127 protein-coding genes, 4 tRNA genes and 2 pseudogenes (1 of these 133 only partly in view) are annotated in these 109,760 nt (G+C 56.6%); 34 read left to right on the top strand and 99 right to left on the bottom strand.

All coding sequences use genetic code 11. The features are described from left to right. The 12 genes from ACWHYZ_RS16290 to ACWHYZ_RS16345 all read right to left on the bottom strand — a co-directional run. On the bottom strand, positions 1–93 hold the 5' portion of the coding sequence (locus ACWHYZ_RS16290; RefSeq protein ID WP_447983731.1) for an urease accessory protein UreD. Its footprint begins 780 nt before the window's first position; the window shows 93 of its 873 coding nt (coding positions 1–93); its start codon is at positions 91–93; the stop codon falls past the left edge of the window. Continuing rightward, positions 71–769, bottom strand: a complete 699-nt coding sequence (gene ureG, locus ACWHYZ_RS16295; protein ID WP_447983732.1) for an urease accessory protein UreG — start codon at positions 767–769, stop codon at positions 71–73. Before ureG ends, ACWHYZ_RS16290 begins: the two co-directional genes overlap by 23 nt. Before the next feature lie 33 nt (positions 770–802). Then, the gene (locus ACWHYZ_RS16300) at positions 803–1,489 is read right to left on the bottom strand and encodes an urease accessory protein UreF (RefSeq protein ID WP_447983733.1); all 687 of its coding nucleotides are present in this window, start codon (positions 1,487–1,489) and stop codon (positions 803–805) included. Between the two features lie 350 nt (positions 1,490–1,839). Next, positions 1,840–3,567 carry an urease subunit alpha gene (locus tag ACWHYZ_RS16305; RefSeq protein ID WP_447983734.1) on the bottom strand — a complete coding sequence of 576 codons (1,728 nt, stop codon included), beginning with the start codon at positions 3,565–3,567 and terminating at the stop codon, positions 1,840–1,842. Beyond that, positions 3,567–4,061: an urease subunit beta gene (ureB, locus tag ACWHYZ_RS16310; RefSeq protein ID WP_447983735.1), complete on the bottom strand. Its 495-nt coding sequence runs from the start codon at positions 4,059–4,061 to the stop codon at positions 3,567–3,569. Before ureB ends, ACWHYZ_RS16305 begins: the two co-directional genes overlap by 1 nt. A 6-nt stretch (positions 4,062–4,067) precedes the next feature. Then, a complete protein-coding gene (gene ureA, locus ACWHYZ_RS16315; RefSeq protein ID WP_447983736.1) occupies positions 4,068–4,370 on the bottom strand; it encodes an urease subunit gamma in 303 nt (100 codons plus the stop codon). Between the two features lie 585 nt (positions 4,371–4,955). Beyond that, complete coding sequence (gene urtE, locus ACWHYZ_RS16320) at positions 4,956–5,702, bottom strand: urea ABC transporter ATP-binding subunit UrtE (protein WP_447983737.1); 747 nt, start codon at positions 5,700–5,702, stop codon at positions 4,956–4,958. A gap of 204 nt (positions 5,703–5,906) precedes the next feature. Continuing rightward, the gene (urtD, locus tag ACWHYZ_RS16325) at positions 5,907–6,674 is read right to left on the bottom strand and encodes an urea ABC transporter ATP-binding protein UrtD (protein WP_447983738.1); all 768 of its coding nucleotides are present in this window, start codon (positions 6,672–6,674) and stop codon (positions 5,907–5,909) included. Positions 6,675–6,740: 66 nt separating this feature from the next. Then, the gene (gene urtC / locus ACWHYZ_RS16330; RefSeq protein WP_447983739.1) at positions 6,741–7,883 is read right to left on the bottom strand and encodes an urea ABC transporter permease subunit UrtC; all 1,143 of its coding nucleotides are present in this window, start codon (positions 7,881–7,883) and stop codon (positions 6,741–6,743) included. 181 nt (positions 7,884–8,064) lie between these two features. Further along, the gene (urtB, locus tag ACWHYZ_RS16335) at positions 8,065–9,582 is read right to left on the bottom strand and encodes an urea ABC transporter permease subunit UrtB (protein ID WP_447983740.1); all 1,518 of its coding nucleotides are present in this window, start codon (positions 9,580–9,582) and stop codon (positions 8,065–8,067) included. 99 nt (positions 9,583–9,681) lie between these two features. Continuing rightward, positions 9,682–11,037, bottom strand: coding sequence for an urea ABC transporter substrate-binding protein (gene urtA, locus ACWHYZ_RS16340; RefSeq protein WP_447983741.1), 1,356 nt, complete (start codon positions 11,035–11,037; stop codon positions 9,682–9,684). 242 nt (positions 11,038–11,279) lie between these two features. Next, entirely contained in the window at positions 11,280–12,686 is a 1,407-nt protein-coding gene (locus ACWHYZ_RS16345) for a hypothetical protein (RefSeq protein WP_447983742.1), read from the bottom strand. A 323-nt stretch (positions 12,687–13,009) separates the two neighbouring features. Here ACWHYZ_RS16345 and ACWHYZ_RS16350 point away from each other — a divergent pair, with 323 nt between their 5' ends. Beyond that, on the top strand, positions 13,010–13,378 hold the full coding sequence (locus ACWHYZ_RS16350) for a hypothetical protein (RefSeq protein ID WP_447983743.1): 369 nt from the start codon (positions 13,010–13,012) through the stop codon (positions 13,376–13,378). 24 nt (positions 13,379–13,402) lie between these two features. Here the strand turns inward: ACWHYZ_RS16350 and ACWHYZ_RS16355 are convergent, their stop codons facing one another. Then, positions 13,403–13,798 carry a hypothetical protein gene (locus ACWHYZ_RS16355; RefSeq protein WP_447983744.1) on the bottom strand — a complete coding sequence of 132 codons (396 nt, stop codon included), beginning with the start codon at positions 13,796–13,798 and terminating at the stop codon, positions 13,403–13,405. Positions 13,799–14,000: 202 nt separating this feature from the next. On the opposite strand from ACWHYZ_RS16355, the gene ACWHYZ_RS16360 reads away from it, so the two are divergent. After that, positions 14,001–15,020 (top strand): hypothetical protein, encoded by a 1,020-nt coding sequence (locus ACWHYZ_RS16360; protein WP_447983745.1) that lies wholly within the window; start codon positions 14,001–14,003, stop codon positions 15,018–15,020. 182 nt (positions 15,021–15,202) lie between these two features. Here ACWHYZ_RS16360 and ACWHYZ_RS16365 read toward each other — a convergent pair whose 3' ends face one another. The 4 genes from ACWHYZ_RS16365 to ACWHYZ_RS16380 are packed head-to-tail and all read right to left on the bottom strand — an operon-like array spanning position 15,203 to position 17,579. Then, positions 15,203–15,916, bottom strand: a complete 714-nt coding sequence (locus ACWHYZ_RS16365; protein ID WP_447983746.1) for a 3'-5' exonuclease — start codon at positions 15,914–15,916, stop codon at positions 15,203–15,205. Between the two features lie 30 nt (positions 15,917–15,946). Further along, positions 15,947–16,531, bottom strand: coding sequence for an N-acetyltransferase family protein (locus tag ACWHYZ_RS16370; protein WP_447983747.1), 585 nt, complete (start codon positions 16,529–16,531; stop codon positions 15,947–15,949). Positions 16,532–16,537: 6 nt separating this feature from the next. Continuing rightward, positions 16,538–16,945, bottom strand: a complete 408-nt coding sequence (gene mutT, locus ACWHYZ_RS16375; protein ID WP_447983748.1) for an 8-oxo-dGTP diphosphatase MutT — start codon at positions 16,943–16,945, stop codon at positions 16,538–16,540. Positions 16,946–16,955: 10 nt separating this feature from the next. Continuing rightward, positions 16,956–17,579, bottom strand: a complete 624-nt coding sequence (locus ACWHYZ_RS16380) for an A/G-specific adenine glycosylase (protein WP_447983749.1) — start codon at positions 17,577–17,579, stop codon at positions 16,956–16,958. 237 nt (positions 17,580–17,816) lie between these two features. Here ACWHYZ_RS16380 and ligD point away from each other — a divergent pair, with 237 nt between their 5' ends. After that, positions 17,817–18,758, top strand: coding sequence for a non-homologous end-joining DNA ligase (gene ligD / locus ACWHYZ_RS16385; RefSeq protein WP_447983750.1), 942 nt, complete (start codon positions 17,817–17,819; stop codon positions 18,756–18,758). Then, complete coding sequence (locus tag ACWHYZ_RS16390; RefSeq protein ID WP_447983751.1) at positions 18,755–19,918, top strand: ATP-dependent DNA ligase; 1,164 nt, start codon at positions 18,755–18,757, stop codon at positions 19,916–19,918. The genes ligD and ACWHYZ_RS16390 overlap by 4 nt, the downstream gene beginning before the upstream one ends. 10 nt (positions 19,919–19,928) lie before the next feature. Here the strand turns inward: ACWHYZ_RS16390 and ACWHYZ_RS16395 are convergent, their stop codons facing one another. The 6 genes from ACWHYZ_RS16395 to ACWHYZ_RS16420 all read right to left on the bottom strand — a co-directional run bounded on the left by ACWHYZ_RS16395 (position 19,929) and on the right by ACWHYZ_RS16420 (position 26,330). Next, positions 19,929–20,837, bottom strand: coding sequence for a diguanylate cyclase (locus tag ACWHYZ_RS16395; RefSeq protein WP_447983752.1), 909 nt, complete (start codon positions 20,835–20,837; stop codon positions 19,929–19,931). A 613-nt stretch (positions 20,838–21,450) separates the two neighbouring features. Beyond that, a complete protein-coding gene (locus tag ACWHYZ_RS16400) occupies positions 21,451–22,374 on the bottom strand; it encodes a TIR domain-containing protein (RefSeq protein WP_447983753.1) in 924 nt (307 codons plus the stop codon). Between the two features lie 218 nt (positions 22,375–22,592). Continuing rightward, positions 22,593–23,240: an HD domain-containing protein gene (locus ACWHYZ_RS16405; protein WP_447983754.1), complete on the bottom strand. Its 648-nt coding sequence runs from the start codon at positions 23,238–23,240 to the stop codon at positions 22,593–22,595. A 239-nt stretch (positions 23,241–23,479) separates the two neighbouring features. Beyond that, positions 23,480–24,322: an alpha/beta fold hydrolase gene (locus ACWHYZ_RS16410; protein ID WP_447983755.1), complete on the bottom strand. Its 843-nt coding sequence runs from the start codon at positions 24,320–24,322 to the stop codon at positions 23,480–23,482. Positions 24,323–24,463: 141 nt separating this feature from the next. Further along, positions 24,464–24,940: a CBS domain-containing protein gene (locus tag ACWHYZ_RS16415; protein ID WP_447983756.1), complete on the bottom strand. Its 477-nt coding sequence runs from the start codon at positions 24,938–24,940 to the stop codon at positions 24,464–24,466. Between the two features lie 31 nt (positions 24,941–24,971). Then, entirely contained in the window at positions 24,972–26,330 is a 1,359-nt protein-coding gene (locus ACWHYZ_RS16420; protein WP_447983757.1) for an NAD(P)/FAD-dependent oxidoreductase, read from the bottom strand. A gap of 698 nt (positions 26,331–27,028) precedes the next feature. Here ACWHYZ_RS16420 and ACWHYZ_RS16425 point away from each other — a divergent pair. The 3 genes from ACWHYZ_RS16425 to ACWHYZ_RS16435 all read left to right on the top strand — a co-directional run bounded on the left by ACWHYZ_RS16425 (position 27,029) and on the right by ACWHYZ_RS16435 (position 30,112). Further along, positions 27,029–27,313 carry a hypothetical protein gene (locus tag ACWHYZ_RS16425; RefSeq protein ID WP_447983758.1) on the top strand — a complete coding sequence of 95 codons (285 nt, stop codon included), beginning with the start codon at positions 27,029–27,031 and terminating at the stop codon, positions 27,311–27,313. Between the two features lie 602 nt (positions 27,314–27,915). Further along, entirely contained in the window at positions 27,916–28,080 is a 165-nt protein-coding gene (locus tag ACWHYZ_RS16430) for a hypothetical protein (RefSeq protein WP_447983759.1), read from the top strand. A 607-nt stretch (positions 28,081–28,687) separates the two neighbouring features. Then, entirely contained in the window at positions 28,688–30,112 is a 1,425-nt protein-coding gene (locus ACWHYZ_RS16435; protein WP_447983760.1) for an MBL fold metallo-hydrolase, read from the top strand. A 211-nt stretch (positions 30,113–30,323) separates the two neighbouring features. Here the strand turns inward: ACWHYZ_RS16435 and ACWHYZ_RS16440 are convergent, their stop codons facing one another. The 4 genes from ACWHYZ_RS16440 to ACWHYZ_RS16455 form a co-directional block, all read right to left on the bottom strand. Then, positions 30,324–31,178: an arsenite methyltransferase gene (locus tag ACWHYZ_RS16440; RefSeq protein ID WP_447983761.1), complete on the bottom strand. Its 855-nt coding sequence runs from the start codon at positions 31,176–31,178 to the stop codon at positions 30,324–30,326. 50 nt (positions 31,179–31,228) lie between these two features. Continuing rightward, positions 31,229–31,546: an ArsR/SmtB family transcription factor gene (locus ACWHYZ_RS16445; RefSeq protein ID WP_447983762.1), complete on the bottom strand. Its 318-nt coding sequence runs from the start codon at positions 31,544–31,546 to the stop codon at positions 31,229–31,231. Positions 31,547–31,700: 154 nt separating this feature from the next. Beyond that, positions 31,701–31,803, bottom strand: a tRNA-Leu gene (locus tag ACWHYZ_RS16450). A 380-nt stretch (positions 31,804–32,183) separates the two neighbouring features. Next, entirely contained in the window at positions 32,184–33,311 is a 1,128-nt protein-coding gene (locus tag ACWHYZ_RS16455) for a hypothetical protein (RefSeq protein ID WP_447983763.1), read from the bottom strand. A gap of 435 nt (positions 33,312–33,746) precedes the next feature. On the opposite strand from ACWHYZ_RS16455, the gene ACWHYZ_RS16460 reads away from it, so the two are divergent. Both ACWHYZ_RS16460 and ACWHYZ_RS16465 read left to right on the top strand, forming a co-directional pair. Next, complete coding sequence (locus ACWHYZ_RS16460) at positions 33,747–36,881, top strand: N-6 DNA methylase (protein ID WP_447983764.1); 3,135 nt, start codon at positions 33,747–33,749, stop codon at positions 36,879–36,881. A 494-nt stretch (positions 36,882–37,375) separates the two neighbouring features. Beyond that, complete coding sequence (locus ACWHYZ_RS16465; protein WP_447983765.1) at positions 37,376–37,666, top strand: acyl carrier protein; 291 nt, start codon at positions 37,376–37,378, stop codon at positions 37,664–37,666. A gap of 403 nt (positions 37,667–38,069) precedes the next feature. Here ACWHYZ_RS16465 and ACWHYZ_RS16470 read toward each other — a convergent pair whose 3' ends face one another. The 47 genes from ACWHYZ_RS16470 to ACWHYZ_RS16700 all read right to left on the bottom strand — a co-directional run bounded on the left by ACWHYZ_RS16470 (position 38,070) and on the right by ACWHYZ_RS16700 (position 73,036). Continuing rightward, the gene (locus ACWHYZ_RS16470; RefSeq protein ID WP_447983766.1) at positions 38,070–38,495 is read right to left on the bottom strand and encodes a hypothetical protein; all 426 of its coding nucleotides are present in this window, start codon (positions 38,493–38,495) and stop codon (positions 38,070–38,072) included. 93 nt (positions 38,496–38,588) lie between these two features. Continuing rightward, a complete protein-coding gene (locus ACWHYZ_RS16475; RefSeq protein ID WP_447983767.1) occupies positions 38,589–39,248 on the bottom strand; it encodes a YkgJ family cysteine cluster protein in 660 nt (219 codons plus the stop codon). Further along, a complete protein-coding gene (locus ACWHYZ_RS16480) occupies positions 39,232–39,528 on the bottom strand; it encodes a hypothetical protein (protein WP_447983768.1) in 297 nt (98 codons plus the stop codon). The genes ACWHYZ_RS16475 and ACWHYZ_RS16480 overlap by 17 nt, the downstream gene beginning before the upstream one ends. Then, complete coding sequence (locus ACWHYZ_RS16485; RefSeq protein ID WP_447983769.1) at positions 39,486–39,860, bottom strand: hypothetical protein; 375 nt, start codon at positions 39,858–39,860, stop codon at positions 39,486–39,488. The genes ACWHYZ_RS16480 and ACWHYZ_RS16485 overlap by 43 nt, the downstream gene beginning before the upstream one ends. Before the next feature lie 424 nt (positions 39,861–40,284). Beyond that, the gene (locus tag ACWHYZ_RS16490) at positions 40,285–40,638 is read right to left on the bottom strand and encodes a hypothetical protein (RefSeq protein ID WP_447983770.1); all 354 of its coding nucleotides are present in this window, start codon (positions 40,636–40,638) and stop codon (positions 40,285–40,287) included. 14 nt (positions 40,639–40,652) lie between these two features. After that, positions 40,653–42,092 (bottom strand): hypothetical protein, encoded by a 1,440-nt coding sequence (locus ACWHYZ_RS16495; RefSeq protein ID WP_447983771.1) that lies wholly within the window; start codon positions 42,090–42,092, stop codon positions 40,653–40,655. 15 nt (positions 42,093–42,107) lie between these two features. Next, entirely contained in the window at positions 42,108–42,539 is a 432-nt protein-coding gene (locus ACWHYZ_RS16500) for a response regulator (protein WP_447983772.1), read from the bottom strand. 9 nt (positions 42,540–42,548) lie between these two features. After that, entirely contained in the window at positions 42,549–42,920 is a 372-nt protein-coding gene (locus ACWHYZ_RS16505; RefSeq protein ID WP_447983773.1) for a hypothetical protein, read from the bottom strand. A 13-nt stretch (positions 42,921–42,933) separates the two neighbouring features. Continuing rightward, the gene (locus ACWHYZ_RS16510) at positions 42,934–43,437 is read right to left on the bottom strand and encodes a hypothetical protein (protein WP_447983774.1); all 504 of its coding nucleotides are present in this window, start codon (positions 43,435–43,437) and stop codon (positions 42,934–42,936) included. Continuing rightward, positions 43,434–46,697 carry a hypothetical protein gene (locus ACWHYZ_RS16515; RefSeq protein WP_447983775.1) on the bottom strand — a complete coding sequence of 1,088 codons (3,264 nt, stop codon included), beginning with the start codon at positions 46,695–46,697 and terminating at the stop codon, positions 43,434–43,436. The genes ACWHYZ_RS16510 and ACWHYZ_RS16515 overlap by 4 nt, the downstream gene beginning before the upstream one ends. After that, positions 46,694–47,062: a hypothetical protein gene (locus ACWHYZ_RS16520; protein ID WP_447983776.1), complete on the bottom strand. Its 369-nt coding sequence runs from the start codon at positions 47,060–47,062 to the stop codon at positions 46,694–46,696. Before ACWHYZ_RS16520 ends, ACWHYZ_RS16515 begins: the two co-directional genes overlap by 4 nt. Positions 47,063–47,074: 12 nt before the next feature. Beyond that, the gene (locus ACWHYZ_RS16525) at positions 47,075–48,499 is read right to left on the bottom strand and encodes a hypothetical protein (RefSeq protein WP_447983777.1); all 1,425 of its coding nucleotides are present in this window, start codon (positions 48,497–48,499) and stop codon (positions 47,075–47,077) included. Positions 48,500–48,511: 12 nt separating this feature from the next. Then, positions 48,512–48,898, bottom strand: a complete 387-nt coding sequence (locus tag ACWHYZ_RS16530) for a phage tail fiber protein (RefSeq protein WP_447983778.1) — start codon at positions 48,896–48,898, stop codon at positions 48,512–48,514. Between the two features lie 10 nt (positions 48,899–48,908). Next, a complete protein-coding gene (locus ACWHYZ_RS16535) occupies positions 48,909–49,304 on the bottom strand; it encodes a hypothetical protein (RefSeq protein WP_447983779.1) in 396 nt (131 codons plus the stop codon). Beyond that, positions 49,304–51,088 carry a hypothetical protein gene (locus tag ACWHYZ_RS16540; RefSeq protein WP_447983780.1) on the bottom strand — a complete coding sequence of 595 codons (1,785 nt, stop codon included), beginning with the start codon at positions 51,086–51,088 and terminating at the stop codon, positions 49,304–49,306. The genes ACWHYZ_RS16535 and ACWHYZ_RS16540 overlap by 1 nt, the downstream gene beginning before the upstream one ends. Positions 51,089–51,094: 6 nt before the next feature. Beyond that, the gene (locus ACWHYZ_RS16545; protein WP_447983781.1) at positions 51,095–51,313 is read right to left on the bottom strand and encodes a hypothetical protein; all 219 of its coding nucleotides are present in this window, start codon (positions 51,311–51,313) and stop codon (positions 51,095–51,097) included. Between the two features lie 65 nt (positions 51,314–51,378). Then, positions 51,379–51,708 carry a hypothetical protein gene (locus ACWHYZ_RS16550; RefSeq protein WP_447983782.1) on the bottom strand — a complete coding sequence of 110 codons (330 nt, stop codon included), beginning with the start codon at positions 51,706–51,708 and terminating at the stop codon, positions 51,379–51,381. 11 nt (positions 51,709–51,719) lie between these two features. Next, positions 51,720–52,697, bottom strand: a complete 978-nt coding sequence (locus ACWHYZ_RS16555; protein WP_447983783.1) for a phage tail tube protein — start codon at positions 52,695–52,697, stop codon at positions 51,720–51,722. Positions 52,698–52,709: 12 nt separating this feature from the next. Continuing rightward, positions 52,710–53,177 (bottom strand): hypothetical protein, encoded by a 468-nt coding sequence (locus ACWHYZ_RS16560; protein WP_447983784.1) that lies wholly within the window; start codon positions 53,175–53,177, stop codon positions 52,710–52,712. Next, positions 53,177–53,731 (bottom strand): hypothetical protein, encoded by a 555-nt coding sequence (locus tag ACWHYZ_RS16565; protein WP_447983785.1) that lies wholly within the window; start codon positions 53,729–53,731, stop codon positions 53,177–53,179. The genes ACWHYZ_RS16560 and ACWHYZ_RS16565 overlap by 1 nt, the downstream gene beginning before the upstream one ends. Next, on the bottom strand, positions 53,728–53,910 hold the full coding sequence (locus ACWHYZ_RS16570; RefSeq protein WP_447987601.1) for a Thivi_2564 family membrane protein: 183 nt from the start codon (positions 53,908–53,910) through the stop codon (positions 53,728–53,730). Before ACWHYZ_RS16570 ends, ACWHYZ_RS16565 begins: the two co-directional genes overlap by 4 nt. Before the next feature lie 18 nt (positions 53,911–53,928). Then, positions 53,929–54,276, bottom strand: a complete 348-nt coding sequence (locus ACWHYZ_RS16575; RefSeq protein WP_447983786.1) for a hypothetical protein — start codon at positions 54,274–54,276, stop codon at positions 53,929–53,931. Between the two features lie 66 nt (positions 54,277–54,342). Beyond that, entirely contained in the window at positions 54,343–54,672 is a 330-nt protein-coding gene (locus tag ACWHYZ_RS16580; protein WP_447983787.1) for a hypothetical protein, read from the bottom strand. A gap of 32 nt (positions 54,673–54,704) precedes the next feature. After that, positions 54,705–55,673: a Mu-like prophage major head subunit gpT family protein gene (locus ACWHYZ_RS16585; RefSeq protein ID WP_447983788.1), complete on the bottom strand. Its 969-nt coding sequence runs from the start codon at positions 55,671–55,673 to the stop codon at positions 54,705–54,707. 49 nt (positions 55,674–55,722) lie between these two features. Further along, the gene (locus ACWHYZ_RS16590; protein WP_447983789.1) at positions 55,723–56,139 is read right to left on the bottom strand and encodes a cytoplasmic protein; all 417 of its coding nucleotides are present in this window, start codon (positions 56,137–56,139) and stop codon (positions 55,723–55,725) included. 33 nt (positions 56,140–56,172) lie between these two features. Further along, the gene (locus ACWHYZ_RS16595; protein WP_447983790.1) at positions 56,173–57,312 is read right to left on the bottom strand and encodes a hypothetical protein; all 1,140 of its coding nucleotides are present in this window, start codon (positions 57,310–57,312) and stop codon (positions 56,173–56,175) included. Continuing rightward, positions 57,302–58,984, bottom strand: coding sequence for a phage portal protein (locus tag ACWHYZ_RS16600; RefSeq protein WP_447983791.1), 1,683 nt, complete (start codon positions 58,982–58,984; stop codon positions 57,302–57,304). The genes ACWHYZ_RS16595 and ACWHYZ_RS16600 overlap by 11 nt, the downstream gene beginning before the upstream one ends. After that, entirely contained in the window at positions 58,981–59,151 is a 171-nt protein-coding gene (locus ACWHYZ_RS16605; RefSeq protein WP_447983792.1) for a hypothetical protein, read from the bottom strand. Before ACWHYZ_RS16605 ends, ACWHYZ_RS16600 begins: the two co-directional genes overlap by 4 nt. A 174-nt stretch (positions 59,152–59,325) precedes the next feature. Then, entirely contained in the window at positions 59,326–59,589 is a 264-nt protein-coding gene (locus tag ACWHYZ_RS16610; protein ID WP_447983793.1) for a hypothetical protein, read from the bottom strand. Then, positions 59,586–61,460 (bottom strand): phage terminase large subunit family protein, encoded by a 1,875-nt coding sequence (locus ACWHYZ_RS16615; protein ID WP_447983794.1) that lies wholly within the window; start codon positions 61,458–61,460, stop codon positions 59,586–59,588. The genes ACWHYZ_RS16610 and ACWHYZ_RS16615 overlap by 4 nt, the downstream gene beginning before the upstream one ends. Further along, positions 61,438–61,911: a hypothetical protein gene (locus ACWHYZ_RS16620; protein WP_447983795.1), complete on the bottom strand. Its 474-nt coding sequence runs from the start codon at positions 61,909–61,911 to the stop codon at positions 61,438–61,440. The genes ACWHYZ_RS16615 and ACWHYZ_RS16620 overlap by 23 nt, the downstream gene beginning before the upstream one ends. Beyond that, positions 61,911–63,158, bottom strand: a complete 1,248-nt coding sequence (locus ACWHYZ_RS16625) for a site-specific DNA-methyltransferase (RefSeq protein WP_447983796.1) — start codon at positions 63,156–63,158, stop codon at positions 61,911–61,913. Before ACWHYZ_RS16625 ends, ACWHYZ_RS16620 begins: the two co-directional genes overlap by 1 nt. Further along, positions 63,155–63,349, bottom strand: a complete 195-nt coding sequence (locus ACWHYZ_RS16630; protein WP_447983797.1) for a hypothetical protein — start codon at positions 63,347–63,349, stop codon at positions 63,155–63,157. The genes ACWHYZ_RS16625 and ACWHYZ_RS16630 overlap by 4 nt, the downstream gene beginning before the upstream one ends. A 178-nt stretch (positions 63,350–63,527) precedes the next feature. Beyond that, complete coding sequence (locus ACWHYZ_RS16635; RefSeq protein ID WP_447983798.1) at positions 63,528–63,674, bottom strand: hypothetical protein; 147 nt, start codon at positions 63,672–63,674, stop codon at positions 63,528–63,530. Beyond that, positions 63,649–64,011 carry a DUF7768 domain-containing protein gene (locus tag ACWHYZ_RS16640; protein WP_447983799.1) on the bottom strand — a complete coding sequence of 121 codons (363 nt, stop codon included), beginning with the start codon at positions 64,009–64,011 and terminating at the stop codon, positions 63,649–63,651. The genes ACWHYZ_RS16635 and ACWHYZ_RS16640 overlap by 26 nt, the downstream gene beginning before the upstream one ends. 464 nt (positions 64,012–64,475) lie before the next feature. Beyond that, the gene (locus ACWHYZ_RS16645) at positions 64,476–64,739 is read right to left on the bottom strand and encodes a VRR-NUC domain-containing protein (RefSeq protein ID WP_447983800.1); all 264 of its coding nucleotides are present in this window, start codon (positions 64,737–64,739) and stop codon (positions 64,476–64,478) included. After that, positions 64,714–64,884: a hypothetical protein gene (locus ACWHYZ_RS16650; RefSeq protein WP_447983801.1), complete on the bottom strand. Its 171-nt coding sequence runs from the start codon at positions 64,882–64,884 to the stop codon at positions 64,714–64,716. Before ACWHYZ_RS16650 ends, ACWHYZ_RS16645 begins: the two co-directional genes overlap by 26 nt. Before the next feature lie 634 nt (positions 64,885–65,518). After that, the gene (locus ACWHYZ_RS16655; protein ID WP_447983802.1) at positions 65,519–65,779 is read right to left on the bottom strand and encodes a hypothetical protein; all 261 of its coding nucleotides are present in this window, start codon (positions 65,777–65,779) and stop codon (positions 65,519–65,521) included. Next, positions 65,736–66,089 (bottom strand): hypothetical protein, encoded by a 354-nt coding sequence (locus ACWHYZ_RS16660; RefSeq protein WP_447983803.1) that lies wholly within the window; start codon positions 66,087–66,089, stop codon positions 65,736–65,738. Before ACWHYZ_RS16660 ends, ACWHYZ_RS16655 begins: the two co-directional genes overlap by 44 nt. Positions 66,090–66,091: 2 nt before the next feature. Continuing rightward, positions 66,092–67,726 carry a UvrD-helicase domain-containing protein gene (locus tag ACWHYZ_RS16665; RefSeq protein ID WP_447983804.1) on the bottom strand — a complete coding sequence of 545 codons (1,635 nt, stop codon included), beginning with the start codon at positions 67,724–67,726 and terminating at the stop codon, positions 66,092–66,094. 140 nt (positions 67,727–67,866) lie between these two features. Then, positions 67,867–69,498, bottom strand: a complete 1,632-nt coding sequence (locus ACWHYZ_RS16670; protein ID WP_447983805.1) for a hypothetical protein — start codon at positions 69,496–69,498, stop codon at positions 67,867–67,869. 4 nt (positions 69,499–69,502) lie between these two features. Further along, positions 69,503–70,240 (bottom strand): hypothetical protein, encoded by a 738-nt coding sequence (locus ACWHYZ_RS16675; RefSeq protein ID WP_447983806.1) that lies wholly within the window; start codon positions 70,238–70,240, stop codon positions 69,503–69,505. A gap of 6 nt (positions 70,241–70,246) precedes the next feature. Next, positions 70,247–70,708: a gp33 family protein gene (locus tag ACWHYZ_RS16680; RefSeq protein WP_447983807.1), complete on the bottom strand. Its 462-nt coding sequence runs from the start codon at positions 70,706–70,708 to the stop codon at positions 70,247–70,249. Beyond that, complete coding sequence (locus ACWHYZ_RS16685; RefSeq protein WP_447983808.1) at positions 70,701–72,332, bottom strand: DEAD/DEAH box helicase; 1,632 nt, start codon at positions 72,330–72,332, stop codon at positions 70,701–70,703. The genes ACWHYZ_RS16680 and ACWHYZ_RS16685 overlap by 8 nt, the downstream gene beginning before the upstream one ends. Positions 72,333–72,495: 163 nt before the next feature. Beyond that, the gene (locus tag ACWHYZ_RS16690) at positions 72,496–72,636 is read right to left on the bottom strand and encodes a hypothetical protein (RefSeq protein WP_447983809.1); all 141 of its coding nucleotides are present in this window, start codon (positions 72,634–72,636) and stop codon (positions 72,496–72,498) included. Beyond that, positions 72,633–72,803 (bottom strand): helix-turn-helix domain-containing protein, encoded by a 171-nt coding sequence (locus tag ACWHYZ_RS16695; RefSeq protein ID WP_447983810.1) that lies wholly within the window; start codon positions 72,801–72,803, stop codon positions 72,633–72,635. Before ACWHYZ_RS16695 ends, ACWHYZ_RS16690 begins: the two co-directional genes overlap by 4 nt. A 35-nt stretch (positions 72,804–72,838) precedes the next feature. Further along, complete coding sequence (locus ACWHYZ_RS16700) at positions 72,839–73,036, bottom strand: ribbon-helix-helix protein, CopG family (protein ID WP_447983811.1); 198 nt, start codon at positions 73,034–73,036, stop codon at positions 72,839–72,841. Positions 73,037–73,220: 184 nt separating this feature from the next. On the opposite strand from ACWHYZ_RS16700, the gene ACWHYZ_RS16705 reads away from it, so the two are divergent. Next, the gene (locus tag ACWHYZ_RS16705) at positions 73,221–73,610 is read left to right on the top strand and encodes a hypothetical protein (RefSeq protein WP_447983812.1); all 390 of its coding nucleotides are present in this window, start codon (positions 73,221–73,223) and stop codon (positions 73,608–73,610) included. Between the two features lie 102 nt (positions 73,611–73,712). Then, positions 73,713–74,816 (top strand): tyrosine-type recombinase/integrase, encoded by a 1,104-nt coding sequence (locus tag ACWHYZ_RS16710; RefSeq protein ID WP_447983813.1) that lies wholly within the window; start codon positions 73,713–73,715, stop codon positions 74,814–74,816. A gap of 124 nt (positions 74,817–74,940) precedes the next feature. Here the strand turns inward: ACWHYZ_RS16710 and ACWHYZ_RS16715 are convergent, their stop codons facing one another. From ACWHYZ_RS16715 to ACWHYZ_RS16745, 7 genes are all read right to left on the bottom strand, one after another. Next, the gene (locus ACWHYZ_RS16715; protein WP_447983814.1) at positions 74,941–75,219 is read right to left on the bottom strand and encodes an RNA recognition motif domain-containing protein; all 279 of its coding nucleotides are present in this window, start codon (positions 75,217–75,219) and stop codon (positions 74,941–74,943) included. Positions 75,220–75,284: 65 nt separating this feature from the next. After that, positions 75,285–75,695 (bottom strand): hypothetical protein, encoded by a 411-nt coding sequence (locus tag ACWHYZ_RS16720; protein ID WP_447983815.1) that lies wholly within the window; start codon positions 75,693–75,695, stop codon positions 75,285–75,287. A 19-nt stretch (positions 75,696–75,714) separates the two neighbouring features. Then, the gene (locus ACWHYZ_RS16725) at positions 75,715–75,921 is read right to left on the bottom strand and encodes a helix-turn-helix domain-containing protein (RefSeq protein WP_447983816.1); all 207 of its coding nucleotides are present in this window, start codon (positions 75,919–75,921) and stop codon (positions 75,715–75,717) included. After that, positions 75,918–76,208 (bottom strand): hypothetical protein, encoded by a 291-nt coding sequence (locus tag ACWHYZ_RS16730; protein ID WP_447983817.1) that lies wholly within the window; start codon positions 76,206–76,208, stop codon positions 75,918–75,920. The genes ACWHYZ_RS16725 and ACWHYZ_RS16730 overlap by 4 nt, the downstream gene beginning before the upstream one ends. After that, positions 76,205–76,408, bottom strand: coding sequence for a hypothetical protein (locus ACWHYZ_RS16735; RefSeq protein WP_447983818.1), 204 nt, complete (start codon positions 76,406–76,408; stop codon positions 76,205–76,207). The genes ACWHYZ_RS16730 and ACWHYZ_RS16735 overlap by 4 nt, the downstream gene beginning before the upstream one ends. A gap of 46 nt (positions 76,409–76,454) precedes the next feature. Continuing rightward, a complete protein-coding gene (locus ACWHYZ_RS16740) occupies positions 76,455–76,724 on the bottom strand; it encodes a hypothetical protein (protein WP_447983819.1) in 270 nt (89 codons plus the stop codon). Between the two features lie 79 nt (positions 76,725–76,803). Continuing rightward, on the bottom strand, positions 76,804–76,950 hold the full coding sequence (locus tag ACWHYZ_RS16745; protein WP_447983820.1) for a hypothetical protein: 147 nt from the start codon (positions 76,948–76,950) through the stop codon (positions 76,804–76,806). A 387-nt stretch (positions 76,951–77,337) separates the two neighbouring features. On the opposite strand from ACWHYZ_RS16745, the gene ACWHYZ_RS16750 reads away from it, so the two are divergent. Further along, positions 77,338–77,595 (top strand): hypothetical protein, encoded by a 258-nt coding sequence (locus ACWHYZ_RS16750; RefSeq protein ID WP_447983821.1) that lies wholly within the window; start codon positions 77,338–77,340, stop codon positions 77,593–77,595. Between the two features lie 572 nt (positions 77,596–78,167). Here ACWHYZ_RS16750 and ACWHYZ_RS16755 read toward each other — a convergent pair. From ACWHYZ_RS16755 to ACWHYZ_RS16805, 11 genes are all read right to left on the bottom strand, one after another. Beyond that, positions 78,168–78,530 carry a hypothetical protein gene (locus ACWHYZ_RS16755; RefSeq protein ID WP_447983822.1) on the bottom strand — a complete coding sequence of 121 codons (363 nt, stop codon included), beginning with the start codon at positions 78,528–78,530 and terminating at the stop codon, positions 78,168–78,170. 206 nt (positions 78,531–78,736) lie between these two features. Then, positions 78,737–78,813, bottom strand: a tRNA-Arg gene (locus ACWHYZ_RS16760). Between the two features lie 385 nt (positions 78,814–79,198). Further along, positions 79,199–79,372 carry a hypothetical protein gene (locus tag ACWHYZ_RS16765; protein ID WP_447983823.1) on the bottom strand — a complete coding sequence of 58 codons (174 nt, stop codon included), beginning with the start codon at positions 79,370–79,372 and terminating at the stop codon, positions 79,199–79,201. A gap of 589 nt (positions 79,373–79,961) precedes the next feature. Beyond that, a tRNA-Pro gene (locus ACWHYZ_RS16770) sits at positions 79,962–80,038 on the bottom strand. Further along, positions 80,029–81,258, bottom strand: a complete 1,230-nt coding sequence (locus ACWHYZ_RS16775) for a tyrosine-type recombinase/integrase (RefSeq protein ID WP_447983824.1) — start codon at positions 81,256–81,258, stop codon at positions 80,029–80,031. Before ACWHYZ_RS16775 ends, ACWHYZ_RS16770 begins: the two co-directional genes overlap by 10 nt. A 1-nt stretch (position 81,259) precedes the next feature. Further along, positions 81,260–81,469 carry a helix-turn-helix domain-containing protein gene (locus ACWHYZ_RS16780; protein WP_447983825.1) on the bottom strand — a complete coding sequence of 70 codons (210 nt, stop codon included), beginning with the start codon at positions 81,467–81,469 and terminating at the stop codon, positions 81,260–81,262. A gap of 31 nt (positions 81,470–81,500) precedes the next feature. Further along, on the bottom strand, positions 81,501–81,728 hold the full coding sequence (locus tag ACWHYZ_RS16785; RefSeq protein ID WP_447983826.1) for a helix-turn-helix domain-containing protein: 228 nt from the start codon (positions 81,726–81,728) through the stop codon (positions 81,501–81,503). Further along, positions 81,721–82,041, bottom strand: a complete 321-nt coding sequence (locus tag ACWHYZ_RS16790; RefSeq protein ID WP_447983827.1) for a hypothetical protein — start codon at positions 82,039–82,041, stop codon at positions 81,721–81,723. Before ACWHYZ_RS16790 ends, ACWHYZ_RS16785 begins: the two co-directional genes overlap by 8 nt. Further along, entirely contained in the window at positions 82,041–82,394 is a 354-nt protein-coding gene (locus tag ACWHYZ_RS16795; protein WP_447983828.1) for a hypothetical protein, read from the bottom strand. Before ACWHYZ_RS16795 ends, ACWHYZ_RS16790 begins: the two co-directional genes overlap by 1 nt. A 573-nt stretch (positions 82,395–82,967) precedes the next feature. Next, the gene (locus tag ACWHYZ_RS16800; protein WP_447983829.1) at positions 82,968–83,645 is read right to left on the bottom strand and encodes a hypothetical protein; all 678 of its coding nucleotides are present in this window, start codon (positions 83,643–83,645) and stop codon (positions 82,968–82,970) included. Next, the gene (locus ACWHYZ_RS16805) at positions 83,606–85,024 is read right to left on the bottom strand and encodes a bifunctional DNA primase/polymerase (RefSeq protein WP_447983830.1); all 1,419 of its coding nucleotides are present in this window, start codon (positions 85,022–85,024) and stop codon (positions 83,606–83,608) included. Before ACWHYZ_RS16805 ends, ACWHYZ_RS16800 begins: the two co-directional genes overlap by 40 nt. Positions 85,025–85,327: 303 nt before the next feature. On the opposite strand from ACWHYZ_RS16805, the gene ACWHYZ_RS16810 reads away from it, so the two are divergent. From ACWHYZ_RS16810 to ACWHYZ_RS16825, 4 genes are all read left to right on the top strand, one after another. Further along, a complete protein-coding gene (locus ACWHYZ_RS16810) occupies positions 85,328–85,885 on the top strand; it encodes a hypothetical protein (protein ID WP_447983831.1) in 558 nt (185 codons plus the stop codon). Positions 85,886–85,983: 98 nt separating this feature from the next. Beyond that, on the top strand, positions 85,984–86,229 hold the full coding sequence (locus tag ACWHYZ_RS16815; RefSeq protein ID WP_447983832.1) for a hypothetical protein: 246 nt from the start codon (positions 85,984–85,986) through the stop codon (positions 86,227–86,229). 669 nt (positions 86,230–86,898) lie between these two features. Further along, on the top strand, positions 86,899–87,246 hold the full coding sequence (locus ACWHYZ_RS16820) for a hypothetical protein (protein WP_447983833.1): 348 nt from the start codon (positions 86,899–86,901) through the stop codon (positions 87,244–87,246). A gap of 8 nt (positions 87,247–87,254) precedes the next feature. Beyond that, positions 87,255–87,491, top strand: a complete 237-nt coding sequence (locus ACWHYZ_RS16825) for a hypothetical protein (RefSeq protein WP_447983834.1) — start codon at positions 87,255–87,257, stop codon at positions 87,489–87,491. Here the strand turns inward: ACWHYZ_RS16825 and ACWHYZ_RS16830 are convergent. Together ACWHYZ_RS16830 and ACWHYZ_RS16835 are read right to left on the bottom strand one after the other, a co-directional pair. Further along, a complete protein-coding gene (locus ACWHYZ_RS16830; RefSeq protein ID WP_447987602.1) occupies positions 87,488–88,231 on the bottom strand; it encodes a DUF72 domain-containing protein in 744 nt (247 codons plus the stop codon). The genes ACWHYZ_RS16825 and ACWHYZ_RS16830 overlap by 4 nt on opposite strands. Next, complete coding sequence (locus ACWHYZ_RS16835; protein WP_447983835.1) at positions 88,183–88,635, bottom strand: hypothetical protein; 453 nt, start codon at positions 88,633–88,635, stop codon at positions 88,183–88,185. Before ACWHYZ_RS16835 ends, ACWHYZ_RS16830 begins: the two co-directional genes overlap by 49 nt. Positions 88,636–88,743: 108 nt before the next feature. Between ACWHYZ_RS16835 and ACWHYZ_RS16840 the strand changes: the two genes are divergently transcribed. After that, on the top strand, positions 88,744–89,043 hold the full coding sequence (locus ACWHYZ_RS16840) for a ComEA family DNA-binding protein (RefSeq protein ID WP_447983836.1): 300 nt from the start codon (positions 88,744–88,746) through the stop codon (positions 89,041–89,043). A 3-nt stretch (positions 89,044–89,046) separates the two neighbouring features. Next, positions 89,047–89,547 (top strand): thermonuclease family protein, encoded by a 501-nt coding sequence (locus ACWHYZ_RS16845; RefSeq protein WP_447983837.1) that lies wholly within the window; start codon positions 89,047–89,049, stop codon positions 89,545–89,547. Positions 89,548–89,856: 309 nt separating this feature from the next. Here the strand turns inward: ACWHYZ_RS16845 and ACWHYZ_RS16850 are convergent, their stop codons facing one another. After that, positions 89,857–90,900 carry an SGNH/GDSL hydrolase family protein gene (locus ACWHYZ_RS16850; protein ID WP_447983838.1) on the bottom strand — a complete coding sequence of 348 codons (1,044 nt, stop codon included), beginning with the start codon at positions 90,898–90,900 and terminating at the stop codon, positions 89,857–89,859. 387 nt (positions 90,901–91,287) lie between these two features. Then, positions 91,288–91,503, bottom strand: a complete 216-nt coding sequence (locus tag ACWHYZ_RS16855) for a hypothetical protein (RefSeq protein ID WP_447983839.1) — start codon at positions 91,501–91,503, stop codon at positions 91,288–91,290. Positions 91,504–92,203: 700 nt separating this feature from the next. Here ACWHYZ_RS16855 and ACWHYZ_RS16860 point away from each other — a divergent pair. The 3 genes from ACWHYZ_RS16860 to ACWHYZ_RS16870 all read left to right on the top strand — a co-directional run bounded on the left by ACWHYZ_RS16860 (position 92,204) and on the right by ACWHYZ_RS16870 (position 93,965). Further along, entirely contained in the window at positions 92,204–92,650 is a 447-nt protein-coding gene (locus ACWHYZ_RS16860; protein ID WP_447983840.1) for an Hsp20/alpha crystallin family protein, read from the top strand. 60 nt (positions 92,651–92,710) lie between these two features. Continuing rightward, the gene (locus ACWHYZ_RS16865; protein ID WP_447983841.1) at positions 92,711–93,172 is read left to right on the top strand and encodes a DnaJ domain-containing protein; all 462 of its coding nucleotides are present in this window, start codon (positions 92,711–92,713) and stop codon (positions 93,170–93,172) included. Positions 93,173–93,422: 250 nt separating this feature from the next. Then, positions 93,423–93,965 carry a VanZ family protein gene (locus ACWHYZ_RS16870; protein ID WP_447983842.1) on the top strand — a complete coding sequence of 181 codons (543 nt, stop codon included), beginning with the start codon at positions 93,423–93,425 and terminating at the stop codon, positions 93,963–93,965. Between the two features lie 480 nt (positions 93,966–94,445). Here the strand turns inward: ACWHYZ_RS16870 and ACWHYZ_RS16875 are convergent. The 3 genes from ACWHYZ_RS16875 to ACWHYZ_RS16885 form a co-directional block, all read right to left on the bottom strand. After that, positions 94,446–94,539: transfer RNA gene (locus ACWHYZ_RS16875), tRNA-Pro, on the bottom strand. 475 nt (positions 94,540–95,014) lie between these two features. Next, entirely contained in the window at positions 95,015–97,435 is a 2,421-nt protein-coding gene (locus ACWHYZ_RS16880) for a PAS domain S-box protein (RefSeq protein ID WP_447983843.1), read from the bottom strand. 18 nt (positions 97,436–97,453) lie between these two features. After that, complete coding sequence (locus ACWHYZ_RS16885) at positions 97,454–97,888, bottom strand: response regulator (RefSeq protein WP_447983844.1); 435 nt, start codon at positions 97,886–97,888, stop codon at positions 97,454–97,456. Positions 97,889–98,500: 612 nt separating this feature from the next. Between ACWHYZ_RS16885 and ACWHYZ_RS16890 the strand changes: the two genes are divergently transcribed. The 13 genes and pseudogenes from ACWHYZ_RS16890 to ACWHYZ_RS16950 all read left to right on the top strand — a co-directional run bounded on the left by ACWHYZ_RS16890 (position 98,501) and on the right by ACWHYZ_RS16950 (position 109,674). After that, positions 98,501–99,652: a PQQ-dependent sugar dehydrogenase gene (locus ACWHYZ_RS16890; protein WP_447983845.1), complete on the top strand. Its 1,152-nt coding sequence runs from the start codon at positions 98,501–98,503 to the stop codon at positions 99,650–99,652. Positions 99,653–100,012: 360 nt separating this feature from the next. Further along, complete coding sequence (locus ACWHYZ_RS16895; RefSeq protein WP_447983846.1) at positions 100,013–100,579, top strand: type 1 glutamine amidotransferase domain-containing protein; 567 nt, start codon at positions 100,013–100,015, stop codon at positions 100,577–100,579. Positions 100,580–101,118: 539 nt separating this feature from the next. Then, a pseudogene (locus tag ACWHYZ_RS16900) lies at positions 101,119–101,517 on the top strand (cupin domain-containing protein). A 195-nt stretch (positions 101,518–101,712) separates the two neighbouring features. Beyond that, positions 101,713–102,333: a DsbA family oxidoreductase gene (locus tag ACWHYZ_RS16905; RefSeq protein WP_447983847.1), complete on the top strand. Its 621-nt coding sequence runs from the start codon at positions 101,713–101,715 to the stop codon at positions 102,331–102,333. A 262-nt stretch (positions 102,334–102,595) separates the two neighbouring features. After that, complete coding sequence (locus ACWHYZ_RS16910) at positions 102,596–105,187, top strand: sigma 54-interacting transcriptional regulator (protein ID WP_447983848.1); 2,592 nt, start codon at positions 102,596–102,598, stop codon at positions 105,185–105,187. A gap of 227 nt (positions 105,188–105,414) precedes the next feature. Next, positions 105,415–105,747, top strand: coding sequence for a hypothetical protein (locus ACWHYZ_RS16915; RefSeq protein ID WP_447983849.1), 333 nt, complete (start codon positions 105,415–105,417; stop codon positions 105,745–105,747). After that, the gene (locus tag ACWHYZ_RS16920) at positions 105,744–105,899 is read left to right on the top strand and encodes a hypothetical protein (RefSeq protein WP_447983850.1); all 156 of its coding nucleotides are present in this window, start codon (positions 105,744–105,746) and stop codon (positions 105,897–105,899) included. The genes ACWHYZ_RS16915 and ACWHYZ_RS16920 overlap by 4 nt, the downstream gene beginning before the upstream one ends. Next, positions 105,877–106,557 carry an acyloxyacyl hydrolase gene (locus ACWHYZ_RS16925; RefSeq protein WP_447983851.1) on the top strand — a complete coding sequence of 227 codons (681 nt, stop codon included), beginning with the start codon at positions 105,877–105,879 and terminating at the stop codon, positions 106,555–106,557. The genes ACWHYZ_RS16920 and ACWHYZ_RS16925 overlap by 23 nt, the downstream gene beginning before the upstream one ends. Before the next feature lie 252 nt (positions 106,558–106,809). Then, positions 106,810–107,223, top strand: coding sequence for a hypothetical protein (locus tag ACWHYZ_RS16930; RefSeq protein WP_447983852.1), 414 nt, complete (start codon positions 106,810–106,812; stop codon positions 107,221–107,223). 74 nt (positions 107,224–107,297) lie between these two features. Next, positions 107,298–108,029, top strand: a complete 732-nt coding sequence (locus ACWHYZ_RS16935) for a glucose 1-dehydrogenase (RefSeq protein ID WP_447983853.1) — start codon at positions 107,298–107,300, stop codon at positions 108,027–108,029. Positions 108,030–108,282: 253 nt separating this feature from the next. After that, positions 108,283–109,005, top strand: coding sequence for a hypothetical protein (locus ACWHYZ_RS16940; protein ID WP_447983854.1), 723 nt, complete (start codon positions 108,283–108,285; stop codon positions 109,003–109,005). Between the two features lie 134 nt (positions 109,006–109,139). Then, a pseudogene (locus ACWHYZ_RS16945) lies at positions 109,140–109,449 on the top strand (MOSC domain-containing protein); the annotation flags it as partial. A gap of 114 nt (positions 109,450–109,563) precedes the next feature. Beyond that, positions 109,564–109,674: a 3-alpha domain-containing protein gene (locus tag ACWHYZ_RS16950; protein WP_447987603.1), complete on the top strand. Its 111-nt coding sequence runs from the start codon at positions 109,564–109,566 to the stop codon at positions 109,672–109,674. Positions 109,675–109,760: the final 86 nt, after the last annotated feature.

The following is a 109,760-nucleotide window of genomic DNA, read 5'->3' on the forward strand; positions in this document are numbered from 1 at the left end:
CGAACCCTGCCGGACATAATCAAGGACCAGTTCCCCTGTTCGTCCAATCCGGGTGAAATCGTCGGCCTGATCATGCACCACGGATTCCATCATAGGCGACCTTAGCCGGCTCGGGTCGGGAAGGCAAGAATTGCCGGACCCATTTGACGACGTCGGAGAGCCCAACCCCGGTCAGCAAGTTTGTGAAGATGAAGGGGCCATCACCACGCATCCGCTTGCTATCCCGCTCCATCACTGAAAGGTCGGCGCCGACGTGAGGCGCGAGGTCGATCTTATTAATGACCAACAGATCGGATCTCGTGATACCGGGACCGCCTTTGCGGGGAATCTTGTCCCCGGCTGCCACGTCGATGACGTAGATCACATGATCGGCGAGTTCGGGGCTAAAGGTCGCCGCCAGGTTGTCACCGCCGCTTTCCACAAAGATCAGCTCGACACCCTCGACGCGCTGCACGAACGCATCGATCGCTTCCTGGTTATGCGACGCATCCTCACGAATGGCGGTGTGGGGGCAGCCCCCGGTTTCAACCCCGACGATCCGGTCTGCCGGCAAGGCTCCACGTCTCGTCAAGAATTCGGCATCTTCCTTCGTGAAAATGTCGTTGGTCACGACGGCTAAGCTGTACTGATCCCGCAATTGCCGACACAACGCCTCTACGAGCGCTGTCTTGCCCGATCCAACCGGCCCCCCAATGCCAATGACGGGAATATTCGCAGCCCGAGCGAGCGTCGGACGATCAGTCTGATGATGGTGATGATCTCTACTCATAAAAGTGTTCAGCTCTCAGTCTTCAGCAGTCAGCTATGATCGGAATAGCCGTGTGGTTAAGTGCGCATGGCGCATGGAATAGATATCTTGGACCGGTGACCAGCATGCCAGCATCTTCTGATGTTCAACCTGACAGCTGACTTCAACAATTAATGGCATCCAGCCGGCGAGTAAGCGTTGCCCTTCTCGTTGGCCGATCGGCAGCAATTTCAACGCGGCCGACACAAACCCCACTGCCGTATGATACAGAAAGGCTGCGACTGATTCCTGTCGTGGCCACTTAAACGTACCTAAGGTTAATCCCAGGCTCACAGCGAGATGTCCCGGCGACCGATTCACTTCCACCTCAGCCACAAAATGCCGTAGCGTCGAGGATGGCTCTGCGTGCTCGCCGGCATTCTTCAATATCTGTCGACCCATTTGCCGACTGGCCATACGCGCGTCACGACTCAGTTTCATGGCATCTAACTCGCAGTCAGCACCAAGTCCTAGCTGAAGCACTCCGGAAGCAGCGGCATCATGGCCGAGACCGACCGCAACCGCCTCACAACGACCAAGCCCGCGCCTGAATAGATCCTCGACGTAAGATGACAGGTCTTCTGCATGGCAGATGTAATGGTCCTGCACGGCGGCCTCCAATCCCGATGAATACGCATAACCACCGGATGGAAAGAAGCTATCGATGAAGCGGAGTCCGTGAAGAAGCGAAAGAGTATCCATAATAATGACCCTCTAATCAGTGGGCCCTCTACTGCATTCATGCCTTAAATATGGAGTTTTCTTTTGGGACTTAGGACCACACAAGGCTCTATAAATGCGCCGGCACCATTGAGCTTCCGTTCAGCCTCTTCTGAACCATGCTGCATCTCATCGTTCAGGCACGCCACAGCCTCCCTGCCAAGGCTGATCAAAGAGTTCCACCAAGGCCGCAGACTGAAGCCTTGCCAAGACCGGCTCTCACCCACGGGTACGTTGAGGATTGTTTGAAGTCGAGAACGAAGCTTCCTGAAGGGGTGCGACTTGGCGCGCTTCGGGATGGCGGGTGTCATGTAGCGTTTTTCATCAGACGCTTAAAAGAGGAAATAGCGTTGTGCCATCGGCAGCACCGCGAGTGGCTCACATGTCAACAACTGTCCGTCGGCGCGAACCTCATAGGTTTCTGAATCGACCTCGATGCATGGAAGAGCATCGTTCAGCTTAAGATCGCGCTTCCCTATCCGACGGCAGCCCTTGACTGCCGAGACGCGCTTTTCCAAATGGAGAGACTGTGCCACGTCTTGATCAATCGCCGCCTGAGAGACAAAGGTTACGCTGGTTGTGAACGGCGCGCGGCCGAAGCTGCCGAACATGGGTCGGCTCAGAACAGGTTGGGGCGTCGGAATCGAAGCATTGGGATCGCCCATCGCCGCAGACATCGGAAAGCCGCCCTTCACAACCATCTCAGGCTTCACACCGAAAAACGCCGATTTCCATATCACAAGATCCGCCAACTTCCCGACCTCTACGGAGCCGACTTCATGCGCAATACCATGTGCGATGGCCGGATTAATCGTGTACTTAGCCACATACCGCCGAGCCCTGAAATTATCATGCACGTTCTGGCCGCCCTCGACTCCTCGCTCAGACAAATGCCCGCGTTGCAGTTTCATTTTATGTGCAGTCTGCCATGAACGAATGACCACCTCACCCACCCGTCCCATGGCTTGGGAATCCGACGACATAATGCTGATCGCGCCCATGTCATGCAGAATGTCTTCCGCTGCGATCGTCTCACGGCGGATACGTGACTCGGCAAAGGCAATATCTTCGGGGACTCGTGGATTCAAGTGATGGCACACCATCAGCATGTCGAGGTGTTCGTCCATCGTATTTACAGTAAACGGCATGGTGGGATTCGTCGAAGAAGGAAGCACATTCGGTTCGCCACACACCTTGATAATATCCGGTGCATGTCCGCCGCCCGCGCCTTCAGTATGAAAAGAGTGGATGGTCCGCCCCGCAAACGCCTTAATGGTATCTTCAACAAATCCGGCTTCGTTCAGTGTGTCGGTGTGAATGGCGACTTGCACATCGTATCGCTCAGCCACATCCAGACAGGTGGAGATGGCAGCCGGCGTCGTTCCCCAATCTTCATGAAGCTTCAGTCCAATTGCCCCGGCTTCGACCTGTTCGTTCAGTCCGTCAGGCAATGAAGAATTCCCTTTGCCAAGAAATCCAAGGTTGATGGGAAACCCATCCGCCGCTTCAAGCATCCGATGAATGTTCCACGCCCCAGGCGTACAAGTGGTTGCATTCGTGCCCGTTGCCGGCCCCGTCCCGCCGCCAATGAGGGTAGTGAGCCCCGCGGACACGGCTTCGGTGATGATCTGCGGACAAATGAAATGAATATGGGTGTCAATGCCCCCGGCTGTCACGATCTTGCCGTCGGCTGAAATCACTTCGGTCGACGCGCCGATCTCCATACCTGGTGTCACTTCCGGCATCATGTCCGGGTTCCCGGCTTTGCCGATGGCCACGATACGTCCATCGCGGATGCCGATGTCCGCCTTCACGACACCCCACCAATCCAGGATAACAGCACCCGTGATGACGAGGTCGAGCGCGCCACGAGCCCGAGTGGCGGCCGGCGACTGTCCCATGTCATCGCGAATCGTCTTACCGCCGCCGAACTTCGCCTCTTCACCCGGCGTCGTCAGATCGCGCGTGATTTCGATGATCAATTCAGTATCGGCCAGACGAATGCGGTCTCCGGTCGTCGGTCCATACAAGTCCGCATACTGACGCCGCGGAATTCTCATCAACCCTTCCCCTTCTCGATGAACCCCTCCGCAGCAGCCTTCGCTAAGGCGCGCGAACGCACTTCAAGATCATCCAAACGGCCATTCGCCAGACCATTGACGCCATAGGCCACCCGGTTTCCGCCTATGGCCACAAGGGCGACTCGCTTTTCTTCGCCCGGCTCAAACCGCACCGCGGTGCCCGCCGGTATTTGGAGCCGAAACCCAAACGCCTTAGCGCGATCAAACTTCAACGCGCGATTTGATTCAAAAAAATGACAGTGAGACCCCACTTGAATCGGCCGATCGCCAACGTTCCCCACAACCAGGTCCACCGTCTGACGCCCTTCAAAGGCGATAATGTCGCCCTGGGCGAGAATCAGTTCGCCCGGAACCACATGAGCCGGTTGGAGCAGGGTATTGGAACGCGGCGCAGAATCTGAGGATTTGGCAGAAGCTTTCTTTGATGAAGATTTTTGAGAACGACTGGAGGAAACGGGAGATCTCTTTTTCATAGATCGCTATCGTATCGGCTGATGGACCGTGACCAGCTTTGTGCCATCCGGAAACGTGCCCTCGACCTGCAAATCAGGCAACATCTCCGGCACACCCGACATCACATCATCACGCTTCAGCAACGTTGCGCCGTAGCTCATGAGTTCTGAGACCGACCGGCCATCGCGAATCGCTTCAAGAAGCGCGGCAGTTAAAAACGCCACGGCCTCCGGATGATTCAACTTTAACCCACGCGCCTTCCGTTCCTTTGCCAACTGCCCGGCGACGTAGATGAGCAGTTTTTCCTGCTCACGAGGCGTCAAATGCATGGGTCTACAAAAATGACATGGTTAGACTTAGTGAAATTTATTGAAAGTGGCAATGGTTCGTTCTCCACAGCATCTTTGAAACTAGGATAAAATTTTCCGCTGAGTGGAATAACAATGAACGACCAGACGCAATCTTCTCCGATCACTCTAGGACCTGCAGTAAGATCGAGGTCCACGGGCTTCGTCGTAATGAGAGTAGCCTCCCCTCGCTTTATGCAACCGGCAGAAAGGACTGGTATTAATGCTAAGAAAACCATAATGAAACAGCGATTGGCATTTCCAGTCCTGGCTGCATTGAGAGTCGGAGGGGGGAAATGAATTGATTTTGTGGCATGGCCTTCATCTCCACTCCCCCACGACGGGCCAGAATCGTCTTCCAATTGCTTCAGCTCTCCGCTTTCAATTCTGATGTCTTACTTGTCGTCACCGCGCTCTTAGCTCTTTTCTTCTTCCTCTCCTTTTCCCTACGACGGCGAGACATCTTCACACGGCCTGGCGGGTTGACTCCACTGCGCGCATCGGCCGACCACCGTCTTCGCGTGGGCGGGCTGCGAGCACAGAGACACCCCGCCAGGCCGCGTGTCCTTACACCACCAAATGCTGCTTCACCTGCTCCGCGCTCAATTCACTCGTCTTGCCCGTCGCTACCACCGCACCTTTTGCCATAATGACATACGAATCGGCAAGCCTGGCGGCAAAGTGGAGTCCTTGTTCGACCAATAGGATAGCAAACCGTCGTGCATTTTTAAATCCGATGATCACATCCTCTATGTGATCGATAATGGATGGTTGAATGCCTTCCGTCGGCTCGTCCAGTAAGAGAACTTCCGGCTTGGATAGTAAGGCGCGGCCGATCGCTAATTGCTGCTGCTCTCCCCCGCTCAAGACGCCGCCTGGTCGATCGAGAATTTGGGTTAGCTTCGGAAACAGGGTAAAGACTTCATCAAAGGCCGCCTTCTCAGACACATCGCCTGTCGATGCCGGTCTCGTCCAATAGCCAAGCTGTAAATTTTCCCGTACGGTGAGGTGGGGGAGAATCTCCCGTCCTTGCGGCACATAGGCGAGGCCTCGCTTGGCACGTCGGTCCGTGGTTTCTTTGGCAATCTCGTGTCCCTGAAACTTTACCAGGCCACTTCGAGCCGGTAATAATCCCATGATCGCTTTGAGGGTCGTCGTTTTGCCCACACCGTTTCGCCCCATGAGACAGACGACCTGACCCGGCTCCACGGTGAACGATACATTGCGCAGAATATGGCTCTCACCGTAGTAGACATTGACGTTTTCAAGTTGTAGTACCGTGCCGTTCACATCGCCTCTCACTGGGATGCTCACAATGGCCTTCCAGCAAGGACGCAGGCGAAGGCAAGAACGGAGGCGTACCCCCATTTCACCTGCCCGACCCCGAGCCGCCCAAGAGCTGCTCTTTCCCTAGGGTACGTTGAGGACGTTGACGAGCAGAGAACGCTAGTCGGGAAGGGGCGCGTCTTGGCGCGCGTGGGGTAAGGTAGGTGCAATAAGGACATTTTCAGCATCCCATTATCCATGGGCGACCTTTGATCGACCCAAGTAGATTTCCACCACACGCGGATCAGCCTGTACTTTTTCGACGGGGCCCTCACAAATCACAGTGCCTTCATGTAGAACCGTCACTGTCCGCGCAATCTGCCGTACAAATTCCATGTCATGTTCGATCACAACGATGGCATGCTTTTCGGCCAAGGATTGCAGGAGCACACCGGTCTGCTCCGTCTCTCGATCCGTCATGCCCGCCACCGGCTCATCCACGAGGAGCAAAGATGGATCTTGAAGAATGACCATGCCGATTTCCAACCATTGTTTTTCGCCGTGCGAAAGCGACCCGGCACGTGTCTGCGCTTTATCTTTCAACCCGATTGTCTCGAGGGTACGTGCAATCCGCTCCCGTTCTTCAGGCGTCGAGATGCCGAGTAAGGTGGCCAGCACGCCTTTGCTCGGTCGCCGCAGGGACAAGTCAAGGTTTTCCCACACGCTCAAATTGCCATAGATCGACGGAGCTTGAAATTTTCTGCCGATACCGAGGGTCGCAATTTCGTGCTCCCTGAGCCCAATCAAATCAGTGTCTTTGCCAAAAATCACGCGGCCGGCAGCGGGCTTCGTTTTTCCTGAAATCACATCGAGGAGAGTCGTTTTTCCGGCCCCGTTCGGGCCGATGACGACGCGCAATTCGTTGTAGTTGACGATGAAGTTCAAATTATTGAGTGCCTTGAAGCCGTCATAATCGACGGTCACGCCTTCTAAGTAAATAATTGAGCCACGCTCCGTCATGATAGTCCTGGAGCCTGAAGGCCGAACGCAAAATCACAGACAAGAAGCATAGCCAAAATGTTCATGCTAACTTTTCACAACTGCTTCGGATGTCACGATCGGCTTTCTGAATCCCCGCCAACTTCGACGCAGCCGCTGCCCTATCCCGACTAAACCATCCGGGAATAACAGCACAACGGCGATGAACAGCCCTCCAAGGAAGAACGGCCAGAGACTTGGGAAATGATTCGTGAGAATACTACGAGCAAAATTGACACCCACCGCTCCAAGAATGGCCCCGACAAGCGTCGCTCGTCCGCCCACCGCGACCCAAATGACCATTTCCAGCGAAGGCAAGACGCCGATTTGCGCCGGGGTGATGATGCCAACCTGTGGCACATAGAGCATGCCGGCAAGCCCCGCCAGCGCAGCGGAGACGACAAAGACAAACAATTTGTAGTTGGACGGCGAATAGCCCGAAAACAGCACTCGTTGTTCGCTATCGCGAATGGCGACCAAGACCCTCCCAGCTCTCGATTTGATAATCCAGCGACACAACAGATATGCGCCGCCAAGACACAAGACCGTCAGGATGTAGAGTGCGCGTTGCGTGCCTGCGTCGCTGAGCCGGAATCCGAGAATGGTTTTGAAATCCGTCAGTCCGTTTGTCCCGCCGAGATTCGTTTCATTGCGGTTGAATACCAGCCACGCGGACAGGGCAAGCGCCTGCGTAATAATGGCAAAGTAAACGCCCCGAATCCGGCTGCGAAACGCCAGAAACCCGAACACCAGAGCAAAGGCCGTCGGCACAAGAATGGCCCCCAGCACGGCAACCGGAAAACTGTTGAACGGCTTCCAAAAGAAGGGAAGCTCCTTGACCTGATTCCACACCATGAAATCCGGCAGCGCACTGCCGTACACGCTTTCCGATCCGATCGACAGCATGAGATGCATACCGATGCAATAAGCCCCTAAGCCGAAAAAGACCCCGTGGCCTAGACTCAGAATGCCGGTGTATCCCCAAATAAGATCGAGTCCCAGCGCCAAAATTGCGAACGCCAGAAATTTACCAAACCGGTTCAAACTGAAATCAGACACGTAAAGCCAGGAGTCTTCCGGCGGCAGAACGTTCAGTACAGGAAGGACGACCAGTAGCAAGATGCCGATGATCCAGAAGGACAGACTATCGCTCCGATCCTTGCCGAGTTCTCTTTCTTCTATCTGCTTCATGGGATGTCAATAAATCCAAGGCTGCTCAAAAGAGCCTTATTTCACCCGTCCGCCCCAGGCCCGTCAAGACGCGCCCCTTCCCGAGCAAGGCCGCAGGAGCTTTGATGTCAAGGCGTACTGGGAAGTAGGTTGAGGCGTCGAATCGACCGAGCACACCCTTGGAGTTCTTTTCAGCAGCCGTTTACGCATCTGCGTTGCGACCCTTCATCGCAAACAACCCCGACGGCCGCCACTGCAAGAACAGAATAACCAACACGAGGATAAGGACTTTACCATAGACGGCGCCGAAACTCGGTTCCAGTAACTTATTCAGGCCGCCGATGCCCATAGCCGCTACAATGGTACCGGCTAGTTTCCCGACTCCGCCGGTGACGACTACCATGAAGGAATCCACGATATAGTTCTGGCCCAAACCCGGCTCGACATTTCCGACCAATGTCAGCGCACATCCTGCAATTCCAGCCAACCCTGATCCGAAAGCAAATGTGTAGGCATCGACTTTTCGGGTCGGAATGCCCAGGCAAGCACTCATATTACGATTCTGTGTGACGGCTCGCACGCGAAGTCCCAGACCTGAGCGGAAGAGCAACAAATAAATCCCTACGACGCAAAGCACTGACAGAAAAATGATGAAGAGCCGGTTATAGGGCAGATATACCCCAACCATCGCCTGCATGCCTCCACTCAACCAGCTTGGGGCCACCACGGAAGTCAGGTCACCGAAATAGACGCGCGCGCCTTGGATCATGACCAGACTGACACCCCAGGTCGCCAACATGGTTTCAAGTGGCCGGCCGTAGAGAAAGCGGATTACCGTCGCTTCTAAAGCCAGCCCGCAGAGGCCGGCAGCGAAGAAGGACAGTGGAAGCGCAAAGAAAAAATAATAATCGAAGAGCGTCGGCGACAAATACGCTTTGAATAATTCCTGGGCGACGTAGGTTGCATAGGCTCCCACCATCATCAGTTCCCCATGCGCCATATTGATGACGCCCATCAGTCCGAAGACGATGGCAAGTCCGAGGGACATCATCAAGAGAATCGAGCTCAGGCTGATGCCGCGAAAGATCGTTTCAAAGCCGCTGGCCCAACTGCCCCACGTCTCAATCCGCTCAATCGCCGCACGCGCCGCGGTGGCGACGGGTTCGGATGGACCGACAGCCAACTCCTTCAACATCGGCACGGCGTTCTGACTGTGTAATTCTCCCAGCTTTGTTGCCGCTGCGGCTTGAACGGCCGGATCGGCCGCGGACAGTCTGATCATATTGATCGATTCTTCGAGCGTATAGCGAACCCACCGATCAGATTCATGCTGCAGCGCGCTTTCCATCCACGGAAGAGCAACCGGTTTACCGAGTGACCCAAGATCCGTCGCGGCTGCTCGGCGATCGTCGGCGGCTTCGCTGGCCAATTTGGCCTTATTCTTCAACAGATCAACGATAGGTTTGATGACCATCCGAAGGCTGCGGTCCGCATTCGCGCGCAATTCTTCCAACCTCGGCAGCAAGTTTACATCCCCGCTCGCCATCAAGGCAGTCGCTGCTGCTTCTTGGAGGGCTGAATCCTCATTCGACAAATTTGACAAGCTCTGCTCGATACCAGACGGCGCAGGCGGCGCGACGGTGGCGTCTGCCGCCCAGGCGGCTCCAATACTGCACGGTACAACGAGCCCGACGAGTACGATCCAATAAAATAGCTTCATGTGTTGGCCGGGGTATCTTTCGGATTCTGACGATGGCAAGCTGCCGGTTGGCCGGCATAGCGAGTTCCGCCATGCCAGCCAGTTCTAACTCAAACCCGGCTATGCTTTTTTCTGATAGGTTCCCTGGTGACTGATCCAGTCACATCCCTTGTCAGGATTCGTGTACTCGCTCCATGGTTCGGGCTTTACCAACCCCTTGGTCCGCCATACTGTCTTGAATTGGCCGTCCTTTAAAATTTCGCCGATCAAGACCGGCTTATGGGTGTGGTGATTACCTTCATCCATCTTGATCTCGCCGCCAGGCGCCAAGAACTTCTGCCCATAGACCGCCTTACGAACCGCGTCCACGTCTGTCTTTCCGGCTTTCTCGACCGCCTGCTTCCATACATGCACGCCGAAATAGGCGGCTTCAATCGGATCGTCCGTAACCCGCTTCTCGCCGTCCGGCAAATTGTTCTTTTTGCAGTATCCTTTGAAGTCCCCCACGAACTTTTTGTTCTGCGGAGAATCGACGCTCTCGTAATAATTCCATGCCGCAAGATGCCCGACGAGAGGAGCCGTATCCATGCCGCGCAATTCATCTTCTGCAACGCTGAATGCCATGATCGGCGCATCTTCGGCGCGAAGTCCCTGATTCGCGAATTCTTTGTAGAACGGGACATTGCTATCGCCATTGATGGTGCTGATGACGCAGGCGCCTCCGCCGGCTGAGAATTTCTTAATCTTGCCGACGATGGTTTGATAATCCTGATGGTGGAAGGGCGTGTACTCTTCCATGATATTGGCTTCGGGCACCTTCTTCGCTATCAACATCGCGCGAAGAATCTTATTGGTCGTCCGCGGATACACATAGTCCGTTCCCAAAAGATAAAACTTCCTAAACCCACCGCCTTCCTTGCTCATGAGGTACTCGACAGCCGGCACCGCCTGCTGATTGGGCGCCGCCCCCGTATAGAATACGTTATGCGAGCATTCCTCGCCCTCATACTGGACCGGATAGAACAGGAGGCCATTGTTCTTCTCAAACACCGGGAGCACCGATTTACGGCTGACCGAGGTCCAGCAACCGAATACTACGGCGACCTTGTCCTGCAGCAGCAACTGCTTTGCCTTTTCAGCGAAGAGGTCCCAATTGGAGGCGGGATCTACGACAACAGGCTGAATCTTTCGCCCCAATACGCCACCCTTCGCATTAATTTCTTCAACCGCCATCAAGACCACATCGCGCAATGAGACTTCGCTAATCGCCATCGTGCCGCTGAGCGAATGCAGGACGCCAATTTTAATCGGCTCCTTGTCGGCCGCATAGGACAGGGCCCAATTGCCAAGATTCCCCAAGAGCGCGGCGGCGCCAACTCCATAGGCCAGCTTTGAACTGCTGGCGAGAAATTCCCGTCGCGATGGATTGCTGCTGTTGTCTTCTGTATTTTCATCGTTCATTGATTTCGCTTTCATCGTATTGGCTCCTTCAATCATTCGTTGAGGATGCTCAAAATGGTCATCCATTCCACCCGCCCACCCCAGGCGCGCCAAGACACGCCCCTTCCCAAGCAAGGCCGCGGCCGAAGAGAAGTCCGAGGCGTACCCTCCGGGGTACGTTAAGGATTGTTTCGAACCGCGAACGCAGGTCGGGCAAAAGGCGCGTCTCGGCGCGCTTGGGGTGGGTGGGTGAGAATGACGCCATTTTCAGCATCCAATCAGAAGTTGTACCAGAAGGACAACATATAGTTATCGCCTTGGTTATGCTGACCCGATGCCCATTCCGTCATCAGGTGATTCCATTCAAAGCCAGTGTAGAAATCGGCCCAGATGGGATGGATCACCGTCGCATAGGTGCGATGGTTCAGGAGGTACTGGATGTTCGACCCAGGAGTGTTGATGATTTGGCTCCCCTTCAAATCGGAGTTGAGTGGGTTGTCCCATCCATAGCCCCCCAAGAACGTGAAGTCCTTCGAGGCGGCCCAGCTCAACTGAGCCCAGCCCACGAAGGTCCGAATCGGATTGCCGTTGACCAGATTCAATTCCTGATTGAAGCGGAACCATTCGACGCCGAGCGCCTGGCCGTACGCAATTTCGCCCGAGAACTTGATGTTTCTCGTGATCGGCACCACCAACTCGCCGCCGACGACATAGGAGTTGATGTCGCGGCCGGAAACGAAGTTGGGATTGCTTCCAGCTCCTGTTGCCAATGCGCCAGGTACCGGAGCGGATCGATAATACCGATAGGCCGCACTGACTGCCGCGAGCATCCCCTGCGTGGAACCGGATCCCGACCACGCTAAGCGAGTTCCATAGTACGGGTGTTGATCGGGATCATTGAACGCATTAATGGTAGCTTGATTGCCACCAATTGCAGATGTCGCAGGTGGCGTAAGCGGCCGAACTTGTGTTTGACCGCAGCACTGCGTGAGGCCACGCTCAAATCGCATCACGGTCAGTAAGCCCTGCAGATGTTCGGTGAAGTCGTGACGAAGAGTTATCTGCGGGAGACGTTGCCACAGATTACCGTTGTAGCCCATGATGGAAAAATCGATGAGGTCGGGATGCAGCTGCATGACGGGCGTCCAGTCCTGACCGACGGTAAGGCTCGTCCGGCCGCTCGTATAGCGAACGTTGGCTAAACGGAGACGCGGTGGCAAGTTGCCCGCATTGTCCGTCTGTCCGTAAAAATCGATTTCAACCACGCCGGTCAACGTATGGACTCCGTCTGTGCGTTCCGCCCGCAGTCCGAATACGCTGTACCGCGGATTCAAGGTGGTGGAGCTATTGCTCGAGGTTCCGGCTGCCGTGGCATACCCATTGAACTGCCCCGGGTCCAACGGGTTGTTCATGCGATTGCTATAGATCGCATCCAACTCGATGCGTCCATACGGGGTGATGCTTCCCCTACTGCCATCGGTAAAAATCGGTGCTAGACAGCCGGCGCACAGATGTGCGACGGGCTTCTCCTGTTCTCGTGTGATACGACCCGCACCAGCGGCTTCTCCTGCGGGCTCGGTCTCTGCAGCGAACACAAGCGGCACAGTCAGTACCCATGCCGCCATGACGATCCATCCAATAAAGAACAACGGCACGCGTCGCTCTCTTCTCCCGTATCTGTTCATCGTCTTATGTCCTCCGTGTCCGTATGTCATGGGAGCTGCCACGGACCGGAAGGTTCAGGCCAAAAAAAAACGCCCTTCCGGTCCACTCATGGACCAAAAGGACGTCATTGTCCTCACAAACTTTCTTTTGCTCGTGCCGCACGAATTGGACCCCATTGTCCAACCCATCGCATTTTACACGGGCGGCTACTTATAATCCCATCACGCTATCTCTGTCAAGATGCCATGTTGATGACGGCATGATGATCAATAGCCGTCTACGGCGAGTACCTCGTTCGGAACTCCTGAATGGTATGATAAAAGGGTGAAAGGAGGTACGCAAGATGAGAATCCCATCACGAATGCTTGCCACAGCGGCAACTGTGCTGTGGTTGTCCGCCATGCTGCCGGGCTGTGCGGCAACGTCACCGGATCGCCCATCAATGACCGATGCCGCCGGCATGGCAACCGCTCCGGGCCCAGGTCTGCGGAAGACCAGTGATTTGGTATTCGAATACCGGCAGCAAGCGGCGGAGTTGCGGCAAATGGCGAGGCGGTTGGAGTTGGAGGCCAACCTCTATGCGCAACGCCAGGACGAACTCCAGGCAACGCGAACACGAGAACTCGCGAAGGATGCTTTAGCGTCCGCAGATGCCGCCGACCAGCGCGCCCGTGATTATCAGAGGCAGCTGCCGCACGGCCAGGTCTACTAAGTTAGACCATGTTGAAAGCATCGATCACTCCCGGTCCCACAGTTCGGCGTATGCCGGCGGCCTCCGCCGGCATACCGTGGACCGTCCCTCACCTGCACACTGCACCAGCAGTTCTCCGGAGGTCATCTCGGGCAGATCGAGACGATGTCCTGATTCCACCGCGGCGATGAAGGCCATCTCCACCTCCTTGCCGATGACGCATCGCTCTCTCGATTCTACTGTGTGGGTTTGTAGTGAACAGTACCGTCCGATGGCTTTGACGACCTCCGCGGCGGCCGCATCCCGTTCTTCTATCGCATCGTGTAATTGGAGATTGGAAGAAGCAATTGGCTCAAGCCTTTGGCTTGCACAGCCCATGCTTACCGCCAAGGTCACGACAACAGTAGGCATGATCGATCGAAACGCCGCTGTAGGAGACATAAAAAAACGCCCTCCTGGTTACGTGTAAACCAAAAGGACGTCATTGTCCCCGCACCGCGAAGGGAGAGACTACATCGTCTTCCCTTGCGCATTGATGTTATTACTATTAGCAAACTACCGACCCCGCGGTCAACCCGCGGTTTTCCCTGCCGACTTATTCACTATTGTGCTACACTGACGGCCCATCGAAGGACATTCATTCATGCCTCTCTTCCATGTTGCTGCGATAATTTATGGGTTCATGGCGCTGGTGAGCTGCGCGTCCGGCCCGCGTGCCGATGTCATTGTCCATGATGGTCCCGAAGGCGGCGTCTATTTGGAACACATGGCCGATCGGAATGTTCAAGCCACGCATCCGATTAAACTGAACCGAGACATGATCACGCACGTGCTCAACGGCATTCAAGTTGGCGAGCCCAAAACCGCAGCTAAAACGTTGTTCACTTTCAATGCCAAACCGGATCGGGTCTTCTCGGACGAAGATACGGCCTTTCTCGCGCCGCTGATCTCTTCAGCGCTTGCGCAAGCCACCGCAGAGCAGCAGGTCCGATTTCGCGTTGTGCATCTCGTCAGCCCGATCGAGCTGCCAGCTGGTGGAGGCGCCGGTATCGGCTCATTCCCCACACCCACTGGTGGGCTACAAAAAGAAACGACCGAGGGGACACTCTATGCGCATGGGCGTTCTTTACATGTAACGCTCGATGAGTACCGCCATCGACAGGGCAAGCCGGATGTCATCAGCGGGCCGAACCGGTACTACCCCGATCCGACCGGTCTCAAGGAGCGCGAGGTCCGGTTCGTTCCGCAATCAGCTCTACGGCCCGATAACTATAAGCAATCGGATGGCAATACCATCGTCATCGATTATGAAGCATTGGCAAAAGCGCCGAGGCCAGATCCTGCCGCATCTCTGGCAGCGGCGGCGGCCACGGCTGCGTTTGCATCTGTCTCGGATCCTAAAAAATCTCTTGTTCAGACGGAAGAGGGGCCACGCATCCCGTCTTCTGTTTCTGAGTCAACTGAATCGAGCAAGGCCACTACAGGTGAGTCCGATGAAGTGAGGGCACTGAAAGACCTCGTGATCAAGAAGGACATGGAACTTGAAAACCTAAAGAAAGAACTGAAATCACTCCGCCGCCAACTCAGCGAACGCGACTCCCCGTTGGATTCGACGAGAAAAAAACCAAAACCCACACCAAAGTCACCGGATATCGTGCCCTAATCGATCCGGCGCCCATCCAGACTTGTTCTTCTATCTCCATCGACGTATTTACATCAACTCGTTCATTCTTCTCCTGTTGGTGTCACGGAGAACACGATGTTCGGTGATCCACAAACAGACGAGCAGAGATAATTCAAACAGTTGAATATGAGCATAGTGTAGGAAGTAGCATCTTAGCGCCGTCAAGGCGTCTCGACTAATTCACGATTCAACAAGATCACGCTGCTTGACAGCGGCTCCCGGAAATTCATGCGACAGTAGCAGGCATAGGTCACGTAGGTATCTTGTAAGCAGTATTCCGCGATGTCCTTGCCGAGTCCCTTCGCCCACATCTCCGCGACCTGCTTTCCGCTGCCGGTCTTTGTCTCAACCTTCAGGGCTCGCGCCAGCACATCAAGTTTCACCCATCCACGCATCTCCCAATTACTCCAGATCGCCATCGTGTCGTACACCGGTTCCGATCTGAACTTGGCCAACGGCATATCCCACGTGGGTTTCACCTGCTGAATAATGGAGCGTTTTTTGATGAACGGCAAATCGAAGCCGAGTCCATTATGTGTAATGACCAGCGCGGGCCGAAGCTGGGCCATTTTGGCCCAGAATTGCCGAAGCAATTCTTTTTCATCGGCGCCATACCATGAAACAGCCCCGTGGGGGTCTAGGCTATCGGATAAGACGATCATTCCGATACAGACGATGCGGCTGTACGTGCCGTCGAAGGATGATTTTTCATACAGCTCATCCTCACTTTTCTTCCGCTCTTCGGCTTCGGATGCAGCAAACAGGTCTTCGGCATTTTCAAGGCATAACGGATCGACAAGAGGCAGGCAGCCGGCAATTCGCGCCCATTCTTCGCGTGGAGATTGGGTGGTTTCGATGTCGAGCACAATTTTCATCGTACAGTTCTCATCAATCAGTGTCAGCAATCAACTGTTCTTCGCTGAGAATTGCTCGCTAACCGCTGATCCCTCTTCAATCAGCGACCGCCACATGATGATCGCATCTTGAAACGTGCCGTCATTTTTCAGAACCGCGTCTGGGATAACGCCCAACTCTTGAAAGCCCAATTTCTGCCATAGTCGGCGAGCCGTCACGTTTTCCGAAAATACCAAGTTGAAAAGCACGCTTCGGTAGCCAAGCTCCCTGGCATATCGCAACATCGTTACGCCTAGTAGCCGGCCCAACCCTTTGTCACGCCACTCCGGGTCGACGATAAAGCCGGCATTCGCGACGTGACGGGCACGGCCCGGCCAATTTGGCTTCAGATAGAATGCGCCCAGCATCCGTTCATCATGAAGGCGATCCGCCAAGTAAACGACGACGGTGCTTTTTCCTCTGATCCAATAGTCCTGAAATTCCTCATCGCCGGGGAACTCGTCGTGTGGGTAGGATGTCCCCTCGTGAACGATCACACGATAGAGGCGACGCAACGGTTCAATATCGCGAGTGTCGGCCGACACAAATTGAATGGCAGTGCCATCATCGAGTTGTGCGTCCAGAGGAAAGTGCATGCATCCTCATGTGGTATCCGGCATCCGCTGCAGCATATCGATAATCGGTCGATCAGCCGGGGGAAATTCGTAGTTGGCCAGGACCTCAGGTTCGACCCATCTCCATTCTTCACACCCCAGCGCTTGCGGCTCGCCACGTTGGATGGTGCAGCGGAAAAAATGCAACTCGACGAGCTTCTCCGGATACTCATGCCTGATGATGTGAAAGGGAGGCCCGGGCGTGATATCGATTCCTAGTTCTTCCTTCAGCTCACGCAAAAGACACTGTTCCAGCGATTCTCCCGTTTCTCGTTTGCCGCCGGGAAATTCCCAAAACCCTGCCAAATGGACCCCTGCCGGCCTCTTCGTGATTAAGTAACGACGATCTTTTTCGATCAATCCCGCCGCCACTTGAATGATGGTTTTCTCCACCATGGAATGGCACTTAGCGCTTGGCCTCGAACGGATAGGTCTTACAAAAGCTTTTCATAGGACAGAGAAGACAATATGGATCGCGAGCATTGCAGACCATTGAGCCAAAATCCATCAACGCTTGATTGAAATCGTATCCTTTTCCTTTAGGGATCAAGGCCTCAGAAAGTTGCCATAGGGCAGTCTTTTGCGCTTTGGGATCGCCGGTTCCGATAAATACTCGATGCAGCACTCGCATCACGTTGGTATCGAGTATTGGCGCATCCTCGTTGAACGCGAATGAACGAATGGCTCCTGCCGTATAGCGACCAATGCCCTTGAAGGACAGGAGTTCCTCCGATTCCTTCGGCAACGTTCCACCATACCTGGCCACAGTTTCGCAGGCAATGCTGTGCAACCGCAACGGGCGAATATTGTACCCCAGCGGATACCAAGTCTTTTTGACATCGTCGGATGGGGCCTCCGCGAGATGATGAAAGCTGGGATAGCGCTCGAGAAACTCATGATACTTCGGGATGACCCGATCCACCTGCGTCTGCTGCAGCATGACCTCGGACACCAAAATTCTGTATGGATCGGAAGTCTTGCGCCAGGGAAGGTCACGGCCGTATTGGCGGTACCACTTCAGCAGGCGCATTTGAAAACGACGCTTCGCTCCTGCTTCGATGATTACAAGAGGCTTCGGGGAACGAGTAGGACGGCTCTTGGAACGAGGCGGTGACGGAGCGGTCGTAACAGTGCGGCGTGGCATGGTTTCGGTGGCACATTGTAGGGGCGAGGGAAACGAAAAGCAATCCGCTCACCGACTGCCACTCTTTGGGCTAGCGGGTAAAATGAATTCAGTAAGCGGCCTCTGCATCATTGACATTCCCCTATGCGAAAACAATTGATCATCCCCATCGAGCAGGATGAGGCGACACTGACCGTTGATGGTCGAGAGATCCGCTTAACGAACTTGCGAAAGATATTCTGGCCTCATCACAAAATCACCAAACGGGATCTCCTTCAATATTATGTGAATGTGTCCAGATATCTCCTCCCACATCTCATTGACCATCCCATGGTGATGAAACGCTATCCGAACGGCGCGGAAGGAGAGTTCTTTTTTATGAAGCGTGCGCCTAGTCCACGACCGGACTGGATCAAGATCTGTTCGATCCCGCACAGGCGCGGCAACATCATTGATTTTGTCCTGGTTCAGGATCTCCCGACGCTGCTATGGGTCGTTAATCTCGGATGCATCGACCTGAATCCGTGGTACGGCCGTTGCGATGATTATGATCGTCCCGATTTTCTCAACTTTGACCTGGATCCCGGCCCCGGCGCCGACTTCGAACGCGTCTGCGACGTCGCGCTAAAATTACGCGAACTTCTCGACGAACTTCACATGCCGACATACGTAAAAACAACCGGCTCCAAGGGACTCCATATCTATATACCCATCGTCCGGGAGCCCGTACAAAAAGAGGTATGGACGGTCGCCAAAGACATTGCGCAAGCGCTGGAAGCCCGCTATCCCGACCTTGTGACCGCCGAATATCGAATTGCGAATAGACCCTATGGTCGGGTCTTGGTGGATTACAATCAAAATGCGTGGGGACGCACCTTGGCCTCCATCTATTCCGCTCGCCCGAAGCCGTTGGCGACCGTATCGATGCCGGTCACGTGGCGCGAGGTTCAAGGCGGCATCCGACTATCGGATTACCGTATAGATAACGTGCCGGCTCTTCTGGAGAACACCGGCGATTTGTGGAAACCTATGCTCGGTAAACAACGTTTCAATTTGTATACCCTTGCGGCGACTCCGGAGACATGATGCCCATTACTCGACGCTCCCCCGTGAATACTGCCAGGAAATTGGAGGAGGGTACATTCCCTGACTTGTCGCTCCCCGTTCCGATTCCTGTATCCCCTATGGAAGCCATGCGGGCGGACCGGCTTCCAGATGGGAATGAGTGGCAATTCGAACCAAAGTGGGATGGGTTCCGGTGCCTGGTGTTTCGACATGGTTCGGTGGTCGCCCTGCAATCCAAATCCGGCCAGCCGCTCACCCGGTATTTTCCTGAATTAGTGAGCGCCTTTCAGTCACTGACCTCTCGTGCATTTGTTTTGGACGGAGAAATTGTTGTGCCCAGGGATGGACGCCTATCGTTCGACGATCTGCTGCTTCGGATCCATCCCGCAGCGTCGCGGATCGCGAAGCTCGCCAAAGATACACCGGCCTCGTTTGTGGCGTTCGATCTCTTATGCGACTCAGGGAAAGGCTCGCCACTCATGAGTCGACCCCTCATCGAACGGCGCAAACATCTTGAAGAGTTTTTTTCTTCCGTGGCCGATCACCTCATTCAATTGTCGCCGGCTACCAAAGATCACACCATTGCATCACGATGGTTCACCGATCTGGGGACATATGGACTCGATGGGGTGATGGCAAAGAACATTCACGAGCCGTATCATCCCGGTGATCGTGATGCCATGATCAAGGTGAAACATGTGAAGACGGCCGATTGTGTAGTCGGTGGCTTCCGCTACAGTTCGACACGCGCAAAGACAGATACACTCAGGGCTACCTCAGTACATACCATAGGCTCGCTTCTCTTAGGGCTACATGATACGGACGATATACTCCATTTCGTAGGGTTTACGTCTTCGTTTAGCAAAGAGGACCGTGCCGGGCTGAAAAAAGTGATCGAGCCCTTGAAGGGGGGAGCAGGGTTCAGCGGAAAAGCGCCCGGTGGCCCAAACCGCTGGTCACAGCGGCAGAGCGACGACTGGGAACCGCTCGATCCCGTGCTGGTGTGCGAAGTGCAATACGACTATTTTTCACAAGGCCGCTTTCGACACGGCACGAAATTCTTACGCTGGCGTCCGGAAAAAGATCCTCATCAGTGTACGCTGGACCAGGTCGTGGGAGAGGTTAGGGGAAGCGGAACGATCTTGAACAAGTTCCGAACGAGCAGCGCCGATAAAGAGTAGCTCCGAACCATCAGACACAAACCCGATTGCGCCCTGCGTTCTTTGCCTTGTACAAATTTCGATCTGCGCCGACGAGCGCGAGATCCAATCCGCCCGGCTCGGTTCCATTCGGATCGTAGGTCGTTCCGCCTATGCTGATCGTCACATTCACTGGAGACGTCATTCCATCAATGGACATGGGTGAATGGGCCACTGCCTGACGAATGCGTTCGCCGATCGCCTGCACATCAGCGACGGGAGGATGCAACAGCAAGACAAACTCTTCACCACCCCACCGGCCCAGGAGATCACCCGGCCTGGTTTGATGACGTAACACTCCCGCGACGTGCCGCAGCACCTGATCCCCCACTGAATGGCCAAACCGATCATTGACCTCTTTGAAATAATCAATGTCCAATAACATGACTTCTACCACTTCGTGGTTTTGGATCGCGCGCCACCACACCCGTTCGGCAAGCTCAGTCCATCCACGCCTATTCAACAATTCCGTCAATGGATCGATTGTGGCTTGATGCTCGAAGAGATCTTTCAACCGGCGCGCTTCCTCTTCCCGTCTTTTGCTTTCCGTGACATCGATCATAGATTCTACGGCCAAGAACGTTTGCCCGCTCCGGATGGGAGCCCATTGGATCATGATCCATCGCCCATCGGCCAAAGCCACTTCAGAGGTGGTCGTCTTGCCGGTTTCCAATGCCTCCGTCGCGCGACAAAACGTGCAAGGGGCTGGCGATCCAATGAACTTCTCGTGACAGTGCCCTCCGACGACTTCTCCAAACATGGTCCGGCTCGAGCAGTTCTGAAATCGCACTTCCCATTTTTGCGTATCGATCAAGGAAATCGTCGCGGGGCTGGCATCTACCAGTTCCCGGATACTGAATGTGTCCGAGGCGGAGGGCAGCGTTGGTTGATCCGTACTCATCGAATTGTCACCTTAGACGTCTTGCACACACTAAACGCCGGAGTTACGCGCAGAACCAAGAACCACGATCCCTGCAATCAGTCACTCCAGATCGCTGAACGGATCTAGCCTCTTAGTGCCGCTTGGACATTTCGCTTAAACCCTGCCGGCCGTAGTCACAGCACGACCATTTAGAAGCAAATTCTAACACTAATCGCTAGTCACTTCTACGCGCACTGTACGAAAAAGAACCCGAGGATCAGGGGAGATCAAGGCCGCATAACAATAGCTGATGGCCTCTTTGGTGCGCCCGGAACCAAGTGCGACGCATTCGCATTGTTCTTAGAGCAGGGGAACCGCTGAGGAACATGCGATGCAGATGGCGAGTCTGGTGGGATGAATTCTGGCGCTGGCGAGGTGCTGGCGGCATTCGCCCCGTTTACGGTGTGTTGAATTTGCTGCTCATCCCTTTGCCGTCGTCGCCGCGATCGTATCCGCAATCGTGACCGGCATGGCGCTTGAAGGCACAAGCGATCTCAGCAAGCCGGATATAACTCCGTGTACGAATCGATGCCAGGCGGCGGGTGGATTGTTGCCCACGGCACAGTGCTAGGGCTACATTCATGTGCGATAACTACCTGTACCACTTTGTGGTTGCCTTCGAGTAGATGTTGCCTCCGACTTCACTTGCGAAATGTCCACAGAGGACGCCAAGCTCGCCAGGAGGACAGTACATGAACAATTCGATCTCCCGGGCCCCTCGATAGTCCTGCTCGAATCCGTCCCTCTGCGGAGGATCACCTTCCAGTCTGATGCGCTGTCGACTCTGCACCGCGCCGCGGATTTTCATGCTTCCATCGCCAAATACTTTGACAGCGAGAACTCGGTCGCACTCCTCAAATTCAGCGTAACAACTACCAATCTGGACTTGCATATTACCGATAAAACAGCCGGTACCACCGTCCCCATTGGGTGGAATCTGCAGAATCATCTTTCCGGTGACAGCTGCGTAATCCGGGTCTTTGAATTGGAGACGGCGCCACGTTTGGTACACGGTCTCAGCCTGCCATGACCCTGAGTAACCATGCAGCTGACACGTCGGCGAAAATCCATCTTGGACAGTGGGGAGCTCATTCGCCCATGACTTGAGCTTTACGCTTGCTTGATGATCGACGGCCTTGGTTGGCTCAAACGTACCCATTGGAACGTAGGTCAGACCGGCGAAGTCCGATGGTAGTTCAACCCCGGTGTACAGGCAAAGTGCAACCCTCCTTCGAGTCAGCATGGCAGTGAGATATCCATACTCAAACAACACGTTCGCCTGGGGCGTCCTGACGCGCCTGTCGCGAATGATGGAATCATCATCAGGTGTCGCAAGGAAAACAGCACCGGCGACGCGACTCGCAACGTTTTCGATACCCATGAAGGTGATGTCGCCGAGCTTGAAGACCTCTGTCCAGAGCAGAGGCTTTACGTCCTTGACTTCCGAGAGGGCGGCAACGACTTGCAGTGCTTGCTCAAGTCCTTCCTTGCTGCCTCCAACAAAAATCTCCTTCAATGTGTGCTCCTTTTAGGAAAGGGGATCTTGCCAGCTCTGCTGGGCCTAGCTGCGCACTGCACTACTGTGGACAGCCCACCTTGCGGCCAAGCCGAGCCCTGCGCTCCGACGCCGAAACCCCAGCAATTCCAACGTGGGCGATCCCGGCACAGGCAATTGTCGATGTGCGGCGAGAAAAACCCGGAAACTCTGCATCTCAAATGCTCCTTTGGATTGACTCATTCGTCGAACGGTGCGTTCGAAAGAAGGTCGACGGCCGAGATCGCGGGCTTGTAGCCCTCGACGAAACGCTCCCCGAAGTCTCGAACGAAATTATCGTAAGTAGTCTCTGGCTTCGCTCGCGCCACACCGCAAAGGCACTCCTGCAACTGGCGTTTCATCTGAAGACGAGGGAACGCGTCGAGAATGCGCGCGGCGCCCGCCTTCGGGATTCGCTCGTAGAGTAGTCCGGCGAAGTCGGCACCCGCTCCGACCGTACAGATGCCGACCTCCGGCTCGGCGTAAGGGCTGATCGACAGCGTCGCGTTCAGCGCAACGCAGTACCAGATGAGCTGAGCTTTCCGGTCGTCCACGCCCCCTGCCTTGGCCAGAGCCCGAGCCGCATCCGCTCCCTCGACCTCGAAGCGCCGCTTGCCTTGGTACCCCCTCGTGAGGCCGACGTCGTGAAGCAACGACGCCACTGCAACGACTTCCTCGTCATAGGAAACGCCCTGCAGCTCGGCGAGTTGCACCGCGAAGAGCCACGAGCGAACGGCGTGATTGAACAGGTACGGCTCGGAGAGAGCGCGCGCCTCTTCCATCGAACGTGCAACGAGTGGAGAGTCCGGGACGGCCACTCCGGCAATCTCGCGTCTAGGGGCACTCATGGCTCGGTCCACCTCCTGATGCGTTGCGCCAATCCCGTGTGGCGCACCCGGTAGTAGAGGTCCTTCGCTCCCTTGATGAGTCGGGGCGACTTCATGGCCGAGTCCCTCATCTCCGTGCAGCCGGCGGGTTCGTGACGGCGTTCAACATCACGAAATCATGAATGTACACATGCCATGCACAGAGCCGACCTGATCCATCTCTCCGTCAGCATAGCTATTTTTTTGTCTGTCTCATTCAGCTAAGCGGCATGCACCTTACTCTCTTCCTTGAGAAAGTTAAGGAGGTCGGCATTGACTTGATCCTGGTGCGTCGCCGTGATGCCGTGCGGCGCGCCCGGATAGTAGATTTCCCTCGCACCCTTGATGAGCCTGGCCGATTTCTTCGCCGAGTCCTTGACGGGAACGATCTGGTCGTCCTCACCGTGAATGACCAGCGTGGGGACATCAAATTTCTTGAGATCCTCCGTCTGGTCTGTTTCGGAGAACGCCTTGATGCTTTCGTAGGCGTTCTTGAGACCCGCCTGCATACTCCAGAGCCAGAACTGATCCAGCATCCCCTGCGACACCTTGGCGTCCGACCTATTCGCGCCGTAGAACTGCACCGCCAGATCCTTATAGAATTGCGAGCGGTCCTTCATCATGCCGCTCCTCAAGTTGTCGAACACCTCCATCGGCAGGCCCTCGGGATTGGTTCCGGACTTCAGCATGATCGGCGGCACGGCGGCGATGAGAACCACTCTAGCAACCCGTTTCGTCCCGTGGCGTGCCACGTAACGCGCGACTTCCCCACCTCCGGTGGAATGGCCCACCAGCGTGGCGTTCGTGAGATCGAGCGACTCGATGACGGCCGCAAGATCATCGGCATAGCCATGCATGTCGTTTCCGGAGGAGGCTTGGCTGGACCGGCCATGGCCACGCCGATCATGCGCTACTACACGGAAGCCGTTCTGGGCAAGGAAAAGCATTTGGCCGTCCCAAGCGTCGGAGTTTAGGGGCCAGCCATGCGAGAAGGTTACGACCGGACCTTGACCCCAGTCCTTATAATAAATGTCGGTACCATCTTTTACGGTGATGTATGGCATGGAAGTCCTCCTTGTCTGCGGTCTGATCCTGTTGTCGGATCTGCAGCCCTTTATCTTCCCCTGTCTTTTCCTTGGCCATCCTGTCCCAGAACGATTGGGCTTCAGCAGAGCGCAGCATGCGTGTCGGTCCCCCTGCACGTCCTACGTGGCCTTCTGTGTCATCTTGGCTCGCGGCTTGCTCGCCTGATCCGTCGGCTCGCTCACCTTCTTGAAGATTTCATAAGTCTTGTCCGATGAGACGTTCGCGCGCTGGAGGATGTCGACAGGCGCCACCATGCCTTCAAGCATGCCCTCCTGATTGACAACGGGAATGCGCCGCACTTGGTTCTCACTCATGAGGGACATGGCTTTCTGAACATCGTCGTCCGGCCGGACGGTCACGATATCGGTCGTCATGCACTGCTGAACTTTGACCGTGTCGGGTTGCACATTTTCCGCAACGATGGCGAGGCATAAGTCTCGATCGGTGACCACGCCGATCAGTTTGTGCTCGATGTCCGATTCAATAATGGGGACAATGCCCACATTCCTGTCCTTCATGATGCGGGCAGCGCGGGTGGATGGATCTCCGGGCACGCAATAGCTGGGATTCGTCGTCATGACGTCTTTGATGTTCATGGGCAACCCCCCTACGATTTGGGAACGTTATTTATCTTCTCATTACTCGCTCTTGCTTCAATCCATGCTCTTTCAATCCCTTGTTCCCGGCTTCAGTGGACGGTTCCTGAGCTCGCTCCAAATCGCATTCCCTTAATTCGTGGTCCATGATGAGAGGGCTACTTCCCTGGCGTGTCAAATACGCCCATACCCACTGACTCATCACAGCTACTCGGTTGCGAAAACCTATCAGCAGAAAAATGTGGACCAATGACCAAAGAAGCCATGCGATCAAACCGGAAACAGTCCTGTGCCCGAATTGAGCCACCGCACGATGATGTCCGATGGTCGCTAGAATGCCCCGATCCTGATAGATGAAGGAAAGGCGGGCATTGCCACGCAAGTCGCGCAAGATATTCTCTGCCGCAGCTTTGCCCTCCTGTAACGCAGCCGCGGCGAGACCCGGCACCGGTGTGCCGTTCGCATCGGTGAGCGCCGACATATCGCCGATCACGAAAATCTCGAGATGTCCGGGAATACTCAAATCTTGTTCAATGAGCACTCGCCCGGCTCGGTCGGTTGTTGCGCCCAGTTTTTTGCCAAGCGGCGAAGGGTGGACTCCGGTGGTCCAAAGCGTCACGTCTGTTTCAATCCATTGGTCTCGGACTTTTATCCGTCCGTGCTCAACTGCCGTCACCATACTATCGGTGTATACTTCGACTCCGAGCTGCTCCAATTGTTGCTTAGCTTTCCGGGATGATTCTTCCGAATATGTGCCTAAAACCCGCGGCGAGCCCTCATACAGCTGGACGCGCGCTTTTGTCGTGTCGATCGATTTGAAATCTTTAGCAAGAGCCAGCCGAGCGAGGTCGGCAATCGCTCCTGCCAATTCGACGCCCGTCGGACCACCGCCAATGACGGCGAAGTTCAACGGTTCTTGCCGGCCGGTCAAGTATGCTCTACGTTCCGCCATTTCAAACGCCCGCAGCAATCGGCTGCGAATTTCCACCGCGTCCTCGATCGTCTTCAATCCCGGCGCGGCCTTTTCCCATTCGTCATGGCCAAAGTACGCCTGACCCGCTCCGCCCGCGATGATCAGATAATCGTAAGCGATCTCTGCGCCGTCGATTAATTTCACTCGTCGCGCGGTGGTGTCGAATTCGGTCACCTCACTCAGAATGGTGTGAATATTGCGTGATTTACGGAAGATATGACGCAACGACGCAGTGATCTCGCCGGGCGAGAGCACTCCCAACGCCACTTGATAGAGTAATGGTTGGAAAATGTGATGGTTTTTGCGGTCAATGAGGGTAACCTCAACCGCTTCATTGACTAGGGCCAGCGCCGCATGCAGACCGCCGAATCCCCCGCCGATGATGGCGACTCTGGGGCGTTGAGGTTTTTCTTTCATTGAAGGTCTATTCGTCTCCATACGAGCCCCTTCCATTGCTCCTCATGACAGTCTTGCTCCTACCAGGTAATCAAATCCACCGGCCTGCGATCATAGATTCGTGATACCTTTCTTCGTGGCGCCGACACCATCTTGGGCAGCGGTCATTTCATCACGCAGGTGAAATAGAGGATCACCTCGCGCTATCGGGTGATTTCATCGGCGCTTTGATCGACTCTCCTTCCTGTGACAATAGAAACACCAGCAGTTTGACCGGTGTTCGCCGCCGAAGCCGTTGCCATCGCGTGCCCTTCAGCCACCGTATGAGTCTATGACTCCATTCACCCCGAACGTCTTATCTAAATGCTGTCCGGTAATGGACCCAAGCGGAACGTTGTGTTTTCCAACGCCGATTGGGGCGGGTTCTTTCGATCGAATTTTGCGAACAACCTGCGTCCAGCGGTGCAACGTGGTATAGGTTTGCTCGCTCCCACGCGTCGGGACGCAGACTCGGCCACACGTGGGCATAAGAGGAGGGAACACTGCTACCTGGTTTATTGGGCACCACAGTGTTCATTGCCGTCACGGCCTAACAAGGAAAGGATCACCTTACTCTGCTGTCCCTGGGTGTCTATCGCCAACGAAGGATATGGGTGTCAGGTAGCGTCTGATGGAAAAGCGGACACAACGGCGGGACGCCTCATCCGTTTGGAAGCCCGGTGAAAGCGGAAACCGCGGTGGACGGCCAAAGGTTACGGCAGAAGTCCGCAATCGCGCGAACACGGCCCGGAGGCGCTTGCATCGCGCGTCGATGTACTGTCTTTCACTACACCGGCGGCCCCTTCAACAATGCCATGGGGAACACACGCGTCGGCTGGCGCGACCCCCAACGGCGTTCCTACTTCTCGTTTGCCTCGTTCGACGATCCGGACAGGAACGGCTGGCTGCTCCAGGAGATCCAGACGCGGCTTCCCGGCCGCGAATGGGAGTCGACGCGATCATGACCATGGACGTCGCAACCCTTGCAGAGTTTCTCCGCGAGACGAGCACCACGACTACTACGAGAAGACGCACGCCGAGCACGACTGGAGGGACTGGTACGCGTCCTACCTAAGCGCCCGTCAAAACAGCATCAGTCCGGAGGAGCCCGCCGCCGGCCGCTACATGGATGAGGTCCATCTTTCCCGTCCATCTTCGCCTTAAGAGCCAAGAGCTCCCAGATTTCTAATTAGTCCCCGACGAATGTACTTGGCTGAACTATTGAGTGGCGCGAGCGACTATAGGTAGGAATCAAGGCCGGAAAGGGATCGAAGGGCCTGAATAGTGTGTGCCTATTTAACGTACTAGTATGGAGTACTGATGTCTCAATCGTCAGGATATCGCGATAGGAGAGGAAGTCAAAGGAGCAGATGTGTGCTTTCGCTTCTCTCGTACCCGAAACCGAAAACTACGATGGTACTGAAGCAGAAGAATTGTATCGGGAGGCAAATATACATGTATTCCTGTATTCCTACTCATACGTAATAAGTTCCTTTAGCGTCGCCGGGACTTAGCCTATAGCACCCATCTTCGGTCGTCACTTCCAACCAAGGAAAGGAGAATCATCATGGAGAAGAGAGAGAAAGTTGAGCTTGTGATTGAGCAACTGGAAGAGCGGATCGCCCCCGGTGTTGTTGTTGAACACCCCAACGCAGGCAGAGGGAACGGCAGCGAGGGTTCCCCTGATATTGATCCCGGGAACTCCGGAGCACACAATCAGGGCGGGGACTAACCGGCCCTATGTGTGGAGGTAGGCCCGCGCCAGCGGGCGACATTAGGGGGATAGCAACTCGCCGAATGCCGGGATTTTGTAGGCTCATTTTGCACCGGCCATCAGGCGATATGGTTTGACACATGGCAAGTGGGGGTTACTAACAGGTTGGAAGTGATGACCGAAGATGGGTTGATATTAAAGTCTCTTCAAAGTACGAAGACGGGAGGCGATGAAGATGTGGATATGAAGAGACCTATCAGTAATTGGGCGGTTAGCAAAACCGGTCCATGCTGCTACGGTCCGAGATGACGGGCAACGCCAAGATTTACTGTGGCAAACGTTCGATTCTCGAACTCCTGAGCCGGCGGATTGTCGGATACATCGGAGTCGAATTTTCATCCTGGTGATAGGCATCCGGCCATAAGAGAATGAATCGCCAAATCATATATACATGGAATTCTGTTCGGACCTTCGTGCAGCGCTGTCGCTCATGGTAATTTTGCATGAAACACAATAGACATCTGCGACTCTCGCTTTTCACCGTGCCGGAGCTCTCGATTGGCCGGGCTCCGCTCACACCTCAGAACAGTCAGTTTGATCCCAGACGTGTGAAGTATTTAGAGGCATGGTCGCGTATCTTAATAGCCTATTGGATAACTTCCGAAGGCGGTACTCTGAATTGGAGTCGCTGTCTCACCTTCAAACGATCATCAGTCGCTTGCCGCACTGTGAACTGGTGCGGATCGATACAACAGGAGAACCCCGTGTTACGGAAATCCCTAGCGCGCGCGATAGGATTGGATTTAACGCTGACCGGTTGAGGATTAACTTCCCAGACGGTCTCCACCGACGGACTGAAGTCCCTGGTATCCCTGGAGGACGCTGCACGCCCCAGATTGCAAACATTATTTCAAAGCTCTCACATGGACTCTCAGAACAGGCCCTGTCGCGAACTCTTAAAAACTGTGATGTAAATCTTTCGTCGGTCATTGAAGGCCTTCGAACCCAACGATTGATTGAAGACAGCGACCCCTCGGAGCAAATTGTTCCCCAAACCCTCCTCGAAAAGAAGAAAGACCGTCTGACGTGGTTGGGACACGCCTCTATTCTCTTTCAGACATCTCGATCATCGGTTTGCGTCGACCCATTTCTCCGACCGCATATTCGGTGGACCGAAGAGGATGTGAAGTGGTCTTTTTCCGACAGCTTTGGCGACCGCTTTTTCTTTGACCCATACGGCCCCCAAGTGATGCCGTTATCACCAGCGCAGATGCCCCCATTGGATGCTGTCTTTGTGACCCATCAGGACATTGATCATTGCAACTTAGGAGTTCTCATGGCGTTGTCCGAGGACATCCCAATTATCGTACCTGACTACAATCCGGACCGGATGTGGGAAGTTGATCTTGTAGCCGTCATCCATAGCATTTTGGGACGAAGACGAAAGGTCACCCGCCTGAAGCACGGTGAAACGATAACCATCGGGGACATCCATGCGACTGCGTTCCCCTTCTACGCCGAAATGCCCTCTTCGCTTATAACGCTTTGGAATTGCTATCTGTTCGAAACGGAGAATGCGGCAGTTGCCTGCACAGCGGATTCTGCTATAACGGATGCGTCGGTCGATTTTCTGATTAGGCGTCTAGGATCGAAACGAAAACCTTTCACGCTTTGCGCTCGATCGATTCACTCCGGCGAAACATCTGCGGGCTTTCGTGATGAAATGGAAACGGTATTTAACTTCACGAGACTCTGGGCATGGTATGTCCCTATCTGGGATCTTTTCCAGGCTGTGGAGCCACCGGGTATAAGCGAAAGCCGTTTTCGTAGACTCTGCCGTGAGACCGATTTGCGTTTCTACCTGCCTTATGCCATGGGAACGGCTCCCTGGTTTCGCATTGTCGACGTGAAGGACCCCTTGCATATCCCGATGGCGAACCTGTCAGCCGATGAGGTGTTCCTCTTATCCGAACAACTTACGGCTGTCCCTGGCGGTCCGTCTCTATTCGGAGGCAAGTTTGGCCAGCCTTTCCCGCTGAGCGCTGCATGATGAATATACATTGTTAAGAGCTGTTGTTAAGTTAGGAGCCACTGTCTTGGCCGTCATCGAGCTTCGCTTCTCGCCGCAGCAGGCGACCGAGCAGCAGGCCGACGAGAAAATCCGATCATGGATGCCGCGCCGCTTTCTGTTGCGCTGCCTGCGCAAACCAAACGGCTCAATCCGTTTCCGAACGCTACTTAGCGTGTGGGTGCATTCTGCATTACGCACAACAATGGGGAGCACAACACGCGGTCTTCGGCTTCACCGCACGAATGAAGCCGCTGATGAACTTACCATCAATCTCCTTGGCGACTCGCTCAGAGTCGAGCCCCGCGCCCACGAGGAAGTCCTTGGCGTCATCGGCAGTATAGATCCGCGTCGGTTCGATGCTGGCCTCTTCAAATCCAGACGCCTTGAGTTTCTCCAGGTACGCCGTCTGTTCCAGCGCCCCAGCCACACAGCCCGCCCAGAGTTCGACGCTCTGCCGGATCTCCTTGGGCATCGCGCCCCGAACCACAATGTCCGACACTGCCAACCGGCCACCGGGTTTGAGGACCCGAAAGGCCTCCTTGAGCACCTGATCTTTATCGGGCGAGAGATTGACGACACAGTTCGAGATGATGACGTCCACGGAATTGTCGGGCAGCGGGATGGCTTCGATCTCGCCCTTGAGAAATTCCACATTCGTCATGCCGACCTTGCGCTGATTCTCACGGGCCAATTCCAACATCTCGTCCGTCATATCCAGGCCGTAGACTTTACCGGTCGGGCCGACGCGTCGTGCCGAAAGCAAGACATCAATGCCCCCACCCGAGCCGAGGTCGAGGACTGTCTCACCTGGCTGGATGGTGGCCAACATGGTCGGATTCCCACAGCCGAAGGAGGCTCGGACCGCTTCAGCCGGTAAGCCGTCGGTTTCCTGTGCCTCGTATAGATTCGCAGTAATCGAATCCAACGCATCGCCTTCGAGTAAGGTCCCGGATCCGCAGCACGACGCTTTACCTTTGGTGGCTTGCCGAGCCGCTTGGCCATACTCAGACCGAACGAATGCTTTAATGTCCCGAGGTTGGTTCATGGCGCACCTCCACAAATCAAGAACAGTTGATGTTTCAGAGCCAAAAAAAGCTAACAGCACGTGGTAGACGAGCGAGCTGCCTTGGCGCCGCGCTTCAAGTCCACGATCAGTTCTTCCAATTCTTCCAAGCTCTCGCGGTTAATCGAGTAATACATCCAACGGCCCTCGCGCCGATCCTGTAACAGCCCGGCGTTCTTGAGAACCTTGAGGTGGAACGAAAGCCGGGATTGTGCCGCCTTCATCTCGTCCATCAGTTCGCAGACGCACTGCTCGCCATCCTTCAGCTGCTCGAGGACTTCGAGCCGCGTCTCATCGGAGAGCGCATGGAACAGTTCAGCAGCCTTGTTTCGTGATGCAGCATGTTTCAACACGCCATGAACCGATATTGATAAGTCAAGCCCCTGGAATTCCAGTCGGCGCTCGTCATCCTAGAGGACCACGAATTAAATCGCGCCTATCGCCATTTTGTCGCCTTTGAGAGAATCGCGGAAGGACCAGAGTCGCGTAATCTCTTGATTCATTTGGTGCGCCCGGTGCGAATTGAACGCACGACCCACAGCTTAGAAGGCTGTTTCGGGGCATAATTCCGGTGTTCTTGTTTCTCAACACCTTGCGCCAACCTCGCGGATCCCTGGGCCTTTAAGGACGTATTCGCGAATCTCAAAAATACCAAACGGCTCATACTTCTCACCTGCAACGGCACAAAAACGGCACAAAAAAGGCTGTGGTTCATTCGCCATACCACAGGCACCGCCGCATTCGGGGATAACTTTCGCGCACCGTATCGCAAAATCCAGGACCGTATCGTCGGGCCTGCGTGCTATCCGCGCCTATCGCCAATTTGTTGCCAATTGAGAAATTCTGTTGGTAGGTCAAAATCGCTTTGATTGTTTTGGAGCGGCCGATGGGATTTGAACCCACGAGAACTAGCTTGGTAACGAATGCGGCGCGCCGATCCGCGCCGAGAGGCGATCTACGATGCCTTATCTGCCGATGCCCCTAATTTTACTTGACGTAGTCATTATGAATGTACCCAGACAAGAAAAGATCTTTCTCTGCATGCACGACATACCAATACGGTCCATCGTTGCTAAAGCCATCTACGCGGAAGTTCGTATCAATCTGGCTCATGCCTGGTGGAGTTGTTCCCTTGATGTTCGATTTCAAATCGGCTTTTTCAAATATGGGGACGTTCTCTTGCGTTAATTCAATGTAGCTCCTACCAAACTGTGGATCTCTTATCCCTCTGCGATTCGTATGGATAGCAAGAAGGACATCGATCGTAGCAGCAAAAATATAATCCACATTGGAAGCAAGGGCTTCTTCAGATAGTTTATGAAACTCATGTTTCACAAGCCATTGCCCATCTTCAGATTGGTACACCTTTGGCGTTAGGCGCCAGATGTTCCAGAAAGCCGTATTATCCACTCCCTTGGTTACTAAATCCTGATGCAGTTGGCTGTAGTCGTAGACTATGAAATCGGTTGGATCTTTCACATACTGTTGAATGTATTCTTTATTTCTTGCGAAGCCCGGCGCAGAGGTGAGCCCTGCCAAAAAATCCTTCGGTCGTCCATCCTTGTAGGCGGCAATGTCATAGAATCGTTCAATCTCTAGAAAGATGGCTTTCCGGCAGTTTATGACACAGTTCTCGTTGTCTTTGTTTTCAAGTGCAATTCTAGCTTCCGCCAGCATCTGCTTCGCTTCACCATCTTCCAACAGATCGATTCCGGTTAGCGTTGAAAACGGCGCCTCTAACAGTGAGCTAGAAACCTCCTCAAAAAATTCGCGAACGCTAACTGCTAGGCGTTCGCATTCATCACGCGCTGGCTGAATCCCATGATGCTTTGAATCCACGCGAATCAGATTGAGACGAATGATTTTCGCGCGGAAGGGAAGCTCCTTTGGGGCGATCTTCTCGTTTATGGCAATAAAATACTTATCAAACTTCGTATACTTATCAATGGCCGCACCAACATGTTCTCCAACTGCTACAAGGAAGACCTCCACGGCGTCTTGCATCAAATTGACGGCAGCGAACAAATGAAGATCATTACTTGTTCGAAGCCGTGATGTACCGATCTCGTAAAGCTCCCTTGCCAGCATTATGCGACGGACGATCTCTAGTTCCATAAAAGTGGACCTCGGCGTTTCTGGCTGGTCGCTATTCGCTCACCTGACGCTCTTCCCGCGTCACTGGCGAATGCATGACGTAAAGCAGAGTCGCTTCAAGTGTTAGCCTCTCTTCCAACGCTCGACATTTAGATCGCTAAAAAAAGACAGCAACATACCAGATACATACCAACTGCGCCAGCCTAAGTACAAAAAACACTTAAGCCATTTGTTGTACATGTGGAATTTTGGTGCTATAAATATCCTTAGAATTAATCTCTGCGGTACTGATACGTGGCAAGGCTTTGTGATAACCCGCCAGATGGTCCAAGACATCGCCGTTCCATAGAATTTGCCTCCTCTGCTGGATACGAGCATATTCACACGCTGATTAAGTCCTATCTCGCTGACGTTAAACGCCTTCCGAATGAATCAGCGAAAACGCATCGCTTTGCAATGTTGCTGAGTGATCTATTTTCTGATCCCTCGATTGCGTCAACCTTTACTGCGGGAGTTGAGAAAAGAGTCCTCCGAATCGAGACCGCCAATGGTGCAAAGGGGGGACGGATTGATTCGTATTATGGAAACGCCGTCATTGAGTTTGAGAACTCCCTCAAAGCTACTAGCGCTCATGCAGAGGAGCAGCTCCGAGAATATGTGTCAGGTATCTGGCGAAGCGAAGGCTATCCCCTAAGGCCGTTAATCGCCATTGCGTCAGATGGAATTGTCTGGCGAACATATCGGCCCAGTAGCTTTACTAGAAAGAACGGAAGGGTCAAAGCTGAAGATATTCAACTTGAACAACTAAGAGAGATCACACTGTCTGAAAAGACGTTGACCGATTTTTGGCTATGGCTCACTAGTCTCCTTTATCGGCCTGAGAGGACTGACCCTACCGCGGAACAATTCCGCGTCGATTTCGGCGCCGAAAGTCCAGCATTCCATGATGGCATCTCTGCTCTGACTGAAGCGTGGCTAATCGTTCGGAAATCGCCCGAGCCGCGACTTGCGTTTGAAACATGGCAGAAGTATTTGACCGTCACGTACGGTCGCCTCACAGCCATTACTGATGAGGGTGAGGGAGAGATTTCTGAGTCGGATCTTGAGACGCTGTTCCTGAAGCACACCTATCTCGCGAGCGTAGCCAGATTATTGGTGTGGGCGTCGCTCTCAAAAGGAAAACCAAAGAACAGCCTTCGTGAGGTGGCTCAAGATGTGCTCTGTGGTCACTTTTTCGAGTCCCACCACGTAGCTAATATGGCCGAGGATGACTTCTTTCAATGGGTCCGAAGAGATGAGGCGGAAGCGATCCTATCTCCTGTATGGGAACGAATCATTGCACAAATCCTGACGTATGACTTGTCTCGATTGAATGAGGACGTCCTGAAAGGCATCTACCAGGAGTTGGTTGATCCAAAAGATCGACACGATCTCGGGGAGTATTATACGCCGGACTGGCTATGCGAGCGCATTGTCGCTGAACTACTTCCTGGAAAAGACTTTGCCTCGGTGCTCGATCCGACGTGTGGATCAGGCAGTTTTCTACGATCTACTATCACGCATTTCTGCAAGACGAATGCAGTGTTGCCTGGCCGTGACTTACTGCAAAAGATACTGGAACACGTAGTCGGTATTGATATCCATCCGTTGGCCGTGACGATCGCTCGGGCAACCTATCTCCTCGCGCTTGGCCCTGCATTGAAATCTGCACAGCGACCCGTTCAAATCCCTGTATATCTAGCCGACTCACTTTTTCTCCCGACTGAGGTCACACAGCTGAGCATGTATGACTACTCGGCTGGGATCGAGCTGAAGTTTGGTGGAATGAAGGTTGTGATCCCACACGTACTCGTGGAATCAAGCGACTTGTTCGATGACTGTATCGCGGCGTGTGCCAAAGTGGCCATGGAGCATGCCGTCTCTCAAAGAGAAAACGTGGACACGCTAGAGAAGTACCTGAAGAAGTCCGTACCGAAATTGACCAAGCTTTCGAGCGAGGATGCCAATTCGATTATCTATTCGCTCTGGGAATTCACCGGTGCACTGGCCGACCTTATTAGACAGAAAAAGAATTCCATCTGGGCGTTCATAGTCAGGAACACATACCGACCAGCCATGTTGCGAGGCCATTTTGATTTTATTGTAGGCAATCCTCCTTGGCTCTCATATCGTTTCATTGCCGATCCGGATTATCAGGATGAGGTAAAGCATCGGGCGAAGGAATATGCGATTGCACCAGAATCACAGAAGCTTGTGACTCAAATGGAGCTCGCGACAGTCTTTCTTGCTCACTGTCTTAAAACATTCGGCAGAGAGGGGGCCAAGCTCGGGTTTGTCATGCCTCGTGGTGTGTTGTCAGCGGATCAGCATGCCAATATCCGAACGAGGAGCTATAGCGCTCCATTCAGACTCACTCAGTACTGGGATCTACTCGACGTTCGCCCGCTGTTCCGCATGCCAGCCTGCGTACTCTTCGCGACACGGGACACCTACAAGGGAAAAATAGCAGATGTCCTCCCTGTGCTGGAGTGGAAGGGCTCATTAGAACGAGAGGACCTCCCGTGGGGAAAGGCTAATGAGGCGTTGGAGTCAATCCAGTGCGATGGGAAGGTGATCTTTCTGGGTGATCGCACCGCTCTGTCGACACTCCCCGGGCGTTCAGAACCCAATGACCCGAGTCCCTATGCCGCCCAGTTCCAACAAGGGGCCACGATCGTTCCGAGAAGTTTCTATTTCATTCGGGTGAAGGAACTTGAGGGGACGGTTGATCCAGAGAAGGTGTATTGGGCTGAAACAGATCCTGACCAGGCTGCGGAGGCTAAAAAGCCTTACAAAGATGTCTATCTGAAGGGAAATATCGAAGGCAGGTTCTTCTATTTGACGGCCCTCTCTCGCCATGTTGTGCCTTTCGTAATGATCGGTTCATCTGTCGTGGCTTTGCCGATTGACGTTCATGAAGGCGCTGTCACGGTGAGGAACGCGGATGCCCTCCGGAAGGATGGGTATCGTGAGTTCGCCAAATGGATGAAAACGGCCGAAAAAATCTGGGGCGAGAAGCGTGGAGCCAAGGCGGAAAAGCAGAGCGTGCATGAGTGGCTCGATTATCAGTCGAAACTCACCAACCAGAATTTATCTCATCGCTATCTTGTCCTCTATAATCGATCAGGCACGAACGTATCAGCCGCATGTATTGACCGCCGATCCCTTGCTCTTCCGTTTGTTGTAGACTGTACGCTGCATTGGCTGTCGTGTTCAGTTTTGGCCGAAGCCGACTACTTGGTGGCAGTTCTCAACGCTGAGGCAGTCAACGAGGCAATCAAACCGTTTCAGTCCATGGGACTCCTTGGCGAGAGGGACATATACAACAAGGTATTAGACCTGCCATTCCCAGAATACGATTCGAGCCAACCAACCCATGTTGCATTATCTGATCTCGGGGCTGAAGCGAGAAAACTTGCGACTCGACTGGCTTTCTCAAAAGACTTCCCACAGAGTCTGGCGAAGCAACGAGCGTTTATGAGAGAACAGCTCGCCGATCTTATGAAAGACATCGACCGGGCAGTCCTCAAGCTACTCAAGCTGTCCTCATAACAGCCTCCCTTAGTGCTACGTCACAAGATGCGCGTCCACGCGTGCCGACCGAAGGCGGCCTCGACGTAGCATGTTCTTGCCTCGCTCAAACTAGCTCCGGAAGCCCTCGAGGACTACAACGGGAAGTCGTTTTCTTTCGATCTGGTATACTTTCCTCATTGTGACGTATCTCGTCTTCTGCCACGACTGCTCCTTCTGCCGCTCATACAACGTCCGTGAAGGGGCAAGGCGGAAGGCGGAACTCCATCAATTCCTCACAGGGCACAAAAGCATCACCATCAGCGAGGAGCGGAAGGTGGTCGGGAAGATTCGACGTAGAGCCCCACCACGTCCCGCCAAGCTGTTGTAGCTCCTGAATAAACGAGACTTGCCTACGTCTTGGAACCTTTTCAGCACTATCCGCTGTCATTTGTCATTCGTAGATTAAGCCTCGGTATGGTAAGTGTCAGACGACGCCGACTGAACATCTCACTTATTGAATTGAGGTAAGGGTCATGCCCGAGGATCAGACGATCTATTCAACCATTGAGGCGATTCTCCTCGAGAAGCTCAATATGCCGATCCCGGCGCGCCAAACTGACTTGATCGAAAGTGGGCTTCTAGACTCACTCGGGTTCGTAGAACTGACGGCTCAATTGGAAGAGACGTTTGGCATCACCATTCCAATGGAAAAACTACACATCAACAACTTTCGATCAATTGCGGCAATCGCCGACTTTATTATCGCCCAACAGAGAAGTCAGGCCTCGAAGGAAGGAATTAAATTCCCGATCCGCAAAGAGTAGTGAGGGATGGCTGTAGGAAAGTTATCGAGATGCTGGGTAAGAAATAAAAAAGCCGACCTCATGGGAAGATCGGCTTTTCTTGGCCTCACCAGTTGGTAGGTGGAGACCAACCTAGCGCCAAGGAGTAATGCCACAGTACGCGAGGAGAGCGGAGGAAGCAAGCCCCAAGATGTTGGATCATATCCTCAGGGGCTTTCGTATATCTAGCGGTTGCGAACACAGTACAGGGAAATCATTCAAGTGTAACGAGATGAACTACATCACGACCACGAAGTCAGATTCCGTTGAGCAACAACTCAAGTATGGTGGAATCATACTGTGAGGGAGGGCGGTCATGAACAATTCGCATGAAGTCGCGTGTGCTTTCCATCTGTGGAAAATTGGCCCGTCGCACTGAGGCGATTCATGCCTGCGCCTCCCGCATGGGCAACAGCGCGGTCGGTTTCTTCTTCCGCATCGGCACGCCCTCGAACCGGGCGCGCAGTCTCTTCTCTGCGTAGACCGCTTTCATCGCGGCACTAATCCTGGCGCGTGTCTGCTCACTGTGATGGCGCAGCGGGCGCTGGTGCGTGCCGACCATGTACGGGCCACGCCCCCGGACCTTATACGACTTGACGGTCCTCGTCGACGCGTTGGTGAGCCGCAGGTTCTTCACCCCGGCGGTCTTGCCGTTGTCGAGGTGGATCCGGATCGGGCAATCCCCGTCATCCACCTGCGCCTCCAGCACATAATCGTCATGGTCGGGGACCTCGATGGAGACGGACTTGGCCTTAACCATGACCGCCTCTTTGTCACCACTGGGCTTTACTTTCATCACGCGAACTTTCATGCGTCCTCTCCTTGTTGGGTGGTTTCTTTCCTTCGGCTCGCCCGGAAGGTTCCGATCAGCAAGCGGAGGAGTCGATAGAGATCCCTGAGATACCTATGCATCGGGCTGTGCGCCCGTCTCGATCAGGGCCGTCGCCATCCCGCTTATCCCGAACACGGTATAAGCGGCCGTCGCAATGATCTCGGCCATCGGGGCAATCCACCGCCAGGAGTGCGTGGCGGTCTTGCATGTCATGGGCGGGCTGATCACGAAGTATTTCCGGCAGGCGAACGGACGCTGCTCGTACACGCCACAGGTGCCGTCCTCCACCAGGAAGGGACATCGCCGATCCGCTGGCGCCAGGTCCTTCCAGGTCGACTCGGTCGCCGTCGCTTGCCGGTGCAGTTGCGCGTCGTCGATGGGGAGACCCCGCTCCTGGGCAGAGGCCCAGAGCAGGCGCGCCTCCTGGGGCATCACCCCCACGAACTTCTCGCAGCAATAGGGGCAGCCTTTTTGACATTGGATCAGTCCTGCATAGGGATTCTTGGCGCGGTCGGTGGCCACCGCTGTCTCAATAGCCTCATGGATGCCAGCGGCGATGCCCAGCGGATTGCCCGCCTGCTCGACCGCCAGCTGCCGGAACTGCGCCACGTAGAACTCCAGCATGTCCCCCACCGTGGCGCGCTCCTCCTCGGAGAGCCGTTTGTGCCATAGCTCATGAAGCGAATCCGTCAGAAAGAACTCGCGGGTGCGATACTCAAGCGCCTTCGGCATAGTCGTCCTCCGCGTGATCCTCCAGAATGTCGACGTATTGGTCCCAGAACTGTTCGTCGGTCTTGGCCGCTTTCCAGGCGCGCCACGCCTGGACCTCAATGGGAAACACTTGTTCGAGGGCATGCAATTCATGGTCGCCGGCCTTTTCCATCAGGCCGAACAGGAGGCTGGAAAAGTTGCAGGGGTTGCGAGATGTGCGCCAATACCAGACCAGGCGAATGGCGCGCCGGTACGTTCTTAAGTCTGGGACTCGATCCTCGCTCCCTGAGTACTCGCGCATGCACGTACCCCCTTCCAGTTAAAGTTACCGCCTCCCGTTGTCCCCTCGATACAGAGGGAGACCTTCGGCGGTCGGAAGAGGGTCATGGGCAGTACCCAGGTGGGAGGGTCCGGGGTGTCGGCATCCTGCAGGGCGAGCAACGCCCGCGAGAACGGCAGGGCCGGGACTACGTGGAGGGTGGGGTCAGCAAAATCGTTCTGATCGTCGCTGTCGCCGGCCAAGACGTCATAGACCGTGAAGTCAATGCCGAGGCAGACAAGGAGAATCGCTAGGCACAGGCCACCGATGATGAAGCGGGTGAACAGGGTGCGATGGTCAATCAGTGGCCGCATGAAGAAACTCACTTCCTTACAAGTACTGTCAGCCCTGCACAACGCCATTGTAGGTGCAAAGACTGCACTGTCACGTGGGTGACGTTATAATCTCGGCCGAGCACGAATTTCAAGTGGTGGTAATACACAGGCTGACGGCGTATTGCGCACTGAAGTCAGGTAGTATTAAGGCCCACCGGGTGCCCCCGCTCAGAGTCCTACTGGATCGTGGAATAGCACGACGTCACATGGAGGGTCCGGCGTGGCAAGCCGTTGTGCGGGACGAGCGAGCCCGAACATGGGCCAATTCTACGTGGGTGTTGACACGTAGTCTATTACTCGACACCCTAGGGCCAAAATATTTCCGAAGGATTTCTGAAGGGGCCAGCCCGGCAAGACTGGCCCCGCCCCACAACAAGGAGATAGGAACGCAGACCGGAGTATATCACGCAGCGGGCGCCTCGGCACCTGGGCCGGGGGTAAACGATTTGTCATCGGCCGAGGCGGTGATTCTCGCGGGTGTGCTGAACAGGCCGACCGCCTTGAACGTCGCCACCGTTGCGTCAGTCAACGACCCCGCCGCAGAAAGAATTGCCTCTCGTTGCGCGTCCGTCACGTGGACTTCCCCGGTGCTCTTCGCCACATCGACCGCTGTCCCGACGGCATTGAGCACGAATTCTTTTTTTGCCGGTCCCGTACTTTCTCCGTCGGGTTTCGTGAAGGCACGTTCCGCGGTTTGGATCAGTCCCGGTAGAGCAGCCAGGACTTGGAGGATCAATGGCATCAAAAAGGCTGGCATGGTGTGGCCTCCCTTCATTTCATCAGAATGGCGCTGTCAGCGTTCCGGAGCTGAATGCTAGTGACGGGCTCGCCCAGCGTCGCATCCCACTTCAGCGGTTTGAGCGTACTTGGTAACGGCACCGTCACCAGGGAGTCATCACCCCGCGTGGTGCAATCCCAAAAATCCTTGATCCGCACATACATCCACGCCTTCGTGTATTCGCGCCCATAGACGACGCGACGGCAGGCATGGTTGCCGTCCTTGGGTTGATCGACCACCTTGACCACGTCGCCCACCGGCTGCCCGACATCGACCTGATAGGCCAGGAGCCATTCATCGTCATCGGCGGCGGTGTCCATCGTCGCGTTCGACGAGAGCATGAGATTCAGGTAGACGCGTCCGGGTGCGCCGACCTTCTCTTTCATGAGGTAGTACCCCGCGAGCCGCCACATGTTCCAGTCGGTGCGGTTCATGATCCACGTGTAGCCCCAGTTGCCTTCCGCATCGACGACCCCCCCGGCGTCCGTGATCTGCTGCGCCAAGGTGATGAGGTCGAGGAATTGTTCGGGCCACGCGAAGGCATCGGGTCGGAGCATAAATTCCATGCCGCTGCCGTTGCACGCGATGGCTTGATCCCAGGCGCTCGGATAGAGCGTATAGCCTGCCTGATTGAGCAGCACGAATTTGTTCTTGGCTTTCGCCGCTGCCGCCAGTTCCTTGAGCCACGTGAGCATCGTCGCTTGATAATCGACTTCAAGATCCGCGATGTAGCGCCCGCCATACTCGGCGATGTGCCCGCCTTCGGTGATCTTCGTGGCCGCGTCCAGATTAAACATGCTCTTGAGATCCGGCCCGTGGGCATCGAGGAACACGCCGTCGACATCCAACGCATCCAGCAACCGGGCGCAATTCCACGACCGGCACGCAGCGTCCTGCAGGTTGTAGGGATGATACGTGTCATTCCAGGCGGCCACCTGCATCCGCTCGCCGGGCTGGAGCGTCACGGTGCGCTTGCCACCATCCTTCATGGTGACCTCGATGGTCGTCTTGTCGGTGACGTGCAGGCTATAGGCATCCGGGATCGTGCCCCAGTTCTGCGAGAATTCGTACTGATCGAGCATATAGCGAAAGGCTTTCAGCGTGGGATTCGTTTGCCGCAGTTCGTTCAAGTACTCGGTCTTGCCCGCCCCGTCCGTCTCGACCAGATCGATGTGATTGGCGAGCCAGATCCGGTCTTGCGTCTTCGTCGGTGCACTGGTCCAGTAGTGCCCCCGCCCGAAATCGGAGAGCAGGATGTGATCCCAATGCGGCGATTGCGCACGGGCCGGCACGACGAGCGGGACGGCCGGCGTCGGGGCGGGAGGAACCGGAGGTTTTGCGGTCGTCTCTAAAGTGGTCAGGCGGGCTGAGAGCTGCGCAAGCTCGTCATAGATGGGTGTGAGATCGACTTGGACGGTCACGGTCTTCGACATGGGGACACCTCCCTTTTAGGATGGACCGCGCACGATGGTGAGCCAGAGACCCGGAATCTTCTGCACGATATAAATGAACTTGGCCAGCGTCAGCGGCTTTTCCACACAGCACGTGGCCCCCAGTTCGATGGCGCGTCGGGCTTCATCCGTCTGGAGGTAGCCACTCACCAGCACCACCGACAGCGTTTTGAGGCTGGCCGTCTCGCGGATCAAGGTCAGCACCCGCTCGCCGTCCTCATACGTCGGCACCTTCCAATCCAGCAGCACAAGGTCCGGTGTCGGCATCAACGCATAGATGCCTTCTTGTTTCAGGAAGGCAATCGCGTCATCCGCATTGGCGACCGTGAACGGACGGATCAGCATTTTCTCCGACCCCAGGACGGCCTTGAGTAATTCGATATCCGTGTGGCTGTCCTCAACAATGAGAATATCAATGGCGCGCGGCATAGGACCCTTTCATTTCAACAACTCCGTGAGTTTTTCGCGGACAAACTCCAACAGTAGGCCCCCAATGGCCGCTGCCGCAGCCCACAGCTTCGTGGACAACACCTGATACTGTCGGTCCATGCGGTTCTTCCAATTGAGCACCCCTTCCCGCTGGTCGCCGTCGCCCATCAGGGCCAGCGTATGATTCTCAATGACTTGCTTGTACTGCTTGAGCGTGTCACGCAGATGGCTCTGCTCATGTTCGAGCTCACGCGCGAGGCGCATTTGCTCGTTCTCCAGGTTGCGAAGGCGCGCCTCCTGGAGCCGGTTCTGCTCGTCCATCCGGGCCATGATCCGGTCTTCCCGTTCTCGGTCACGCGCCTCCTCGCCAGCTCGTACCACCCATGCCTCCCCTCTAAATCATTCGTGGCAGGCCGCGCTTGCCATCCGCCAGGACGAACATCACTTCAAGGGCTTTCCAACTCAACGCATGGCTCCAGGGCAGATAGAGCCAGCCGTCCTTCTCAGACGTCACCAGGTCCTCCAGCTGTGCCGACACCAGCGTCCCACGCTCCGAGGTGTGGACGGCCAGCCACCGGGCCGGCAGATCGGCATACTCGCGGGTGTCGAGATGAAACGAGTTGCCTGAATAGAGGCCCCAGGAGCAAAACGGAATGCGGCACAGTTCCATAAAGACGCGTCGTAAGGACAGCGCCGGGCAACAGGCGTCCACCGCCTCCGGGCGGTTCGGGTGTGGTCCCCGGATGAGCAGGATGGGCTGCCCCAGCTGCTGGCGCAGGGCCTTCAGCCACATCATCGTCTTGAAATTGACGATGCTCCATTCGATGGGCTGGCCGCTCACATACTGTTCGCCGGCACTGAAATAGGGGGCCAGGCGCTGGAGCTCGGCAGGCGTCATGGTTGGATGGTCCAGCCTCCTACGCGATAGAAGGTCGTCCATTCCCCGCTCTTTTTACAGATCACCATGAGCATGGCACGCACGGCCGAACAGCTGAGATATTTGCCCACCGCTTGAGCCGTGGGCGCCGTCTTGTCGGTCGCGCTCCCGCTGGTAAAATCGAGCACGAAGAGATCTGTCCCGTTGGGGATCAGTCGCACTTCGAACGCATCGTGCACCGAGACGATAAAGCGCATGCCCTTGGTGGCCGCGGGCAGCGTAAACCCAATCTGCCCGGTCGCGCCCTGATTGTCGAAGATCGTCCATTGGTCGGCCGGACTGATCAGCGTATAGCTCGCCGTCTTACTGACAACACTGAGCATCGTTTCCGCCTCCATGATTGATAAGAGGGTGAAGTCGAGCGTCGGCATTTGCAGGGCCGCGGCATTCCCAGGGGTGAAATCGGCACTGAGAATTTCGCCGGTCAGCCGAGGCGCCATCCGATCCTGCAAGCGCACCTTATCCCCATACGCGATATTCAGATGCTGCAGGCGGGTGCGGAATTGCACCACCTCCCGCCGCTCGGAATAGAGCGCCAGGTACAAACCCGAGAGCGCCGTCGCATGCGCATCGGTGGTCACGAAATCACACATGAACAGATCCGGCCGGGCCTTGATTCCGAACCGGGTTTGCGAGGACAGATTCTCGACTCGCGTGCAGGCTTGATAGGCGGAGGTGCTTCGGGATTGCCCCCAGTCGCGCTTGTAGCGAATATCGAGCTGGTTGATGATCCAATCGGTCGGCACGCGCTGCGTCGAGACCGTTTGCCGGCCAGGCTGCAGGAACACGAGATCGTGGGTGGTGACCAGTTTGCCGGCCGAATAGGTCGCCTCCCGGAACGTGAGCTTCGCCACCCCGGCTTGGAACTTCAGCCAGCACCCGCTTTCAAACGCCATGCGGGCGGCCACGCGCCGCGCCGACGTCGGCTCTTGAATCACCCCGTTGAGCGTGTACGTACTGCCCATCTTCACCGCCAGGTTGGTGGAATAGACCACGTCCCGCGTCTCCAGCGCACAGTAGGTCATCAGGAAATGCCGAATGACATCTCGCGAGAGTTGGATCAGCGCGTTCGGGGTCCCGGTATAAGTCCCGCTGGCATCGTCGGCATAGCCCTCCCCTTCACACGTGACGAGCCCCCCGATCACGGTATCCGCCGCAGAATTCCCGACGACGGAGACCGTGCCGGTTTTCGTCGCGGCGCCGGTCTTGCTGGCCGCGCCGGTCTTGGTAAACGTCCCCTGGCCGGTGACTTGGCGCGAGCAGGTGGAAATGACCACACTCCCGTTCGCGATGGTGGTATTGATTCCGATGACCAGGCTATTCGAGACAGTGCCCAGGAAGAAGCTGCCGTTGGTGGACCACACCCCGTTCAGAAACGTGGCGATGACGACCTTCTCGGAGCTGTGCTTGGCATACACATACGCCCCGTTATTGACCGACCCCGTGACGGTGATCCCGACCGCGTAGGCGTACTTGGTGGGTGACCCGCTGGGAGCGGAAAAATTGAGTGTCAGTTTGTCGGAATCCGCCCCGCCTGAATTCGTGACCAGAAAGGATTGGGAGAGGGACGTGGTGGTGTTTTGCAGACCCAGGTCGGCGGAGGCGTTGATGGTGCCGTTAATGGTATCGCTGACGCCAATCGCATCATTGACGCCAATGGTATCCACCACCTGGACGTTGATTTGTTTGGTCAGCTTCGGCAAGACGGTGAACGTAATCATCGTCCGGGTCAGGCCATCAGCGCCCGAGACGTCCGCCAGGTTGACCGAATAGTTCGCGCCCGGCTGCAGCACCGGCATGCCGGTGGCATCGTTCACATAGACCTTGCTGACGCTCTTCATCGGGTGGCCAGCCACGAGATACTTGTAACTGGCTTGCACCTGGACGAGGGCCACGCCTTTGTTATGCGCCGCGGCCGTGGACCCGTTGGCTCCGCGGGTGAGCCCGGTTAATTTCCCATGCACCACCCCGGTCAGCGTTTCGGTCGTCTTGCCGGTGTAACTGATCTCTTCGGAGTCGACATAGACGCTTCCGGAGGAGAGGAACGGCGCCGCACTGTTGGAATAGTAAAGAACGGTGGCCGAGTCCGTAAGATCGAAGGAGAGGGCCGAGTTGGCACCGGCATCGACAGCCAAACACGGAATGCTTTGAACAAACCCATAGACCACGTTCTCCATCTTCGACACGTCATCGGGATCCGCTTTCGGCCAATTAGCGAGCGTCACCGGCAGGCCCACCGGCCGGTCCACGCGGTCGAACGCATCGCCCAATTCAATCTCTAAGGTCTGCTCATCGGTCCAGCGCCAGTCCCGGAAGCAGCCTTCCCAGATTTTCACCGGCGGATCGGTGAGGGCATCAAGGTCTCGCCACCAGACGTAGACACTGACCTTCGTTTGCTCGGGACTATTGGCCCGGTCGTTGAGGGCCGCCCACAAGGTATCGCTCGCCTCCCGGCCCCCTGGGATCACAATTTCGGCTTGGGCGTCTCCGGCCAGGATCGGGGTATCGGCCAGGTTGATGCCGGCGACGTCATCGAGCTTGCCGAACTTCTTGGCCCACCCCCGCACGGTCTGATCCGCCCCGCCCCAGTCCGTCACCGTGAAATCATAGTCGCCGATAAAGAGGTCGCCGGTCTGAAAGGCACAATACAGAATTGTGACGGGCCGGGTGCCGGTGAGGGTCTGCATCTGCGCCAGCACGTTCGCGGTAAAGCTGCCGACCGGAAACGTACTCCACACGCGCGGGCTCATGGACGAGGACGCGGAGAGCACAGCCTGCAGCGCGTGCAAGCCGGTGAGGCCGTTGAGCGCCAGCGCCCCTTGAGCCGAGAGCAGCGCCTTCAGGGTTTGCAGAAGATCCAGACGTGTCGTGACCGTGCCGGTCGCCGTCAGCAACGCTTGCAGACCCATCGCCATCTGAAGGTCGCCCGTCGTCGTGGAGCCCGCGCTCAGCGCCACAGCGAGCTCATGCACGAGACTCACCGTGGGCGAGGGGACGGTTGCACTCGCCGCGAGGACGGCTTGCAAACTATGTTGGAAGGTGACGCGCGGCGCAGGCACGGCACCGCTCGCGGCAATGACCGCCGCGAGACTGTGCACTAAGCTGACTTGACCGATTGCCGTTGAGGAGACGGCGAGGACGGCTTGGAGACTGTGGATTGTCGCGCCACCCGCGCTGCCATTGAGGACGGCCCCATTGAGCGCCGCATCATTGAGGATCATGTGAGCGTCTTATAAATCCCGATCACCGCCGTCCGGACTTGTGTCGCGGTCAGCGCCGGAAACGTCTGCGCCGGTTGCGTCCGCACTTCATTGAGCCGCTGGATCAGATAGGTCACGGTCGCCCGCAGGAGCTTATTCTCATCGAAGCGGCTCGTGGCCTCCGTGTCGAGCGCCGCCGCACTCTGGTCCGCAATCTCCTGCGCCGTCTTGTCGACCACGACTCCGGCGACGACCTTCTTCAAGAGCCGATCCTGATACTCGTCGACCTCGACGAGCCCCTCCGTGTCGGCATCGAAGGGAAACGGTAGGTTGGTCCGGCCTTCGCCGAGCTCGCCCGTCGCGAGCGTATATTTTTGATACGGCATAGCGTCGTCTCCCTATCCTAAATTCCCAGGCATGGTGTAGCCGATGGTGCCAATCGTAATCGCCGCGTTGAGATCGCCTTCCATTTTGTAATAGACCGTCTGGGGGATTTTGAGCGTCATCGTACTGTTAAACCCAATATTGATAAGCGTGACACCCGCCATGATCGCGACCGCTCCGATCCCCTTGCCGTTGTTATATGTAAGAATTGGCTCCGCCGAGATCATCGCCGTCGCATTTGTCCCCGCGACGTTCGGATTGAGATTCATCTGCGCTTGAATTGCGATCGGCGGCACGCTCAATGTCACTGCCGTCGAGGTCGTCGCGGTCCCGTTGGAGAGATCGACCACGCCGGATTGCTCACAGTTGACGAAACGTCCTAGCTGACTCCACGCCTTCAGCACGCTATTCGCGTCGATGCGATAGCCGCCGATGAGGAGCTTATAGGTATAGCCGCTCGGGAGAGTCGGAGCCGTCGCGGACGTATCCCACACGCCCGCCCACGTCGCGGTGGTCGGATTGTAGATGAGCCAGAGATAGATATACGTGTTCGCGCTAAAGGCTCCGGCTTGCCCTCGCCCATTCGCCGTCGGTCCGGCGATGTCGATACTCACGGTGATCGTGCCCAGCGCCTGCGTCACGGCTTTGAGCCCGGTACTGGACGAGGCGGTGACTTCATCCGCCGTCACATCCACGGCTAACGCGTTGGAATAGCGCCCCCGATAGGCGGTCGTCACGCCACCCCCGCCAGCGCCCGCATCGAAATAGAGCCAGTACATGCCTGCCGTAAGTCCCGTGGCACCCGTCGTCCAATCAGCGGGAGAGGCCGCTCGGAACTGCGAATATCCTTGGTTATAGGCGAGCGTGGCCGTCGGCGTGAGCGTCGCCCAGGCCCCATTCCAGTACCGCCAGCGAGCGGACCCTCCGGCTCCGTTGCTGCTCCCGTGAAAGTTGATCGCAATGGTGCTCGGTTTCGTAGCAAACCCGATAGCGGCCCCTGCAATCCCAGTTCCGTTGACCCCGAGCACATCGTAGTAGCCGCTGGTCACGGCGACATACGTCGTCCCGTTGTACGTGCCTTGCACAACATTATTCGACACGACTCGCAAGCCCCGCGCGCCGTCCAAGGCGTAGGCCGTCTGCAAGAGCTCCATCGTCCCTTTCGTCAGGCGGAGCGAGATCGTGTCGGCCGTCGTCCACGACAAGGCTGTGGTGCCTTCCTGCGCCCGCACAATCGTGAAGGTATCCGATGACCGCGCCGTCACTTTGACGATCTCGCGCGTCGAGGTCCCAACGACTTCGAGCGTGGCCAGAAAGAAGTCGCCGCCCGTGGGCGAGGGAAAGAGTGCGCCGGTGCCGGTCGCGACGGTCAAGGAAGTCGCGACGGCGGTCAGACTTGCGCCCAGCGTCGTCGTGGCATTGTTCGCGAAAAGTTGCATGGGGCACGTCCTTTAATCGAGCGTCAGGTCGAGATCGCCGATATTGATCTGCACCGTGTCGCCGGTGATGATGACGCGACTATTGGTCAGCGCGCCCCAGGCGAGTTGATTGCCAACCGTCAGCGCGTCGTAGAGGGCGACATGCGTGACCGTTCCCCAGTTCGCTGTCGGGGTGGGGAATGTTATCAGCGCACTGTTGCTGGTTGCGCCCGCCGCCGCCGCTCCAAAGGTGATTGCGCGTCGTGCATACGCGCCGCCCGTCACTTCGGTTCCGCCACCGGCATCCGACGGGGCCGCCGTAAACAGGGCGACATACACCGTGGCTGGCGGGGTGTAGCTCACATTCCGAAAGGCATGATCGAGCAGTTTGTTTTCCAAGAAATCGCTGAAGCCAGCCATACGATCCTCCTTATGTCGGTTCGACTTGCAACGTCACCCGCAACCGATACCGAGGTGCGGAGGGCGAGGCATAGTATTCTTCGGTGTACGCAAACTCGTTGAGACGCACGGTGGCCACGTAGGCGGGCGACTTCGAATTATCCGTGTGCGTGAAGGTGCGGAGCATGTTGCGGACGGTCGTGTTTTTCCAGACCAGGGCCGCATCCAACAGCGCCTGCGTGAGGTGGGGGAATTCATACGCCAGGGATTCCATATCGGACAGCCCCAGGTCATACGTCACGATGGCGCCGCCGGCCAGGCGATCCGACAACACCCCGGCCATCATGGCTTGATGAGTGACCCCCGCCACGATCCCGTTCGGGAAGGTCAGCGAGTCGGCCCCGCGCGTCCACACCACGCTGGGCATCAGAAGCCCGCTCCCGCCGCAACGCTGGTCTGCCGGATCACCGGCGCGAGGTAGTCGCGGACGAGGGTCTGGATCGACCCTTGATCGATCATGGACATGCCGTTCATGGTGACGTTCACGTTCAGCTGACTTTGCGCCTTCGCGAGATTGTTTCGGATGAGGTCAATCTGGCTGTTGAGCGCATTCATGTTGGTCACGCCTTGCGGGGCCGTGTAGGTCGCACCAATGGTCCCGATCCAATTTTCCGGCCGCAGCCGATCCGTGAGCACCTGCTTCTCGGCCATCGCCTGCTGCAGTTTGTCCGACCAGAATTGCAGGTTGCTTTGGGGGTCACTGCTGTTGCCGCCGACGATCATGCCGCCGGAGGCCAGTTGCAGATCCATCGCCGGACCCAACATGCCGAAGGAATAGCCGCCGACGACACCGTTACTGTTCCCAGGCTCACCGGCGTTGCTCATGGTCTCCGTCGCGGTCGATACCCGTCCCATCGCATTCGCTTGTTGAATCAGGGCCTCGGTCGTCTGCTGGGATTTGGAGCGCAGGAAGTCCTGCACGTGCGCGTTCGCCTGCATGTTCGCGCTGAGATCCGCCGCCGCGCCGGAGGTTGATTTGAGGGCTTCGGTCGTCGGGTGCAAGGCTCTTTGTAATTGGTCTAATGACCCTCGGAAATTCTCCGCCGCCTTGCCCGCCAGGTCGAAGGCAGTATTGTCGAGCGCCTCAATCGTCCGTTGGATCACCGGATTGATCTCCTTCGCCCCGGTAATCCATCTCTCCCACCAGCCGACTGCGTAGGCGATTTTAGCCGTGAGCGTCATGAGCCCGGAGGACGCGAGTTGCATCGTGGCCCAGAAGGACTGCCCCGCCGCCGATATGCCCATGCCCATCACGAGTTGAAGGTCCTCCAGTTGCGCCTTAAAAGCAGCCATCCGATCCGCTGTGCTCATCGTGCCATCGGAGATCCGCCGGAGGGCTCCTTCCATCTGGGCCGAGGCGGCCGTGACCATGATTTGGATCTTCTCTTGATCCGACAGGCTCGCCTTATACTCGTCGGTGATTTTCTTCAGATGCTCGGCTTCAATACGCGAACGGATGACTTGCTTTTCATGGTCGCTCAGGATCAGGGCGTACCGCCCCGTGGCCGCCGCGAGCTTATCCATTTCCACGGCCGCCGCCGCATCGATAGCCTTTTTATCGAGCTCGACCTGTGCCGCCGACCGCGCGCTGACCGCGAGCCGCTGCACCTCCTGATCGAGGTCGACCACGATCCCCAATTGTTTCAGCATCCCGGTTCGCCCGGACGCCATCGCTTGCACCATGCGATCAAAGGAGGCCGGGATATCCGTGCCCATCACATCCGAGGCCGCCTCCGCAAATTCGGTAAAGCGTTTGATCTGATCGACGTTCAAGCCGGCCGCGAGCCCTGCACTCGCCATCTTGGCCGCGCTCGCCAGCGACAGCTGGCCGTTGGTCAGCTGCTGCATGATCGGAATCAGTTCTGAGGCTTCCGATCCGTGAGCGGCCAATTGGAAGTTGAGCCGGCTGATCGTCTCCTCGAACGTGGCGGCATTGTCCGCGAGGCTCCACACCTTCTGCAGGCCGAAATACAGCCCGGTGGCCGCCGCCGTGAGCCCGATCCAGTTCTCTTTGATCTTGGTGAAGGCCCGGTCCATGTTGGAGGCGCCGGACGTCGCCGCACTCTCGAGCTTCCGCATCTCGCCGGACACTCGCGCGATGGTGGCGCTGCCGTCGTCTTTAATTGAGAGGGTGACTTGTACGCCAGCCATCGTCTCTTATCCCTGGGGCCACAGACGCATACACTGCATGAGCCGCACCCGCAGGCCTTCTAACTGCTCCGGAGTGAGTTCCAAATCGAACAGGCGCCACGCGAGGTCCGGCCCAAACCAGCGGATGCCATGAAAGAATTCCAGCGCCTGCTGGTTGTCCGGCGACAACGGTTCGCAGGGCTCCCTCGCCTGGCATTCGAACTCCCGGCCTTCCCGCTCCGCCATGGCCCGGCAATCTGCACACGTGAGTCCTCCATTGGCCTTGGTCCATTCCGCATACCGCCCGAGAGCTAGGAGGTCGCTTTCGAGCCGTTCGCCAAAGGGTCGGCCTGCCCTCGCGCCAGTTCCTCCAACAGCCGCACCCGGAGTTCGTCCGGGAATTCCCGGATCAGGGTCCGGTCATAGCCCACCGGCTCGCCGTCCACAATGATCTGATCCCAGCCGATCACCCCAGCCTCCAACTTCCCGATGGCAAGCATCAGGTAGTCGGTGGCCCCGCGTTTGGAATGCTCCCGCATGATCGCGGTTTCCTGCTCGGGCGTGAGGCGCCGCAGCGTAAAGGTCGTCCCCTCGATGACGGTCTGAAAGTCGCGCCCGATGCGCGAGATCCGAATAGCCATGACGTCGATCCTTATGTGAGGTGATTCAATTCCGCTTCGTTCTCAATCGTGGACATATTCGCGTTCACCGACCCATTGCGGAAACACCGCAGCTTGACCTGCTGGCTGTACGGGGCCGTGTCGCCGGTCTCAATATCGACCGACCCATCGATGATCATGTGAGGAATCAGCAACGTGATGAACTTCCCGCTGAGGGTCCACTTGAACTTGCCCTGGAGCGGCGTCTGCGCCCGCTGCCACGCGCGCCACGCGTCCGTCGCGTAGCGCGGCAAATGGAGCGTCAGGCTGACGTCCCCCATCCCGTTTTCCAACGGTTCGATGATCTGCCGTTGGCCATTGGGGACGACGTCGTCCAGCGGCCGGGACATTTTAAATTCCAAACTATCGATGCTGACGGCATCCCCGGAAGCCAGCGCATTCGCCAAATCCCCGACCCAGGCCACCGTGAGGTCCTTGTGCAGGGCACTGTCTCGATCATTTTTTAAATCCGCGAGATCCTGGGCCGTGGTCAACATCCCGGCCTGCGTCTCGTCGTACCCGACACAGTCATACTCCGCGATGAGCCCATCCTTCGGGCTGCTTTTGAGCGTCAAGGTCTGCACCTTCAAGCCCACGGTTTCATGCACGGACACCCCTTTATCCACCGCGAAGGTGAAGGCGAGGCCGGCGATGGAATCCGTGAGGGTATAGGTGTCTGACGCATACGAGCCGAAGGCGTTCTTCAAGAGGATATGCACCGGGTCCGGGGTATCGCCGCCCACGATGGGATAGCGCATCCGCTCCGTGATTTTGCCGGCGACCTTGATCGCGCCCAGGCCAAGAAAATCACAGGCGCGCGTGCCGGCCCGATAATCGGACGGCATCGGCGTCGTCGCCGTCTTGATCGATTCGTTCAGGAGCGCGAGATATTGAGTCGCCGCCACCGGCGTTTCGAACACGGTCTGTTCTCCGACTCCTGCGAGGGCCAATATTTTTAAGCCAGCTGCCATCTCTCCTCCTGTTCAGGGTTCCGCCCGGTTGCGCACGAATGTAATCCGGGCCAACACCCCGGCCTCTAAAATCAACGTTTCATGATCATAGGTCGACACCACCCCCGTGATGTCCGTGGCATCCGCCAATCCTCCGCGCCGCGGATCGGTCTCCAACGCTTTGACGATGTCCGCAATCATGCGTTCGGTGTTTTGCGCCAGGTTGTCGTCCACCTCGGCCTTGATGAATCCATACACCTGACACTGCAGGCTCTCTTCGACTTCCCGGTTTGTGTGCTCGACCACTTCTCCTTGCAGTTCATTGGCGCTCACGAGAATCAAGGGCCAATTGTCGACGTTCTCTTCCGGGTGAATATCGTTCTCCGTCCGGGTCACCGTGACGACCGTGTTCCAATAGTCGTCCCCCTCGACGATGCCCTGCAGCGTCGTCACGAGGTTCTGCAGGATGCGTTCGCGCCGGCTCTCAATCGCAGGTGGCATTAGGTGGCGTTCGCCTTCCCCTTCAAGACCGTCAGCAGCGCCCGCTGGGCGGCGCCTTCCAACTTCGGTAATAACGTCGGCAGATAGGTGCCCCAGGTATCGTAGAAGTGCAGTCGAGCCGGGATGCGAACCCGCTTGACCCGCAAGAGGCGCCCTTTGGCCACCCGATAGGAGCCTCCGGTCTGCCAATCCAGGAGATTGATGGCGCGCCGCACACGGATATAGAGCCACTTGCCCCCGCTCGCCTGAATCGTCGCCCCGAATTCGTGGGCCTCCCAAATCTTCTGCGACCAGGTGGACACGTAGAACCGGGCCTGGAGATTCGCCAATGAGGTCCCGGCCGGGGAGACCTCCGTTTTGATGGAGCTCAGTAATCGCTTGCCGGCTTTGATGCCCGGCCGGCCCCGCAGGCGCTGTTTCTTGAAGGTGGCTTTGAATTTCAACATCCCCCGGTCGAGGGCTTGCCGCACATACTTCGCAGCCGTCACCGGGGCCTCATCCATGGCCCGGTTAAAGACCTTCAACTCTTCGACTTGGTACCGGGTCTGAATCATGGGACATGCACCGTCGGGACGTCCCCCGGCTGCCCGAGGAACAGTTTCAAAGCCCAGATCACCAAGACCACCACGACGACCACGTAGATGATCTGCTTGACCGTCGCATCAATCGGCGCCAATCGGATGAGGTACAAAGCCGCGCCCGCGATCACCAGCATAATCAGGAGACTCAGCATCACGGTTTCCCTCCGCTCTTAGCCCCGGATCTCCACATGCCACGCACCGGGATCCGACCCGCCGAGCACCTGCATCACCCGAAATTCGCGCGGGACGGTATCGTTGACCCTAACCTTCACGGTTACTTTATCGAGCCGCTCGTTGATGGTTTCCACCCCGAGCGTCGGGTGATTGGGGATCCACATTTCAAAGACCAAGGGGAAGGCGGCGCCGCTGGCCTTCATGTCCCGCTCGACGTTCCGCTCCACGAGGACCCCGATGTCACGCGGAGCGCCCAGGTGCGGGGTATACGTCACCATCTCGCCAAAGGCGTCCGTGTCCCCGTACAGGAGGCCGCTGGACTCGATCTCATCGCGGAGACTCATAGAATGAAAAAAGCCGCCGCAGCGTTCACCACGGCGGCCCTCCCCTTACGACGACAACGCCTGTTTCTACTTGCCCTTGCCGCCCAGGCGCTTGGCCGCGCCGGCGAGTAAGCCTTCCTTACCATCGCCGGTCTTCACCTCGGCCCCTTTCATCTTCGCGTGGCCCTCATCGAGCATGAATTGGATGCGATGCGCGGGCCAATCCTCGCTCTCCACCAGTTTTGTGCCGGCCGCGACTTTATGCTTGTTCGCATCGATGGACTCCCGCACCAGGACGATGTCGCCATCCTGGGCGGACTCGAGCGCCCGCTGCTCCGTCTGTTCGGCGCGCACGCGTTCGCGCTCTTTTTCCTCGGCCTGCTTGCGTTTCAGTTCTTCCCCACGTTCATCCGCCATCGTGTTCCTCCGTTAGTCTAGGGACGCGCCGCTTACGACAGCGTGGCCTGCAGCGCGTGCTGCCACATGCCGTAGCCCACATTGCGTACCGCTTCCACTCCGTAGAGATGCCGGCGCCGCATGAATTCCTCCTCGGAGCCCCCGCTCAAGCTGGACATCGTCGGCTTCACTTCCTCTTGGAGGATGAAGGGTCTCGTATCCGCGTCGGTCCGGAACATGAAGATCTTGCTGGTGCTGGTGAGCCGCGGATTATTCACGACCTCAACAGACATATTGGTGAACTTCAAGGGATTGTCCCGCGCTCCCGAGCCCGTGTTGAGCAGATTGGCAGAGACGGCACCTTGCGCAGCCCCCCAAATGTTCGGCGGCACCATCAGCATGAATTGCTGAGCATCCTCGTTGTACGGTTCACCTTGATCGTCCTTGAGATTGTAGAAGTACGCGATCATCCCGAGGATGATATCGGCCATCTCAGACGCGGTCGGCGCCGTGGCAGTCGCCACATCCAGGGCCGCGATCTCCGAGGCGGTCACGGCATTTCTCAGCGTGCCGCTGTTGCCTTCGGCATGGTCCGTGTCGAAAAAGAACTGGCCATCATAGGCCGCGCCGTAGGTCGCGCCGGCGCCGCTGTTGATCAAGTTCGTGATGAGCCCGGCCCAGTGGGATGCGACACGCTTGGCCAGGTCGGAGATGCGGGCCTTCAACTGTCCGGTCTTGTCCCGACGGAGATCTTCGACCATCACTTCCATCGTCGCTTCGAACGTCTTGTTGACGATGGTGAGATTGTTGGCCAGCAAACTCTGGTGCAGGCGCTCGCCCTCCCATTCCCGGACCACCGGCGCATTGCCCAGCCAGCCATAGGTCTCCGAGGCATTGGTGCTCTCGAAGTACATCCCGATACGATTGACCCAGCTATTGCCCGCAAAGACCCGCAGTCGGTCGTAGAACGTCCCGATGAGTGCCCTGTTGGATGTGATTGCGATGCCTTGTCCTATCGGCATAATTCCCTCCGTGCAAAAGACCGACCGGAAACCCCCCGGTCAAGTCGGATTAGGTTTCCTGATCGTTAAAGGCCACGATGCACGTGGTTCCTGTCACCCACCGAATGATGCGTCCGATCTTGCTATTGCTGGTCGCCGTGAGCGTGAAGGTATCGTCATCGCTCGCGTAGACTTGTTTGCTTACGTCGTCCACGCCATCCACCCCGACCACCGGAATTTGGACGGCGCCGCTGCGGCGCAGCCGGCATTTTGCGTCGCCCGCGGCCCCGGCGCTGTTGTCGACCTGGCGCACTGCAAAGCCGACGAACTTCTCCGCCGCGGCCAATGGTCCGACATAGCCCGAGGAACGGAGACTGACCGCCGCGCCCTCGTAGATGATGTCCGAGGCCACCACCGGCAGATCATTGAACGTCTCGCTGTTGGATGCTTCGTATTTCCGGACCTTATCGCCTGCTAACGTCGCCATAGGATGTCCCCCTGTTCCCCGTGTGAATGTGCTTTACGCCGGCTGCTTGTAGAGGCGGACCTGTCCGGCCTCCTCCGCGGCGCGAAAGGCCGAATACGTCGAGAGCTCGCCAAACTCCTGACGGAGTTTCGGGTCCCGCTCCCACTCTTTTTGATACCGTTCCTGCGCAGGCAGGTGACTCAAGTCCTCTTTCACGGGCTCGGGCGCTCCCCCACCGGCACTCGCCGGCGCCGCATTTTGCAGCGTGGCGAGCTTCTCGGATCGACGGGTGCGCAGATCGGACAAGAACCGCTTCCGCGCCTCGTCCGGGCTCGTCCCGGCCTCGATCATGCTTTGGGCGAGGGCTTCCTGCCCCGGCTGCATCGCCTCGTGGATTTCACTGATCCGCGACCGCTCGGCCAACATCGCCGTGCGGCGGATCTCGTCGGGATCGGGCGTCGGTGGCGTTGGCTGCTTCGGCTCGTCCTGTGGCGGATTTTTCGGCTCTGTCATATCCAAGTCCCTCCGTGTGAAACCCACAAAGCCTTTGCGGGCAAAATAACGATCCAGAAATTCGGTGATCTTTTCGGCTAAGGATTCATGCGGGCCGGCGCTGAACATGCCGGCGGGATTCGCAGCGGGATCATCGACGACATCGGCCGCGAGAAAGCGTTCCAGGCGGGCCAGTCGCGGGGCGTCGTACATTTCTTTGCCCTCGTCATCTTTTTGATAGATCGCGGTCCCGGAAAACACGATGGAGGCGCCGAACATTTCCGGTTCCTCGCGGGCCATCTTGAGCGTGTAGGCGTGGAGGTTCCCTTGCGGCGAGTGCTTCGCCACCTCCGAGAGATGGAGGTCCGCTCGGACCACGTCCCCGTCGCGGCGAAAGTTCCGACTCCGCCCAAGGAACGATCCCATGCTGGTGCTGCTGGCATTGGGATGATCAAACCGGCTCTTGATCCCGGCCTCTTTCAGATTTCCCGCGACCACGAGGGCGTCAAGAAATTCATCATCCAGGAGCATGTTGTGCCCCTTGGCCTCGCCCTTCGTGGCCACGGCATAGCCGTACAGGGCGCCTTTCGTTTCATCGACGGTCGCGGATCTCAACGCCACGATCACCGGGGTGCGGAACCAGTGATGTCCCAGCCGGTGCGGGGTCGTCGTCAGCACGTTGGTCAATTCGTCATCCCACATTCGTCGGTGCCCCCTTGGGTTCGGACTGGTCGTCAGTGGGTTCGGACTCAGGTTCGGATTCGGGATCCGTTTCCTCCGGGGCTGGCTGCCCTTCCGCGCCGGGTTTCGCTTCCGCCTTGGTCGGCTCATCGAGGCCGAGGTGCTTGTATTTCGTCTGCTCACGCGCCCGCTGTTCGGCCACTTCCTCCCAATCCCGGCCCTGGGCCGCACACTCTTCGGCCAACGTGGACAGCCCGGACTTGATGCTGTTGATGGAAGAATCGACCTCTTTGACGGGATCGACCCAGCCCCAGCCCGGCGCAATCCAGCGCGCGGCCAGGTAGTCGGCCTCCAGATCGGAGAAAATATTCAGGGCGGGAATGTCCTCACGCAGCCACGCCTCGTAGATCACCATTTCCCACACCGGCTGGCAGAGCGTGGTCCCGAGCCATTGCTGCGCATTCTTGAAGAAGCGGCGAGCCTCTAACATGGCCGCCCGCGCACTCGAATAATTCGTTTTGGAGAAGTCCTTGGTGACGAGTTCCAGCGGCAGGCCAAGCGCCGCGCCAATCGAGCGGAGGACGACCATCGTGAACGGTTCGAACGTCCCGCCCGGTCGATTCGGGCTGGCAAACTCCACCTTCTCGCCGGGGGCCAGGTAATCGATGATGCCGGGTTCGAGGGACGAGATCCGCTGTCCGCGCGTGTTCTGCGAATCCGTCGCGCCGGCCGCGGCCGCATAGGGATCGTTCTTCGTGATAAAGGCCGAGAAGCAGGCGCCCACCCGCGCGCTCACAATTTCCGCTTCTAAGTAGTCGCCCAGGTCTTTGAACTGTGCCAACACGGGCGCAAAGAACGGCTCGCCGCGCGTTTGCCCCGGCCGCTTTTGACGATACAGGTGATAAATATTGGGTCGGCCAGAGACTGTGTTAAAGGCCGGATAGTAGTTGAAGGCCTCCTGCGTATCGTTCGTGATCAGCGCGCCATCGACGTCGCCAGGGTGCGCCTTCCGGATGTAATACCCGATGGGTTCCCCGCGACTCCCGAGCTTTACCCCTTCACGCACGCTCCGATCCGACACCAGGTCAGACGGAGTGGCCAATCGATCTGCTTCGATAATTTCCAGGGCGAGCGAATAGGGCCGGGACGGATCATCGACCACCATCAACGGCAGGATGATGACTTCTCCGTTTTCCAGAATCTGGCGGTACACGAGCGACTGGATGTCGTAGAAGTCGAGCCGGTTTTGCGCATCGGCATGCGGGATCCACCGCTGCCAGGCCCGCTCACATTGCTGTTCAAATTGCAGGGCGAGGTCGTCGGCGATGGTCACTACGGTGCGGTCGATATGCGCCTGCGGACGCAGGCCAGTGCCGATCACATTGGCCACCACGGTGTCGGTGATCGCCGCGGCAAAGGCATCATTGCGGTTTAGTTCCCGGCTGCGCTCGCGCAGGTCGGCCAATTCCGGCAGTAAGTCGGCATCGGCCGACCCGCCATACGGACTCCACGCACTATGCAAGCGATCCTTGGTCGCGCCGCGGTATGCCGACAGCAGTTGAAGGGTCGTGCGGGCGCGCTGCCGCTGCAGGCCCCACATCGGAGAGAGGACTTCGATGCCGCGGTCCACCCAGCTTTGGAGCTTGGCTAACTTCGAAGGCGGCGGGACACGACGTTCGCGCAGTCCGGTCATTCGGGCCTCGCAAAGCCGGCATACAGACGCGTGCTCCCGGCCTCCGAGGAGGCGACCTGCGCCACCAGTCGATCTTCCAGGGTGTAGAGCCAGGGCAGATCCAGCTTCGTGACACTACGAGAGCCGGTGCCGGTGTCGAACGTGAAGGATTTGACCCCTCCGCTCACGAGCGCATCGATAGCCGTGCGGACGTTTTCGAGTCTCTCTGCGGGGGTGAGGGCGATGATGCACGCTCCCGGTTGCTACGACACAAATCACACGATAGCGAGGGGTCGTAGCACGGGGCCGCCAGGTCAACAAGATACTTGTCCGAACGGGCGTTCGGCACTACGTAGGTAGTGTTACGTTGTCAGATATTCCTGAATGAAGCGCAGCAGTTCTTCCCGGAGGACATACGGAGCGCCGACATTATCTCGAAAATACGCCAGCTTACCTTTGGCCATCCAGTAAGCGACGGTGGAGCGGTTCTTATGCAGAAGGTCAGCGATACTGGCGGGACTAAAACAGGGGTAGGACGGCACGACGATGCGTATAGCCGGGGTCTGGATACGCGCTGGCTCAGCCCCACGCTTCATCCAGCCTTTCCGGCGGGGGTTCCAGCTCATGACCGTTTCATCCACGCTCCTCGCATCGCTTCCTGCCGGGCATCGCGGCGCGCCCAGGGGGAGGGTGGCCGGGGTTGAAAGACCTCGCGCTCTTCACCGGGCTCCCGCAGCATGTACACCTTCAACATCTCGGCCGCGGCCAGCGCATACACTTCGCAGTCGAGATAATGGTTGGCCCGGCCTTCCTGAACGGGTGTCCACTTCGTCACCGTCCGACCCGTCGTCCGATTGCGCTGCGTCAGACGATGCTCGGCCGTCATCTGATCGAAATATTCCTGCTCCACTTCTTCACAGAGATGGAACATCCCCGGATCGCCGGGCTTCGTATGAATCAACCGGGACAGTTTCGTTTTGTAATAGTCCACGTCCAGGGTCCAGAGGCCCAGCCCACCCGGAATCGCGCGGCCGGCCGCATCTTTGTCCAACGTCGTCACGCGATAGGGCGCCGCCAGGGATTCGTCATGGCCCTTGATCGGCCGCACGCGTTCGCGATATTTCCGGCAGAATTCATAGACCTCATTGGCCCGGTACCCTGAATCGATGCAGATCAACCGGACCACTTTCGCTCCCGAGGGACTCGGATAGTCCGTCATCAACAGGGCATGCACCACTTCTTCGAAACTTTCCAGGCGGCCATAGCGGACCTGCCAACTTTCCTCGCCGACTCCCCAGGCCCGGATCACATACCAGAAGTGATCCTTCTGGACGTCCACTCCCGCGGTCAACACCACCCCGCCCGAGGGCACTTCCCCGAGCGCATGCACCCCGAGCCGGCGCCGCAAGTGGTCCTCCCGTGTTTCTTCCACCTTTTCCAGCCAGGGTTCGCCCAAGACGGAATTGGCAAAGGCCATGAGCAAGGGCGCCTCCCGTTTCGCATCGAGGAATTCCGCCGCGATGTCCGACCAGCTGACCCATGGTGAGTACAAGGCCGAGAGATGGTAGCCGCGGCGCCCGAACGTCCGGAACTGCCCGACCAACATGCCCTTCCGATCCACTTCGCAGCCCGCAGGACACCACACTCCCCGCGCCAGCATGTCGGGCTTGGCCGATTCGTCGATGCGCTGGCGGCAGTGCCCACACTCGTACCAGGCCAACCGCTCCAGCCGGATCGTTTCCGATGAGACGCCTTCGGGAAAGCGCAACCACCCGCTGCCGCCCTCCTGTTGTTTGAACGTGAGGGCCTGAAAGGCGCCACAGTGGGGGCACGGCAGCCAGAATCGGCGCTGATCCGTGCGCTCATAGTCGCGCGTGATGTAGCCTTGTTGCGTCGTCGGGGTGCTGACTTTGACGCTTTTCTTGTTCCAAAAGGTCCGGGTGCGCTCCATGCCGAGCTTCACCGGATCCGCTTCTCGGCCCGAAAACTTCGGATATTTGTCCACTTCATCGAAGAATACGTACCGACAGGGGTCCGAGGCGAGGTCGGAGGGCGAGTTCGCGCCGGCAAATTTCAACATCATGCGGTCAAATCGATATAACTTCCCCGCTAAGTCATCTTCCTTGCCGGTCGTATGGTTTTTGAGCACAGGACACTCGTCAATCATCGGTCGGACCCGCTTGGCGGCCCATCCTTTCGCATCATCGTCGCGGGGCAGCACGACCATGGCCGGCGCCGGGTCGTAATCGATGATGTACCCCAGGCAATTCAAGATGAATTCGGTTTTTCCGACCTGGGTGGAGGAGCGCACGACGATTTCTTCCACCTCCGGATCGCTGAAGGCGTCCATCGGCTCGCGCATGTACGGCGCGCGGTCCGTATGCCACTGGCCGGGCTCGGCACTGCTCAGAGAGGACAACACACGGCGGGCATCGGCCCACTGTGAAACAGTGAGCGGGATATCAGGTGAGCAATCACGAGTGCTGAGGATCGCCATTCGGTTCCATGACGGGTTGATAATCTTGGTGCGCAAAGACGCGGAGGATCTCAAAATGCCGCACGTCGATAATCGCCTGGATCTCCCGCGTACTTTTGCCCACCAGTCGCGGCGCAATCTCCCGGCCCATGCCCGTCAGCAGCGCCCGCAGCTGCAGACAGCGGCCCCGCCACTCTCCTTGGACCTCTTCCACATCGACCAGTCGCTTGAGGGCCTGCGCGAGCTCCATCTGCGCGCGTTTGGCTTTGGCTTCTCGAAATTTCTCATCCCAATAGCGCGCACCATCGCTGCGACTGGTGCCCAATCGGCCGCGCTCCATCTTTTCGGCATGAATCGCGGCGATTTTCTCGGGATCGACCTTCCCATCCGTCTCAACATCCAGCCCTTCCTTACGGTATTGGCGGACCGTTTCCCGCGAGACAACTGGTTTGTGGGCCTTGGAAGTGGGCATTAATTCCCGCCGTGCACGAGTCGTGTGGCCTTCTCCCCGGTCAACGTTTGCCACCGTTCGATAGTCACGTCGCAATATCCAGGGTCAATTTCCATCGCCAGGCAGCGCCGGCCCCGGTCTTCCGCCGCAATCAGGGTCGTTCCCGAGCCCAAGAACGGGTCATAGACCCACTCGCCGGGCTGGGTATGATTCAGAATCGGCCGCCGCATCGCCTCAATCGGCTTCTGTGTGCCATGATCGGTCCGTTGACTCTGATCCTCCCAGCCCGCGCCGCCGAACGGATTCAAATTCGACAACTCCCACAGCGTGGTCTGCTTCCGGTCCCCCTGCCAGTTCCCGGTCGCGCCCTTTCGGACCGCATACCAGCAGGGTTCGTGCTGCCAGTGATACGCGCCGCGCGAAAACACGAAGTGCTGCTTGGCCCAAATGATCTGTGACCGAATGATGAAGCCCACCTCGTCCAAATGCCGCGCGACCGCCGCCGCAAACACGCCAGCATGCCACACGTACGCGACGTCTCCGGGAAACAATGCATACGCAGGGGTCCAATCCACCTGATCATCGTTCTGCACTTTGCCCAGCGCGTGGTTATCGCTCCCATCGATTTCTTGTCGCCAGGCCGGATCGTAATTCACCCCGTACGGCGGATCGGTCACCATCAAGCGGGGCACGTCGGCGGCCAGCAGCGCCGCCACGTCGACGGGGTTTGTGCTATCGCCGCACATGAGCCGGTGCCCTCCGAGGATCCAGACGTCGCCCGGCTTAGCCGTGGTCGGGCCGGACGAGCGCACCGGCGCCTCGTTGAGCGCCGCATCCTTCTCGTCGTCCGTCTGCCAACGAAGGAGGTCTTTGAGCTCTTGCGATCCGAACCCCGTGACCGTGACGTCATACCCGGTCCCGGTCAGGTCCGTCAGGAGTTCCTTGAGTTTCGGGACATCCCACTCGCCGCTGATCTTGTTCAGCGCCACGTTCATCGCTTTTTCCGTGGAGAGATCGACGTCCACCACGGTGCAATGCGCCGCCGTGTACCCCAGGCTCTTCAGGACTTTCAGGCGCTGATGGCCGCCGACCAGGTTCCCGGTGCGCGCGTTCCACACCAGCGGTTCGACATAGCCAAAAGTCAGAATCGACCGTTTGAGCGCCTCGTACTCTGCGTCCCCCGGTTGGAGATCCTTGCGAGGGTTGTACGCGACCGGATTGATCTGCTCGATGGGCACCATCTGGACCGTCAATTCCGACGTGCTCACTTCGACACCACCTTTCCATGTCCTTTCGGCCAGGCGCCGGCCGCCACTAAGTCGGTACAGGCCGCAGAAGCCAACGGTTGCACCAGGGAATCCATCGGAACCGCCTCACAGCCCGACACGCTAATTTCCTTATTGACCGCGGTCTGCATCTTCGGGCCGTGCACCACGAGCGTCAGTCTGATAGTCGTCATGTTGATTCCTCTTCTCCTCTGAAGGCACGAACCGCACGTGATGGGCGGGCAACCAGGACACCCTCGCCGGCGGCATCTCGTGGGCTTTCATCACCATGTAGCCCGGCCCGCAGACCCCCAAGATCCGATATCTAATGCCGTCCCACTCCACCCAGCGCCCATACAGATCGCCGCTCATTTACTCGTCGTCCCCCACCGCCTCGGGCTCACCGTCCAACGCGAGTTCCTCGTCCTCGTCGTCTTCGTCCTCCTCGTCCTCCCTCAAGTCGACCTCCTCAAAATCCGGCATCCCCGGATCTTCAATCTCGTGGTCTGGAATGCTCATCCTTTTTCCTCCACCCCAAAACGGGGTCTCGTAAAATGTCCTTCACTGAGGAATACACCGGGATCCCGATCTGCCTCGCCAGCGCCTCCTCCCGATCTGCACCGGACGACGTCCCAGACAGCCGCAACATCGCATCGCACTGGCGCACCCACGCCAGATCGACCGCCATCCAGGTCTCATAGGGTTGCGGCAGCATCATGTGCACGAAGTGCATTAAGTGAGGAACGTACGGGGCATAGCCGAGCCCGATCAGTTCAAGCCCGGCGATGATCGCGGTTCGCACATTCACCGCCACGTCGCCGTGCGTATATGGGCCGGCCACGTAAATACGTTTCATACCGCTTCCTGAATGCCATTCATGTTTTTGGCAACCTCAAAAACTCATGCTGGGGTCACTCAAAAAGCGCGGTTTTTGCCCCCGTACCGCCGGGCCCCCCGAGGAAGGACCCATTCGAAGAAGTTTTCTTCATTCGATTGATCACTGGACTTGGCTTTGCATCCCATTCGCATTCCTAATTCGAATACCCTCCTTTATCCTTCGGTGGGTAACGCAGTCTTCCGTCCGCACACACATAGAGATGCTTGGTCTCAGTACGACAAACCGGGCAGCGGTGGAGCAGCGTCACCACGTCCACGTACCGCACCACTCGACACAGTTCGCAGCACGTCTCATAGCTGCAGCTGTTCACGGATCGAACCCATAGCCACTCGATCCCACGTTTATATATAGGGGCAAGAATGCGTTATACGGTTTCATAAATTTCCGCGTGACCCCCAGGCGTGCCACGTATCGCGCCCGTCTCACAGCAGCCCTCGCAGCGTCAGCAGCGTCTGCACATCCTCCACTGACCGCACCACTCCGCTGATCGCACCCGCCTGTGTCCATGCGTGTATCTCCTGGACCTGTAGCTTGGTGACCTTGCCGGTGGGGGTCTTCACTTCCAGGGCCAGGGCATACCCACGGAAGGCGCCCAGGATATCGGGCCAGCCTCCACCATACGGACCCCCCCAGCATTTCCTCGCATAGCAGGACGGCAGATCATTCAGGTATTCCAGGATCGCCATCTGGATCGCTTTCTCGTTCAATATCCCGCTCCCGATAAACGGTGCGTGTTTGCAAGAGCCCGGCCAATTCCGGATAGTGATCCAAGAGATCCCGCGCGATATAGGCGGTGTAACGCTCTCGTTCCAGCTCCGGATCGCGAACCATCTGACGCTCGGGATCGAAACGATCACCGAACGACAGGACCGCGTCGCGGTGAAGGCGCGAATCGGCGACACGGCGGCACGTTCGTTTCGAACTATCTGACAGAAACCATCCGAAAGCTTCGTCTACAATAGCGAATGCAATGGGGTGCTTCTGAAAAGCTACTTCGTCGAAGCCATCTCCTCTTGGCCGCTTGCGAGAAGCATCTTAATCGTTCCCAAGACCTCATCTTCCGGTCCGAAATCACCAAAACCAAATTGCGGTTGACCTCGTTACGCTCGTCGGCTTTTAAGGCTCTTTACAGCACTTGATCCCCCCGGACACTTCACGGAAAGAGACCTGTAAGAACCACAGTACGAGCCCCCACGACGAGCAGCACAATGATGAGCGCGGACGGCAGATCCAGCGATCCGATAGCCCTTGTCGTCTTTCTGAATGCCCATGAAGACTTCCCACCGGATGCGTTCCGTGAGGAGCGAGATCGAGAACTTCTTCCGACGCGCAGCAGCCTCCAGAGCAAAGCGTGTATAGAGCGCATAGACGTGGGGATTCTCAGCAATCCACGCGCGTAGTCTCCCTCCAGGCGATTGCGAACGGGGCCATCTGGAATGGAGAGTTGAATCGTCACATCAACTCCTCAGAACAGCGCCAACGTTATTGTTTGTTCTTCCATCACCACCGGAGGCGCCGTCACCTCAGCGATCCGCTTATAGACGTCCAGCATCGCCGGCCAGTCCTCCCGGCCATACGCATGGTCGGCCGATTCCAAGAGCGCCAGCACTTGATCCAGGCGTTTGTCGCCTTTCGGAATCGTTCGCGTGAGCTGCGCGAGGTCGCGCCACACTTCCAGCCATTTATTCTCTTGGATGCTCATCTTCGCCTTGGTCCATGCGTTCATCGTCCCCTCCTTGGAATCCCAACTCTTCGGGCGAGCGGTGGTGGGCTCGCTTCCGGTTGACCTGGCGGGTAAGCCCGAGCGCGCGCTCGCGTGCCCATCGTTTTTCCGCTGACGCTTTCATGCGCGCCCGTACCGCCTCCGAATGCCACGGAACCGCCTGTGGCGGCCGTCGTCCGTCGGGGATCGGCGGTGGGATGGGCGGCCCCACGCGCACGCGATTCCCGCAGTTCACGCACCGCAATTGTTCGAAGTTGATCGCCTCGGTCATCTCGAATTCCCACAGCAGCAATCCCCCGCATCTGTCACACACGTTCACATCATGGGTTCCACGGCCCCCCCGGTGGGATGCCCCCAGAAGAGTGAGTGCCGCGCTCGTGTGATGCCCACATAAAAACAGCGCAACACCGCCTCATACCCGTCTCCCGCGCCGTCATACCAGGCCCGCGTAGCAGACGGAGACAAATTTGGCAAGAGATAGACATGGTCGGCTTGGCCGCCTTTCACTGAATGAATCGTCCCCAACGTGACCTTGGGTGGTGTTTCGAGGGCCACGGCGCCGTGCTTGGCGACCACCTCGCAGGCATACTCCAGCGGGCGGGCCTGACTGGCGAGTAGCTTGCTGGCGAACCACCGCACATCGCCGTCGACCGACGCTTGGGCCGCGCGCTCGTCCAGAAACCACGTCCCGAGATCGGCATCCGACACGGGGGTGTCGCCCTTCGCCTCGGCCGCCTCCCGGATCGCGCTCTTGGCGCCATGCGTCAGCAGCCCCTTCGTATCCAGGGTGGAGGCCCACTGGTGCAATTCGCCATACGACCACCAGCCACGCCCCAAGGAGACCTTCAGGAACGCCAGGAGGCGCTCACGGGCCGTCACAGTGCCTTCTCGTTTGTTCAACCCCAGCGGATTCCAGTCGGCCCGTTTCGGCCGGTACGGGTTGTGGAACGGCATGCCGGCCGCCCGGAGCGCGCGCTTGGTCGGGCCGAGCATGTAGCCACAAGAGGCCAACACCGCCACGGTCTCGCCGTGTTGGATATGCGTCTCAATGGCCCGGAGCAGCGGGTCGGGATAATCCCAGGTCCAGCCTGGCAGCATGTCGACTCGGCCCTCGCAGTCCCGAGGGAGATAGGCTTTCGGTTGCCGGTGCGTGATCTGCTCAATCCAGGCCGTCGCCACTCGGTGCACCTCCCGAGGGAGTCGATACGATTGCGACAGCACGCGGATCTGGTCGGCCGGCAGGGGTGGATTCAGGAAGGCGTCCGGGGTGGCGCCTTTGAACGTGTAGATGCACTGATCATCGTCGCCGGCTGGCACGAAGCGGTCCATGTGCGAGGCCCATCGGCGGGCCAGTGCCAACTCGAGGGGGGAGAAGTCTTGCACCTCATCGAGGAAGAGGATCGCGGCCTGGTTCGGTGGGCCGCCAGTGTCCCGCCAGGCGATTTCAATCAGGTCGGTGAAATCCAGGAAGCCGGTCATCTGCTTCCAGTCCTCCCATAGCTCGGCGAAGCCTTGCACCTTCACCGGCCAAATCAGGCGGGGGACCATCCGGCCCCGGAGCGCGTGATATTCCTGCACGAGGTCCGCGCTCTCGCGTTTGCGGCACATATCCGTGGGGGTGGTGAGATCGTCCGGGGCCTCGAAGCTGTCGCCTTGATCGTGGGCATAGGCCGGGTGCTTCTCGTTCCAGTCTTGCAGGGCCTTCCCGACCGCCAGCTTGGGTTTGCCCAGGGCTCGATAGCAGAGGGCGTGGAGCGTGCCCACTTGGCTGTCATCGAGGGGTAAATCACGCTGCGCGAGCTCCTTGGCGGCCGTTCGAGTGAAGCTGGCGACCAGGATTTGCTCCGATCCGTGACTTTTGCACGCTTCGCTAATCAACGCGCTGAGCGTCGTAGTCTTTCCAGTCCCTGGTGGACCGAATATGCGCTCCTCACGGATAACTCGCGTCATGAGTTATCGCCCCCCATCTCCGCGACTGGCTTGACGGCGATAATTCAGAAAATGAGTTATCGGATCAGCATTCCCGCTCTGGCATTGGCCGAAGTGCCATTTTCCGATAGGATAACGTCCATATTTTTTCTGCAGGGTGGTCACTTTTTTTCTCCTATATATAAAGAGGAATTCAGGCGGTACGTGTAGATCGTGCTCTCCGCGCCGCCTTTGGTTTTGAAGTGGAGGCGTTCGCCGTGCCCCCCGGCCTTCGTCAAACGCTTGGCCAGCTGCCTCGGGTCGACCTTCTCTCGGAAGTAGCCGGCGATGTACCGACCCAGCCCCTCCGTCGTGACGTAGACGTGCCCGTTCTTTTGAAACGGGGTGTGGGTCTGGAGGGCCTCGGCCTGATTGTCGGCGTCCAGGACCCGGTAGTTGAGGTAGGCGCGCAGCCAGGATTCGAACATGCCCTCTTCGGTCGCCTCCGGGCCGCACTCCACGTCCTCGGCCACGTCGAGAAAGTACTGGACGATCTTGTCCCAGGCTTTGCTCTTCTGTTTGTCGAGCACCTTACGGGTCGCATTGGCAAACGTGGCCCGGAACTTCGCAAAGCTGAGCAGATTTTCAATGAGGCCGATTTTGATCGTGCGATTGTGAATCACCATCTCGTAGGTAATAGGATCGCCTGAGATCGCCATCACTTTCGTGACCTGGACCCCGAGCGCCCCGCTGATGATGGCGAGCGTTTCCGCGGAGTCGCTCACAATCTCCGGCGGCAGGTCGTTGCCGGCTTTCAGTTCATCAATCCATTTCTGTCGTTCTTCCATGCCCTTCCCCTTGGCCGCTTTGTTAAGTGTGACGCGGAAATAATCTGGGCGGAGTTTCAACTCCTGCCCGTGATAACGTCGACAGGCAATCAGCAGATCCACGATTTCTTGGGCCGTCCAGCCGGCCATCATGGCGCGCGTGGCGAGAGCCATGTCGTAGCTACTCGGAGATTGGTCCTGCCATTCCGTTCGCTTGTACTCCCAGCTCAAATAGAACTGCGGGTCCATGTTCCCCAGGAGGAAGAATTTCTGCGGAGGGGGATTCGCATCCGCCCGGACTTTGAACGTCCACTCGAGATCTGGCAGCGTGTCCGCTTCAGCCGCTTCGACCAGCACCCACTGCTCAAAGGCCGAGGGCTCTAGGCGTTTCTCGTCCGCAAACGTGTCCGTCGTGACGGGCAGGATCGGCGCCCCCTTGTGGTTCAATGAGCCGGGCGGGCGCAGCACGCGCGCCAGGTCGAACGTCGCATCGATATCCCAGCCATGGGCCTTGGCCCGCGCCCGGAGTGTGGCGGTCCAGTCACGGACCAGCTTGGCCGCGGCCTTCCGTTCCTCGTCGCTCTCCAGCACCCACAGTTCTTTGAACAACCACCACACCTGGAGGCCGTGGCCGCTGTTCACGATGATCGTGGGCTCGGGTCCCATCTCCCGAATCAGCGCATGGGCATCGGCCAGCGTGGGCGGCAGGTTCTGTTTCTTGTGCCCGGACCCCCGCACGTCGACATCCATCCACAGGCCAGGGATCGCGCTGATCTGATCGGCCGGGCAGCGCATGGTCGGGCCGAAGTTCCTGGGCGACAGCCCACAGCCCACATAGATGCTGCCGCTCTTCGCCCACTCCAGCAGCTGATCGATGAGCGCCGCATCGATGGCATTCACCCAGCTCGAGCGTTTGCTGGGCAGCTGCCAGAACAGGCACCACTGCCCTTGCAGGTCCGGGTAGAGCGCGGTCAGGAACCGCGCCATGTCCTCACTCGGCGTCAATGACATCGGTTTCCTGAACAGCGCGATGCGAGGTAAACATCGGCATGAGCGCCGCGCGCAGTTGAATGATCCGGGCCGTCTCCTCGTTCGTCAGCTTCCGCACAAAGCGAAAGGCCGCCTTGGAATACGCCAGGCCGTCGTTGTTGCGGTCGGCCTCGAGTGTGAGAGCCGTGACCTGCTCCCAGATCGGCCCCTGCCCCAGCACGCGGGTGAAATGCTTCCGGCAGGGCGCGATGCTCGTCGGAGGCAGGACGGCGATGATCGGCAGCACATCGGTAGGGCGCAACAGGAACAGCGCGCGCATTTGTTTGCAGGCTTGGCTCCTCGAAATCTCGCCAGGTTTTTTTGGCGGTGCGGATCCCTGTTTTGCCAAGCGACACACCGCACATGCGACCCCAGGGTCGCCGACTCCCGTGATGCTGTCGTCCGACTGGCATTGCGGGGGATTGTTTTGCCCCCCGTAGGCGTCAGGCCAATATGCACGGGTGTCTTTGAAGTGCAGGATGATGCCTTCCACTTCCTTCATCATCTGGTCACCCGCCAGCGTGGGCACGGTCCACACCAGGCCCCCGCCGCTCGGGATCTTCAGGCGATCCAATTCCATCGGATTGATGCCGCCCACCCCGATGTTCGCAGCAAGCGCATCCCGCAGATGCTCCATGGGGACGGTCATCGCGTGGTAGGAGGTGATCGGTGCCAGGTCTGTTGAGTCGGTGTTCGCCATTTTGCGTCAGTCCCCTTTTGTCGCTCGGAGTTGAATGTCCTCATCGATGCTGATGGACCCGGCAAAGGCCGGGGGCAGGTGCGTCAGGAGTTCGGCCGGCCCCATGGTGTCTCCGTTTGGTATTTTCTTGGCCTCCTCCCGCACCCAGGCGGAGAGGCGCTGCGTGTTGAACGTCTCCTCCACCATGTCCTCCAGACCACTGTCCTTCAGGGCCGCCACCGCCGCAGGTTTGTTCCCCGGCATCCCACGCGCCCAAAGCTGTCGGTGGACGTAGATGGTGGTGCCGTCCCTCGTCGTCATGCGCCTCAGGCCGGCGCGCTCAAACCACGCGAGGAGTTGCTGCTCGATGGCGTCCTGCGCCTTCCCCGCCTTCTTGGCCTCCGCCTCATGCTCCTTCTTCACCTTGTCGAAGTAGAGGAAGTCCCGCAGCAACGTCTGGACGAAGTCCTGCGCGGCCGTGTCACTCATACGGTTGTCCTTTCTTCTTCAGTTCGAGGATGTATTCCACGACGTCCTTTCGCGCCTTCAGGGCCGCATAGACGGCTCGGTCAATCGTGCCCCGCGCGACGAGGTGGTAGTACCGCACGGTGCGGGTCTGTCCGGGTCGGTGCACCCGCTTGCGACTCTGCTCATAGTGCTCAAGGGAATACCCCAGTGAAAAATAGATCGCGTGGGCGGCGCGCGTGAGATCGATCCCCACTCCGCCGCTCTGAATCTGCACCGCCAGGATCGGCGCCGCGCCCTGTTGCCACGGCTTGAGGGCATCGACTCGACCTGAGAGTTCGAGCGAGCATCGCTTCATCGCGATGGCGACCTGGTGCACCATGTTGAGGTCATGCCGGAAGCGACAGAAGACCACCACCGGCTCGTCCTTCGGCAGGCCCAACAGGAGATCTTCCAGGGCCTCCACCTTCGCGCGATCCAACTCCTCAATCGTGTCGTCGTCTAACGGCAGGAAGCCGCTGGTGATTTGTTGCAGGCGCAGCAGCTTGGTGAGGACGTTGTTGACGGTCGCGGCCTTCTCGCCGATCTCCGCGACGAATTCCTTTTCCATCTCGGCATACGCGAGGGAGGCTTTCCTATCGAGACGCACGGGGATGACCGTGTCGATGGTCTCCGGTAAGGTCTGCACGTCCTCCGCTTTCACCCGGTAGCAGATCGCGTACATCTTCCGGTTCAATTCCGGCAGGAGGCTTTCGTGAAACCCGAGCACTTCATGATTGCCGAACCCGCCCATCATCGCGTAGCGCGCCCGGAACATGGTGTAGCTGGTGCCGAAGATGCCTTTGTCGAGGAAGCGATACTGCGCATAGATGTCGAGCGGGCTGTGCGGCATCGGCGTCCCGGTCAAGCACAGGCGGTGTGGCACACGGTCGCCCAGCTGTGCACAGAACTGGCTGATCTTGCCGCCGGGCGCCTTGATCCGGTGGCTCTCGTCGAGGATCGCGGCGTCCCATGACATTCGGAGCAAGTACGATTTCAGCGGTTCGCGCCACACCGCCTCGTAATTCACGACCGCCACGACGGGCACAGCCCCGCCGTTCCAGCAGGTGGACAGCCACTCGGCGCGCGCTCGGATGCTGCCCTCATCCAGCGGCACGACGGTCAGCGGAGAGGCTGCGTGCAGGTCGATCTGATACGGCCACACTTGGATCACACGTTTGGGGCACATGATCAGAACGCTGCGCCAGCCCATGTTCGCAATGAGGTCAATAGCGACCTTCGATTTCCCGGTTCCCATGTCGAGCGCGAGCATCGCCGCCGGCAGGGCCTTCGCGTAGTGATAGGCCCGCAATTGATGCAGCCAAGGCTCGGTCTTGGTGAGGGGGATCGGCGGCAGCGTGTCGGCGGTCTTGTGCTGCGCGGCCTCGTGGATGCGTTCGGCCTTGACCAACAGGGCCGCCGCCTCGGGCGACCAGGTCGCCTGCGCAAACTGCTGATGGAGTCCCTGCGCTGCAAAGGGTGTCGCCGGATAGGTCCACGCGCGCCGGGCCTTGTCCCACCGGGCGCCCGGCACGGCCTTGCAGACTTCTTTCAGCGTGAACACGGTGTTGACGATTAGCCGGTTATCGTCGAGATGGACGCGCGTCATGTGCGGGCCTTCCTGGCGTCATGGGGCTGGTGATGAAGCGCGTCCGCGACGGTGTGATCCCACTGCCGCAGGCAGTAGTCACAGAGCAGCACCCAGGCTTGGCTGACCGGATGCTTCCGCAGGTAGAGCTCCGTCGCGGGGTGTTGGCACCATCGGCGGAATTTCATGCGAACACCAGGACGAGCAGGACGCAGCACAGGCCCAGGTTCACGAGGAGCGACACGGCGACGGAGGCAAACAGGAGCACGAACAGGCGGTCACAGCGGTCATACGGGAGGCGCAGCTGCTGGGGATCGTGCGTCATGCTTTCCTCCGCAGGGCTTTAATGACTTCGTCGGGTTTGAAGCGAATCCGACCGCCTAAGCGGAGGTGCGGCACTTTGCCTTCGCGCGCAAAGCGTAGGATGGTGCTGTAGGGAAAGCCGATGCGCCGAGCCAGCACCTTAGCATCGACAAATTCGGGTTCGTTCATCGTCTCCACGGCTCACCTCGCGTGGGGAAGGACGGTCAGATTTTGTAGCCTCGGTGTCGGTAGCGTTCAGTGAGCGCCCGCCGCACAATCCAGGACGCACTGCGTTCGTCCATACGGACCTCCTCGTCAAGGAGCCGGCGGAGCAGCTTGGTGAGTTTGATGGAGATGGCCCGGTCCAGTTGGCTGTCCGTGGAGTTGGGCGTGAAGGCTGGGACGCTGGATTTCTGTGCCATAGTCGTCAGTACCTCCCGAGAAGATGTCGTCAGCGGTACGTGAGAAGGCGCCGTTATAATCCCCGCGCAATCTTTTGTCAATTTTGTATGACACGGTATTACCTGGTAGTGGGTTGCCAGAACGCGGAAGTATTGGTATTATCCGGTATTCTCACCTCGCGCTTGCTTCCAGGAGACCAGACCCATGGGCAGAGAAAAAGTCTTCCAAACTCGAGCGGACGATGAAACGATTGCCGCGATTGAAACGATGGCTCAGTCCATGGGGATGCATAGGGCTGAGCTCACACGCACACTGGTGCGGATTGCCATCGGCTTAAAAAATCCAGGGGTGGGTGAAAAGTTCCAAGAACTCCTCCGCCAACATTCCCGCGCGACGTGGCCCGCCTTGCTGGAGGCCGCGATGGAGTACTATGCCGACCAGGCGCTCGCGGGCCGGCTCGATTCACAGTTCCATCCCATCGACGGTTCGGGCTCGGGCTCGCCGCCTTCCGTGGATGCGAAGCCGACGAAAACTTCCTCCCGGCCAGGGACCGTCATCCACAAAGGCCACCCCTCCAGGCGCGCCCTGGCGTAAACCACCCTTCCGGTAACTTTTCGTATTACATAAGTTGACTGCGTATTACGCACTCCGGTATGGTCATGGGGTCACATCTCATCACCAATAGGGGAGGCAGCTATGGGTCAACTCACCCCGGTACGAGGCGTGTTTTCACGGTCTGCGCGCGGGCAAGAGCAGTGGTGGGCACGCATTGCGGTGCCGAATGCTGGCACGCAGGACGGGCGCAAACTGTTTGGTCCCTTTGAGTCGGTGAAGAAGGCGAACGACTTTGTCATGGGGACGTTCAAGGAGCGGACGACGGGGAGCTTTGCGCACGAGGCATTCTCGCGCCGCGGTCAGCGCCGGTTGCTGGCCGACTTGATCGCCGCCGATTTTGAGAAGACGAAGGGCACGCCGGACCATCGAAATCAGGTGGCCTATTCGAAATGGTGGACGGCACACTATTCGGATCTCCTGGTCAAGCAGTTCACGCACGAGACGATCATCGAAGCGATGGACACACTGGAGGAGGAAAAAGAACTCGCGCCGCAGACCGTGTTTCATTACCTGAAATACATGCGCCGAATCGTCCGCGCGGAATTTAACGCAGGCCATCTCCCCCGGAATCCCTTCTTGCATCCCGATGTGCACTTGCCCTCCCCCGGTGTCGGGAAGGCGCCCTATCTCAGCTTCAAAGATGAGCCGCGCCTGATGGCAGCCCTCGGGGAGCCCTATGCCGACTGGGCGCGCTTTGCGATCTGGACCGGGCTCCGAAGGACGGAGCAGTTCACGCTGCCCTGGGCGAACGTCGACCTGGAGCGGGGCATCATCACGCTGGAAAATACCAAAGGCGGCAAACTCAGGGGCGACGCCCGCTCCGTCGAATATGCCAACCTGGACACGAACGCGGTCGAGCTCCTGCGGACCTTCTCCTCCTGGCAGACGTCCAAGTGGGTGTTCCCGGCCCAACGGAACTCAGCGGTGCCTCTGGATACGCACAATTTCTACAACCGGGTCTGGTTACCAGCGGTCAAAAAGGCGGGCCTCACGGGCCTGACGTGGCACACGTTGCGGCATACCTTCGCATCCCGGCTGGCGATGAAGGGTAAGCCAATGGAAGACATTAGGGTGGCCCTGCGCCATTCCAACATCCTCATGGTCACGAAGCGGTACGTCCATCTCCAGAACGCCCACATGAAATCCATGCTGGCCGAACTCTCTAACTACAACCTCCCGGAGTAAGACAGGAGTCGTCCCATGCCGTTCATCTATCCCGTGCAAAATCTCAAATTTCGTAATTGCTGGATTGATGCTGATGGGCACAGCGTCTTTTGAGCTGGCAAGGCCGTAAGATGCGCCTAGGAAGTCACGCTATGCGGGGAAGTGGAGGAACTGTAGTGCGAGTAACAGTGATTTGCAAACCGGCGACTATCGTTCCATTCAGTGCTTCGGTAGCCCTTGTCGCGTTGTCCTCATTGTCCATCGCAACGTATCCCAAACGAAGAGAGATGCCGCAATGGTCCCTGGCAACTCGGCACCAGGCCACCGAACCAAAGGACATGAATAGTTCTCGAAGGTCTTCTGAGGTGACGGAGAGTGCGAGTCCGTCTACAAATAAGGTCGTCCCAACGTCGATAGTTTGCATGATCCTTACTATAGGTATACTACTTATAATAGTCAACGCTGTTGTGTCGATTCTTCCTTTGCCGACTAGGGGCAATGGGGATGGCGGCCGCCGCCGTAGAGGCTCGGGCCAAACATCCGGGCGAGGGTGGCACGCCGCATGAACTTGTCCGGTGAGATGCCGTTCGTCACACTCCCGCCTTGCTGCATCAGATCCAAATACTCCTTGTATAGCGCGCACTCTTCGGCACTGTCGTAGGTGGTCTCCGCCGCCGGCGCCGTCAAGGCCACGGCCGGGGCTCGCCTGGTACCCTCGTCCGGCACCCCGTAAAACTCCGCGCCCATCACGCGGTTGTCCTGCAGCTCCAATTTCTTGCAGCCCACGCTGGGATGATCGGTATAGAGCCCGCCGGGGCATTCATAAAACTCCGCCTCGCCCCAGGCCGGCGAGGTGGCGAGGACACCGAGAGCGCACAATGCGAGGCATTGCTTGACCATGATGAATCTCCTTGTGGTTTTAGGGACTCGGCACTTTGTGCTGAGCGGCCAGCATCTTCAAGAGGCGCTCGGTCGGCGGGGCAATCTGGTGCACCCCCTGCTCCCAGCGCGCGACGGTATTCGCCGACACTCCCAGCATCTTCGCCAGGGCCTCCTGGGTCAGGCCCAGGCGCGCGCGGGTAGTTTTCAATTTGCTGGGCGTCATTCGGCCTCCTCTTGTCATCATGGGTTCGTCGATCCAATCTGCCGATCCGCCGCCCGGAAGGCGGCTCCGTCGGTCAGGTACTGTTCGATGATGTTGGCCATCTGCTGAGCGGACGTCAGCATCATACTTAGCGAACTGAGCCGGCTGGCGAGGACCGGAACCTCATCGCTGGCGTCCTCCGCCATCATCTTAAGTTGCACGTCGATTCCGTGTCGGAGGATGGTGAGGACGGCGGAGATGTCTCCGCCGTCGATCACATAGTCGTGCACTGCATCTTCTGTCGCCTCCGTCCGATCTTCCGGGGTCATGACTTCACCCCCAATTGGCCCAGCGCCGCTTTCAATTCGGCCTCGATCAACTGCCCCATCAGGTCCCCGATCTGTGGGCGCGTCCGGAGAATGTCCCGCGCCAACTTCTCGGCCGTGGCGTCCGCCTCGCTGTGGAGGGTCATCTGAATCGCCCGCCGGGCGGTCTGTCGAAGTTTCATCGGATTGCGCTTTGGCATCATCGTGTCTCGTTTAATGATGAGAGTATACGGCGCGTATAGATCCCTGTCAAGCGTCGTTGCGGGGAAGCGTCGCCTTATGGTTGGCGTCTTCAATCGCGCTGTTCATCTTCGACTCGGTCAAGTCCTCGACCGGGACGTTCGTTTCTTCCGCGATCCGGTCGACGATCCGCTGGCAGACCGTGGCAAGGTTCCGGGCCGCCCGCAGTTCCTCTTCGCTCAGCGGATTGACTTCGCCCGCGAATAACGCCTCCAGGGCCTCCTCGCAATCCCGCAGGTCGGTCAAGGTATTTCGGAACCGGCAATAGCTCATGTTCATGATTGTCTCCTTGGTTGGTAGTTCGTGCGTTTTATGTCTATGACTATACGTCTCGTATAGCACGAAGTCAAGCGGCTCGTTATTGGACCCGGATAGCTTCCTCGGCCATTTCCATCGCGTTGAGGAGCCAGGCGGCCTTGCCCTTGACCGAGGTGTTCAGCGCCGTGCGCTGGAGAACCTTGATGACCTCCTCGACATCGTTGTTGATCTTCTGCTCGGCCGGCACAACCGTGGCCTCGTAGAGGGCCTTTCCGCGCGCCTCGGTCGTCCTCTGTAAAGAAAAAAGGGCTAGGGCCTGACATTTACTGTCGGACCTAGCCCTCTTTTTGTTTCATGCAAAGTATCTGCGGATCGCGAGACCTGTCATGCCAACCACGAGCAAGGTAACCGTCGACGGTTCAGGTACTAGTGTGTTGACTGTCATCGTGCCTTGCTGAAAGAAGAACTCGCAGGGGAATCCAGGGGGTTGTATGTGGCTACATCTCGGTGAGATTTGAATACCGAGCGATGCCGTTACGTGATAGCTAGACGGACCAATAAAGGTATTGTTGTAAAGGGGAGTCGTAAATGGTGACCACCCTCCACTTAGCGTGACATCGGTCAAGGTAACTGGATGGTCCGAATCGAACGAGAGGCGCACAACGAAGTCACTTGGAAAGCGATCCGTGGACAGGCTATCCGTTCGCCCTCGCCCCTGGATCTCGCTGAGCCTGAGACCTTCAGGGAGCAGCTCGGCATGGATAGTATCCAGGGTCGAGAAGGTGCAGCAGGTGGAGCCTGGGTTGTCAGTGAGGATGTCAGTGGAGGCCCTGAAGTTCGAGAAGTTCGCTTCACCGGCAGTGAAGCTGCCCTGGTCGACCAGATCCTGTAGGCTCAAGGCGCGCGCTGGCAGGGGAAGTAGGGCAGTTAGTAACAAGATTAGAGCAATACCCATGAAAAATCCTCCGTGGTGAGATTGTTTAGGTAATGCATACCAGAGGAGGGCTTAGTCTTCCTATTCCGGGAAACTACTAGATCAGCTTCAATACGTTACGCGCTGCTGCCCAGGTCCTGCGCAGGTGACGGTTGGCCCCGTCGAGTTTGATGGAGTATACGCGTCGTATAGTATGAGATCAAGCGCCCGGCAGTTACGGCTGGACCCGGACGGTCCAGCAGCAGCGGGCCGCCGCCTCGGCCACGGCCTTCCGTTTCGCCTCCGCGTAGGTCGAGCCGTGGACCCAAAACAGGCGGTCCAGGGCCTCAGCCTTCCCTTCCTTCCCCGAGGGCGAACGCCCCGGACCCGAACCCCCTGGGCTCTTTGCCGTGGGAGAACCGATACGAGGTGGTGTTGACGTAGATTTCGTTCTTGGGAATGCCGGTGGTTTTCATCGCTGCGCTTCTCTTGGTGGTGTGTCGTCCAATACGGACCGTACAGTATGAAGTCAAGTCCCATCCAGCCGGGGTCTACCGGAAGTGGAACCGAAACACGCTGGTGCTGATTTCTTTGGCCATCTGCTTCAGCATCGTCGTGGCCGCCTCCATCTCGCTCTGAGCGCCCGTGGCCGTTTCGATTCGAATCCCCATCACTCGCAAGTGGCCGCCGGCGAGTTCGGGTTGGCGGAGGTTGATCACCCACTGCTTGCCCTCGCTGCGCATTTCCAACTCGGCGGCCAACACGTACAGGCGCGCCATCTGCTCCCGGCTGCTCGGCATCTTCTTCCCGTCCACCACCAGGATGAGATTCAGGGCATCGGCCACCTCGGCGGTCATCACCCATTGGTTCGCTCCCGGTACGCTCATCTTCGTGGTCGCCGTTTCGTTTCTCATCGCCGTCTCCTTGATTGGGGTGGCTGCTCGCTATGGTTGAACTATACGTCTCGTATAGATAGAAGTCAAGTCATATTCCGTTGGGGGCCGCCCGGCGTTTGTGCCTTCCAACGGCACAGAAAATGGGTCAAAAAATGGCAACGGCACAAAAACGGCACAAATGGGGGTTCGTGCTCGGGGGTGGGTGTTGTAAGCCTTTGATTGTTTGGTGCGCCCGGTGCGAATTGAACGCACGACCCACAGCTTAGAAGGCTGTTGCTCTATCCAACTGAGCTACGGGCGCGAGTAGCGGAATCGGTTACTTGCGGAGGCGACTGCTCGGTACTCAGGGTTTGTGCCATTTTATGCGTCATGGCGTCAAGTCCTTGTCTCGTTTTACGATCTTCCTTGAGCGACCGTTTGCCATGTTGGTTCTTATAGTGAAGATATTCGTCAGCCAGCTCGCGCAGGCTTGCCTCCTTCGGGCGATCCTGTTGACCAATATCAATTCCTTCAGCTGAGCTGAAAGCGTCTCGTAGGCTCCGTGAGCCATTCTGAACGGACTTTCCGCTCTTGCTTACCGATCACCATACCACAAGGTATAGCCATAGGGTGATAGGTTTGAGGTTCCGTCCGAGTGCTCCCCGGCTTGTCCATCACGCTTGATGATCTTTGCCGTGGCTCCCTCCTTACTCGAGAGCTGTCAAAATGACCTGCATAAGATTTTTTCCAGCCGGACTCGACTTGGTCACACTCGCGTGCTTTCCGTCACCGAAATGCACGATATAATCGTTGCCTGTTTCCTCCACGTATTGGATGTGATCAACGTTAATGAAGTAGTTATGCACATGAACAAATGGCATAGGGAGCCCTTCTCTTAGTCTGTGTTGGAGACGGTGGTCGGCCATCCCCATCCATCACTCAATTCTTTCTATTCTCTTAACCGTTTAATGAATGATTCCCTTTCGGCAAGTCATCTCAAAGGCATCGGCTTCCTCACGAAACGGTGTTTGCCGTGCACTGTTTGTCGTTCACCCCTGCTTGTCCTTATCGAACTCAAACGTGATCATGGTTACCGGCCGGGGCTGGGTATGGGCATAGACATGCACCCGCTGACAATGTCCAAATCAAATAAGTAAAGCAACGACATTCTAACTCGCTGAAGTTAGAAGGCCATAGAATCGACTTAGAATGTTGCTCTATCCAACTGAGCTACGGATGCGGGATGGACAGGAGTACGAGAGGAGGCGTGGAGGTTACCTGAGCGCCTCTATTCTATATTGGCAAAGGATCGACACTTGCTGGGTTAATTTGGTGGGGCGAGAGGATTGGGTCGCCGCACCACACTTCACCCCCTGCTTGGACCGCCCGGCTCGTTGATGGCGCTATGGCCTATTCCCTATTCGGTCCGCGTTCGCTGGCTTCAAATCTTCTTTCGATCATTCTTGTTATTGGTCGGGGCGAGAGGATTTGAACCTCCGACATCCTGCTCCCAAAGCAGGCGCGCTACCGAGCTGCGCTACGCCCCGACACCAGAATTACAACGGGTTGCATTGTGCCCTACGGCAGGGGAGTTGGCAAGTGTTATTAGCGTGTTAGTTTGATAATCTGTTAAACGCGCTGCAGCCTCTTTCAGGTCATCCGGAGTGATCTGATTGTACCGTCTGTGCATCTGTTCGGATTTGTGCCCCACGACCTTCATTGCCGTCATTGTGTCCACCCCAGCACGGCGTAGATTCGTCGACGCAGTATGTCGGAAGTCATGGATGTGCAGCCCTTCCTTCCCCGTAGCCTGAATCCCCGCCCTTCGGCACGCTGCAAGATATGCCGTCCTTGGGCTTTTCCATGGTTTGCCCTTATAGAGAAACACTTTTGGATAGTCTAGCCGGCGCTCCTGCCAAAGTTCCTTAAATATTCCGTAGACCTCATCAGTCATCGGCACAACTCTTGGCTCACCGTTCTTAGTCTCTCGTAGCCGAAATTCCTTTCGGCGCATATCCACGTCTGGCCATTCCAACTTCAGCAACTCACTCTTCCGTGGTCCCATGGAGTAAAGAATAGCGAGATACCGTACGAGATGTGGGGCCGCGTGTTGCTTCAATCTCAACCATTCCTCTGTAGTTGCTACCCTGTCACGCCAATTATCGGCGTCTGGCTTGGGGACGTGGCTGGCTGGGTTATCGACGATTAATTTATAACGTGGGCTTTTCGCAACGTTTAGCATATGCGTAAGCGCGGTATGGTCATGGTTAATGCTTTGGACGGATACGGGCCTTCCTTCATCTTTACGTTCCCAACCACACTGACAGCGTTTGAAGCCAGTCATCTGCTGACAATGTGGGCACTTAGTAAGATCGTATTGGCATCGTTGCTTTCGATACTCCTCCACATCCTGTGCAGTGATATTACAAAGCAGTTTATCGCCAAAGAACGAGACCAGGTGTTTTACTTTCAATAGGCGGTCTCTGTAACTGCGCAGCCGCCGCACTTCCTCCAGCTCTAGATAGGTCGACGCCCATTCCTGAAAAGTTATGGATTCTAGGCGAAGGACTGAAGGACTCACCTCCTGCCCACTCAACAGCCGCGTCTTGATGATAGCCTCTTGTTTCCGTGCTTCACCTTTATTAAGGCAGCCGACCTTCCAACGTTTTAATTTACCGGTACCGTAAGGAGCGAGTGAGAACGCCTTGCCGTCATCAATAACGCGGAACTCGACATACCAACTATCCTTCCGCTTAGTCAGTCCCATGCTACCGCCCTCCTTTGTGTGGCTTGGCCTCTCCGATGAGTTCAGCAACGGTCACATTGAGAGCTTTGGCGAGTTTCCGCAGTGTCGATAACTGCGGGTCCCCTTCGCCGGCTTCAAACTTTGCCAGCGCTGACACCGCCACGCCTGATACCGCTTTAAGCTCACGTAAGCTCAGTCCTTGCCGTTGCCGAATCTCCCGAAGCCGAAGCATGGCATAGTGTTCCATTATAATGGAACAGTTGTCAAGTCTGTTTCCTCGGGACAACGGTATGCTTCGCGATCCAACTTTCAAGCTGTTTAGGATCAAACTTGTTCAGCCGGCCGACTTTTACATACGGAATGCGGCGTTGCGAGCACATCGTGTAGAGGGTGGGCAACTTAATGCCGAGGTATTCCGCCGTCTGTGCCGGGGTTAGCAAGCGGGTTGGCAAAGCAGTGTGGATCGTGACACTGTGCTTAGAATCACTCATTCTGGGCTTCCCCGGGTTGATTCTTCTCGCCGGTGGGAGGCTGGTGCTCGATGGTAAGCGGCTCAGCGGCACGAGAGCGATTGACTACGACCACCACTGGCTCATTACTTTCGTGACGCCCCATTTCCGCGGGGATGAGTCGGGCCGCAATCTTATAAAACTCGGTCCGGTGCTGAGCAGCCCACTTCGCAAACGCCTCATCGCCGCCGATTGCATCATAAACGTGCAGTACCCCTTCGCGAAATGCACGGGTCAGCTTATTCGGAGTCCCCGCCTTCCGGCCGCCGATCTTTGCCATCCCTTTCCTAAACATCACTCCTCCCTCCTATTTGGTTGCACTGTAGAATGCTGCGCATCACACGACGACGCAGTGTCTCTGTTAAATCGCGCTTCCGGCACACCGATGTTCCCGAGTGTTTGTTGTGCTGCCACATCCTCAGACGAAGCTCCATATTGTGACCGCCACAGCCCGAGCACCCAGTCGTCGATCAAAACCTTGGAAGTCACCCACCGGCCATCGGGTAGCTTGGCGGCCGGGAGCCCATGGTTTCGCATCCAGTCGTAGAAGGTGGCAGTGGAGATTCGGCCATACCGGCAGATTGCGCGAGTGCCGATAAGCAAGCCAGGGTTTCCCGTATGGCGACTGCGAAAAAGATATGGTGACATCAGTTAAACCTCATTGTTTTGGATGTTATGCGGGTGTAGACGGATTAGTGGCGTGTGCACGTAACGCCGTAACCAATTCAACGAGTTCCGGCATGCCACGAAATTTCCTTTTTGAGTTGTCCGTATCTTGGCTCGGACCGCGAAATAGCCAAAACAGGCCTTATAAGCCATTGTTTTTACTGCCAGCAAAATTGTCTATTTTCAGCAATCGGGCTGATATATGGCTTTTCAGCACCTTCTGAAGCCCAAGTCATCGGTTGCAGGTTCACGGTGTGCACCTTCCTCAAACACCGGTTTTGGGTTTCGTCCCAATCGAAACGGCCACAACGCGCATTTGGTACACGGGCACAGTCGGATCTCTTCAGCTTGATCGCAACTACAATCGAGACACTTGGCACGGATCACTTTTAGGGCTGTCGGTTGTTTCAATGTGTCCTCCTGTTGAGTGAATTTAAGTCCTTGATCAGTAGAGTGCCGGAACCACCACCTCCTGTTTTTCCGGGGGTGTGTACCACTCCTCCATAACTTCTTCTCTCTCTGTCTGGCTTTGAACTAGTTCAGGGAGTGGCTAGCTCATCCCCCTTTTCGTAGGAGGTTAGCTGCCCTCAGTAGTGACTGAAAAGCCGGTTCAGCGATCCACTGCCATGATTTGTGCAGCTGCAGCATCGACGGCTTCCCAAGACCAGCTTTTTGATGCTGCCCGACGCCAAGCCAATCCAGGTCTTCCATGACCTTTCTGGCCTTGTCATCACTCTTTGCCCCGATTGCCGATTGCAGCTGAGGGACCGTGAGCGTCTCGCTGCCTTGTCCAAAAGCCAGTAAGGCTTGCCGCCGGTGTCGCGGGATAGAGGAACAGGTAACTTGGGCAAGACAGTGAAGATCGGACTCTGTGAGATGTGTACGTGCATGGACAAGTGCATGTCCTCTTGCCAGGTTGTACAACACTGCTTGGGCACGCATGGGCGCTTCGGGCGTAGGGGGCTCTCCATCAAAGGACGGGATCGTTCTCAGCATCGCGAGCAGTGTTGCTAATGCCGCAATTTGCTCGTGGGTGCCTACCACATCGCATGAACTGTCCCAGGCAATCCCCCGTATGCGATGCTGCGCAAAGAGCTGTGCTAGGAATCCAGACACCACTATGCGACATTCATTCAGCCTTGCGAGATAGGTACCGCCAGTGCCCAAGCAGAGACCTGTTGCGGCTTCCGGCTCTAGCAGATAGAAGAACAGCCGGCTCCCAAGCTGGGCCATGATTCGCCACACACTGGGATCAAAGGGCGTCGTACACCCGAGCAGGCAAATAGATAGTCGCCCTCATACCCGCGGCGGCCGTGCGTGCCGCTATCGCTGATTAAGCCTTGCCCATCAAGGACCCGGGTGATGATGGAAAATCTTTCCAGGAGGTCGTCCGGTTTGCCTCGAAACATCGTGGATAGCTCAGGCGTGACCAAAACCTTGTGCTGAATCCGGGGCAGGAGATCGATGGCTTTAAGCTGCTCGGGTGTCGCCTTCGCCGAATGGCTGACGAAGGCTGCCGGGGTAAATTTATCTGACCGGTAGCACATGGTTGCACTAAACATCGTGGCAACGGTGGTCTTGCCCGTTGCGGCAGGTCCCATGAAAATCATGGCCGCGGGATTAGCATTATCGGCGAGGAGCAGCGTGGCGCACGTCGCCAAGCCGAGATCCACTGCGGGCCAAAGGTTCGGGAAATGCGTCTCAACGGTTTGCCGAACCACTGCAATATTCGGTGGGCAGTCTAAGGCAATAGGACCAACTGTTTCGGTGCGCGGAAGTGTCGCACAAGGCTTTATTTGATCGCTTGGCGCGTACTGCGAGACGCTGGCGGCAATCTTATGTACTTCCTCGTCGTCTAAAGGCGGATCGCAGCGTTGCTCATTTTCGTGGAGAAGGGCCGCTTTGATAGCTTGATGAGTCATTCCACTGCTGCGCATCGTCCCTCCAAGCGAAGTTAATGTGTTATTGCGAGTGCCTTCAGGAATGCGCTCTGGACTATGAGCATGACAACGCTTTGGCTTGAGAGCGCCATTGGTGACAAGTTTGTGTAACCAGCCTGGCATTGAGGAAACTGGTGTATCTTCTGGGTGTGATGACACTTCCCATACGTACGTCTCCCCGCTTAAATGCACGCTCGGCGGCGCAACGATATAGCCGCCATCTGCTTTGATGTCCAAACCTTGCCCTATGGACCGGCTTTTGATGTACCCACCGGGATGCTGAAACAGAATGTGACGGCCTCCACCGCCCGTTAAAGATTCGACCGTTGCTGGCAACTTACCGTGCTGTTCTTCCAGCTGTGCTAGCGTGTTGTCACCGCTATGACGGGGGTCTATATCCAATACCACGAGACCACTTTCCCGCCCCGTAACTACTCCAACGTTGGCGCGGGGCCAACGTTCCCACCACGCTTGGATAATAGGTATATTCAACGTGGCATCGTTTAGCCCATGCTCTGCACAGGGATGCTTCCCTACAGCCTCGCATTCCGTCTTGTTGCAGGAGCACTGACCTTTACGAGGAGAATGGAGTGGCAACACAGACCATCCTTTACGAACATATGACACGGCCGCTGTCAGTAGTTGATGTTCTCGCTCTCCACGTTCTTTCATACCGCAATCAACCTTCCTATCGTTGTTGTTCAAAATCCGCCTCCCTTCTAAATCGCAGTCTAGTTATCGAACTCAACCACTACTGTTTATAAGAACGGTTGAACTGGCATTCATATGAAAGGCCACTGAACCGTTACACGAAAAGCTTCGCGCCACTAAACCGCTGCATTCCTAAGGTTAAGAACGGTTGAGACGCACTTCTTATGCACATCGATCTAAGCCTTTCATGTGATTCGTTTATTCTATGGAGTTCGAAAATTGTTTGGCATTTGTGTCTACGGTCGGTAAAATCAAAGCATAGACATGGCAAAGATTCGCTTTTTATCGCTACAGCAGCCTGACAAGACGGAACTCCGTAGGGCTGAAGAGAATGTGGGTGCAACGCCAATTGAGCGGGCTCAATGGCTCTTAAAGTTTTGTCAAAGTGGTTCTGAAAGTATTGAACCGGATGAGGCCCGAAGGAGACAGGCGGAGTGGAAGGCTTTTGCTAACGACCCGAAACCACTGGACAAGAATGCTTTGCAACACGTGCGAACTTCCCTCCAACGGAGATTAAAGGCCTTAATAGAAGGCAAACCGGTAGAGATGAAAGTCTCAGCAAATCGAATACTGTCTTTAGCAAAGAATGGTATCGGTATTAAGACATCGTTTGAGGTTTACAATGAGGCTGATCGTCCTCTCCTTTTACTGGTGGCAGCCCTTGAAGCAGTCGGAAATCGTTTTCGCACTTGTGATGCTTGCAAAACGGCCTACATCCATCATGGCAATTGGAAGTTCTGCACCAAACTCTGCCGCTGGCAAATGAGCCAACAGCGCTATCGAAAGAAGAAGAGAGAGGCGCACTGGCAACGGTCCTCATAACAAAGATCTAGAGGACTGGACCAGGCTAAGCAGAAGGCGTATTATGCCATAACTACGTATTTATCCATTGCCCTGAGGGTGATCATTAGGGAGACATTATGACGAAGCGAAAGGTGAGACGGATCAATGCGAACATTCCCGCCATTATTATTGAGCGGTGGGAAGATCTACTGAAACGCGAGAATGGCTATCTACCGTTTAACCTGTCGCAACGGCTAGAGCTGGCGATTCTAGAGCACACGCGGCTGATCGAGCGGCGGCTGAAAGAACAGCCTGACTATACAGGAGAGTCGGACATTGTCGACAAACGCTTTGACGGTCCTGAGAGCTGCCTTATTACATAGCAGAATTGAGCTATAGCCGCCCTGTAATACACATGCCGCGCACCTAGAGAGACTTGTTGTTTCTGTGTCACTGACAGCTGAGGACGGCTACAAGCCTTTTATGTGGCGGAACGACAGGCCAACCGGTCCTTGTCTTTACTAGACCCTCACCTTCGATCCGGGTTATTGATATAGTTCTCTATAGACACTTATAGAATCGGCGGCACAGCCAAGGGGGGGTCTATTCTTGTACAAGAATAAGTTTCCAGACATCGGACCGTGCGAGATTTGTTCTAACCCGGCGGATAGCCGCAAGCACATCCAGAGTATAGACGTAATCGCTAACAAAGCCCTTTACTACCACACCGGTTGCATGGAACGGGAGAATGCAAAACGAGATGCGGCGGAAGCGCCCCCACCTCAAAGATTAAATAGATCAGCTACTGAAGCAGAGGAGATATTTACGACGGCGGAAGCCGCGAAGTTCTTGAAAGTCTGCCGGCAGACCCTCTATAAGCTCAACGTTCCGTTCTATCTCTTGCCGGGTACTACCATGCGCCGGTATAGAAGAAGTGAACTACTAGACTGGCTTAAGACGGGGCACGAAGCAGAGACGGGAATTAGGATCATCTTGCATTGAGAGGCTAAAGCGTCGTTTTGTTCATGGTCGCTGACGCGCTACGGTCGTGTATGGCTGAAAAGCTCGACAAGAAAGATTTAGTCACCCTAGACGAGTTGACCCTCTCCAACGCTTGGGAGCAGGAAGCTCTTATAGAAGTTTTGGTGGCAAAAGGAATCCTCACCAAGCGAGAAGTATTAGATGCCATCACTGAGCTTCGCCGCCGCAATCCTCGAGCTGCTGTCCCGCACAATGAAATGAGCGTTGATGCTCACAAGACTGATGTACTCGTCAGACACATTTTGGAAATTTTTAACTCAACTGGCTTGACCGCCCAGCAAGCTAAGGACATGCTGGCCCATCTCCAAGTCCTTGTTGAAATCGGTGAACGCGTTGCACAGGGACAGAGGAGCCATTAGGTTGAGCCATGGCATTTCGTGACACGTTAAAGACATTACTAGAAGCAGCGGAACGCTTTGAGGGTAAGACGCCAAAGTACCGGCGCATTGAATCGGAGCGTCAAGCGCTACGGGAGGCCATTACACAGGCTCAGCTAGTGCTGTCAGTGCAAGAGGCATCTAAGGAGCAAAAGGGCCAGACCAGCCAATTAAAAATGGTGTCCGGTGGAAAAGTCAGGAAGAAAGTGAAGTCTGCCAGAAGCTAGTAGTCCCCTGCCGTAGTCTTTAACTCATCCACCAATGCTTGGACGGTAAGCGGTGCACTCCCTTCTGAACGATTGTTGACCAAGACATAAGCCGTGCGCTGTTCAGCTACAGCTTGCTTCACGAGAGAAATCGTATCGGCTCGCATCTCGGGTAATTCCTGAATGAGCCGGTTATATGGCTCGGCCCGCTTCACCGCTGCTTCATACGATATTCCCAACGGTGTGAGCAGACGCAGAACGACAAATTGAGCGGTAAACGTGTGGCCTAGCTTCCGATGCTGATGGGCAAGAGGGGGCATAGCCGTCCAGTGGTTATAGACATGGGCAACTTTGTGAGCCGTAAGAATGTCATGGTACTTCTGCGTGAGGATTAGCGGATTGCGCACTTCAATGGCATAGCGGTAGCGCGGGGGCAATTGCGAGAGAAAGCTATCCAAGCGCGGCAAGAACGTGGACGCAATCAATCCTGTTCGCTGAAACTCGAACAGGAACGGACCAATATGGCCTTGGAAGGCTTCTTCGTACGGCGGCAAGACTTCTTCGATAAAGGTCTTCGCATCAAGAAAACGCGGGTTCGGCTGTCCTGCCTTATCTCGATAGCGTGGATGATTGGCGAAGCGAGGGATCGTGATCTCTTCCCATACCTTTGAGCACATCTCAAACCCGTCCGGTAATTGTTTGGCGTAGTGCGTCAGTAGCTCAACACTTGGCGGACCATAAAAACTGAGATCGAGGCCCAGGTCCGAAACAGCGGGTGACCCCGGTAGAGATACCGTGCATACTCAGCTAAGCACTCTTGTTTGAAACGCCGCTTCTCGTAGGCGTTGTGATAGACAATCCCCTGCCAACCTTCATACGCCCACGTGGACGTGCCGAAGCGAATGAACGGAGAAAGGGCGGCCTGCTGCGCTTCCACTCGGCGTCTCCAATTGTTCAGGGACCGGACCCCATCTTCCACGACCTTCAGTTGACCATGCAAGCGGTAGTACAGGTCTTCCTGCTTCCCTACTTGACGTTCAATGTTGTTCGCCCGGCTAATGAAGGTAGAGACTAAGCGGCTCAGGTCGTTGACGTGTTCCGCAACCGCACGGTTCTCAGCCGGATTGGGAACCTCAGGACTTTCATCAGCACTATCAGTTGGCATGTAACCAATGGTTACATGTGCGCTCCCCTCTCGTCAAGACAACTCAAGACAGCTGACAGGCGTGCTACTTTGGGCTAAGGTGCGGACAGTCTACTAAGGAGGTTTCCCATGAGACTATTCAACGGTATGGCCCTCGTGTTCGTTCTACGCCTGATGCTTTTAATCGGCCTCGGTACCGTCCTTGATAACACGATCGCGCCTGTCGATGCGTATGCCACTGAAGCGTTGGACATCAATTCGGCAAAGCCGGACGAACTCAAGGCATTACCCGGCATTGGTGAGGCGTACGCCAAGAAGATCGTCGAAGGCAGGCCATACAAGCGCAAGGATGAGTTGGTGCAAAAGAAGATCGTCCCGCAAGCCACGTACGACAAGATTAAGGATCAGGTCGTGGCGAAACAGAAATAGGAGATGAGACGAATTAATCTCCTAGCGGGTCTTCTGTGGGCCATTCTATTTCCCACGCTTCTCTTTGCCGCTGACTTCACCGGCCGTGTTGTCGGTGTTTCAGACGGTGACACGATCTCCGTGATGCATGATGGCAAAGCCGAAAAAATCCGCCTCAACGGCATTGATTGCCCTGAGAAGCGACAGGCGTTTGGTGAGCGAGCCAAGCAGTTCACGTCTAAGCTGGCCTTTGGCAACGATGTGACGGTAAGAGTGTCGGGCCATGATAAGTATCGCCGGACCATCGGAGATGTGATCTTGTCGGATGGAAGGACGTTGAATAAGGAGTTAGTTAGGGCCGGATTGGCGTGGTGGTATGAGAAGTATTCAAAAGATACAACATTGAGAGATTTAGAGGCAGAGGCTCGGGCTGCAAGGCGGGGGTTATGGGTGTATCCCGATCCTGTTCCACCGTGGGAGTGGAGACATCGGATGATGCTTTCTGAACAGATTAAATTCTCCTGAGATCGTTCCTTACCCGCTGAAGTGCGCCTCATCTTTCCCAATAACGCTCGAGACGAGTATCAACATGAGGATGAAAGGAGAAAGAAACAGCAACAGCAACGCCAAGCTGACAGAACGGAAAACAGAAGATAGAAAGGACCACATAGCGGCGTCTCCTATGAGGCTGATCATAGGCTGCCGTCTGCTCAATAACTATTAGACACACGTCGTGCTACTTATGATGAATAAGTTCCATATTGCGAAACGGAATAGCCCTTTCTTAGGATAAAGCTGCGTATTATCCACGCGAGTGATTGGAAGCAGTGAAACTTAGTTTCCCTCTATCTTCTTAAAGCGGCTGAATACTGCCGCGCCCTCAAGTTGCGTGAATAGCAGATCTGCCATGTGCAGTCCCCCTAATGCGTTGAAATGGCAATTGTCCAGAAGTTCGTCTGTCTGAAACGTGCCTTTCTCGCCAACCGTCTCAATGTACATGGCACTGAAGCGCTGAGCCACTTCTTTGTTTATATCCTCATGTTGGGCAACGCCTACAGCAAAGGATGTCTCCAGTTCTTCATCGGTCCGTGGGATGAATACTTGTGGCACTAGAATGACAGTTCGCCCCTGTGCCTGTAATAACTGCACCAAATCACTGAGATGCTGTTTGTAAATCCCTGTTCCGTTACGGGCTAAGGCACCGCGCCATGTGGACACCGGAGGGTATGGGCGCTGCACATAGGTGTTCAGGTGAGCAAACTCGCCTTTCGCTACTACCTGGAGAAGATACCAACGATAAAACGGCACTCTGACCAGTTTCTTGTTTGCGTGAGGTAAGACGTTGAGATCGGAACGCCATGTCAGACGACTATTGGAATAATCAGGCTTTATGTCATCAAACAGACGCGGGTGAACATCATTTATGCCGACATACAGAATAACCACATCCGGTTCCAACAACTCTAGAAGCAAGAGATAGTGCAGCATGTTATCAATGACATTGTAATTCCCGACTCCGCCATTAATAACATCGAAATCGGACCCGTAGCGGGTACGTATACGGTGCTCTAACTGGTAAGGCCAGGTGTCGGTTTCATTTGCTATCCCCTCTCCGAAAGTAGTGCTCCCGCCCAGTGCAACGGCTCGCCATTTAACGGACGAGCGAGGGCGAACTTCCTCGGTCCTGCGGACGAGATAGTCGGCATTGAACTGTTTCTGACCCAAATAGGCGGCATCTGGATTCAGTGCGAAATTTAAATAATGATGAGGCCGGTACGCTGCCGAAGTGCCGGTACCTACTTCCTCTTGCCCCTCTCCCATCACGTGTCGATAGAGTGCTCGCGTCCTAGCGTCTGCCTGCGCCAGTGATGAGGCCATAACAATCCATTCTGCACCATAAATCAGAACAGAGATCAGTGCTACATACACAACTGTGCTAAGTGCATACCTTAGAAACGACCGCTTCCACCTCTCTACGGTTATCCCAAGCACAAGGAAGACCGCTAGCGCCATGAAGGTCAAAACCACGAGGTGGGCTGCTATGTAAGTAGGATGCCTATCTGGCGGTAACGCCAGGAGAAATAAGGCCCCTGCGGCGCTTAAACCGTAGAGAACTTTTCTTACTCGTTGATGATTCTTTGTGCTTTGAGTCGTTATCGAACGTCCTGACATAGTTCCTTCCATTTCCTTAGGAAATAGTCTAGTCGGCGGGGAACGGGTCTTGAGGTCCTTTACGATATGTTCTCTTACAAGTATGGCAGCATTTTAGCGTAATTCGGTTCCGTTCTCATCGGCAAACTCCTCCCAGTTGCGGTGGTAGAAGTCCATCTGCTTGGTGAGTTCCACGACTGCCTCATTCACTGTAAAGCCAAACCCAGCCACGCCACGGATCGGATCTGGCCCCACTACCGCACCCCACTGATTTCCATCGAGATAAATCTTAATGACTACCTGATACGATTCTGCATACGCCTCCAGCATGGCCACCTCGCCTTAAATAGCGTTTCGTGCATCAAAACAGAGGCTCACGGAGTCGAGGGCCAGCCTCATCTGAGGCGCACGGTGATAAGCACCATGAGAAGGATCGAGGCCCACCAAGGAGCAGACGCAAAGAAGGCCGCTAGGGTCCAGGTGATACCCCATACAGCAACGAGAAATACTGCCAGCTTTAAGGCCCCATACACCATGAATTAGGCATTACCATGGCTGATAGGCACCTGCCTATAAGGAGGCCTTTGATGGTGGCGTAGGAGAGACCGGTATGGATGGAAGGAATGGGGAGTGACGATAACAGTATTAGGCTGTCGCCAACTGTCGAGACCCCTTCCACGCATTACCCCATGAGAGTAATGCGGCGTATTTCTCCTGGAGGAGAAACGACGGCTAACCGACAGGAGGGGACGGCTAGCCATCACGCCCGAGTAAGGCACTCACCCGAACGTCTCTCTCCACGTTATGAATCGTACCATGTCATAGGCCTCGGAGTCCTCATCTGGCACCCCGGCCTGTGGTTGAAGTCCCCGGGGGGCGTCACGGTTTCATAACAATGCTTCCGAGTTATACGCGCGTGATATCTTTCCGCGCCCCGCACTAGCGAACCGTCATCGAGCACCTACCCCTCTTGACAATTCCAGGAACGATTATTATTTCGAGGCAAGAGTGCCCTTTACGCGAGGAGGCAATGATGCTGTACCATGATGCCTTTCGGGAGCTGGAGCGTATGTCGGATCAGCTGAACCGACTGCTGACGAGGAGAACCGACTCACCAGGGACACAGAATGAGTCAATGGCTGTCGCCCAGTGGGTTCCGGCTATCGATGTAGTGGAACTGCATTCGGAATTTCAGGTTCAAGCCGAACTGCCGGGAGTCGAAAAGACAGATGTTAACGTATCTGTTGACGATGGCGTGCTGCTCATCGCGGGCCATCGAGAGCGGCAGAAAGAAGTCGAGGGTCAGCGGTATCATCGGACTGAACGACCCTACGGCCGATTCGCTCGTAGTCTTCGACTACCAGACTCCGTTGATGAGCGGAAGCTTGCCGCTGAATTCACCAATGGCGTGCTAACCGTTCACTTGCCGAAATCGGAGAGGGCAAGGCCTAAGTCAATCGACATTAAAGTCGCGTGACAGCCTCCTTGATTCCTTCAACGCCTAGGCAGACGGTAGGTTTTTAAGACGGAGGGACGAATGGGTACCCGGAAGGACTACTATGCCGTCTTAGGGGTTTCTAAAACCGAAGCGGAGCGTGGCATTCACGGCGCGTACCGTCGCTTAGCCAAGGAGTGCCATCCCGATCGGGCAGGCGATCAAGGAACAGAGAAGTTTCAGGAGATTCAGGAGGCGTATGAGGTTCTCTCCGACCCCGCGAGGCGCAGCCGCTATGATCAGGACACTACTCCAGTATGGCGAAGAGAGCGTCCGCCCGCCGAACCACTAGTCCGCCCGCGCCCAGCTAGTTTCAACGAGCCGGAGCCCCTCATTCCAAGCGAATCGGCAGTTGAATATCTCCATTCTCTATCGTCCCGTGCGAAGCATAGGGTTGATGTTCGGCTTGCATATAGCTCCTGTTTCAGCGGAGTTTTCCCTGAAGAGGCGCTCAGCCACCTGATAGCCCAGTATCTTTACCTGGCGCGCCGAGGATGGTTCTAAGCCACGCCTCTCGGCTGGCCTGGCATAGCGATCATTTCCCCCTACCTGTTCCGGTTCAGGATTGCTTTCTCCACGGTGGCATCGCAAGCCTCTATAAGCGTACCCAGCCAAACCTACACACCCTCGATTTGATAAGAATACTGGGCTTGCAAGCCGCGGGCTTACACAGGCGTTCGGGGGCTCTGCCAAGTCTGCGGCCACATGTGCTGGTTTGGAACCAAAGGCTCTTATGGCAGGCCTATGACGACAGATGGCACATGGCCCTCCCAATTTACCAGCGTGGTATGATTCAGCAGCCGTGGACGACATAGAGAAATATGGCGCGCTACTCGTTGGAGCTGGTCTGGTGGCCGCCTATGTTGTCTATGGCAGGGGACATTACAATCGGCGGACATGGGTCATTAAGAGTTCGGCGATCGGCTATGCCTACGCAGCTGGAATTGTCATTGGCACAACCATTCCTTGGAATACTTTCCAGCGGCAGGCGCGTTGGTCGGGCATCAATTGGGCTCCGTTTAGCTCAGGCTCACTCTACCCGATGGATATGCTTCACAATGTTTTGCTTTTCTTCCCCTTGGGCGTATTCCTGGAAATCGGATACAGCCGGAACCGCTTGGGACTGGTCTACGTGCTTTCTTTTTCCGCGCTGCTGGCATGTGGTTTGGAAACAGTGCAGCTATTCAACATAGCTCGTGTCCCGCAAATCGCGGACCCGATAATGAATATCGCCGGAGCGGCCATCGGTGCTCTGTCCTCGCTTGGCTTACGACGTCTGATGTCTGGGCTTAGGTAGAGTATCGGCTGGTGGAAGGGCCCAATTTCAAACCCTCCTTAGACGGGCCGACGAAAGACTTCTCATCGGGTTGGAAGCCGTTAAAGGGACAATTTCGCGGCCGAGGGGCTTCTCGCAATCAGGGCCGGGAATGCATTGAGCCCCTCGTCGCCTCTAAACCCGAAGCCTTTATATAGTTTCCCAAAAAGTCTGATCCCCTTTTATAAAGATGGTGTACCTCTTGGCACCCCAGGCTTCCCCTAGAAGACGCCAGGGGCAAAACAAGGGTGGCTGGGGCGTCACTAAGTTGTTATGTTGCTATCCTGACTGGAACCCCAGTAGGGCTGGGAGTCCTCATTTGACGGGGTGGGCTCCGAGCAATAGCCCCCGGGTACCCGGACGCCAAGAGCAGTGTTATTTGAGTGTTAGTTGTAGCAATAAAGCGCGGTCAAACGCGCTAGAGAGAAACAAACTGGAATAGAGCGCTCAGAGTATATTGAGCGCGAATGATAAGGGGATTACCCATGTCTCAACGACTTGAGTAATCCCCCTGATCCTGCTCCCAAAGCAGGCGCGCTACCGAGCTGCGCTACGCCCCGACGCAGAAGTTGCAAGGAGCTGCATTCTGCCCTACTGCCGGAGAATCCGCAAGTGTCATTAGCCTATTCGGTTGATGTACAGCCGATTTCAAAGCGGAATAGGGAGGGTATTGTGGCAGATCTTTATTGTAGCGTCGATGCAGTACTAGCTCTAATAACCGACCCGCTTCATCGCAGTTATTATATCTACATTAGCTATTAGCTCGAAATAGGTCCGTCGGATGCCTTGCCTCGAAGGTGCTGTACACCTTATACAAAAACCGTCTGTTGAGTAAGCACAACCCTTCGCGCGACCATTCAGCAAACCTATACTTCTCAGTCATAGGAACAATCCGACGACTCCCCCGTCTTTACGCTTTGCCTGCGGCGCTGCTTCCTGGGGTTGTTGTAGAGCCGGCCGTCGGATCTTCTTCCCTAAGCACTCCCCTTCTCCAAAATGCTTTCAGCTCATGACATGTGCCGAATTAGAGTCTATACAACGTTTTTGGATCTCCGATGTTTCGTGGAAATGGGGAACTTAATCGTAAACGCCGTTCCTTTTCCTTCCTCGCTCTCCACGCTGATGCCTCCTTCATATTTGGAGACGATTTTATAGGCAATGCTGAGCCCAAGTCCGGTCCCCTTGCCTGGATCCTTCGTCGTCATAAAAGGATCGAAGATTTTCCCCACGAGCGCAGGAGGGATCCCGGAACCGGTATCTCGAATATGGATCCTCATTGTCTCATCTTCCCATTCAGTCTCAAGCGTCAGTCGTCCTCGCCCTCCCATCGCATCCACGGCGTTGTTAATAATATTCACAAAGATCTGGTCGATCTCGGAACGCCGGGCCCGCAGCACTGGAAGAGGCCGAAACGTCGTGGTGACCATGATATGCCCGAATTGTGCGCTTCGCTGGACGAGCTTGAGGGCTTCACCGAGTCGCTCATTGATATCGAGATCGACTTCCTGGTCACGGGACGCCGGCCTCGCGTAACAGGCGAAGTCTTTGACGACCACCCCGACGTGCTCTGAGTACGTCACGATGTCACGCGCATATTCCTTCACTTTCTCAAGGTCGGATTCGTGCACGATGATTTCGGCCATGCTCATGATCCCTTGAATAGGGTTATTCACTTCATGCGCCATGCCGGAAACGAGGGTACCCAAACTCGCAAGCTTCTCGGCCTGAATGAGCTGATCCTGAAGCTGTTGGTGTTCAGTGGTATCCCACAGGACAAGCCCTACTGCCCCCCATTCCCGCTCAGGCTCTCCAACGACAAATGGGCGATACCGGTACGTCCGTTTGCGTATTTCGATGTCCCGTTCAGGTAACGGCTCAGTTTGGTATGCTGCGGTGCGGAGGTTCGCGACGACTTGATTCCAGTTCAACGCAGTATCAGAAAATACCTCACTAAGGTTACGGCCGATCAGCGACGCTCCTTCAGAGGAGAAATACCGCGAGGCAATAGGATTGGAATACATGATCCGTTCGTTACTCTCGACAATAAGAAGGGCACACGGCATAGAAACAAGGATGGCTTCCATCTTGGCATAGGCCTTATCCAAGGCAGCCTGGGCTCGCGTGCGTTCCGTGAACTGGCCAATCTGACTCCCAATTGCGCCCAGCATCTGGAGCAGATCGTCATCGGGTTGACGAATGTGATGGCTAAAACATTCCAACACACCGACGACATGGCCGTGCAGCTTGAGGGGAAAGGCGAGGGCACTGTGCAAGCCGAGTTCGATGGCAGAGGGCGCTCTGGGGAAATTGTCGTCATGTTGTACATCGGTCACCCAGAGCGGTTGGGCGCTGGCCCACACACGACCCGGCAATCCGATGCCGCGACGAAAGGCATGCTGCTGACTGAAAATTTCAAAGGGGGCCTGCATACCTTCAGCTGCGCGCCACAGATGAAGACAGCGCAAGAGCTCATCCGGCTCATCCACGCCCCAGAGCAACCCCATGTCCCAACTCAGGCTTTCACAGATAGTTTGCAGAATTTTGGGGGCCGCGTCGGCCAAGGTCGCCGATTCAGCGAGTACGCGGGTGACTTCATACTCCGCGGCCCGCCGCTGCTCGATGAGCCGGCGCGTGGTGATATCCCGAATGATGGCGCCGAAGAACCTCTGGTGGGCTGATGTCCACGTACTCACGGACACCTCCACTGGAAACTCACTCTCATCCCGACGGCGCCCATATATTTCTATCGGGGTGTCGAAGGCCTCGAACTGGTCCGCCCGATAATTCTCTAACCCGCGCACAAACCGCTCTTGATATCGAGACGGCAAAAGGACGGATACGGATTTACCCAGCATGTCCGCTTCGACATACCCGAACATCCGTTCAGCGCTCCTGTTCCAAGACACGATATGGCCGTCATCATCAGCCAGCACAATGGCATCGGACGACGATTGAAACACCGACCGGAACCGCTCTTGGCTCTCGTTTAAGGCAAATTCAACGGTCTGAGCCTTTAAAGCCATGGCACGGACCTCCATCGCACGCCTCACCAGCGCTTTGATTTCGACCGGGCGATAGGGTTTGGTGAGATATGCGAGGGCTCCTTTACTTAAAGGTCCAATCGTGTTGTGCTCGCTGCCATAGCCGGTCAGAATGATGACGGGAAGGGTGGCATCCACTTCCCGAATCGCCCGCAGCACGGCATGCCCGTCCAGGTCCGGCAGTCCGATATCTAACAGGACGACCCCGTAGAAGACCTGGCCGGCCTGGGCGATGCCCTCGGCTCCGGTGCCGACGGCATGGATGCCATAGCCTTCCGCCTCAAGCATATCGCTCAGTGCCTGCCGGATATCCGGATCGTCATCGACGATCAGGACACAGGGCGGCGCAGATCTAACCGGTAGAGATTGAGAGAACACGGCATGTACATTTCTCCCTGCTTGTGACTCCATGGCGCACCTGTCCACCCATTAGGTTGCAAACTGATCCTTCAGGATGACATGCTGGGCGACGGACTTGTTTATCACCTCGAGAAGTTGTTCCTTCCCCACGGGCTTCACGAGATAATCCACCACCCCTTGTTTCAACAGGGACACCGCCAAGCTGACGTCCGGATATCCGGTCAGGACGACAACTGGTACGCTGGGAAATTGCGTGCGAAAGTATTGAATCGCCTCCGTCCCGTTAATCTTCGGCATGCGGATGTCGCAAAGAATCGTGTCCACAAGGAGCGGGTTATCGCCCGAGCGTAAGAGATCAATCGCTTGCTCGCCATTCTCCGCCTCCACCACAGCATAATGCGCGGCCTGTAAGGATAGGCTAATCGGCTTCCGCACTTGCGACTCATCGTCCACTACCAAGATGCGCCCTTGATTCCCACTTTCTGCATGACTATGAAGTCCCATGATGTCCTCCGTCTGTGTTCCTGATCCATTTAACTTGCTCGAGCGACAAGCTCCCATATGACAAATGCGGTAAGCACTACCAGTACAAAAATCATCGGCATGGTTAACCTCCTGCTTGAAATTCTGCCCTGACACACCGATGAACAACTCCCATGCCAGGCATTATTGAGGCCAAATACCGTAATAACAGCACGGCAAGTGAGGACTTTACGAGGCGACCTTGCCCAGGAGTATTGATGCAGAGTATCGATAAGGATAACGAATCAATATCTAACAAGCCTGTTGCAGTAATTATGAATGCTTACGTTCTCGCAGAAGGTGAGGTGAAGCTCGCCATCATACCCATCAGTTAGGACGTTGGTCGTTACAAAGGCCTTGGCTGTATCTGTCTGTGACGTGTGAATTATCGAGACCGATACTTCTTGTGCTAAAAGCTCATCGCCAGTGCCGTCATGTCAGTGAACCGCCGCGGTCACGTTGGGCGACCACGTTGAAGGATACCGTATCGTCTAGTAACCGCTGTTATCCCCCGCATGAGGGGGTTCGCTTCTTGCTTCGTTATTGGCCGAGTTTCAGGATATAGTTCCCATTGTCTCTAACCAGGGAGGGTCTGTGTCCTTCTCAATCTTGTGGTCAGCAGTACTCATCAGCGTAGGTGTAGCGAGTTTGGCCGTAGAGAAAGCCGAGTGCCAGGCCCCTCGTTCGCCGACACCCGCTTCACTAGATGGCAGGATCCACGTTGAAACGGTGGCCGGTGGACTTGAACATCCATGGGCCCTCGCTTTTCTGCCGGATGGCCGCATGCTCGTCACCGAGCGCCCTGGTAGGATGCGAATAGTCGATAAACGTGGCGCGCTATCAAAGCCGCTCGGAGGCGTCCCAGCGGTGCTCGCCCGTGGTCAAGGCGGCCTTCTTGATGTGGAACTGGACCCCGGGTTTGCCGAGAATAGCTTACTTTATGTTTCGTATGCGGAGCCTGGCGACAACGACACAGCCGGGACTGCCGTGGCGCGTGGTCGATTGGCCGGCAACAGGCTTGAAGATGTGACGGTCATCTATCGACAGAACCCCAAGGTGAAGGGCGAGAATCACTTCGGGTCACGCCTAGTGTTTGCGCGCGATGGGACGTTGTTCGTCACCCAGGGTGACCGCTTCGCGTATCGCGACAAGGCACAAGATCTGTCATCGGGACTCGGCAAAATCGTTCGTCTTAATCCAGACGGGACCGTGCCCTCAGACAATCCCTTTTTTGGTCAAGCCGGCGCGCGACCCGAGATATGGTCATACGGCCATCGCAACATTCAGGCAGCAGCGGTTCATCCGGGGACGGAACAGCTCTGGACCGTTGAGCATGGTGCGCGTGGCGGCGATGAACTGAACCATCCCCAAGCAGCAAAGAATTATGGTTGGCCGGTGATCACATACGGCGTGGACTATAGCGGCGCGACGATTGGTGAAGGGACGGCAAAGCCTGGCATGGAGCAGCCAGTTTATTATTGGGACCCGGTGATTGCACCCTCCGGCATGGTTTTCTACACCGGTGATGCCTTTCCTGGCTGGAAGGGAAGTATTCTCGTCGGCTCGTTGAACCCTGGGCTCCTTGTTCGCGTGACTCTCGAGCAGGATCAAGTCGTGCACGAGGAACGCTATCTCGGGGACCTTCATGAGCGCATCCGTGAGGTGCAGCAGGGACCCGATGGGTTACTCTATGTCCTCACGGATAGCAGCAACGGACGGATACTTCGTTTGTCCTTGCCGCCGTGATGATTTAGGAGTCTGACGGGACTATCGGCCTTCTTGCGCCTATTGAAGGCAACAGCGTTGCCCCGCAATTCTTCCAAGGGCAGCAAAAGGTGGGGCTTCCGATCCAGCCGGCTGCTGACGCCTCAAGAGTGTCAGCCATCCTTCCACCGATCTTTCCTGCATCCCTCGACATCGCGACGCGCCTCTACCCGATACCTCCCGCGTGTCTCCCATCGTATGTATAAGGTTACGGCGCGTGCTGTTGATGGTGGACAGGATTGTCGGCACATCACCGACCGTGCTTCCCGCACCGCTTATCGTCGGACCGCCATCTTCGAATGAATGCGTTCCATAACGGATTGGTTCTTAAGGAGGAAAGAAATGGCACAGACGTTACAGAACAGAAAGATCGCGATCCTTGTCACCGATGGCTTCGAGCAGGTCGAGCTGTTCGAGCCTCGCAAGGCACTCCAGCAGGCGGGTGCCGAGGCGAATGTGGTCTCACCGGCCAAAGGGAAGGTGAAGGGCTGGAACTTTACGGATTGGGGTGAGGAAATTCCGGTTGATGTGCCTCTCGATCAGGCCAATGCCGAGCAGTACGATGCGCTTCTATTACCGGGAGGAGTGATGAACCCGGACAAACTTCGCATCATTCCCGAGGCTGTCGCGTTCGTCAAAGCCTTCTTCGACACACAAAAGCCCGTAGCCGTAATCTGCCACGGACCGTGGACACTGATCGATGCCGGTGTCGTGCATGGAAGACGGATGACATCTTACCCCTCACTCCGCACCGATCTGAAGAACGCCGGGGCCGACTGGGTGGATCAGGAGGTAGTCGTCGACCAGGGTCTGGTTTCGAGCCGGAAACCCGACGATATCCCCGCCTTTAATCAAAAGATGCTCGAGGAGTTCGCAAAAGCCGGCCAGCAGAAGAAAGCAGTCGCGTAGAGCCCGGAAGTGCTATGGCTGTAGAGCGGCGCGTCCAACGACGCGCCGCTTCCCTCCGAACAAACCGACCCTTGCCGTTAGGCTATTAGGTGCTTACTCAGGGATCACCGTCCTAGGCAACGCGACTCATGGCGCTGTCAACCTTCTACATCTAACCCTCTCATTGCCTGCTCACCCCTACTTCATCCGCTTGAACTTCGCCATGGTGTTGGAAGCCTGCATAGATCTTAAATAATGAGTAAAGCCGCTCGGGCCCCGCTTGGCTCACTACTCAGGGTGAGTCGTCACGTTAATCTTGAGTGGAAGCACGTCATCGAGTGCGGGCTTGTACGAATCAACTGCTGACCCTACAAGGCACCCGGTAGCGTAGTGACAACAAGATACCCCTGCTCCGGATACTCGGCCTTGAAGGCTTCTCATATATTCGAAAGGAAATTGAATAGAATGGGCATGAGAGCTGCCCACGATGATCACTTTGTTAGCCGGGACGAGTCATCGAACGCAGCTCTCGTCTTCCCAGGAACTACACCAGGAGGATCATGAAATACTTTATCAGCAACAAAGAAGACGAGACGGTCAGGAATCGGTATTACCGAAAAGTGCTCTTTACGGCGAAGCACAGCCAACTAGTCTTGATGAATTTGCCGCCGGGCGAGGAGATCGGGACGGAAGTTCACGAACTGGACTAATTTATTCGATTTGAATCCGGTACGGGGAAAGTCCTGCTCGATGGAAATGAATACGAAATCGGCGATGGGACGGCGATCGTCATTCCAGCAGGAACCAAACACAATGTGATGAACTCCTCCAAGGAAGAAGCGTTGAAGCTATACTCAATCTATAGTCCTCCAGAGCATAAAACCGGCACGCTTCATAGAATGAAGCAAGAAGCCGATGCGGACGCCGATCACCATTTCGACGGCCGCACCTCAATGTGACGTCCGAGCGTCGGGGCGGAATACATCTCCGGCGTTCGCGAGGAGTTATGCCGATATTGTCGGGACACTTCAATCGGGGTGTTCCCGTGTTCATTGCATGGCGGCGTCGCTCCAAGTGTCTTCTCGTGCCAGCTCCACAGTTCCTCTAAGTCCAATTAGTCACAGGGCAAACCATATGAAACAGGAATATTAGCGATGGCGCAAACGGTTCGAATCAACGTGTGGAGCGATTATGTCTGCCCGTTCTGTTATCTGGAGGAACCGGTGCTCGACCGCATTCGCGCAGAATACGGCCCGACCGTCGATCTTCAATGGCGTGCCTATGAGCTGAGACCTGTGCCCGTGCCCACGCTGGACCCTGCAGGCGAGTATCTGCGGACCGTGTGGAATCAGTCCGTCTACCCGATGGCGCGGCAGCGCGGCATGACGCTCCGGCTGCCTCCGCTACAGCCGCGCAGCCGCCGGGCCCTGGAGTTGGCCGAATTCGCGCGCGCGAAGGGCCGATTTGATGAAGTTCATCGTGGGCTGTTTAAAGCTTTTTTCGAAGAGGGCCAAGACATTCATAACCTGGAGACGCTCGTCGCCATTGGAACGGCGGGAGGATTGGACGGCAAGATGGTGCGAGCGGCGCTGGAGCAAGGACTCTACCGTGAGCGAGTCATTCAGGACGAACGGGAGGCTGCAGACCTCGGGATCACGGCGGTCCCGACGGTCATGATTGGCCAGGCCGATCGGCCGCTCGAAGATGCAGAAATCATTTCAGGAGCGCAGCCATATGAAGTCATTAAAGCGGCAGTCGAACGCGCGAAGCCGTAACAGGAAAGAGACTGACAGCACGTGGTTTCTTTCCGGGCCGGCGGTGGAATCCATGGGGATCGCAACGGCTCTACAACTCGTGGCGTAACGCTTGTCGGAGCACTCCAGCAGAGGAGCGTTTGGCGGTACTCGCATTGGTCAGAACAATGGCAAGATGTTCATGTTCGATAAAATACTCGTTGATGATTTTTGGGTGAGACCTGGCGTATCCTACTCGTATAAGAATTCCTGGCTGAGCCACTGATCTAAAGGTCTCATACCCATGGAACGCAACGTCGCGCCCCACCCAGACCTACTAATCAACCAATACCAGGCTCTTCTCGAGGTATCAGAGTCCATCGCGAGGCATCTGGATTTGGATGGGCTCTTGCATGATCTCGCACATCGGCTTCCACGTGTGGTCGACGTCAATTTCGTGGCCCTCTCCTTACACAATCCCGTACGGAACGTGATGCAGTTACACAACATTCAGGCCAATGTTCCGGCTGACCTCGTGGGTGGCCATGAAGAGCCGGTCGAAGAGACTCCAGCCGGACTAGTCTGGCAAACGCAACAACCGATCCTCGTGCCGGATATTGCGGAAGAGTCCCGCTGGGCAAAGGTGATCCCACGCATGCAAGAGGACGGCATTCACTCGTTCTGCATGGTTCCCCTCACGACGGCGCTGCGACGGCTGGGAGCCCTGGGATTCGCAAGCTTGAAGAAGGAGGCCTACGGTGAGGCGGACGTCGAATTCCTCCGGCAGATCGCAAAACAAATCGCGGTAGCAGTGGATAATGTTCTGCACCATCAAGACCTGATAGGCGATCGAGATCGGTTACGTCTGCTCTTGGAGGTGTCCGAATCCATAGCCGTACACCGTGACCTGAACGAACTATTTCATGATCTCGCTCAACGGCTCCCTCGCATCGTTCCATTCGATTTCATCAACGTCGTGTTGCATGATCCCACGCGAGAGGTCATGCGCCTGCACATCTTGGCAGCTCCGGAAGCCAGCACGATCAGCCCCGGGATGGAGACGCCCATTGATGAATCTCCAGGCGGCATGGTGTGGAAGACCCAGCAGCCTTTGACGGTTGACGACATCATAGGAGAAGTCCGTTTCCCAAAGTTGATGGCAATGATGCGTGAGAACGGCGTGCAATCGTTTTGTATGGTTCCCTTGACTACGGCGTTGCGACGTTTGGGGGCAATGGGATTCGGCAGCCTGCAGAAGAAATTGTATCAACAAGCCGAGCTCAACTTCATGCAACAAGTGGCAAAGCAGGTTGCCGTCGCCGTCGATAACGTTTTGCATGACGAGAGTGCCGGCGCTGCGCAGCAGCAGCTGGCCCATGAGCGGGATCGCCAGCAACTCTTGCTGGAAGTTAACAATGCCGTCGTTTCGAATTTAGAGTTGGACGAGGTGTTTACCGCGGTCAGTGCCTGCTTGCGCAAGGTCATCAAGCACGACGGTTCAAGCTTGGTCTTGTATGAGCCAGAGACCGGTCAGTACCGAGTCCATGTGCTGGACTTTACGAAGAACACCAGTGTGATTGAAGAAGGACAAGCGGATCCCCAGTGTAGGGGACCGGCCAGTATTGCGATCACCTCCAGGAAGCCGGCAGTCTTTTCGGAACAAGACCTCAAGACCTTGTCCCTGGATTCGAAAGTTTGTGCACACCTGCTTGATGAGGGGGTGAAATCTCTCTGTTCTGTCCCGCTTCTCTCCCATAGGGGCGCACGGGGCGCCTTGAATGTGGGCCGTCGCCGCGCGGATGCATTTGCTCAGGACGAGATCCATTTGCTGAGCCAGGTGGCACAACAAGTGGTCATTGCCGTGGACAATGCGCTGGCCTATCGTCAAATCGCGGAGTTGAAAGACAAGCTTGCTGAAGAAAAGCTCTATCTCGAAGAGGAGATCAAAACCGAGTACAACTTCGAAGAGATCGTCGGTGAAAGTTCTGCACTCAAACGCGTCCTCAAACAGCTTGAAATTGTGGCGCCGACCGATTCGACGGTGCTCATCCAAGGCGAAACCGGGACCGGCAAGGAACTGGTGGCCCGCGCCCTCCATAACCTAGGCGCGCGTCGGGAGCGAACGTTTGTCAAGCTGAACTGCGCCGCGATCCCCATGGGGTTGGTGGAAAGCGAGTTGTTCGGCCATGAGAAAGGCGCCTTTACCGGTGCCATCGCACAAAAAATCGGTCGGTTTGAATTGGCCAACGGAGGAACTCTCTTTCTCGATGAGATAGGCGACGTGCCCCTGGAACTGCAGTCGAAGCTGCTGCGCATTCTGCAAGAACAGGAATTCGAGCGATTGGGCAGTACGCGGACCATTCGCGTGGACGTGCGTCTGATCGCCGCTACAAATCGTGATCTGCGGCAGATGGTCGCTGACAAGCAGTTTCGTAGCGACCTGTATTACCGGCTCAATGTATTCCCGATCGACGTGCCGCCGTTGCGGGAGCGCGCCGAGGATATCCCCTCGCTGGTCCGGCACTTCGCTTCAAAGTATGCGCGGCGGATGAAGAAGGCGCTCGAGAGCATCCCGGCGGAGGCCATGGAAGCGTTGATCCGCTATGCATGGCCGGGCAATATCCGGGAACTGGAAAACTTCATTGAGCGAGCCGTCATCCTCTCTCCCGGGCCCACCTTGCAGGTTCCCCTTGCGGAATTGAAGCAGTCCGACCATGCGCCGCCAGCGGCGCAAAGCATGAGCCTCACCGCGGCCGAGGCAGCTCATATCCGGCGCGTGCTCAAGGAAACCAACGGCGTCATTGGAGGTCCTTCCGGAGCAGCCGCCCGTCTGGGAATGAAGCGCACGACCCTCCACGCCAAGATTAAAAAACTTGGCATTCTGCGCCCGGCATAAACCTCGGCCCCTTCGCGACCCAATCATGAATCGTCCGAAGTGATGTCCGCCGTTGGACGCGTGTCAATTAGTTGGCACGTTTTCATCGTCACCTCGCATGTCTGCCTAATACAGACGCGCCTGCATTCCTCGAACCTCTTTGTCCGTCAACAAGTTCCGCTGACTTGGCTCAATCTCGCCTGTTTGGAACAGCCCTTGCCATGCTCAACATTCCAAGGAGGCGCAAAGTGCTACGGATCACCACCGACATAACCGAGCGTGCGGCCATACTGATCCTCGAAGGACGGTTAGCCGGCGTCTGGGTCTCCGAGTTGCAACGCTCCTGGGATGCCGTCCGAACCATTCGACCAGGGCAGTCCATCTGCATCGACATGCGGGGACTGATGTTTGTCGATCCCGCCGGCAAACAGTTGCTGGCGGATATGTATGAATGTGGTGCAGACCTCGTGGCATCGGGATGCTTGATGAAAGGTGTCGTGCAGGACATTTACACGACCGGGATGAGGCGGACCATAGCATCAGGGGTCGAGCAATCAGAGGACAAAAGGAGAAAACCATGAATTCCTGGATGCTCCTCTTTGTGACGTATGTCGTGCCGGCAGTGGTCGGACTGCCTCTTCTGCTCCTTTGGGACCGGCTTTCACACCGACGGATATTGCGCTATGCCCGTCAACGAAGCCGGTCCAAACATGACCTTCGCAGTCGACTATGAGAGCCACCTCGAGCGGAAGAACGAGGCCTATGTGTCCCAATACCCTCTATGGTGGACAGTCGTGATAATCCTCACCGTTACGCTTGAGGGTCCCATCAACGGAGCCATCTCGCGAGCGCAGGATGCCGGTGATGCGGTCAAACGAAGGACGATGGAAGTCGGGGCCGTGACCGGGTTCTGGCAAGCGACGACGGCTCTGGGAGATGGTCCCTCAGCAGACCGCAGCGCCGTCTTTATTCTCCCACGCGTGGGGTTCATTGTGACTGACCCACTCGGGGCCGACTGGTGGCGGGGCAATGTCGAAGTGCTCGTGGAGCCGTTGTTCGCCAGGTTTACTCAACCTTTTGCGGCAGAGGCTGCCGGGGGGTCGCTCGTCGTGAAATATAACTTTCTGTCATTCGGGGGTTGGATGCCCTTCTGGGATGTCGGAGCCGGGATGATATGGACGAATCTGGCGCCTCGGATCCCGGAGCAGAGTACCCCGTTTGAGTTCGTGTTGGAAACAGGACCGGGTGTTCACTATTTCATGACGGACCTAGTCACGTTCACCATGGGAGTTCGCTTTCACCATATCTCGAATGGAGGCCTTGGGGATCGGAACACGGGAATCAATGCGGTTCTTCCCTATGTGGGGATCTCCGTGTTTCTCCCTCGCTGATAAACGGCAATCTGAACGCAGAAGGAGATCAGCATGGAATGTGATCGGTGCCGTGGCCTGATGGCAAGAGACCGTCTTTACGATTTCCTTGAGAACGACGGGCAGGTCTATGTGCGCGGATAGCATAGGTGTCGGGATGCGAGGCATGTGGCAATGTACCGACGGGGTCGACATGAACAGGCAGATAGTCAGTACAGCGGATCGTCGCTTTGTGAGGCGTGCGGTGGACCTCCAATACACAATGGTGATGTTATGAAACGCAAGACTTTTGCCAACAGTGTGTTGCAAACGAGAGGATGGATGATTGGAAGTGCGGCTGTGTTGTTGCTGCTCAGCGCTGGAGGACTGATGCTATTGGCACAACACGCGCGGGAACAGGGCAATGTGGTCATGGTACTCCTGGCTCTCCATCTCGCTTCCTGGTCCTATGTTCTGGGCATCGTCGGCTTGGTTCTCATACCAGTGTTGGAGTTCACGGCGTGGTTTCACGCGAAGCGAGCAGCTATGAGCCGATATTCCTCTATTGAGCTAAGACATCGAGACCTCGAAAAGCCCGAGATGGAAAGTCCTCCTCTTCACCTGGACAGGGATTCTGTTGTCCCGAGCCGATTGTCCCGGCACAGCGCCGACAGGAACAAGGCAAAGAGTTCAATCAAAGTCGCCTGAAGAACAATAGAATACACCGGCCAGGGATTGGCCGGTCATCAGAACATCAATCGACCTAGAAGAAGGAGTCAGTCATGCCATCAATCAATGGAAAAGTGGCAATTGTGACAGGAGCGTCCAGGGGCATCGGCCGCGCCATCGCTGAACGGTTGGCGCGGGACGGCGCGATGGTGATTGTGAACTATGGGACGAGCATAGACAAGGCCAAGGCGGTCGTGGCTGGAATCGAGTCACACGGCGGCCAAGCCGTGGCGATCCAGGCAGACATGAGTAAGGTATCTGACGTTCGTCGCCTGGTTCGAGAGACGATGCAGCGCTTTGGGCGACTCGACATCTTGGTGAACAATGCCGGGATGGCCCTATTTAAGCCGTTGGTCGAAACAACTGAACAAGAATTTGACCAGATCGTTGCCTTGAATGCCAAGGGCCCGTATTTCGCCATGCAAGAAGCAGCGAAAGTGATCGAGCCTGGGGGCCGCATCGTGAACATCTCGACCGATGGGACACATATGGGCTTCGCCAATGTGACGGCCTATGTTGGAACCAAAGGTGCCCTGGAGCAGTTCACGAAAGGATTGGCCCTTGAACTGGCACCCAAGGGTGTCACCGTCAACACCGTGTCGCCGGGATTTACGGACACAGTAATGATACCCGATGCATTTCGCGAGACGGGCGCCGAGATGTCCCCGCTCAAGCGGTTAGGAGCCCCGCAGGACATTGCCGACGTGGTGGCGTTCATGGTGAGCGATGAGGCTCGCTGGCTGACAGGGCAGAACATCCATGCCGGCGGTGGGGTCGTGATGTAAATACCGGGAAGCGAAAAGCCGGCGCTTGTTTCCGTATGGAGAAGTGGCTTAGTGCTGATCGCGTCGCGCAATTCCACGAGAGGCAGACATGAACGAAACCATTCATTTTCTGGCTGAGGGCATCCGGAGGTACGGGTCACGCCACCGCATCGTCTACCGCTTTTTCGACATTACGGCTTGGAAGAACAACGGGTCTGAAGCAGGACAAAATCACACGCACGGCTCTCGATACGTCACAATATGGAGACCAGCGATGCTTACATCAGAACACACTCAAAATAAGTCCCAGATACGTGCCCTCGTCTTCGTGGCACTGACGCTGTGGCTCGCGCTGGTATTTTCCCTCGGCGCGCGCGGAAGTTTTGTCAGAGCGCCGGGGGCATGGCCACTTCCAATCCTCATCGGCGTCACGGCACCGCTCCTTGTCTTCCTTGCCGCATTGCGGGTGTGGCATGGCTTCCGCAACTTCGTGTTGACCGTTGACCTTCGTCTGGTCACCGGGATTCAGGCGTGGAGATTCGCCGGACTGGGATTTCTAGCTCTCTACACGTACGGAGTGCTGCCGGGTCTCTTCGCGTGGCCGGCCGGACTCGGCGATATGGCCATCGGGATCACTGCGCCTTGGCTCGTGCTCGCACTCATTCGTGTGCCTGGTTTTGCAGCCAGCCGACTGTTCGCCGTTTGGAATCTACTCGGGGTCTTGGACCTTGTTCTGGCGGTGAGCATGGGAGCAACCGCGTCCGCGCTGGCGACTGATGCGGCAGGGGAGATCACCACTGCGCCGATGGCTCAATTGCCGCTCCTGCTGATTCCGGCATTTTTGGTCCCGCTCTTTGTCATGCTGCATCTGACCGCGCTTTTTCAGGCGCGACGACTAGCCATTGGAGAGCCAGGCACCCACACTTTACCAATTGCTGCATCCGACCGTGCGCCTGCGCAACAGGTGGGCTATAGCGCTAGGCCCCAGCGGAGTTAATCATCACGATTCCGTGAGGACCGATGAGACTTCTATCAATAAACGTGGGATTGCCGCGGGAGATCCAGTGGCGAGACGAGATCATACGCACGTCTATCTTCAAGGCGCCTGTAGCTGGACGGGTACGTGTGACGATGCCGAATGTGGAAGGCGATCGGCAGTCCGATCTTTCCGTCCATGGCGGAAGTGACAAGGCCGTGTATGCCTATCCATGGGAGCACTACGCCTTTTGGCGCACGGAACTTCCAGGCACAGAACTTCCCTTTGGCGTGTTCGGTGAGAACTTCACCACAGAAGGCTTACTCGAACGCAACGTCCACATTGGTGATCGCCTGCGCGCCGGTTCCGCTGAATTCATCGTCACTCAACCTCGAATGCCTTGTTTTAAGCTTGGCATTCGGTTTGGCCGAGGATATGGTCAAGCGCTTCCAGCGCAGCGGCCGGCACGGGTTCTATCTCGCGGTCCTTCGGGAGGGACACGTCGCGGCCGGTGACGTAATAGAATTCATCGCCCGGGACCCGCACGCGATCACGGTGGCGGATATTGCCCACCTGTTCATGGCAGATGGGGCGAACCAAGACCTCCTGCGCCGCGCAAGCGATCTTCCCGCACTTCCGGAAAGTTGGCGGGGGTACTTCCGCAAGCGACTCAGGGAACCTGACGCGTGATCGACGACGAGCAAAGGTCGGCTAATCCCTATCGCGACCGGGATAATGGGGAGCCGGCTGCCTTTATCTACGCCGACGTTGTCGTA

It is taken from the genome of Nitrospira sp. Nam74 (genome assembly GCF_965152615.1).

Coding starts and splice junctions, on each gene's coding strand:
- ureG (WP_447983732.1), bottom strand. CDS start 769: ATGAGTAGAGATCATCACCATCATCAGACTGATCGTCCGACGCTCGCT.
- ACWHYZ_RS16300 (WP_447983733.1), bottom strand. CDS start 1,489: ATGGATACTCTTTCGCTTCTTCACGGACTCCGCTTCATCGATAGCTTC.
- ACWHYZ_RS16305 (WP_447983734.1), bottom strand. CDS start 3,567: ATGAGAATTCCGCGGCGTCAGTATGCGGACTTGTATGGACCGACGACC.
- ureB (WP_447983735.1), bottom strand. CDS start 4,061: ATGAAAAAGAGATCTCCCGTTTCCTCCAGTCGTTCTCAAAAATCTTCA.
- ureA (WP_447983736.1), bottom strand. CDS start 4,370: ATGCATTTGACGCCTCGTGAGCAGGAAAAACTGCTCATCTACGTCGCC.
- urtD (WP_447983738.1), bottom strand. CDS start 6,674: ATGACGGAGCGTGGCTCAATTATTTACTTAGAAGGCGTGACCGTCGAT.
- urtC (WP_447983739.1), bottom strand. CDS start 7,883: ATGAAGCAGATAGAAGAAAGAGAACTCGGCAAGGATCGGAGCGATAGT.
- urtB (WP_447983740.1), bottom strand. CDS start 9,582: ATGAAGCTATTTTATTGGATCGTACTCGTCGGGCTCGTTGTACCGTGC.
- urtA (WP_447983741.1), bottom strand. CDS start 11,037: ATGAAAGCGAAATCAATGAACGATGAAAATACAGAAGACAACAGCAGC.
- ACWHYZ_RS16345 (WP_447983742.1), bottom strand. CDS start 12,686: ATGAACAGATACGGGAGAAGAGAGCGACGCGTGCCGTTGTTCTTTATT.
- ACWHYZ_RS16350 (WP_447983743.1), top strand. CDS start 13,010: ATGAGAATCCCATCACGAATGCTTGCCACAGCGGCAACTGTGCTGTGG.
- ACWHYZ_RS16355 (WP_447983744.1), bottom strand. CDS start 13,798: ATGTCTCCTACAGCGGCGTTTCGATCGATCATGCCTACTGTTGTCGTG.
- ACWHYZ_RS16360 (WP_447983745.1), top strand. CDS start 14,001: ATGCCTCTCTTCCATGTTGCTGCGATAATTTATGGGTTCATGGCGCTG.
- ACWHYZ_RS16365 (WP_447983746.1), bottom strand. CDS start 15,916: ATGAAAATTGTGCTCGACATCGAAACCACCCAATCTCCACGCGAAGAA.
- ACWHYZ_RS16370 (WP_447983747.1), bottom strand. CDS start 16,531: ATGCACTTTCCTCTGGACGCACAACTCGATGATGGCACTGCCATTCAA.
- mutT (WP_447983748.1), bottom strand. CDS start 16,945: ATGGTGGAGAAAACCATCATTCAAGTGGCGGCGGGATTGATCGAAAAA.
- ACWHYZ_RS16380 (WP_447983749.1), bottom strand. CDS start 17,579: ATGCGCCTGCTGAAGTGGTACCGCCAATACGGCCGTGACCTTCCCTGG.
- ligD (WP_447983750.1), top strand. CDS start 17,817: ATGCGAAAACAATTGATCATCCCCATCGAGCAGGATGAGGCGACACTG.
- ACWHYZ_RS16390 (WP_447983751.1), top strand. CDS start 18,755: ATGATGCCCATTACTCGACGCTCCCCCGTGAATACTGCCAGGAAATTG.
- ACWHYZ_RS16395 (WP_447983752.1), bottom strand. CDS start 20,837: ATGAGTACGGATCAACCAACGCTGCCCTCCGCCTCGGACACATTCAGT.
- ACWHYZ_RS16405 (WP_447983754.1), bottom strand. CDS start 23,240: ATGAGTGCCCCTAGACGCGAGATTGCCGGAGTGGCCGTCCCGGACTCT.
- ACWHYZ_RS16410 (WP_447983755.1), bottom strand. CDS start 24,322: ATGCCATACATCACCGTAAAAGATGGTACCGACATTTATTATAAGGAC.
- ACWHYZ_RS16415 (WP_447983756.1), bottom strand. CDS start 24,940: ATGAACATCAAAGACGTCATGACGACGAATCCCAGCTATTGCGTGCCC.
- ACWHYZ_RS16420 (WP_447983757.1), bottom strand. CDS start 26,330: ATGAAAGAAAAACCTCAACGCCCCAGAGTCGCCATCATCGGCGGGGGA.
- ACWHYZ_RS16430 (WP_447983759.1), top strand. CDS start 27,916: ATGGAGAAGAGAGAGAAAGTTGAGCTTGTGATTGAGCAACTGGAAGAG.
- ACWHYZ_RS16435 (WP_447983760.1), top strand. CDS start 28,688: ATGGTCGCGTATCTTAATAGCCTATTGGATAACTTCCGAAGGCGGTAC.
- ACWHYZ_RS16440 (WP_447983761.1), bottom strand. CDS start 31,178: ATGAACCAACCTCGGGACATTAAAGCATTCGTTCGGTCTGAGTATGGC.
- ACWHYZ_RS16455 (WP_447983763.1), bottom strand. CDS start 33,311: ATGGAACTAGAGATCGTCCGTCGCATAATGCTGGCAAGGGAGCTTTAC.
- ACWHYZ_RS16460 (WP_447983764.1), top strand. CDS start 33,747: ATGTTGCTGAGTGATCTATTTTCTGATCCCTCGATTGCGTCAACCTTT.
- ACWHYZ_RS16465 (WP_447983765.1), top strand. CDS start 37,376: ATGCCCGAGGATCAGACGATCTATTCAACCATTGAGGCGATTCTCCTC.
- ACWHYZ_RS16470 (WP_447983766.1), bottom strand. CDS start 38,495: ATGAAAGTTCGCGTGATGAAAGTAAAGCCCAGTGGTGACAAAGAGGCG.
- ACWHYZ_RS16475 (WP_447983767.1), bottom strand. CDS start 39,248: ATGCCGAAGGCGCTTGAGTATCGCACCCGCGAGTTCTTTCTGACGGAT.
- ACWHYZ_RS16480 (WP_447983768.1), bottom strand. CDS start 39,528: ATGCGCGAGTACTCAGGGAGCGAGGATCGAGTCCCAGACTTAAGAACG.
- ACWHYZ_RS16485 (WP_447983769.1), bottom strand. CDS start 39,860: ATGCGGCCACTGATTGACCATCGCACCCTGTTCACCCGCTTCATCATC.
- ACWHYZ_RS16490 (WP_447983770.1), bottom strand. CDS start 40,638: ATGCCAGCCTTTTTGATGCCATTGATCCTCCAAGTCCTGGCTGCTCTA.
- ACWHYZ_RS16495 (WP_447983771.1), bottom strand. CDS start 42,092: ATGTCGAAGACCGTGACCGTCCAAGTCGATCTCACACCCATCTATGAC.
- ACWHYZ_RS16500 (WP_447983772.1), bottom strand. CDS start 42,539: ATGCCGCGCGCCATTGATATTCTCATTGTTGAGGACAGCCACACGGAT.
- ACWHYZ_RS16510 (WP_447983774.1), bottom strand. CDS start 43,437: ATGACGCCTGCCGAGCTCCAGCGCCTGGCCCCCTATTTCAGTGCCGGC.
- ACWHYZ_RS16515 (WP_447983775.1), bottom strand. CDS start 46,697: ATGATCCTCAATGATGCGGCGCTCAATGGGGCCGTCCTCAATGGCAGC.
- ACWHYZ_RS16520 (WP_447983776.1), bottom strand. CDS start 47,062: ATGCCGTATCAAAAATATACGCTCGCGACGGGCGAGCTCGGCGAAGGC.
- ACWHYZ_RS16525 (WP_447983777.1), bottom strand. CDS start 48,499: ATGCAACTTTTCGCGAACAATGCCACGACGACGCTGGGCGCAAGTCTG.
- ACWHYZ_RS16530 (WP_447983778.1), bottom strand. CDS start 48,898: ATGGCTGGCTTCAGCGATTTCTTGGAAAACAAACTGCTCGATCATGCC.
- ACWHYZ_RS16535 (WP_447983779.1), bottom strand. CDS start 49,304: ATGCCCAGCGTGGTGTGGACGCGCGGGGCCGACTCGCTGACCTTCCCG.
- ACWHYZ_RS16540 (WP_447983780.1), bottom strand. CDS start 51,088: ATGGCTGGCGTACAAGTCACCCTCTCAATTAAAGACGACGGCAGCGCC.
- ACWHYZ_RS16545 (WP_447983781.1), bottom strand. CDS start 51,313: ATGGCGGAGCGGGAAGGCCGGGAGTTCGAATGCCAGGCGAGGGAGCCC.
- ACWHYZ_RS16550 (WP_447983782.1), bottom strand. CDS start 51,708: ATGGCTATTCGGATCTCGCGCATCGGGCGCGACTTTCAGACCGTCATC.
- ACWHYZ_RS16555 (WP_447983783.1), bottom strand. CDS start 52,697: ATGGCAGCTGGCTTAAAAATATTGGCCCTCGCAGGAGTCGGAGAACAG.
- ACWHYZ_RS16560 (WP_447983784.1), bottom strand. CDS start 53,177: ATGCCACCTGCGATTGAGAGCCGGCGCGAACGCATCCTGCAGAACCTC.
- ACWHYZ_RS16565 (WP_447983785.1), bottom strand. CDS start 53,731: ATGATTCAGACCCGGTACCAAGTCGAAGAGTTGAAGGTCTTTAACCGG.
- ACWHYZ_RS16570 (WP_447987601.1), bottom strand. CDS start 53,910: ATGCTGAGTCTCCTGATTATGCTGGTGATCGCGGGCGCGGCTTTGTAC.
- ACWHYZ_RS16575 (WP_447983786.1), bottom strand. CDS start 54,276: ATGAGTCTCCGCGATGAGATCGAGTCCAGCGGCCTCCTGTACGGGGAC.
- ACWHYZ_RS16580 (WP_447983787.1), bottom strand. CDS start 54,672: ATGGCGGATGAACGTGGGGAAGAACTGAAACGCAAGCAGGCCGAGGAA.
- ACWHYZ_RS16585 (WP_447983788.1), bottom strand. CDS start 55,673: ATGCCGATAGGACAAGGCATCGCAATCACATCCAACAGGGCACTCATC.
- ACWHYZ_RS16590 (WP_447983789.1), bottom strand. CDS start 56,139: ATGGCGACGTTAGCAGGCGATAAGGTCCGGAAATACGAAGCATCCAAC.
- ACWHYZ_RS16595 (WP_447983790.1), bottom strand. CDS start 57,312: ATGTGGGATGACGAATTGACCAACGTGCTGACGACGACCCCGCACCGG.
- ACWHYZ_RS16600 (WP_447983791.1), bottom strand. CDS start 58,984: ATGACCGGACTGCGCGAACGTCGTGTCCCGCCGCCTTCGAAGTTAGCC.
- ACWHYZ_RS16610 (WP_447983793.1), bottom strand. CDS start 59,589: ATGAGCTGGAACCCCCGCCGGAAAGGCTGGATGAAGCGTGGGGCTGAG.
- ACWHYZ_RS16615 (WP_447983794.1), bottom strand. CDS start 61,460: ATGGCGATCCTCAGCACTCGTGATTGCTCACCTGATATCCCGCTCACT.
- ACWHYZ_RS16620 (WP_447983795.1), bottom strand. CDS start 61,911: ATGCCCACTTCCAAGGCCCACAAACCAGTTGTCTCGCGGGAAACGGTC.
- ACWHYZ_RS16630 (WP_447983797.1), bottom strand. CDS start 63,349: ATGACGACTATCAGACTGACGCTCGTGGTGCACGGCCCGAAGATGCAG.
- ACWHYZ_RS16635 (WP_447983798.1), bottom strand. CDS start 63,674: ATGAGCATTCCAGACCACGAGATTGAAGATCCGGGGATGCCGGATTTT.
- ACWHYZ_RS16640 (WP_447983799.1), bottom strand. CDS start 64,011: ATGAAACGTATTTACGTGGCCGGCCCATATACGCACGGCGACGTGGCG.
- ACWHYZ_RS16645 (WP_447983800.1), bottom strand. CDS start 64,739: ATGGCGATCCTGGAATACCTGAATGATCTGCCGTCCTGCTATGCGAGG.
- ACWHYZ_RS16650 (WP_447983801.1), bottom strand. CDS start 64,884: ATGGTTCGCGATCCGGAGCTGGAACGAGAGCGTTACACCGCCTATATC.
- ACWHYZ_RS16655 (WP_447983802.1), bottom strand. CDS start 65,779: ATGAACGCATGGACCAAGGCGAAGATGAGCATCCAAGAGAATAAATGG.
- ACWHYZ_RS16665 (WP_447983804.1), bottom strand. CDS start 67,726: ATGACGCGAGTTATCCGTGAGGAGCGCATATTCGGTCCACCAGGGACT.
- ACWHYZ_RS16670 (WP_447983805.1), bottom strand. CDS start 69,498: ATGGCGCGGTTCCTGACCGCGCTCTACCCGGACCTGCAAGGGCAGTGG.
- ACWHYZ_RS16675 (WP_447983806.1), bottom strand. CDS start 70,240: ATGGCGAACACCGACTCAACAGACCTGGCACCGATCACCTCCTACCAC.
- ACWHYZ_RS16680 (WP_447983807.1), bottom strand. CDS start 70,708: ATGAGTGACACGGCCGCGCAGGACTTCGTCCAGACGTTGCTGCGGGAC.
- ACWHYZ_RS16685 (WP_447983808.1), bottom strand. CDS start 72,332: ATGACGCGCGTCCATCTCGACGATAACCGGCTAATCGTCAACACCGTG.
- ACWHYZ_RS16690 (WP_447983809.1), bottom strand. CDS start 72,636: ATGACGCACGATCCCCAGCAGCTGCGCCTCCCGTATGACCGCTGTGAC.
- ACWHYZ_RS16695 (WP_447983810.1), bottom strand. CDS start 72,803: ATGAACGAACCCGAATTTGTCGATGCTAAGGTGCTGGCTCGGCGCATC.
- ACWHYZ_RS16700 (WP_447983811.1), bottom strand. CDS start 73,036: ATGGCACAGAAATCCAGCGTCCCAGCCTTCACGCCCAACTCCACGGAC.
- ACWHYZ_RS16705 (WP_447983812.1), top strand. CDS start 73,221: ATGGGCAGAGAAAAAGTCTTCCAAACTCGAGCGGACGATGAAACGATT.
- ACWHYZ_RS16710 (WP_447983813.1), top strand. CDS start 73,713: ATGGGTCAACTCACCCCGGTACGAGGCGTGTTTTCACGGTCTGCGCGC.
- ACWHYZ_RS16715 (WP_447983814.1), bottom strand. CDS start 75,219: ATGCAAACTATCGACGTTGGGACGACCTTATTTGTAGACGGACTCGCA.
- ACWHYZ_RS16720 (WP_447983815.1), bottom strand. CDS start 75,695: ATGGTCAAGCAATGCCTCGCATTGTGCGCTCTCGGTGTCCTCGCCACC.
- ACWHYZ_RS16725 (WP_447983816.1), bottom strand. CDS start 75,921: ATGATGACAAGAGGAGGCCGAATGACGCCCAGCAAATTGAAAACTACC.
- ACWHYZ_RS16730 (WP_447983817.1), bottom strand. CDS start 76,208: ATGACCCCGGAAGATCGGACGGAGGCGACAGAAGATGCAGTGCACGAC.
- ACWHYZ_RS16735 (WP_447983818.1), bottom strand. CDS start 76,408: ATGATGCCAAAGCGCAATCCGATGAAACTTCGACAGACCGCCCGGCGG.
- ACWHYZ_RS16740 (WP_447983819.1), bottom strand. CDS start 76,724: ATGAACATGAGCTATTGCCGGTTCCGAAATACCTTGACCGACCTGCGG.
- ACWHYZ_RS16750 (WP_447983821.1), top strand. CDS start 77,338: ATGGTCCGAATCGAACGAGAGGCGCACAACGAAGTCACTTGGAAAGCG.
- ACWHYZ_RS16755 (WP_447983822.1), bottom strand. CDS start 78,530: ATGAGAAACGAAACGGCGACCACGAAGATGAGCGTACCGGGAGCGAAC.
- ACWHYZ_RS16765 (WP_447983823.1), bottom strand. CDS start 79,372: ATGCCATTTGTTCATGTGCATAACTACTTCATTAACGTTGATCACATC.
- ACWHYZ_RS16775 (WP_447983824.1), bottom strand. CDS start 81,258: ATGGGACTGACTAAGCGGAAGGATAGTTGGTATGTCGAGTTCCGCGTT.
- ACWHYZ_RS16780 (WP_447983825.1), bottom strand. CDS start 81,469: ATGCTTCGGCTTCGGGAGATTCGGCAACGGCAAGGACTGAGCTTACGT.
- ACWHYZ_RS16785 (WP_447983826.1), bottom strand. CDS start 81,728: ATGAGTGATTCTAAGCACAGTGTCACGATCCACACTGCTTTGCCAACC.
- ACWHYZ_RS16790 (WP_447983827.1), bottom strand. CDS start 82,041: ATGTTTAGGAAAGGGATGGCAAAGATCGGCGGCCGGAAGGCGGGGACT.
- ACWHYZ_RS16795 (WP_447983828.1), bottom strand. CDS start 82,394: ATGTCACCATATCTTTTTCGCAGTCGCCATACGGGAAACCCTGGCTTG.
- ACWHYZ_RS16800 (WP_447983829.1), bottom strand. CDS start 83,645: ATGGCCCAGCTTGGGAGCCGGCTGTTCTTCTATCTGCTAGAGCCGGAA.
- ACWHYZ_RS16805 (WP_447983830.1), bottom strand. CDS start 85,024: ATGAAAGAACGTGGAGAGCGAGAACATCAACTACTGACAGCGGCCGTG.
- ACWHYZ_RS16810 (WP_447983831.1), top strand. CDS start 85,328: ATGGCAAAGATTCGCTTTTTATCGCTACAGCAGCCTGACAAGACGGAA.
- ACWHYZ_RS16815 (WP_447983832.1), top strand. CDS start 85,984: ATGACGAAGCGAAAGGTGAGACGGATCAATGCGAACATTCCCGCCATT.
- ACWHYZ_RS16820 (WP_447983833.1), top strand. CDS start 86,899: ATGGCTGAAAAGCTCGACAAGAAAGATTTAGTCACCCTAGACGAGTTG.
- ACWHYZ_RS16825 (WP_447983834.1), top strand. CDS start 87,255: ATGGCATTTCGTGACACGTTAAAGACATTACTAGAAGCAGCGGAACGC.
- ACWHYZ_RS16835 (WP_447983835.1), bottom strand. CDS start 88,635: ATGCCAACTGATAGTGCTGATGAAAGTCCTGAGGTTCCCAATCCGGCT.
- ACWHYZ_RS16840 (WP_447983836.1), top strand. CDS start 88,744: ATGAGACTATTCAACGGTATGGCCCTCGTGTTCGTTCTACGCCTGATG.
- ACWHYZ_RS16845 (WP_447983837.1), top strand. CDS start 89,047: ATGAGACGAATTAATCTCCTAGCGGGTCTTCTGTGGGCCATTCTATTT.
- ACWHYZ_RS16850 (WP_447983838.1), bottom strand. CDS start 90,900: ATGGCCTCATCACTGGCGCAGGCAGACGCTAGGACGCGAGCACTCTAT.
- ACWHYZ_RS16855 (WP_447983839.1), bottom strand. CDS start 91,503: ATGCTGGAGGCGTATGCAGAATCGTATCAGGTAGTCATTAAGATTTAT.
- ACWHYZ_RS16860 (WP_447983840.1), top strand. CDS start 92,204: ATGATGCTGTACCATGATGCCTTTCGGGAGCTGGAGCGTATGTCGGAT.
- ACWHYZ_RS16865 (WP_447983841.1), top strand. CDS start 92,711: ATGGGTACCCGGAAGGACTACTATGCCGTCTTAGGGGTTTCTAAAACC.
- ACWHYZ_RS16870 (WP_447983842.1), top strand. CDS start 93,423: ATGGCACATGGCCCTCCCAATTTACCAGCGTGGTATGATTCAGCAGCC.
- ACWHYZ_RS16880 (WP_447983843.1), bottom strand. CDS start 97,435: ATGGAGTCACAAGCAGGGAGAAATGTACATGCCGTGTTCTCTCAATCT.
- ACWHYZ_RS16885 (WP_447983844.1), bottom strand. CDS start 97,888: ATGGGACTTCATAGTCATGCAGAAAGTGGGAATCAAGGGCGCATCTTG.
- ACWHYZ_RS16895 (WP_447983846.1), top strand. CDS start 100,013: ATGGCACAGACGTTACAGAACAGAAAGATCGCGATCCTTGTCACCGAT.
- ACWHYZ_RS16905 (WP_447983847.1), top strand. CDS start 101,713: ATGGCGCAAACGGTTCGAATCAACGTGTGGAGCGATTATGTCTGCCCG.
- ACWHYZ_RS16910 (WP_447983848.1), top strand. CDS start 102,596: ATGGAACGCAACGTCGCGCCCCACCCAGACCTACTAATCAACCAATAC.
- ACWHYZ_RS16920 (WP_447983850.1), top strand. CDS start 105,744: ATGAATTCCTGGATGCTCCTCTTTGTGACGTATGTCGTGCCGGCAGTG.
- ACWHYZ_RS16925 (WP_447983851.1), top strand. CDS start 105,877: ATGACCTTCGCAGTCGACTATGAGAGCCACCTCGAGCGGAAGAACGAG.
- ACWHYZ_RS16930 (WP_447983852.1), top strand. CDS start 106,810: ATGAAACGCAAGACTTTTGCCAACAGTGTGTTGCAAACGAGAGGATGG.
- ACWHYZ_RS16935 (WP_447983853.1), top strand. CDS start 107,298: ATGCCATCAATCAATGGAAAAGTGGCAATTGTGACAGGAGCGTCCAGG.
- ACWHYZ_RS16940 (WP_447983854.1), top strand. CDS start 108,283: ATGCTTACATCAGAACACACTCAAAATAAGTCCCAGATACGTGCCCTC.
- ACWHYZ_RS16950 (WP_447987603.1), top strand. CDS start 109,564: ATGGCAGATGGGGCGAACCAAGACCTCCTGCGCCGCGCAAGCGATCTT.